General features: G+C 44.8%; 81 protein-coding genes. 32 read left to right on the top strand and 49 right to left on the bottom strand.

The annotated features are described in order from the left end of the window. Positions 1-424 precede the first annotated feature (424 nt). Positions 425-1,750 (top strand): DUF3644 domain-containing protein, encoded by a 1,326-nt coding sequence (locus tag AWH66_RS19505; protein ID WP_063604169.1) that lies wholly within the window; start codon positions 425-427, stop codon positions 1,748-1,750. 235 nt (positions 1,751-1,985) lie between these two features. Here AWH66_RS19505 and AWH66_RS19510 read toward each other — a convergent pair whose 3' ends face one another. After that, complete coding sequence (locus AWH66_RS19510) at positions 1,986-2,279, bottom strand: hypothetical protein (protein WP_063604168.1); 294 nt, start codon at positions 2,277-2,279, stop codon at positions 1,986-1,988. 262 nt (positions 2,280-2,541) lie between these two features. Between AWH66_RS19510 and AWH66_RS19515 the strand changes: the two genes are divergently transcribed. Beyond that, entirely contained in the window at positions 2,542-3,033 is a 492-nt protein-coding gene (locus AWH66_RS19515; RefSeq protein WP_006069926.1) for a VOC family protein, read from the top strand. Positions 3,034-3,172: 139 nt separating this feature from the next. Here the strand turns inward: AWH66_RS19515 and AWH66_RS19520 are convergent, their stop codons facing one another. After that, entirely contained in the window at positions 3,173-4,531 is a 1,359-nt protein-coding gene (locus tag AWH66_RS19520; RefSeq protein ID WP_063604167.1) for an aminotransferase-like domain-containing protein, read from the bottom strand. A 166-nt stretch (positions 4,532-4,697) separates the two neighbouring features. Here AWH66_RS19520 and AWH66_RS19525 point away from each other — a divergent pair, with 166 nt between their 5' ends. The 3 genes from AWH66_RS19525 to AWH66_RS19535 all read left to right on the top strand — a co-directional run bounded on the left by AWH66_RS19525 (position 4,698) and on the right by AWH66_RS19535 (position 7,135). Further along, complete coding sequence (locus AWH66_RS19525) at positions 4,698-5,306, top strand: LysE family translocator (protein WP_063604166.1); 609 nt, start codon at positions 4,698-4,700, stop codon at positions 5,304-5,306. A gap of 518 nt (positions 5,307-5,824) precedes the next feature. Continuing rightward, a complete protein-coding gene (locus AWH66_RS19530) occupies positions 5,825-6,454 on the top strand; it encodes a LysE family translocator (RefSeq protein WP_063604165.1) in 630 nt (209 codons plus the stop codon). A gap of 285 nt (positions 6,455-6,739) precedes the next feature. Next, positions 6,740-7,135 carry a PaaI family thioesterase gene (locus tag AWH66_RS19535; protein ID WP_063604164.1) on the top strand — a complete coding sequence of 132 codons (396 nt, stop codon included), beginning with the start codon at positions 6,740-6,742 and terminating at the stop codon, positions 7,133-7,135. 66 nt (positions 7,136-7,201) lie between these two features. Here AWH66_RS19535 and AWH66_RS19540 read toward each other — a convergent pair whose 3' ends face one another. Next, positions 7,202-8,221: a TauD/TfdA family dioxygenase gene (locus AWH66_RS19540; protein ID WP_063604163.1), complete on the bottom strand. Its 1,020-nt coding sequence runs from the start codon at positions 8,219-8,221 to the stop codon at positions 7,202-7,204. A gap of 320 nt (positions 8,222-8,541) precedes the next feature. Between AWH66_RS19540 and AWH66_RS19545 the strand changes: the two genes are divergently transcribed. From AWH66_RS19545 to AWH66_RS19580, 8 genes are read left to right on the top strand one after another with little or no spacing between them, the layout of a single operon-like run. Continuing rightward, a complete protein-coding gene (locus tag AWH66_RS19545) occupies positions 8,542-9,318 on the top strand; it encodes a class I SAM-dependent methyltransferase (protein WP_063604162.1) in 777 nt (258 codons plus the stop codon). A gap of 4 nt (positions 9,319-9,322) precedes the next feature. Continuing rightward, positions 9,323-11,083 (top strand): hypothetical protein, encoded by a 1,761-nt coding sequence (locus AWH66_RS25490; protein WP_167360974.1) that lies wholly within the window; start codon positions 9,323-9,325, stop codon positions 11,081-11,083. Positions 11,084-11,086: 3 nt separating this feature from the next. Continuing rightward, positions 11,087-12,772, top strand: a complete 1,686-nt coding sequence (locus tag AWH66_RS19555) for an asparagine synthetase B family protein (protein ID WP_063604161.1) — start codon at positions 11,087-11,089, stop codon at positions 12,770-12,772. Positions 12,773-12,782: 10 nt separating this feature from the next. Beyond that, the gene (locus AWH66_RS19560) at positions 12,783-13,721 is read left to right on the top strand and encodes an alpha/beta hydrolase (protein WP_063604160.1); all 939 of its coding nucleotides are present in this window, start codon (positions 12,783-12,785) and stop codon (positions 13,719-13,721) included. Positions 13,722-13,731: 10 nt separating this feature from the next. Further along, the gene (locus AWH66_RS19565) at positions 13,732-14,991 is read left to right on the top strand and encodes an ATP-grasp domain-containing protein (RefSeq protein ID WP_063604159.1); all 1,260 of its coding nucleotides are present in this window, start codon (positions 13,732-13,734) and stop codon (positions 14,989-14,991) included. A gap of 13 nt (positions 14,992-15,004) precedes the next feature. Further along, positions 15,005-16,285 (top strand): ATP-grasp domain-containing protein, encoded by a 1,281-nt coding sequence (locus tag AWH66_RS19570; RefSeq protein WP_063604158.1) that lies wholly within the window; start codon positions 15,005-15,007, stop codon positions 16,283-16,285. Further along, positions 16,272-17,474: an MFS transporter gene (locus tag AWH66_RS19575; protein WP_063604157.1), complete on the top strand. Its 1,203-nt coding sequence runs from the start codon at positions 16,272-16,274 to the stop codon at positions 17,472-17,474. The genes AWH66_RS19570 and AWH66_RS19575 overlap by 14 nt, the downstream gene beginning before the upstream one ends. 1 nt (position 17,475) lies before the next feature. After that, on the top strand, positions 17,476-18,618 hold the full coding sequence (locus AWH66_RS19580; protein WP_063604156.1) for a PrpF domain-containing protein: 1,143 nt from the start codon (positions 17,476-17,478) through the stop codon (positions 18,616-18,618). A 161-nt stretch (positions 18,619-18,779) separates the two neighbouring features. Here AWH66_RS19580 and AWH66_RS19585 read toward each other — a convergent pair whose 3' ends face one another. Both AWH66_RS19585 and AWH66_RS19590 read right to left on the bottom strand, forming a co-directional pair. Then, complete coding sequence (locus tag AWH66_RS19585; RefSeq protein WP_063604155.1) at positions 18,780-19,130, bottom strand: hypothetical protein; 351 nt, start codon at positions 19,128-19,130, stop codon at positions 18,780-18,782. Between the two features lie 9 nt (positions 19,131-19,139). Further along, a complete protein-coding gene (locus AWH66_RS19590) occupies positions 19,140-21,488 on the bottom strand; it encodes a S8 family serine peptidase (protein WP_063604154.1) in 2,349 nt (782 codons plus the stop codon). Positions 21,489-22,084: 596 nt separating this feature from the next. Here AWH66_RS19590 and AWH66_RS19595 point away from each other — a divergent pair. Beyond that, on the top strand, positions 22,085-22,456 hold the full coding sequence (locus AWH66_RS19595; RefSeq protein WP_063604153.1) for a hypothetical protein: 372 nt from the start codon (positions 22,085-22,087) through the stop codon (positions 22,454-22,456). Here the strand turns inward: AWH66_RS19595 and AWH66_RS19600 are convergent. From AWH66_RS19600 to AWH66_RS19620, 5 genes are all read right to left on the bottom strand, one after another. Beyond that, positions 22,453-22,869, bottom strand: coding sequence for a MarR family winged helix-turn-helix transcriptional regulator (locus AWH66_RS19600; protein WP_006069917.1), 417 nt, complete (start codon positions 22,867-22,869; stop codon positions 22,453-22,455). The two genes, AWH66_RS19595 and AWH66_RS19600, sit on opposite strands and share 4 nt — an antisense overlap. Then, the gene (gene dmeF, locus AWH66_RS19605; RefSeq protein ID WP_063604175.1) at positions 22,869-23,789 is read right to left on the bottom strand and encodes a CDF family Co(II)/Ni(II) efflux transporter DmeF; all 921 of its coding nucleotides are present in this window, start codon (positions 23,787-23,789) and stop codon (positions 22,869-22,871) included. The genes AWH66_RS19600 and dmeF overlap by 1 nt, the downstream gene beginning before the upstream one ends. A gap of 95 nt (positions 23,790-23,884) precedes the next feature. Next, positions 23,885-24,970 carry a rod shape-determining protein RodA gene (gene rodA, locus AWH66_RS19610; protein WP_083400078.1) on the bottom strand — a complete coding sequence of 362 codons (1,086 nt, stop codon included), beginning with the start codon at positions 24,968-24,970 and terminating at the stop codon, positions 23,885-23,887. An 83-nt stretch (positions 24,971-25,053) separates the two neighbouring features. Next, positions 25,054-25,731 (bottom strand): DedA family protein, encoded by a 678-nt coding sequence (locus tag AWH66_RS19615; protein ID WP_063604152.1) that lies wholly within the window; start codon positions 25,729-25,731, stop codon positions 25,054-25,056. Between the two features lie 57 nt (positions 25,732-25,788). Then, positions 25,789-26,163 carry a hypothetical protein gene (locus AWH66_RS19620; RefSeq protein WP_063604151.1) on the bottom strand — a complete coding sequence of 125 codons (375 nt, stop codon included), beginning with the start codon at positions 26,161-26,163 and terminating at the stop codon, positions 25,789-25,791. Positions 26,164-26,442: 279 nt separating this feature from the next. On the opposite strand from AWH66_RS19620, the gene AWH66_RS19625 reads away from it, so the two are divergent. The 4 genes from AWH66_RS19625 (at position 26,443) to mltC (ending at position 29,556) form a co-directional block, all read left to right on the top strand. After that, complete coding sequence (locus tag AWH66_RS19625; protein ID WP_006069912.1) at positions 26,443-26,841, top strand: YgiW/YdeI family stress tolerance OB fold protein; 399 nt, start codon at positions 26,443-26,445, stop codon at positions 26,839-26,841. A 162-nt stretch (positions 26,842-27,003) separates the two neighbouring features. Then, the gene (locus AWH66_RS19630; protein ID WP_063604150.1) at positions 27,004-27,720 is read left to right on the top strand and encodes a sugar isomerase domain-containing protein; all 717 of its coding nucleotides are present in this window, start codon (positions 27,004-27,006) and stop codon (positions 27,718-27,720) included. A gap of 190 nt (positions 27,721-27,910) precedes the next feature. Next, positions 27,911-28,276: a hypothetical protein gene (locus AWH66_RS19635; RefSeq protein ID WP_063604149.1), complete on the top strand. Its 366-nt coding sequence runs from the start codon at positions 27,911-27,913 to the stop codon at positions 28,274-28,276. Positions 28,277-28,470: 194 nt separating this feature from the next. Continuing rightward, positions 28,471-29,556, top strand: coding sequence for a membrane-bound lytic murein transglycosylase MltC (mltC, locus tag AWH66_RS19640; RefSeq protein ID WP_083400079.1), 1,086 nt, complete (start codon positions 28,471-28,473; stop codon positions 29,554-29,556). A 330-nt stretch (positions 29,557-29,886) separates the two neighbouring features. Here the strand turns inward: mltC and AWH66_RS19645 are convergent, their stop codons facing one another. After that, complete coding sequence (locus tag AWH66_RS19645; RefSeq protein ID WP_062458027.1) at positions 29,887-31,347, bottom strand: DUF3360 family protein; 1,461 nt, start codon at positions 31,345-31,347, stop codon at positions 29,887-29,889. A 373-nt stretch (positions 31,348-31,720) separates the two neighbouring features. On the opposite strand from AWH66_RS19645, the gene AWH66_RS19650 reads away from it, so the two are divergent. The 5 genes from AWH66_RS19650 to AWH66_RS19670 all read left to right on the top strand — a co-directional run bounded on the left by AWH66_RS19650 (position 31,721) and on the right by AWH66_RS19670 (position 40,324). Then, positions 31,721-34,273: a DUF294 nucleotidyltransferase-like domain-containing protein gene (locus AWH66_RS19650; RefSeq protein WP_063604147.1), complete on the top strand. Its 2,553-nt coding sequence runs from the start codon at positions 31,721-31,723 to the stop codon at positions 34,271-34,273. A 60-nt stretch (positions 34,274-34,333) separates the two neighbouring features. Next, on the top strand, positions 34,334-36,607 hold the full coding sequence (locus AWH66_RS19655; RefSeq protein WP_063604146.1) for a putative bifunctional diguanylate cyclase/phosphodiesterase: 2,274 nt from the start codon (positions 34,334-34,336) through the stop codon (positions 36,605-36,607). 192 nt (positions 36,608-36,799) lie between these two features. Continuing rightward, a complete protein-coding gene (locus tag AWH66_RS19660; RefSeq protein WP_063604145.1) occupies positions 36,800-38,392 on the top strand; it encodes a BCCT family transporter in 1,593 nt (530 codons plus the stop codon). 411 nt (positions 38,393-38,803) lie between these two features. Then, on the top strand, positions 38,804-39,334 hold the full coding sequence (locus AWH66_RS19665; protein WP_062458040.1) for a DUF3332 family protein: 531 nt from the start codon (positions 38,804-38,806) through the stop codon (positions 39,332-39,334). A 75-nt stretch (positions 39,335-39,409) separates the two neighbouring features. Then, on the top strand, positions 39,410-40,324 hold the full coding sequence (locus AWH66_RS19670) for a LysR family transcriptional regulator (protein ID WP_167360975.1): 915 nt from the start codon (positions 39,410-39,412) through the stop codon (positions 40,322-40,324). Between the two features lie 22 nt (positions 40,325-40,346). Here AWH66_RS19670 and uhpC read toward each other — a convergent pair whose 3' ends face one another. The 16 genes from uhpC to AWH66_RS19755 form a co-directional block, all read right to left on the bottom strand. Beyond that, positions 40,347-41,657 carry an MFS transporter gene (uhpC, locus tag AWH66_RS19675; protein ID WP_063604143.1) on the bottom strand — a complete coding sequence of 437 codons (1,311 nt, stop codon included), beginning with the start codon at positions 41,655-41,657 and terminating at the stop codon, positions 40,347-40,349. Between the two features lie 13 nt (positions 41,658-41,670). Beyond that, positions 41,671-43,182, bottom strand: coding sequence for a signal transduction histidine-protein kinase/phosphatase UhpB (uhpB, locus tag AWH66_RS19680; protein ID WP_063604142.1), 1,512 nt, complete (start codon positions 43,180-43,182; stop codon positions 41,671-41,673). Beyond that, entirely contained in the window at positions 43,182-43,793 is a 612-nt protein-coding gene (gene uhpA, locus AWH66_RS19685) for a response regulator transcription factor UhpA (RefSeq protein ID WP_063604141.1), read from the bottom strand. The genes uhpB and uhpA overlap by 1 nt, the downstream gene beginning before the upstream one ends. A gap of 159 nt (positions 43,794-43,952) precedes the next feature. Further along, positions 43,953-45,344 carry a hexose-6-phosphate:phosphate antiporter gene (uhpT, locus tag AWH66_RS19690; RefSeq protein ID WP_063604140.1) on the bottom strand — a complete coding sequence of 464 codons (1,392 nt, stop codon included), beginning with the start codon at positions 45,342-45,344 and terminating at the stop codon, positions 43,953-43,955. 245 nt (positions 45,345-45,589) lie between these two features. After that, positions 45,590-46,762 (bottom strand): MalY/PatB family protein, encoded by a 1,173-nt coding sequence (locus tag AWH66_RS19695; protein ID WP_063604139.1) that lies wholly within the window; start codon positions 46,760-46,762, stop codon positions 45,590-45,592. 12 nt (positions 46,763-46,774) lie between these two features. Continuing rightward, the gene (gene nhaC, locus AWH66_RS19700; protein WP_006069891.1) at positions 46,775-48,238 is read right to left on the bottom strand and encodes a Na+/H+ antiporter NhaC; all 1,464 of its coding nucleotides are present in this window, start codon (positions 48,236-48,238) and stop codon (positions 46,775-46,777) included. A gap of 149 nt (positions 48,239-48,387) precedes the next feature. After that, on the bottom strand, positions 48,388-49,392 hold the full coding sequence (locus tag AWH66_RS19705) for a LacI family DNA-binding transcriptional regulator (RefSeq protein ID WP_063604138.1): 1,005 nt from the start codon (positions 49,390-49,392) through the stop codon (positions 48,388-48,390). 49 nt (positions 49,393-49,441) lie between these two features. Beyond that, entirely contained in the window at positions 49,442-50,662 is a 1,221-nt protein-coding gene (locus AWH66_RS19710; protein ID WP_063604137.1) for a DEAD/DEAH box helicase, read from the bottom strand. Positions 50,663-50,824: 162 nt separating this feature from the next. Next, positions 50,825-51,325, bottom strand: a complete 501-nt coding sequence (locus tag AWH66_RS19715) for a DUF3332 domain-containing protein (RefSeq protein WP_063604136.1) — start codon at positions 51,323-51,325, stop codon at positions 50,825-50,827. A 378-nt stretch (positions 51,326-51,703) separates the two neighbouring features. Beyond that, positions 51,704-53,050 (bottom strand): magnesium transporter, encoded by a 1,347-nt coding sequence (locus tag AWH66_RS19725; protein ID WP_063604134.1) that lies wholly within the window; start codon positions 53,048-53,050, stop codon positions 51,704-51,706. Positions 53,051-53,288: 238 nt separating this feature from the next. Next, positions 53,289-54,062 (bottom strand): IclR family transcriptional regulator, encoded by a 774-nt coding sequence (locus AWH66_RS19730; protein WP_006069886.1) that lies wholly within the window; start codon positions 54,060-54,062, stop codon positions 53,289-53,291. An 11-nt stretch (positions 54,063-54,073) separates the two neighbouring features. Continuing rightward, a complete protein-coding gene (locus AWH66_RS19735) occupies positions 54,074-55,381 on the bottom strand; it encodes a TRAP transporter large permease (RefSeq protein WP_031496093.1) in 1,308 nt (435 codons plus the stop codon). A gap of 4 nt (positions 55,382-55,385) precedes the next feature. Next, positions 55,386-55,895 (bottom strand): TRAP transporter small permease, encoded by a 510-nt coding sequence (locus tag AWH66_RS19740; RefSeq protein ID WP_006069884.1) that lies wholly within the window; start codon positions 55,893-55,895, stop codon positions 55,386-55,388. 53 nt (positions 55,896-55,948) lie between these two features. Then, positions 55,949-56,932 carry a TRAP transporter substrate-binding protein gene (locus AWH66_RS19745; RefSeq protein WP_006069883.1) on the bottom strand — a complete coding sequence of 328 codons (984 nt, stop codon included), beginning with the start codon at positions 56,930-56,932 and terminating at the stop codon, positions 55,949-55,951. A 22-nt stretch (positions 56,933-56,954) separates the two neighbouring features. After that, on the bottom strand, positions 56,955-57,788 hold the full coding sequence (gene kduI / locus AWH66_RS19750) for a 5-dehydro-4-deoxy-D-glucuronate isomerase (RefSeq protein WP_063604133.1): 834 nt from the start codon (positions 57,786-57,788) through the stop codon (positions 56,955-56,957). Between the two features lie 297 nt (positions 57,789-58,085). After that, entirely contained in the window at positions 58,086-58,892 is an 807-nt protein-coding gene (locus AWH66_RS19755) for a crotonase/enoyl-CoA hydratase family protein (protein WP_063604132.1), read from the bottom strand. Positions 58,893-59,192: 300 nt separating this feature from the next. Between AWH66_RS19755 and AWH66_RS19760 the strand changes: the two genes are divergently transcribed. Both AWH66_RS19760 and AWH66_RS19765 read left to right on the top strand, forming a co-directional pair. Next, positions 59,193-59,489, top strand: a complete 297-nt coding sequence (locus tag AWH66_RS19760; RefSeq protein ID WP_063604131.1) for a hypothetical protein — start codon at positions 59,193-59,195, stop codon at positions 59,487-59,489. A gap of 199 nt (positions 59,490-59,688) precedes the next feature. Then, the gene (locus AWH66_RS19765) at positions 59,689-59,931 is read left to right on the top strand and encodes a hypothetical protein (protein WP_038167169.1); all 243 of its coding nucleotides are present in this window, start codon (positions 59,689-59,691) and stop codon (positions 59,929-59,931) included. Between the two features lie 74 nt (positions 59,932-60,005). Here the strand turns inward: AWH66_RS19765 and AWH66_RS19770 are convergent, their stop codons facing one another. The 11 genes from AWH66_RS19770 to AWH66_RS19820 form a co-directional block, all read right to left on the bottom strand. Next, positions 60,006-60,890 (bottom strand): acyltransferase, encoded by an 885-nt coding sequence (locus tag AWH66_RS19770; protein WP_063604130.1) that lies wholly within the window; start codon positions 60,888-60,890, stop codon positions 60,006-60,008. Between the two features lie 129 nt (positions 60,891-61,019). Next, the gene (gene pgpA, locus AWH66_RS19775; RefSeq protein ID WP_063604129.1) at positions 61,020-61,523 is read right to left on the bottom strand and encodes a phosphatidylglycerophosphatase A; all 504 of its coding nucleotides are present in this window, start codon (positions 61,521-61,523) and stop codon (positions 61,020-61,022) included. Then, entirely contained in the window at positions 61,520-62,491 is a 972-nt protein-coding gene (gene thiL / locus AWH66_RS19780; RefSeq protein ID WP_063604128.1) for a thiamine-phosphate kinase, read from the bottom strand. The genes pgpA and thiL overlap by 4 nt, the downstream gene beginning before the upstream one ends. Positions 62,492-62,581: 90 nt before the next feature. Further along, complete coding sequence (gene nusB, locus AWH66_RS19785; RefSeq protein ID WP_006069876.1) at positions 62,582-63,049, bottom strand: transcription antitermination factor NusB; 468 nt, start codon at positions 63,047-63,049, stop codon at positions 62,582-62,584. Next, on the bottom strand, positions 63,049-63,519 hold the full coding sequence (gene ribH, locus AWH66_RS19790) for a 6,7-dimethyl-8-ribityllumazine synthase (RefSeq protein WP_004415274.1): 471 nt from the start codon (positions 63,517-63,519) through the stop codon (positions 63,049-63,051). Before ribH ends, nusB begins: the two co-directional genes overlap by 1 nt. A 176-nt stretch (positions 63,520-63,695) precedes the next feature. Beyond that, positions 63,696-64,805, bottom strand: a complete 1,110-nt coding sequence (gene ribBA / locus AWH66_RS19795) for a bifunctional 3,4-dihydroxy-2-butanone-4-phosphate synthase/GTP cyclohydrolase II (RefSeq protein ID WP_063604127.1) — start codon at positions 64,803-64,805, stop codon at positions 63,696-63,698. Between the two features lie 48 nt (positions 64,806-64,853). Continuing rightward, positions 64,854-65,507, bottom strand: a complete 654-nt coding sequence (locus AWH66_RS19800; protein WP_063604126.1) for a riboflavin synthase — start codon at positions 65,505-65,507, stop codon at positions 64,854-64,856. Positions 65,508-65,511: 4 nt separating this feature from the next. Further along, a complete protein-coding gene (gene ribD / locus AWH66_RS19805; protein ID WP_063604125.1) occupies positions 65,512-66,621 on the bottom strand; it encodes a bifunctional diaminohydroxyphosphoribosylaminopyrimidine deaminase/5-amino-6-(5-phosphoribosylamino)uracil reductase RibD in 1,110 nt (369 codons plus the stop codon). 37 nt (positions 66,622-66,658) lie between these two features. Further along, on the bottom strand, positions 66,659-67,108 hold the full coding sequence (gene nrdR, locus AWH66_RS19810; protein WP_006069872.1) for a transcriptional regulator NrdR: 450 nt from the start codon (positions 67,106-67,108) through the stop codon (positions 66,659-66,661). A gap of 78 nt (positions 67,109-67,186) precedes the next feature. Further along, positions 67,187-67,963 carry a tRNA pseudouridine(65) synthase TruC gene (truC, locus tag AWH66_RS19815; protein ID WP_063604124.1) on the bottom strand — a complete coding sequence of 259 codons (777 nt, stop codon included), beginning with the start codon at positions 67,961-67,963 and terminating at the stop codon, positions 67,187-67,189. Next, entirely contained in the window at positions 67,960-68,256 is a 297-nt protein-coding gene (locus AWH66_RS19820) for a YqcC family protein (protein WP_063604123.1), read from the bottom strand. Before AWH66_RS19820 ends, truC begins: the two co-directional genes overlap by 4 nt. Before the next feature lie 124 nt (positions 68,257-68,380). Here AWH66_RS19820 and AWH66_RS19825 point away from each other — a divergent pair, with 124 nt between their 5' ends. Further along, positions 68,381-69,430 carry a DUF3549 family protein gene (locus AWH66_RS19825; protein ID WP_063604122.1) on the top strand — a complete coding sequence of 350 codons (1,050 nt, stop codon included), beginning with the start codon at positions 68,381-68,383 and terminating at the stop codon, positions 69,428-69,430. A 12-nt stretch (positions 69,431-69,442) separates the two neighbouring features. Beyond that, a complete protein-coding gene (locus AWH66_RS25495; protein WP_081875866.1) occupies positions 69,443-69,742 on the top strand; it encodes a DUF3301 domain-containing protein in 300 nt (99 codons plus the stop codon). Here AWH66_RS25495 and AWH66_RS19830 read toward each other — a convergent pair. Next, complete coding sequence (locus AWH66_RS19830) at positions 69,633-70,145, bottom strand: GNAT family N-acetyltransferase (RefSeq protein ID WP_240495643.1); 513 nt, start codon at positions 70,143-70,145, stop codon at positions 69,633-69,635. The two genes, AWH66_RS25495 and AWH66_RS19830, sit on opposite strands and share 110 nt — an antisense overlap. Positions 70,146-70,995: 850 nt before the next feature. Between AWH66_RS19830 and AWH66_RS19835 the strand changes: the two genes are divergently transcribed. Both AWH66_RS19835 and AWH66_RS19840 read left to right on the top strand, forming a co-directional pair. After that, on the top strand, positions 70,996-71,271 hold the full coding sequence (locus tag AWH66_RS19835) for a hypothetical protein (RefSeq protein WP_063604120.1): 276 nt from the start codon (positions 70,996-70,998) through the stop codon (positions 71,269-71,271). 4 nt (positions 71,272-71,275) lie between these two features. Further along, positions 71,276-71,728 carry a YaiI/YqxD family protein gene (locus tag AWH66_RS19840; RefSeq protein WP_038229268.1) on the top strand — a complete coding sequence of 151 codons (453 nt, stop codon included), beginning with the start codon at positions 71,276-71,278 and terminating at the stop codon, positions 71,726-71,728. A gap of 97 nt (positions 71,729-71,825) precedes the next feature. On the opposite strand, the gene AWH66_RS19845 is transcribed toward AWH66_RS19840, so the two are convergent. The 6 genes from AWH66_RS19845 to AWH66_RS19870 form a co-directional block, all read right to left on the bottom strand. Beyond that, positions 71,826-73,076 (bottom strand): glutamate-5-semialdehyde dehydrogenase, encoded by a 1,251-nt coding sequence (locus tag AWH66_RS19845; RefSeq protein WP_063604119.1) that lies wholly within the window; start codon positions 73,074-73,076, stop codon positions 71,826-71,828. A 17-nt stretch (positions 73,077-73,093) separates the two neighbouring features. Then, complete coding sequence (gene proB / locus AWH66_RS19850) at positions 73,094-74,230, bottom strand: glutamate 5-kinase (protein ID WP_083400081.1); 1,137 nt, start codon at positions 74,228-74,230, stop codon at positions 73,094-73,096. Positions 74,231-74,366: 136 nt separating this feature from the next. After that, the gene (gene crl / locus AWH66_RS19855) at positions 74,367-74,756 is read right to left on the bottom strand and encodes a sigma factor-binding protein Crl (RefSeq protein ID WP_006075710.1); all 390 of its coding nucleotides are present in this window, start codon (positions 74,754-74,756) and stop codon (positions 74,367-74,369) included. A 129-nt stretch (positions 74,757-74,885) separates the two neighbouring features. After that, positions 74,886-76,133 carry an esterase FrsA gene (frsA, locus tag AWH66_RS19860; RefSeq protein ID WP_031494605.1) on the bottom strand — a complete coding sequence of 416 codons (1,248 nt, stop codon included), beginning with the start codon at positions 76,131-76,133 and terminating at the stop codon, positions 74,886-74,888. A gap of 91 nt (positions 76,134-76,224) precedes the next feature. Beyond that, entirely contained in the window at positions 76,225-76,689 is a 465-nt protein-coding gene (gene gpt, locus AWH66_RS19865) for a xanthine phosphoribosyltransferase (RefSeq protein WP_038229262.1), read from the bottom strand. Positions 76,690-76,720: 31 nt separating this feature from the next. After that, positions 76,721-78,013, bottom strand: a complete 1,293-nt coding sequence (locus AWH66_RS19870) for an NCS2 family permease (protein WP_031494607.1) — start codon at positions 78,011-78,013, stop codon at positions 76,721-76,723. An 893-nt stretch (positions 78,014-78,906) separates the two neighbouring features. Here AWH66_RS19870 and AWH66_RS19875 point away from each other — a divergent pair. The 3 genes from AWH66_RS19875 (at position 78,907) to AWH66_RS19885 (ending at position 80,923) form a co-directional block, all read left to right on the top strand. Continuing rightward, complete coding sequence (locus AWH66_RS19875; RefSeq protein WP_063604118.1) at positions 78,907-80,376, top strand: aminoacyl-histidine dipeptidase; 1,470 nt, start codon at positions 78,907-78,909, stop codon at positions 80,374-80,376. Between the two features lie 139 nt (positions 80,377-80,515). Further along, positions 80,516-80,722 carry a YaeP family protein gene (locus tag AWH66_RS19880; RefSeq protein WP_006075713.1) on the top strand — a complete coding sequence of 69 codons (207 nt, stop codon included), beginning with the start codon at positions 80,516-80,518 and terminating at the stop codon, positions 80,720-80,722. 9 nt (positions 80,723-80,731) lie between these two features. After that, entirely contained in the window at positions 80,732-80,923 is a 192-nt protein-coding gene (locus tag AWH66_RS19885) for a DUF4250 domain-containing protein (RefSeq protein ID WP_038229260.1), read from the top strand. Positions 80,924-81,000: 77 nt separating this feature from the next. On the opposite strand, the gene AWH66_RS19890 is transcribed toward AWH66_RS19885, so the two are convergent. The 4 genes from AWH66_RS19890 to dinB form a co-directional block, all read right to left on the bottom strand. After that, on the bottom strand, positions 81,001-82,362 hold the full coding sequence (locus tag AWH66_RS19890; protein WP_206360064.1) for a sodium-dependent transporter: 1,362 nt from the start codon (positions 82,360-82,362) through the stop codon (positions 81,001-81,003). A gap of 259 nt (positions 82,363-82,621) precedes the next feature. Then, positions 82,622-83,389, bottom strand: a complete 768-nt coding sequence (locus AWH66_RS19895; RefSeq protein WP_063604116.1) for a YggN family protein — start codon at positions 83,387-83,389, stop codon at positions 82,622-82,624. Positions 83,390-83,410: 21 nt separating this feature from the next. Next, complete coding sequence (locus AWH66_RS19900; protein WP_063604115.1) at positions 83,411-83,887, bottom strand: GreA/GreB family elongation factor; 477 nt, start codon at positions 83,885-83,887, stop codon at positions 83,411-83,413. Between the two features lie 39 nt (positions 83,888-83,926). After that, positions 83,927-84,946 (bottom strand): DNA polymerase IV (dinB, locus tag AWH66_RS19905; protein WP_071487865.1); only part of this gene is annotated, 1,020 nt, incomplete at its 5' end.

Genomic DNA, 84,946 nt, shown 5'->3' on the forward strand with positions numbered 1-84,946 from the left:
AATGACATTCCGAGAAGACTTAACACTCATCATTTATTGTGCTTGTGAGAGTAAGTCTACCTCTCGTTGTTAGCTTTGCATCTTATTCGATAGGGTTCGATATAGTGTGTGTCCCTTTTATACCTCTGGGTTCGATATAGTGTGTGTCCCTTTTATATTTATACCTCTTAGAGCCAGAGCCAGCAGTTCTTTAGACATTTTTCGGCTAGCACTTTTGCTAAATTGGTAGGATCGGATGAGGAGAGGTATAGCTCAAGTGGCATTTTTAGAATGCTCTCCAAACTGAAGCACAAAAACTTTGCACAGAAGACTGGTCAATTCAAATTGTTTAGGGGTATTCAATTATTTGATGCCACTCTCTGATCATCTTGGTGTTATACAATAAAATGCAGCACAACAAGATGAATAAATTATTGGAAATCAGATGGCTAAAGTCGAAATGCAGTTATTGCTGTACCAATTCTTGCAGAAGCATCAAACAGAGAGTTCAACTTTCACCAAAGAAGAGCTTATCGCGCATGTAGGCTGGAAGCCAAGTACATTCAAATCTTACTACGGGAAGGGTCAGATAACTCAATTCTTAGCAGAGATTGGAGTTAATACATACGAAGCAATCAATGTACTAGATGTAAGTTTTATCGAGTTCAAAAAGCGTTTATCTCAAAGTAAGCACTATCAAGAGCTAGGTCATAAATGTAAATCTAACTTAGCTAAAGCCCTGCTCAAAAAGTCCAAAGATAACATGATGCTTGCATTAGAGCTTTACAACAGACCGTCACTTGAAAACAAGTTAGATGGATTTGTAATGATGTACTCAACTGCTTGGGAGCAGCTTCTGAAAGCAATAATCATTGAGCGAGATGGTGAAGAAGCGGTATTCGAGAAAGCGAATAAGCAAGGCGTAAAGAAAACAATATCTTTGAGGCAATGCTTGGATAAATTGTTCAAAGAAAATGACAATGTAAGAAAGAATATCTCTCGTATAGCTGATTGGCGTGATGGTGCTGTTCATCTACTTATGCCTGAGCTCCAAGGGTTGGCTTCTCGCATATTCCAATCTGGTGTGCTGAATTATTCATCAAAGTTTCAGGAGTTTGCAGAAGTACCATTTATGCGCTCTCAGCATGCTGGAATGATATCACTAGTTGGTGATTTTAAGATGCCACCAGAGCCAGTGTTGCGATCATTGTATGGTAAGGCAGCGGAAGATATGCTCGAACTAGCTCAAACGGTGCAAGATGAAATCGAGAAAGAAGATGATATTGAGTTCGCTATACCGATTAACGTATCACTTGTGTATGCTCGTGATGAGAAAGACAGTCAGATAATACTTGCTGCGGCTAACGGTAAAGCTCAGGACTTGGAGCAGTTGAAAAAAGCTCTTGTAGTTGAGAAGCAAGTAGATCCAGAGAAAACTCATACTTTCACTCAAAAGACTGCTATTGATGCCATTAATAAGACCCTTCATGCTAACTACGATATGGCAAAACTAGAAAAGTGCTTAGTAGCTCGAGACAAAAAGGGAAAGCCAACAATAAATAGTCATTGCTTCCAAGCGGCAGTCTCAAAGCTGAACTGGAAAGCAACTTGTAACAAGCACCACCACTATCAAAAGATATCTAACACACATATTTATTCCCAAGATGCGGTTGATGAGCTCGTTAGGCAAGTTACGACGAAGGATAATTTTATCAAGCAAGCAAAATCTCAAGCTAAGAAGAAAAGAAATAAACAGGCTGCTCTTGCTTAATATTTTCGATATGGCTCTTTTGGTTTTGGCTAGGAGCCAGATTATTAATCTCCCTCTAATTTTTAGGCCGACTACTTGCATTAGAAAAAGTAACCCGACTAAGTGTCACGCAATTTGACAATGGCGTTAGTGCTAACAACGAATGGGGCAAAAGTAAGCTAGAGGTGGCTCATCTGACTCAGAGGACGCCGATGGTAGATTCCTGCCTTCGCAGGAATGACTGGATTTGGGCACTTTACCGTATATCGTAACTAATTTGCTTACTTACGTTCTTTAGTTGCACCCCAACCTTACTAAACGCCTCATAGATAGTTGTTGAGACATGCAGCTGACCTTCTCCCATTAAAAAGTTTGCTCTATCTTGATTCGTTTCGAATACGCATACGATTTTTAAGCTCTGTGGAAAAGAATCGAATTTAACAGTATGAGTCACCCAAAGAAAACCATCGTAGCTTTTTAGCGTCCCTTCACATACTTCGGTCAGTATGTCTCTAATTAAATTTTCAACTTTCTTATCTGATTTACGCATGGAGAAAATTTCCTATTTGTAATGGATAAATAAATATGACCGCATACTTGGCACTCCCAATGTTTGGAAAGTAGGTCAAACAACAGGAGTTGAGGTTGGAGTATACCCACATCAAACTCATAAAGGGCAACTGCATTTAATAACGTTATGTTATCATTTTTATAATTATTGATAACTTTTAAATACTACCAGTCATACTTATACTTCTCCACATCGAAACGAAACACGAAACGAATAATCAAATCAGTTTTTGGAGAAAGTTATGAAAATGAATCACGTTGGTATCATGGTTGGCGATATGGACAAAGCGGTAGAGTTCTACACTAAAGCGCTAGGCCTTCGCGTTGTAATGAACAACACTAAAGTAATCGAAGAGCGCGAAAGTGCAATCGGTCGTATGTGTATTGCAGTATTTGGTGAAGGCTTCAAAGGCTTCAACATTGCTCACCTAGTAACTAATGACGGTATCGGTGTAGAGCTGTTCGAAATGGTTGACCGTGAAGAACGTCATAACGTTGACTTTTCTCGTCTAGGTATCTTCCACTTCTGTCTACAATTGCCAAAAGAGCAGTTTGAATCTGCAATCAAACGTGTAGAAGAGTTTGGCGGTAAAGTGCGCATGGATATTCACCGTTACCACCCAGAAGATGATTCTAAGCAAGCGCAAATGGTTTACCTAGAAGACCCGTTTGGTAACTTATTTGAGTTCTACTCTCACTCTTACGAAGACACTTACGCTTCTGATTACGAGTAACTCTAAATTGCTAATTGAATAATTCTTGTGCCCACTAGATATTTGTCTCGTGGGCATTTTTGTTTTATTGCCTCAATGAATCTCGAAGAAAGTGAATTAGTGAGGCTCTTGCTGACGCAAACAACACAAACGATAAAGTTTAAGTGAGCCGTGCAATTTGCTCTCTTACAATCTCTAAAGCTGATTGCAATTGTGGACGACTTGATGGACCCGCCAGGGATATCCTCACCGCTGCCGGAACTTCATAACGACCCACAGCAAACATTTCTGCTTCTCTCACTCTAACCCCATATTTCAGCAATGATTGGTTAAAATGATACCCTGTTAGCGGTTCAGGCAAAGGTAGCCAAACATTGTAACCAGGCACGCCAATCTGGATTTTGGGAAATACCGTCTTCCAGACCCGATGACGTGCATTGAGTTCCATAGCGATCTCTTCATCCACAGCTTGCATTGCACCGCTGGTTAGCCAGCGACACACCAGATCGATGATGAGTGGGCTAACATACATACAACTGGCTCGTAGCGCACGTTGCATTAAGTCCTTGAAGGACAATGGCAGAATGATAAAGCCCAGTCGCAACCCACCCGCAAAGTACTTAGAAAAGCTCCCTACGTATAAGGTAATATCCGGAGCGATAGCAACTAACGGACTCTTTCGATGAGACGGTGGGCAGTAGAGCACATCGTCCTCAATAATTAGCACATTGTAACGACGGCATATTTCAATGATTTTCAGTCTTCGACTGTCCGATAACTGGGCTCCGGTCGGGTTTTGAACTCCCGGAGTTAGATAAAGTAGTTTGGGACGATGTCTCTTACAGTGCAAAGCTAAATCTTCCGGATCTAATCCATGCTCATCGACTTTTGCTGGCACTAGCTTTCGTTCGGCTTGTTGACATGCGTGGATGAATTCAGGATAACACAACCCTTCAGCAAGAATAGTATCATGGGGACGGCTTAGTGCTTGAATAATCAACGATATTCCGTGTTGCCCCCCATGTGTCCACACCACTCGTCGGGCATCAATATCGATATTGAATTTGGTCATCAGCCATTGTCGAAGGGTCTCGCTATGACCATGAATACCATCAGCGGAGTAATAATCCAGTACCGCTGCTTGCGCGATTTCTTCGTGAGATAGCGCCTTCAATGCATCAGCAAGAAGCTTAGGCTGCGACAAAAGAAAAGGTCGACAGCGTGCCAAATCAATACCTTTTTCTTCCAATACCGGATGATAAAAGTGGTTCAGTTCAGTTTCTCTGTTCCGAACATAAGTACCGCTTCCGACTTTAGGCTCCGTTAATCCCCTTCGCTCGAGCTCATGATAAGCTCTTGTCACCGTTCCAACTGTCACACCCAGTCGATACGACAAAATACGCTGGGGTAGCAATTTAGTATCCGGCTCTAGTTCACCACTTTCTATCACCTCAGCAATCGCGTCAGCCAGTGCCATAAACTTAGGTCCGGAACGACCCGATATATCAGGGACTAACATTGTCTCTCTCCAAAGGGGTACAATTGTTTCTTGTAATCAGGATAAATAAGGCCTGAGGAAAATGAAACCAAAGAATTGTCACCATGACGCATTAACTGTAGGTCTATCTCTCTGAGCACCTTTACTCTTGGGCTGTCTGTACTTGTTTAAGAGGAGAAGAAAGGAAATGACGACATTATGGGACTTAATGCCGGCCATGAGTTTATTCGCATTTGTTACCGCCATCACCCCGGGACCGAACAATTTATTGCTCGCCAATTCAGGGGCACAATTTGGTATCCGGAAATCATGGCGACATCTGATTGGTATTCGTATTGGTGTAGCCGGGCTGATCCTGCTCTGTGCATGTGGCGTAGGTGTCGCTCTTACGACTCACCCTAGTTGGTATCTAGCAATAAAATACCTTGGTCTGGCTTATATGTTTTGGTTGATGATAAAGCTGTTATGTACCAACCCTTTCTCCGGAAAACCCACCAAGAGCAAACCAATCAATATGACTCAGGCTACGTTATTTCAACTGGGTAATATGAAAGCCTGGATGGCATCACTCGCTTTGGTAACAAGCTATAGCCTACCCTCCAGCTATTGGCTCTCTGTGGCACTGATTACCTTGGTATTTACGACATTCGGACTGTTTGCCAATATCACTTGGGTTTGGGTTGGTCAAAAAATCCGAGTTTATCTCAATACCGCCTTAAAACAGCGCATGTTTAATATCAGCCTAGCCGCGATAACGTTTATATCGTTGTTGCCAGTGTTGGAGCACTCTATCTGAGTAACGAAGATTTGAATTTTGTATTTCTAAAAAGATGGTGCATGTGATTCAGTAGGCTCGTCTATAGATTCTTGCCTTCGCAGGAATGACAATATTTGGACTTGGCACATACTGGTAAGTAACACCGAAAGGGGTCGAAGTAAGCACTGGGCCTCCACTAAGTTTCGGAGAAGCTTGTCTTGTTGAAGCCCTATGTTGTTAGGAGAACGCACATGTCTGAGGACCAAGATAACGTTAAACTTCCTTAACTCTCAGAACGCTAGCTCTACGCTACAAACTAAGATCGCCGCATTCTCAACACCTGTCTTAACCGCCTAATTAGTAATTGAACTATCAATATCATGAGCGTATAGTTTTCGTACTACGTTGAAGGATTCTCATTACATATAGGAACTCGAAAATGTGCTTAGTCATTAAGTGTGGTTGTACTCGCTGCCCACCACTTTCATAAAATATCAGTAATTTTAGTTACTTAAGGCGCTGCTCTGTGCGTCAAGATATTTTATTGGAGTTTAAAAATGACTATTCATACTATTATCGCCTTTGCTGGCATTGTATTTTTATTGGCTGTAATACCGGGTCCAAATGCGCTTCTGATTTTGTACACTTCGCTAACCGAGGGAAAGCGACTCGCCTTTGTAAACATACTAGGTATTAGTTGCGGCTTTCTAATCCATGCTTTTGTCACTGCAAAAGGGCTAAGCCTGATCATCTCCCATTCTTACATGGCCTTTAGCGCGTTGAAATGGTTAGGTGCCGGTTATTTGCTTTGGCTTGGGGTGAACAACATAAGAAAAGGTTTAAGCCTGTCTAAACCGATGTTGAACACGGATACACCAACCATAAATACCACACTTGCAAATAGCTTTTATAAGGGATTATTTACCAATCTACTTAATCCTAAAATAATCTTGTTCTACTTATCAATATTCCCACAATTTACCTCACCAGAGAACATTGTTACTCAAAGTATAGTGTTGGGGTCTATTCATGCATTTGTTGTGGCTAGCTGGTTCATTATTGTCATCTTATTTGCGTCAAAGATGAGATCTTTATTAACGTCATCTAAAACAGCTAAATACTTAAACTATGTAAGTGGTGGGTTGTTTATTAGTTTTGCGGCAAGCCTAGCAAGAACCAGACTTTAAAATCAATAACTTACTTGAAATTTTACTCGATAAAGTTAGGAGTTCTACCCCACTTTCGCTTCATAAATGAAGGAGAGAAAGTGGGGTAGAAAAACGTCAAACGCATGTCTGTTGATGATAAACATACCACTTGTTTCCTTGAGGAGGTTCTCTGCCAATCAGAAAAACACCTGTCACCCTTGTTATATGAACACTAATTTCTCACAACTAATTATTGGCATATGCTAGTTATGTTTATACTATCTCTGGCAAAACTTAAGGAGTCCATTAACCTGAAGGTACGTTATGTCTATTCATCATCCTATCAACCACCAGCAATGTGCCATTTGCTGCCAGCCTTTTTTCAACCCACATACAACTCTTGAGTTCATTCCTACGTTAGATGGTGGAGTAAAGGCTCAAATCGTGCCCATGGAGAATGTGCAAGGCTACCAAGATGTCATGCAGGGTGGTGCAATCAGCGCTCTACATGATGCCGCCATGACCCACTGTCTTTTCTCTCGCGACGTTTGTGCCATGACAGCCCAACTTGATGTTCGCTTTATCAAACCAATACCTCTTAACACGTTAATTGAGGTACAAGCTCATTGCCTGAAAAGCAAACGAGGTTTGTATGTTTTAAAGAGTGGTATTTATGTGGATGGTGAGTGTTATTCAAAGGCTGAAGCGAAGTTTATGTAGCCACCTTCAACCAAGACCTCGTGCAGCTAATCAAGACTGTTGCTTAGCGAAGGCGGTTTTAAAATTCTACATCTCTTCAAGAAAACGACCCCGAAGTTGTTGCTCAATCGCGGTTCTTGCGTCATCCATATCGGCAGGCACATTCGAAAGTGGGAAACCGTCTGGCCAAACTCCTCCTCGGTATACACCGCCCTCCACTCTGCCATAGGTTTCTTGATGAGCTATTGGCAGCGTAGGACTGTCCTCATAGGCCAGCCATAGGCGAAGCAGCAACCTTTTGTCCTCAGAGGAACTCGCTACATCGGTATATTCAGAACGCGCATGTAGCAAACGATGGTTGTCGATCAACAGTAAATCACCAGACTCAAGAGAGAGATCTAATGATTGGCCTTTTTCCTCTAAGTAACGGTCTAATGCATTCATCGCCTCAATTTGTTGTTTCGTTAGACGTGGTGCGTCGGAAAAGCGTTGAGAGCTTTCGATGAATCGCCGAACGTAGCGTGAAACGAAAGTTGCATTTAAACACGAAAATGGGGCCAACATCGTCCAACCTCGCTCGCCACCTCCTATGTCATCCCGCCTATCAAATGGAAATGGCTGGGTAAGAAGGCTGGCCAGATTAGGATGGGAGCGTTGCAATTGCCCAAACGCGGACACTGCACTCACCAAACGCGTTTCTCCGCCTCGGCGGGCAGGATGGATACACAACAACGACAACAAGTCACAACGATCAGAATGAAATGGCAACGCCGCGCGACTTTCATAACCCCGTTGATTTGGCCGAGAAATATCACTCTGTTTATCTGTAACGTGCCCAATGAAGTCAAACTTCTTACTTTGTGATACTGGCGCCCCAAATAAGAAGCCAATATTCAACAGTTCATTTCGACATTTATCTATACCTAGTTCCTTAACAGGAACACCTCTAATCAATATAAAACCCCGATTTTTCAAGACACTATCAATATATTTTTTGTGCTTTTTAAACAGGTAACTTATATCCGTATTTTTATTTAAATCAAAAACCCAATCTTTACTATTAACAAGTTCAAAACCTTTCCAATTCAATCCATTTGCTAGAACCACCTATCCACCCCAAAGCCAGTTAATAACAATACATCTCTTTAAATACACTTATCACTAAAATACCAACCTAGGAATTAGACTAAAGTCTCATAATTATTACACCCATCATTCTAGTTTTCGACGAATTAATAGACACAGCTTAAAACAACCCTCAATGTGTATAATTTTTATTCCTAAAATGTAGAAACTTTAATAAAAACAACAGTGATCAAACTTTGCTATTTATTACTATTTTTAAGCATTTTTCGTATAGCATTTATTATTAATTCTGTTATCTGTAAAAAATAGTTTTTTCAGTTTTTACAGAAAAGGGATAACAAGTGGCAGACAATATAGATTTCGGTAAGACGGCCAGTGACTATGCTCAGCATCGTGAAGGCTTCCCTCGGACACTGCTTTCTCGATTGCAATCATACGCGATCGGGCTATCGGGCCAATCGATTCTAGATATCGGGACAGGGACCGGAACATTAGCTCGTCAATTTGCATTGCAAGGTTCACGAGTCAGTGCGCTGGATGTTGCTTCTGAATTAATTGAGCAAGCAAAGTTACTCGATCGATTAGTAGGAGTGGAAGTCGATTACCACCTTGGTAATGCGGAAGCATTGCCGTTCGCAGACTGCTCAATGGATGTCATCTCAGCAGGCCAATGCTGGCACTGGTTTAACGCCGAGCTAGTTGCTCGTGAATGCCATCGAGTTTTGAAACCGGGCGGAGCCTTGGTCATTTGTCATTTTGATTGGCTACCTATAGTTGGCAACATGGTTGAGCTGACAGAGTCCTTAATCCTCAAGCATAACTCAAATTGGTCTATGGGAGGAGGCTCTGGGCTCTACCCACGCTGGCTGTCCGATTTATCAACAGAAGGGTTTCAACATTTAGAAACGTTCAGCTTTGATTTAGACGTTCCTTACTCCCACGAACGTTGGTGTGGTCGAATCCGAGCAAGTGCTGGTATATCAGCCAGCCTTTCCCCTTTACAAGTGCATAATTTTGATAAGGAACATCAAGCGACACTGGCCTCTCGTTTTCCAGACGAACCTTTGCAGATCCCCCACCGTGTTTGGTCTCTAATAGCGCGTAAAACGTGGAGTTAAGATCGTGGCATTAAAGCACTTCCCAAGATTAATCGACACAACATTAAGAGAAGGCTTTCAAGCCCCAGATGTTCACTTTTCCACGCAACAAGTGTGCGAGATTGCTCAACATTTGGTGAAAGCAGGTGCCGAAATGCTCGAAGTCGGGCACCCACTGATTTCTAAGGAAGCAATGGCTCATGTCAGCGCAGTCGTTGGAATGGATTTAGGAGTTCCCATTTTGTCACATGCACGTGCACATCCTGATGATATCAATGCCGTCGCACGTTCAGGGGCCTCCTGGGTGGGTATTTTTCTTGGGGTTAACCCAATTACCGAACGAACGCGGGTCTCAGGCAGCAGTTTTCCATCACTGCTCGAGAAGATTGCTGCGTCGGTTCATCATGCGAGACAACAAGGGCTGCTAGTGCGCTACACCATTGAGGACGCGAGCCGGACACCGATCGAACGCTTACTCGCCTCATACCGGACAGCGGTTGAAGCTGGTGCACAACGACTCTGCTTTGCGGACAGCGTTGGCTTACTAGACCCGAAACAAACTCGGCTATTTATCAGGGCATTACGCCATGAATTCCCCGATATTGAGCTGGAAGGGCATTTCCACGATGACCGCGGTTTAGCGATGGCTAACGCTCTTCAAGCCGTAGAGTCTGGTGTTGACTGGATTTCCGTGTCCACCAACGGATTGGGTGAGCGTTGCGGCATTACCGATCACGGAATATTTGCCGTCAACTTGCATCACCGAGGAGAACGTACCCTCGATGCGAACCAAGGAAAGTACTTACACGAGCTGTCAAAGTACGTCGCGACATGCAGCGGACACGCGCTTCATCCTGCCACCCCTATTTTCGGGGAGCACGCATTCACACATACCGCTAGATTGCATGTAAAAGCAGTGAAGCGCGATCCCGACAGCTATCAGTGGACTGACCCAGTGCAATTTGGTCAAGCCTGCAAAATTTCTAAACAGCGTATAAGGAGTAACATAGTGACAGATACAGTAATCAACGATAAGACCGTCGGTTGGGATATTGTAGGAGGGTTATTTTGGGAAAAAGGACGCCAATCTGCTAAGCCCAGTGAATCGGAACTTGAACTCTTTACCGCCGGAATAAAGCCCGGGGATAAAGTGGCCGTCATTGGTGCATCGACCAAAGATCTGATCGAGCATCTGATGGCAATGGATGTGAATGTCACGGTCTACGATTTTTCAAAAGGCATGTGCGACTCTCTAAAAGAGGCCCTCTCACCTAATGCCCCTCCCATCCGAGTATTAGATATTACGGCCCCTTTAGACAGGGAATTAATCAGCTATTACGACTATGTGCTTAACGATCGTTTAGTGAATCGATTTACCACGCAGGAAGCTAAAAAAGCTCTGAAAAACATGGTAGCGCTGGCAATGCAAGGGGAAGTTCGCGCTTCAGTTAAGCTTGGGCTTTATGCCATGGATGAAAAGATGATTGAGTTGGGTAAAAGACGCCAAGTACTAGAACGTTTCTATTGCGAAGATACCCAAACCATCGATTTCTCAAAAGCCGGTGATATTTTGGAAGAGTCTCTTCTTCCTCACGGACAGATTGATCGAGATGTGCTGTTACGATGGTACCAAAGTCGTGGAATGGAAACGCGTTTCTCCGATAGTTCACTTAAGCATCTGATCGAAGGCGTGATACTCGACGATGGTTCTCAGATCAACGTTGAACACCAGTGCAATTTTCCTGATGCACAAGACACTGTCATGTACAGCTTAAAATCGGTGTAAGCCATGTGTGGAATTGCAGCCGTTAGTCTAAAAAAAGGGCGAGAAGATCTCGCCTTTGACCTCATCAACACAATCAATCGACATCAACACATGCGAGGCCCTGATGGTAATGGATATATGCTCAGCGACAATTCGGGCGTTGGGATGGTGCGACTTAGAGTCCGCGCAGATCAGACCGAAGCTGAACCCATCCGCTTATCACCTCAATTGACCGCAGCCTACAATGGTGAAATCTATTGGCATAATGGTCAAGTTCCATCGGGCGGTAAAGGTGAAGTAAGTGCGCTCACTGACGCTTGTCACAATGACCTCGATGGCATGTACGCCCTGGCCTGTCTATCTCATCCCGATGGACAATTAACCCTTCAACGTGATCCTTTCGGTATTAAACCTTTGTGGATGCGTGAAACCGACATCGGCATTTTGGCGGCGTCCCACCCAAGTCCTCTCTATTGCTCTGCCCCTGTGGACATTGCGACCAAAGGTGTCCAACAATTTTTAGCGTTTGGGAAAACCCTACATCAGCAAGGCTTGGTCAAAGGTGTCACGCAACTAGAGCGCGGGCATTCTGTAACGATACATTCAGGTGAAGTCGTCAACAAACATCCTATTCGACGCCAATCACCAAATGCGCCACCTATCTCTGCACAACAATTGCGTAGTGCTATATCGAGTTCACTACAACGAACCTTGGTCTCCGATCAACCTTTAGGTCTCGCTATCAGTGGAGGGCTCGATTCCACTATTTTGGCCTATGAGCTTGCACAAATGGGGGTGGAAGATCTTAAGACTGTCAGTATACGTGTCGAAGGTGGAGATGATGGAATTCAAAATCTTAGCTCGATGCGCGGGTTTTCCAAGGTTGTATCTACGTGGCAGCATCACTGTGTCACTGTTACCCCTAGCGATTTCGCAACAGGTCTTGAGGCTGCATCGCACATTCTAGGGGAACCGACCGCAATGTCTTCCGTTCCGCTTTACATGGGATTAGCAGATGCCGCTCAACAACAAGGCATCGTCGTTCTGCTACTTGGCGAAGGTGCCGATGAGCTATTCATGGGCTACCAGAGCTACCAATCTTTGGATCTTGATTCGGCAGACCCTCTAGTGACCCATATGTGCTCTGCACAGAAGGAGCACTATTTAACTCGTCTACTTGGCACACCTCAAGTCGCAGCGCTAAAGGCTCAACTACACAATGCCTATCCTCACATTTCTGGGCGCTCCGAGCTCGAACGGGTGCGCGAAGCAGAGCTTGATTTGAGCTTGGGGCCACTTCTACATCGTGCAGACCAAATCTTGATGTCACGTTCTATCGAGGGCCGAACTCCATTTCTCCATGGCGGTGTGCCTCACCTGGCAATGTCATTTCCACCTCAAGCTAACCTCTGCTCAAGTCAAGGAAAGGTATTGCTAAGACAAGCCTACCCCGAATTGATGGCAAAGTCGGGGCCCTGGCAAGTCAAACGAGCGTTTCGTGCACCCGTACACGATTGGTTATGCGGAGTGCTACGACCATGGGCAACGGACATCTTGATGGACTCGCGTAAGGCGCTTTCAGAGTTTGGGATCCGCAGAGACGGAATCACTGAAGTTTGTCTGGGACTGAAGGCTGGGGATTCAGGAGCCGCGTCAATAGCGGTTCCTTTGCTTAGCTTGGCCTTTTGGCTCAACAGTGTTCAACGTTGAAGGAGGAGTGATGCACGATTTGTCACAAAGGGCGGATAGTCACTATCTCACCAAAGTTGAACAGCAAATGCGAAACCTTGGTATACAGCGTTATGAGATACCTTGGAGAGACACGACGCTAAGTTTACTTCAAAGCGGATCGATGACGGGACCGCAAGTCCTATGTCTTCACGGTGTTACTTATTCATCAGCGAGTGTCTTTCATCTCTCAATATCGGGGGCCGCCGCAGACGAGTATTCATTACTCTTGAAGCTAAGTCAGTCGCTAGGGTGTTGGTGCCTGGATTTTTCTGGTTACGGTTTCTCCCCCACGTCGACTTCATCGTTCAAGGAAACCATAGACGATTACGTCGAACAAGTCGGAGAAGCCGTGCGCTATCTCCGTCAACTAACAGGACATAAGCCCGTGCTCATCGGCTGGTCATGGGGGGGCCAAGTGGCTAGTCGCTACGCAGGGCGTCACGGAGAGAATTTGTCAGGATTAGTCTACTGGGGCGCACTCTGGGGCGGCACGGGTCAAGTCGATTTCGTTAAGTCGTTACCTAAACCTACATCACCTCGTCGTATTAACACTCAACAACATGCAGGCGCGGATTTTAAAACCCCTCACACATTTGAATCTGAAGTGAAAAACCGATTTATCGACTTTGCTTTGCGTCTCGACCCAACGAGCCCAACGACGGGACTTACCGAGTCGCTGTACAACATGCCGTTGCACTCTCCAGAAGAGATTAATGTGCCAACACTCGTCATTCATGGTGAACACGACTTTGTCGCGCAGTCTAACGACATTAGCGATTATTTCGCCGCACTAGCCTGCCCTATAAAGCAATACCGGATCATTGCTCACGCCGATCACAATGTTCAATACAGTCACGCCCGGCAAACATTAGTCAATGAGTTGAAAAGCTTCAGCCAACAATGTTTTCAGCACAAATTGGACGTCTAAGGAACTCATTATGTCTATTTTAATTTTGAATCGGTCAGCCATGTCTTTCTCTGCTTATCATGAATGGTTAGCACACCTGCCCGACCACTCTCTCCATTACTACACCGCGCCCGGCAAGCGTGATTTGCCACCAGACCAACAAGTACTAGCAGACACACAGTATGCGTCAATTAGAGAGTTCAACAACTATGATACCTCTGATGAGCTTGAGCTAGCGGTCTTGAAGCAACATCATCAGGAACCTTTCACTGGCATCGTCGCTATGTCTGAGTGGGATCAGATCAGAGCAGGACGACTGCGAGATCGTCTTGGTTTAGGTGGCACAACAGAACAGCAGGCGCTGTATTACCGCGATAAGCTGTTAATGAAGCAAACGCTCAAGGAACACGGAGTGCCGGTAACGCCCTTTTGTTCGGTCAATAATGTCATCGACCTATTGCGTTTTGTAGAACAGGTGGGATACCCAATCGTGGTCAAGCCCCGCCTCTTAGCAGCGTCGATGGGGCTGAGCGTTTTGCGCAATGAGCAACAACTGCGTGAGTTTGCTCATTCAGGCTTTGGTAACAGTATAGAAACACAGAAGCACCTTCTCGCCGAACAATGGGTCGACTTTGACACCGAGTACCATATTGATGGCCTCATTGAAAATCATCAGATAAAGCTCAACTGGCCATCGCAATACATCGGTGATGTCTCCGTCAGCGATGGTGGAAAAGGTCTCTTTGGTGGCCTTCTCCTATCACCAGATGATCCTATGCGTAAACCACTGCAAGCGCTCATCCAAAAGACATTAAGCGCGCTCCCTCAGGTGTCGAACACTACTTTTCATGCCGAAGTCTTTCGTACCCGAGATGGCCGCCTTATCGTCAACGAGATTGCTGCCCGAACGGGTGGGTTTCGCATCAACGATCTCATCAAAGCAAGCTTTGGCGTGTGGTTGAACCGAGAGTGGACAAAAGCGATGACAGGCGGAATAGGAGAATTTCCCTCCGGACAGAACGCGCAACGCCACCCCGAACGAATGTCGGGCTACCTCATGCTAAGACCTAAGCGAGGCATCATTGCCTCTATTCCCGAGACCTGTCCACTCGATGACGTTTATGACTATCGAATTGCCGCCTCAGTAGGCGATCACTTTGATACAACAGGCAACCCTGGGGAGCACGTTGCGTCGGTCGTTGTCACCGGTGAAGACTGCGAATCTGTGATGCAACGTCTTCAAGAGGTGCATCAATGGTTTTATTCAAACTTGGTTGTTAAGAACAAATAGTAGGAGTCAAAAGATGGCAATAGTGATTTTACATCGAGCAGCCCTCACCTCATCCCCTTACCATGAATGGTTAAAAGACAGCCAAGAGCCGATTTTTCTACTCGTCTCCCAAGAGAAGCTCAACGCATTTTCAGAAAGCTTGGAGATACTTCCGAGACACATTTATCATTCAGTACGAGCGATAGAGCATTACGACACGAGTGGGGAAGTAGAATTAGCCGTGTTAGATATCGCGAAACACCATACCATTCGAGCGATCGTCGCCCAAGCTGAGTTTGATATCGAACGAGCAGCCCGATTGCGTGCCTACCTCGGTATTCCGGGTCAGGACGAAGATAGTGCGCGCCATTTCCGCAATAAGATAGATATGAAAAAGGCGTTACAACACGCAGGGCTTCCTATAGCACCCTTTGCTGAAGTACAGAATGTTCATACTCTAATCGACTTCACTCAGCAACATGGCTTCCCTATCATTGTTAAGCCGCAGAACGGTGCAGGGTCTTTTGGCGTGACAATGTTGAGCGACCAAACTGAAATGGCACAATTCATCGTACAAGGCTTTACGCCAAGTCTGGACATTGAGTCCAATCTGATGGTAGAGCAATTCGTCGATGGGCCCACCTATCATGTTGATGGAATCGTTGTGCAAGGAAAGTCATACACCATCGTTCCCTCTTGTTATCACACTGAATCGCTCGATTTTAAAAACAATGAAGGCGAAGCAACGGCAAGCTATACCTTAACGAAAGACAACCCTCTAACGGCACGGCTGCAAGAGTTTGTCCAATTGGTACTTGATGCACTACCAACCCCAGAAACAACCACTTTTCATGCCGAGGTCTTCCATACACCCGATGATCGTTTGGTCTTGTGTGAAATTGCTAGTCGCACAGGGGGCGCTCGCATTGGTGATGCACTAGAGATAGCGTTGAGCTGCAATCTCAATGAGCTTTGGGCGAGACAAGAGTGTGGTCTTGAAACCGATGTTTTATTAGAGCAACTTGAAATCAACTCACCTAAACGTCCTGTTACGGGCTGGGCATTAATCTCGCCCAAACCTGGTTTGGTCAAATATGTACCGAGCGAGTGCGATTTACCCGAAGTCGTGGATTATAACCTCAATATTTCTGCTGGCTGCACCTTACAAGCACCTCAAGCAGCGACAGAGAGCATTGCCAGTTTTGTCTTCATTGCTGACGATGAGCAACACGCTTGTCGAATCATCGATGAAGGCCGAGCATGGTTTAATCAACATTGCGAAATAGAAGGTCCTACAACACATGGGATTGGATAATTTTAATCGCACCTTTCAGTGGTTTCTCGCAATCCGAAGTCTAGGGCTATTGGCCGATCAAATCGCGCTGCTAGCAATCCCTGTCTCCATCTATATGATCACCGGTGATATTGCTTGGTCAGGCATGGCGGTCGTCGTCCAATGGTTGCCGCGCATAATATTCTTACCTTTACTTGGGGGGATGATTGACCGTTGGAAACTCCGTACCCAGTACGTCCTCATTGACGTCGTTCGTGCTGCTGGAGCATGCAGCCTTATCTGGATCAACCAACCTGTTTTACTAATGTTAATGGCAGGTTTGTTGTCACTACTGAGTGGTTACTCTTTCCTTGTACTTGAGTACTCAGTTGCTACCCAGTTGGATAAGGAGCAATTAGCTCGAAACCAAAGTTGGCTTCAGGTCATCGAAAACTCCACCCGAGTAGCCGGCCCTGCATTGGGAGGGTTACTACTGGCATGGGGAAGCATTGAGGGCGTTATGCTGGTGTGCACCGCATTATTTACGCTAGCTTCTTCCATGACACTGATCCGCTTCCCCAAACAACAGAACACTGCCAAGCCCGACTCACCATCAGGCGTATTCCACAGTTTCCGCTGTATATGGGCATCAAAACCACTGTTACGTTTAACGGTCTTGAGCATGGGGAGCAACTTCATCGAAGGAGCACTCTATGCCCTCCTACCAGGGCTTATTCTTACTCAATACGGGCAAGGACCAGATGTCGTCGGCTATTTAAATGGGGTAAGTGCATTATGTGTCATTATTTTTATGGCACTTCTCACGCGCTGGGTAATGCAATGGAATCTGGTTTGGGTAGGTAATTTGTCGCTGGCAATTTCGTCTTTGTTCGTGTTTTGGATGGGGTTATCACCCAGTTTCGTTGGCTTTTGCTTACTCTACACTGGCTTCACTATCCTGCGGTCGCTGTTTGTACTGTACCTGCGAACTGAACGTATCAAGCATATCCCATCTGAAAACTTAGGCCAGGTTCTTGGCGCCATGGTCGCGATCATTTTATGCACCATCCCTATTTCTGGCAGTGTAGTCGCTGTGCTTGCAGAGTGGTTAAGCATGAATCAAGTCTTATTACTGTCCGTCACAAGCTCAATGACGATATACGCGTTTGCTTGGTTGCTGACACGCCAAAACCTCTCTTTGAGCGATATTCAAAACAAACCTAAGGATTGATATGGAAGTCATAACTCAAATCATACGTGGGGGGTCTTCAAAAGGTCTATTTATTGACCAATCCGAAGTGCCGCCCGTAGGACCCGAAAGGGATGCTATGATTTTGCGTCTCTTTGGCACGCCAGATCGAAGACAAATCGATGGGCTTGGTGGTGCCGATAAACTCACTAGCAAAGTGGCAATCATAGGCCCTTCAAAGCGAGCGGACTGCGATGTATCGTACTTGTTTGGTCAGGTAGGAACAGAGCACCCAACTTTGGACTGGCAATCGAATTGCGGCAATATAAGCGCAGGGGCGGCACTTTACGCGGCCAATCAAGGCCTAGGAACTGTGTCTGGAGGTTGTCGAACGATACGTATAGAACAGAACAATACTGGCCGAGTTATTGTCGCCACCGTTCCAGAAACTAATGGTGTACCGAATAAAGTTGGTGATTTTTCAATTGGCGGGGTTCCGGGACAGGGACCTAAAATAGACCTTGATTTTAAAGACTTTTCTGGCTCCTGCTTAAATCGAGGTTTGTTTCCCTATGGGGAGCGACGCACTTACCTGAATATCCCTAGGCTTGGCGAGCTAGAGGTCACCGTGGTCGATATGGCAAATTTGCATATATTTGTCCACGCTAGTGATCTGTGCGTCCGACCATCTGACTCTCTTGATACATTACAATCTGACCGAGGGTTACTTAAACATCTAGACAACATTCGAGCAAAAGTGGCATTAGAGTTAGGATTTTTCTCTGCTGCAGAGTTGAAAGTGAACTTATCGCGTAACATGAATCCGTTAGTCCATATTGTTGATAATGCCCACGGTTATTACACCGACAATGGCCTGTCAATTCCTCGAGGAGACATTGACCTATTGGTTCGTTCCTATTCACGTGGACAGTTCTCCAAAGCTTATCCGGGGACAGGAGCGGTAGGTACCGCCGTAGCCGCTTGTATCAAACACACCGTCCCTTTCTCAAAATTAAAACAGAAGGTTAATGACCAACACCAGCAGCAAATATCACTGGGTCATCCGGGAGGGAAAATGTCAATTGAGGTCAGTGTGAGCGAAATTGAAGGAATGCACTACATTTCCCAAGCTCAACTGGGGCGCACGGCGCGTATTTTGATGACAGGGGTCGCCTATTTGGACTAAAGGCAAATCTAAATTTGAATACTGAATTTCTGTAAACCTCAACGCTATCAAGTTTATCGCCGCACCCCGCGAGGAAGCGAGATGAAAAATGCCTTAGCGAAATTATAAAGCTAAGGCATTTTCGTTATCGACTACTCAGTATCTCAAAATAGAGCATTGAATTACTGAGAATACAGCTTCCGCGTTGGCTCAGGCTCCACGTACTCAACCAAAGCACTATTAGACAAGGAATCAGCTTTCTCCTGCTCACCAGAGACAACAAACACCCTCTGATTCTCCAATACCTCGACTACTTCTAATTGATGAGACGTTAATAACTCCCTCACCTGTTGCTCCGCTCCCTGAGTGTACTTCACGTAAAATCGGGTTGGCTGCTCTGCCATGTCCACTAGTCTCTCATCTATTGGTGGAAAGGCCGGGTTGCCCGCGTAGCTTGCTGTCATGCTAAGTACAAGAGCAAATCCGATGAACCAAGTTAGCCATTGAAAATGAGAAGGTATGGTGTTCTTCATAACCACTCCTTACTGAAATGACAGTGTCCAACTGTTGATTGTTCCAGTATCTTGGCGAGCGCTATCTACCGCTTTAAGCGTCCAGTTCCCTTTAGATTCAACGCCAGAAAAGTCTAAAGAATAGCTGGTCTTGATGTCGCTAGCAGAGCCCCCACTATTTTCATACAGTACTTTTTCACTATTGGTGGGTGAGACCAATGTCAGTTTGAGATCTCCGATATAACTATGGCTAATGTCTACGGTGACCTCAACGCTTCCAGAATCACCAGAGCGTAAGACCTCTATTTGGCTGGTTGCTCCGGTAGTATTGTTATCAGGGATCTCGACCGCGCTGTTGTTAGTGTAAGTGGATGGTGCTTGAGTGCCGCTCTCTGCACCATTATGAGAGGCGGTGAGCATCACACCAGAATACGCCGAGTAGCCCTTAACCAATACATGATATGTGCCTGCTGAAACGTCATTTATCGTGCAGCGTTCATTATTTCCAGATTCCCATGAACGACAATCATAACGACGATTCGTCGGCTCTTGCTCAAAACTCACATAAAGATCAGCATCACCGCTGCCGCCTGCTAATGAGAAACTGAGCTGAGTTGCATCAGCGGGTACATCAAATGTGAACAGACGACTCGATTGAGCACTTCCTAGGAGCGGCCCTTTGGCAATACCGTTAGCTAAAACCGTTTCTCCCTGCCCACCATCCGGACCATTACAACCTTGATCAAGATAGCGCTTTGCCGCATCAGCATCGACTAGGCCATAACCGGTTCTATTGTCTCTGCCAGCAACATCGATATCCCTGGCACTTGCGGTTAATGCTTGGCGAACTTGTGACGCGCTGCAGTTTGGATGATAGCTCCACACTAGCCCTGCCACACCAGCAACATGTGGCGTGGCCATGGAGGTTCCATTGTAATACTCGTAGTCTTGCCCTTTTGACGTGGAGACGGTGACGGTTTGGCCTTGTTGAGCGGCAAGCTCTAGCCCGAGTTCCCTATTTACAGTTACCGAAATCAAGCGATATTGGTCGTTGTCATCCAATACAAACGGGTTCTGCAAACCTGGCAGTTCACTATTGCTGTAGACAATAGCAGCCCTAGCACCTGCGTTATAACAGGCTTTGACGGCATTTATCTCAGGGCGAACACCAGAGCGTTGATTCTCGATGCGCTCAGTCAAACACACTTTGTCGGTAAGGTCGCCACAGCGATAGTCGCCAGACGACACATCACATTGCGCTAACTCTCCGCTAAAAGTTCCTGCGATCGGGTCCGATAAATAACGGCCTGAAGTTTTTGACTTACGGTTGTGCGATACCACACCACGCTTAAATTGACTAACGCCATTGAATACAATGTCACTTAATACCCCTTCTCCTACGGTTACCGTGGACAGCACCGCGACACCCGGTGCAGAAATTTCTACTTGGTCTGTTGCCTGAGAGAAAGTCGCGTGATCGTCGTTGTTATCAACGGCGGCCACAGACATTACCGCCTCGTATGACGCTGGATAGCTATGCGCAGTATTCCCATCGTTACCTGCAGCTGCGATGAGCAATACGCCTTGATCGTATAATGACTGCAAGGCATTTTGCTCAGTGCGGCTGGCTTGGCTACCACCTAAACTCATGTTCACAACATCGGCACCATTCTCTGCACAGGTTTGAATTGCTTTCACCAAGCTTGATGAATAGCCCCACCCCGATTCGTTGAACACCTTAACAACATGTAGATTCACCTGCTGGTTTGGCATGACTCCTTTCACACCTTCACCATTTGCAATGGCAGCAATGGTTCCCGCAACATGTGTGCCGTGAGCGTTGTTATATCCCGGCTCACTCCAAGAACCCGTCCCACTGTCATTGGTACCACGAACGCGATTTCCACTCAGATCGTTATGGCTAACGTCGTAGCCCGAGTCGATAATGCAAACGGTTCGATTGCCAGCATTACTATCACTCAGCAACTGCGCATTAACGGCGTTGTATCCCCACGGCGTTGTTTCGCTTAGCAAAAAACGGGGAGGGTCAACTTCCACATACTCTACTTGTGCATGACTTCTTAACTTTGAAAGCTCAGCATCGTTGATCTCTATGCTGTAAATCTGCTCAGCGCTGATCTTCTCCACCGCACTCGCTTGGGCAGCTTGGAGAACATTCTCTGGCAGCTGATTCAAACTTGGCTCTGTACCGTCCGCAGAGAAGGCATCTCTAGAAACCTCTTCTTTAAACTTAATAATGTACTTAGCTGGAAAATCAGCTTCGTTGAATGGTGCTATCTGAGAAGCATTCGCTATAGAGGCACCAAGTAGAACCAAGGTTAGTGATGACAGGGTAAACACCCCTTTTGTGTTGTGCATGTAATCTTTCCTTATCTAGCCATTTTTTATTATTTTTATTCACGAACCATCACCTCGGTGACCATTTATGAACTATTTAGCTATAAGGCGTTGTCACCAACTTGCAAATAATAAGGTTTACTATTGATTGTTTTTTGTACTTCAAATCACTAAATAAACCTGAAGAGTGAACACTCAACAAGAGTATATGCTCTAAAAATTTAATTGATAAATTTGAAGTTTAAATCGTTGATTTAAAGCTACTTTATGACACTTTTCAAGATAACAAGTGAAGCGTTAATTAAGAGTTAATCGTAAAAAACGGAAAATTTCTCTTAAATAACAAAGCGAAGAAATAACAATTAACTTATTTAATTAAATTAAGATTGGAATATGCACTTGTTATCTATCAAACTCATTAATAACATTTTAATTAATTAAATTTCACTACAGCTATTTAGGTAACAGATAAATTTATTGCAAACCAATAAGAGGCTAATGATGACCATTACTTTTGTTTTGTTCGAGAGCACTGCTAAGCTGAAATAATCCTTTGTAACTTAACTCAACACTAAGAGTGGCAACCTATCATTATCAATGAGATTAGGGAGGAGGAATTGCCAAGTATCATTCAGGAATGTAATCGAGAGCTCAAAAAGGTGTTGTTATTCTACCCTGAAGAGCAGAGATCAAGCGTCGATTGTATGCTGGCTCAGTTGATGTGCTGTGAAATATTTCTAATTCAGTACCCTATTCTTAATCACTTTCGAGGCAAGAGTTCGCCTTGGTATCACGTCCAGAATATCCGCTATCAGCTATTGTCGCAGACAAATGAGAAAGAATTGAGTGGTTATGAGCTCGTCATTTTTCAAGGTTGGTCAATGGCGAAAATTGACGATGCTCGGATTTATGAAAAGCCAATACCAGAGCGAGTGCGTCGCGCCTATTTAGACTATCAATTCTTCGTCGACAGCCTACGAGTGGCCTAGAACTCGCTATTCATCTTTGTGAGACATGAAATCAACAAGGCTTCTTGTTCTGGCTCGATATGCCTCGTTAAATCTTTAACCAAATCTAAATGCAACTGGTTATGATGACGATGAATCTCTTGCCCTTGCTGTGTCAGCGCCACCACGATGGCACGACGATCATTAGGGTGTGGCAAACGTTCCATCAGGTTGGCAGCAACAAGTTTATCTACTTGAACCGTTAACGTGCCTGTAGTGATACCGAGCTTGTCGGCAAGCTCTTTCATTCTCATTGCACCATGAATACCGAGCACTTCAATGGTGTGGACTTGTGCAAGGGAATAGCCTGTCTCTTTGACCACTGACTGTTCCCATGAAGACATCTTGTCGTAAAACTCGGTAAGCAACTGATTTAACGATTCTAAGTTTCGCATTATGTTGAATGTACTTCTAAAGTGAGATGGTCAATCTTATCAAACTTGCTTAGCTTTTGCTTATACTCATCCAGTGAAATACCCGCTTTGTCTATAAGCGTAATCGCCGCCGCGTGATGGTGTCCACTCACCTTCCAAATATGTAAATCCGTAACAAGGGCTACTGGCGCAAGCTCATCTTGGATTGCCTTTCGATATTCATCATCAATATTTTCATCAAGCAGAATCGGGCTTGTTTGCTTGAGTAAGTTCAATGTCCATTTACTGATCACTAAAGCACCGACCATGCCCATCACCGCATCGAGCCAATTCCAGCCATAGAACTTTCCTAGTACCAACGCCACAATTGCCATAACGGAAGTCAGTGCATCTGCTAACACGTGTAAATAGGCAGCTCGCAAATTATGATCATGGTGATGTGCATGATGGTGTGAATGCTCGTGATGATGTGAGTCATCATGTCCATGGTGGTGGTCACCCAACAGCAGCATACTAATGACGTTCACCGCCAAACCAATACAAGCGACAACAATCGCTTCATTGAACTGAATAGACTGCGGATTAAGCAAGCGATGGACCGACTCAACCAACATTAATAACGCAACAATCCCAAGAGCGATAGCACTGGTATAGCCACCAAGCACGCTGACCTTTCCAGTACCAAACGAAAACCTCTCATTACTCTGATGTTTTTTCGCATATCGGTAGGCGAACAAGGTAATACAGAACGCTGCTGCATGTGTGCCCATATGCCAACCGTCTGCCAAAAGCGCCATAGAGCCATATACCGTCCCCGCGACAATTTCGACTACCATCGTGGTCAGCGTAAGAAGTAGCACGTAAAACGTTCGCTTTTCACCTTGATGATTATGGCTAGAGAAATGGTGGTGATGAGCCAGAGTGTGATTCGCTGTTTTCATATATTGTTTGATTATCAAATTATTTGATTTTAATTTAGTTTGACAATCAAACAATGTCAATCTTAGATTCAAGCAGCACGGCTTCCTTGTTATCGTCAGGACTCAAAACGTGAGGATGCACGACATAGCGACATGATGATTCCAAAACAGATGCCTTGAGTGATCATAGCGGTCCCGCCATAGCTAAAGAAAGGTAATGGGCTGCCCATCACCGGTAATATCCCGCTCACCATACCCGTGTTTATAAAAGCATACAGAAAAAAGCTTAATGCCAACGAGCCCGTCACTAGGCGGCTATATGCATGATGGCAATGACAGGAAAGCCAAAGCGTACGCAGCGTGATGAATAAATAGAGCGATAGCAGCAGTACACTGCCAATGAACCCCCACTCTTCCGCGTAAGCAGAAAAGATGAAGTCGGTATGACTTTCCGGAATAAAACCCAGCGAGCTTTGCGTTGCATTAGTCCAGCCCTTACCAGTGATACCGCCAGAACCAATCGCAATATGTGACTGAATAATCTGATACCCAGAGCCCAATGGGTCACTTTCGGGATTAAGAAACTGTAGGATGCGCTTCTTTTGATAGGTCTCGATAACAAACCACCAGAGTATGGGGATCATTGTCGCGACCAAACCAATAAAACCACCGATGATCTTCCAGCTCATTCCCGCGAAATAGAGTACAAATAGCATGTAAATCACACCAAATATCGCCCCGTCCAAGTCTGGCTGAACAAAGATAAGTCCTGCGGGGATGGCAGTCAGTATCATGGCGTAGACAATCTTCATCCCTGTTGGTCTCTCACCATCTTGCTGGATAAACCATGCCACCATCATAGGAATGGCTAATTTCACTAGTTCAGAAGGTTGAAAACGAAACCCAGCAATGCTCAACCAACGTTGGGATCCGTTAGTGCTATCACCGGCAAACACGACCGCGACTAGGAGTGTTACCGTCAAAAAATATAGATACGGTGAAAAACGGCGGTACTGTTTGGCAGGAATCGACGACATGATCGCCAGACAAGACAGTGAAATAACACATCGAATTAGGTGGTTGGTGATAACAGCTTCGTTATAACCACTGGCACTCCATATCGTTAAGGTGCTGAGTAACATCAAAGACAGAATCGCTAACACAATAGACAGATCTAACTGTGGAATAAGGTATTTTTTCAAAATATAGCTCGGTAAAGTGACGCACAAGATCGCCACTTGGATTGATAAAATGGTGCAAGGAACAACGTAGAAACTGCTCTTAATTAGTGCTTCTTAACGGTCTGCCTAAATCCGCGAATAGCTTTACGTAGTCGCCATGTCATAAAGGTAAAAATCGCGGCAAACAGCGTCACAAAAGGAGCAGCCATTAAGACCATAGTGGTCACTCGGCTAATGGGCTCAGGCAACGACGGTAAGAGAAATCCTACACCCGCTAACAAGCCAATCCACAGCGTGGCACTGAGCCAAGAGAAATAGTGAAAACGAGGGGCGTCATGAACACGAATCCCCATGACCATAGGGACTAAAGAACGCACACCCGGAACAAAGCGAGCACAGAACAAAGCGACAAGCCCATGACGACAAAGTAAATTGTCCACCAAACGCATATTGCTCTCAGGAACTTTCGCTAACCAACCACGAACAATAGGAAGCTTGTTAAGCCACTTGCCTTGTAGATAGGCGAGCCAACTACCACCAGCCGCTGCAACGATGAGCAGTGGAAACGCGATAAATGGACTGAGAACACCAACTGCCGACAACGTCCCAACTAAGACGACGACACTGTCACAGGGCAAAGGGGCAGCTGGAAGAAAGCTACTTTCCAACCCAATAAAAAAAGTCACCAACACATAAATTAAAATGGCGCTCTCTGGTGCAAGCAGCGCATTAAAGTCCTGATTCCAAATAGCAATCAAGACATCCTGAGTAGCTTCAAACATAACGACTCCAAAAACCAACAGTTAACTAAGGAAATAACAGTAGGAATGAAGGCGTGCTTAACGAGAATGGATAAACCGGTATTGAAGGTTACTGTCCTGCCATCCGGCTAAGCGTCGACTGTCTGAAAACAAGTAACTTCGAGGCGTGTAACGCGCTCCCCAGCAAGTAGTTATCAGACACGTGAAAGCCGCAACGACAAGCAGCCACGGCATAACTTCTTTTGAGGCTGACTGTGCTTTGGGAATGGGCACGCGAAACGTTGAGCTGCGCAGCAACTGGTTATCATTGGCGAGGTCAGGTGTGCGATCCGGAGAGATGACCGTCGCTTGATATTGAGACAAATCCACTTCCATAGCATTAACGATCCCGCCTAACAGCAGTATCGATAGCAAAGTCGCAATCAGTGGAAAAAGCTCAATGAGTCGCTTCAAAGAAAAAGCCCAGTAGTGGAATCTGCTTATATGTACTGCTATCCATGCTAAAAAGCAATCTTTGTTATCACTAGACTACAATACACCTAGTGAACTGCCTATTTTCGATAGCTTATTTTTCATGAGATCCAATTGCGTGAAATCTTCGTAGCTGATATTTATCCACTCATTGAAATATGGCATTTCCTGGATATTGCTCTATAACTACGAGTAATGGTTTTGCATGTACTCAATGGCTGGGCAGTCACACTGTCTCGATCTGGTTTCTAAGGAATCAATATGAAAAAAATCCCTCTTGCTATCATTACCTCACTCATTCTTTCAACCTCTGCTTTCGCTGCTCAAAGCACGATTAATCAAGAGGCTATGGAAACGACAACGGGTGGGTTTCAAGGACCTTCAGCGGAAGACTCTTTAAACACGGTTCAGGAAATCATGGATGCGGGCTGGTTAACCGACGGTAACAAGGTCACCATCGTGGGCTATTTGGTAAAATCAATGGGTCATGAAGTGTATATGTTTAAAGATGATACCGGTGAAATGCCGGTAGAAATCGACGCCGACCAATGGGCAGGACAAACCATCACGCCGAAAGACAAAGTAAAGATCTATGGCGAGATTGAAAAAGGCGACAGTGATGTTGCTGTAGAGGCGGAATCAATTCGAATTATCAAGTAGACCCATCTTACACAATGAACCTTAATCGTACTCAGCGCCGAAATACATCGGCGCTTTAAATAAACCACTTGCTCGACAGCGCACTCCTTATCATCTCTCCTTCTTATCTCGGTACATCTCTGCTCTAATCCACTTATCTCAACCATCAAAGAGAACCGAACCATGTTTGAATACAGCCAAAAACTCATTTCTGCACTCGATACACTTTTTAAAGCCAATCAATCTCAGATTATTCAATCTTCTCGGCTTTTTGCTGATGCTATTGTCGGCGACAACATGATTCACATCCTTGGTACCGGACATTCGCATATGGTGGGCTTGGAAGGCTTTATCCGTGCCGGAGGGCTTGGCAATGTAAATGCTATCTTAGATTCAACCGTACTGACCTCAGATGGTGCCTTACGGGGTTCAAAGCTCGAAAAGCTAGAAGGTCTTGCGCAGATCTTATGGGAAGAGCAGAACATTTCGAGTGGTGACGTCATCATGGTGGTATCAAACTCGGGAAGAAATACGCTACCGGTCGAATTTGCTCAGTTAGCTAAGCAAAAAGGTCACCCTGTGATCGCTATTACTTCCGTCACCCAATCGTCTCAATACCCGAGCCGCCATAGCTCCGGATTAAAGCTGATGGACATCGCTGATATCGTGCTAGATAACCAAGTTCCAAGTGGCGATGGTTTATGCGAAATCAACCAACGCGTTACCGGTGCCTTTTCAAGCATCTCAGGTATGGCACTGGTCAATACTATTACCACCGAGGCGCAAAAGCTTGCACTCGAGAAAGGAGTAGAGCCACTGATTTTCTCAAGTCAGAATGTCGACGGATTTAACAATGATGATGTCTATGCACACTTTAAAGGGCGCTTAAAGTCCATGTAATCCTGCGTCACCTTGCCTATTTTGTCAAGTTGAAACCACCTTACTGATACATTCAAACCACTGATGGAAAACAATAAATTACAAGACTTGACGATATAGTTATGTAAAATGACCGCACCTATATAAAAAGTTAGCACCAAGACTAACTCGCCTTAGGTATATCAGAATAACAATATAAAAAGGTATCAGTATGAATCGAATTATTCATGTGCCCGCTCACTTTTGTGAAGTCGGCAAGCATGAAGCTGTCGACTATAGTGACACGCCTGTTTGGACTAAAACGGGTTACTCTAAGTCTGTCATTGACAGCGTTCGCCTCACAGAAGATCTTCAAAAAGCCGTAGAAACTCTTAACCACGATGGCTATGAAGTGATTTCGATTACACCCATTACCAGTGGTGACTATGATTTTAAAGCGTTACTGGAACCGGGAGGACGTGGTGATAGCGGGTATGGCGGCTACGGTTATGGCTATGGCTTTAGCTATACCCAAGGGCTTATCGTCACCGCAAAACGTATTTCAAGTAATCAAGCATCAACGCCCAAACCTTACTAATCATCTCAACTAGGTAAAAGCAGCCTCTCATTATCGTAGGCTGTTTTGCTCACTCGCTACCAGGCACGTCGCATTGAGTGTTTCTACTTCCACTCTGTACTAGTCAATACTCACTCAGTGAGAAACTGGATTTTTAAAGCACGCAAGTTATCAGATACTTAGCCTCGTATATTCCATGTTATGAGTAAAACTTGGTGAAGAAAGCGCTTCTTATTTCGGTACTGCTGTTATTTGGCTGTGCTAACCACACGAATCCCCCTGGATCTTCCACATCATCGAACACCCAAAAACAAGTCATCAATCAACTTTTAAATTACGTGGCAGGTCAAGCCAAAGAAAAATGGGGAGAGGATGAGTTTGTTCAGGCAGGTAAGCATCGCTACGTGAAATACCTAGACGGCTACCGAACACGAGCGCATATCGATTTTGACCGCGGGAAAATTTACGTCTCCACGCTGTCTCAAAGTCACCCAAAACAACATCTGCAAAAAGCCATTGTACAAACGCTGCTGATGCCAGCCGATCCAGAACATGCAGAGCTGTTTTCCGACAAAGAAGTGGTTCTAAATGGAATACCTTTTCTGCTTGGCCAAGTACTCGACCATGATGGCAAGCCGATTGAATGGCAGTGGCGAGCCAATCGTTACGCCAAACATTTGATCGCTACCCAGCTGCAAACCAAGCCAATTAAAAATGGCAACGCTTACTATGTCGAGATCTCGATGACGGACGATCACTTACAGCAGCGCGAGTATCAATACGCGGAACTGATCCAAAGCGCCGCAAAACGTTACGGCTTGTCTGAAGATCTCCTTTACTCGATCATAAAAACCGAAAGTAGCTTTAACCCATACGCGGTGAGTCACGCCGGTGCCTACGGTCTCATGCAGGTTATTCCTAAAACCGCCGGAGCGGATGTGTTCAATTTGGTCAAGAACAAACCCGGCATACCCACTAAAGAGTACCTTTTTGATCCTGCAAATAATATTGATACGGGCGCTGCCTATTTTTACATCCTAAAGAATCGTTACTTACGCGATGTGAAGCACCCTACTTCTCTGCATTTCAGCATGATTTCGGCCTATAACGGCGGAACTGGTGGGGTACTGGCAACATTTGATAAAGATAGGAAACGAGCGATGAGCAAATTAAACCAGATGGCACCAAAGCAAGTTTATACCGCTCTCACCACACAACATCCGAAAGACGAAGCGCGGCGCTATTTGCAAAAAGTTTTGTATTTTCAGAAAGACTTTAATGAGAATGTGTTAACCAAATAACGCACTTTCTTACAACATTACTCAGCATGCTCAACAAACGATCAAAACATTAACAAATCCATATTATTCATATAGTTAAAAGTGAAAAATTAAAGAAAAAGGACACTGATACTTACAATATTTGTGTCCGAATTTTCTAGCAGTCCGCGACCAGACTGATATGATCATCGCAAACCAATGAACCTCCAATTTTAGACATCCTATTTGTTGGTTAATAAGGCCTATCAGACTCAGCATCTAATAGGCCTTTTAGTTTTTGAGAGCTAGAATCGTAAGGGTTAATGAGCCACCAAAAACGCCCGTGTCGCTAACTCTCTAGCGATAATGCGATTAACCGCCAATGAGTGCAGGAATACCAGGCAGTTGACCGACGACCGCCAGCGAACCAACACAAACTACAAATGCCAATCCCGGAATCAGATACTTATCTTTAGCGGATAGTTCTTTTGCTCTCTCTCTATCACCGATAAAGCCCATGTTATCTAGCAGCATGGTAGTCGCCCATCCAAATACAGGATTTACAAACGCACACGAGAAAATACAGATACCAGCACTGAGTGAATCTTTGTGTTTATGAATCATCTGCATCCCTGCTTCAAGTAAAGGCAGGAAGACACCAACAATCAAAGCCACACGAAGTACCGGTTCCCACATCGCCAGATCCATTGGATAACCTAATACGGACGCTAAGATACACAAGATGCCGGTTAAAAGTGCTCCTCCTGGAATAGGACGTTTAGCGATAGCAGCAGGTATCATGTAAGTCCCCCAAGATGAGGCAAGGTTTCCTCCTCCTAATAATGCCCCCACACCTTGACGAATTGACGCACCCATCATGGTATCGTCAACATTCATCAATACGCCTTTAGCATCTTTGGGATAGTTCAGCTCTTGGAATACTCGGTGGCCAAGATAATCTGGTGACCACATTGCCACCGCTAGCAAAGCAAAAGGAGTCACAGCAATATAATGTTCTAGCGTAGGCCAGCCTAGTTGCCATCCCGTATCTTCACCCCACCAGTAGAAAGGGCTCAAGTGTGGCAAACCAGGCTCTGTCGTAAACGCAAACTCAGCACCCATAATGAACGCTACAATCCCTGCTAATGCCGAGCAGAGAGGAATCGCTAACCAACGTTTATTGACCTTGGCAAGGTAAGCGTAGACCAGCACGGTAATCCCAATTACGGCAAAAGAGATATAGCCGTGCCCACTACTCGCAGCCCAAGCCTCAGTTTTATTAATCTGACTAATTAAACCAACCGCACCTAAGTAAATCAGTAACCCTCCCCGAACACCGACTCCGGTGAGCGCCATCAATTTCGACCCTCCTTTAGTGAAGGCGAGAATCAAACCGAATAGACACACCATAAGACCTAATGCCAACGGATGCCCACCAGCCGCAGCAATGAGGGGAATCAAAGGTATCATTGGTCCATGTGTACCAGCTAAGTTCGCATTGGGGTTCAGAATGGCCGAGAACAAAATAACAAACAACGCGCCCGCAATTAGAAGTTCATAACGAACATTTTCCGCAACAAACTCAGGGGATAACCCAAACTGAGCTGCAAATGCGGCTACCATTGCGGTTACCATGACCACTTTACCTATGGTTGCTGCAATAGCAGGTACCCAGTCTTCTATCTCGACACTGTAATCACGAAAGGGTAAGTGGATCCCCCAACGACGAAAGCTCATGATTCTTAGATCGTGGTCTAAGAACTCTTCCCTGCTTTCAAACTCCTGCGCTTTTCGGCGCATGTCCCTATAAAACGTCTTACTACTTCCAGACATACATCTCTTTCCTTATTGAGCATGAGGTCGCCCAGCTGAAAAATACATTCAACTTACGCTTGGTATATCAACCTTCAGTTGATACGAGACGACATCCCAGCCGCTACCTAGCTTCTTCTTTTTGCGCCAGAAGAGTGAATCTACTGTTTGGGTTCCTCATTGGTGATAGTTAAAAAGCTCAAGCGTTTTAACTGAATCCCTGTAACAACAATGGACAAAATGTAAGCAAAATTTACGACCTGTTTTTTGATTTGAATTAGCGTGAAGCCACTCTTAAAGCGGTAAGGTAGTGTTTTTGCAGTAGTTGTGACGAAGTGCACAATGAAATACTTTGTGTATCTTGTTGAAATGAAACAGATTTAATAGGGAGTATATGAAAATATCGGAGCATGCTAATCGAACCGAAAAGCTGTATGGAATAAGAGCTGAAGATATTCATAAATGGATTGATGGCTTTTTTGACCACGACCGATTTGAGCACGCATTGAGCAAAGGCCGCGTCGCTAGCAATGACCCCTACGATCACCGACAGTTTCGTCACTGCAAGGAAGCCTTAGAAGAGGCCTATTCAGAGTTTGAAGGCAAATACAGCCAGCAAACTATCCGAGACGTATTCGAGGCTCATATCCGAGACGATTATGACGGATACCTCCCTTCAAGAGCCGACTTCAAAAACAACACATTTAAAGCTAAATACCATGAAGCGCGTGAATCAGAAGAGTTACGCGCCGTGCTTAGCGCCAATGAACTCGCTGAGTACTTTGATGGTTTACACGCAAGTAGACAAGAGAGTAATCGACTCTTTTCACGCTTTAGCTTGCGGATTGTTGCCCCATCTATAGTGGCGCTGGTTCTGTTTGTATGCGCTACCTTTTTCATGGTTCTGCCGTTTGTGGAAGAGTCGATGATGAATCAAAAACGGCAAATGTTAGAAGAGTTGACATCGTCAGCTGTTAGCATTGTTGATAGCTATATCGACCTAGAAAAGCGAGATGTCTTAACTTTGGAAGAGGCGCAATCTCGAGCAGCTACAGAAATTGCAGCTATGCGATATGGCACTGATAATAAAGACTATTTCTTTATCATTGACCTCCACCCTAACATGATCATGCACCCGTATCGACGAGATTTGACGGGTCAAGATCTCACGAACTATCAAGACAAAGATGGTGTCGCTATTTTTGTCGAATTTACTAAGTTAGTAGCCGCTAAGCAGCATGGTTTTCTCGAATATCTCTGGCAGTGGAACGACCGCACGAATACCACAGCGCCTAAACTGACCTATGTGCAAGGTGTCAGTGACTGGCAATGGATTATCGGAACAGGGGTCTATTTTGACGATGTTCAACAAGGGATTGATGATCTAAAGCACACATTAATGAAGATTTTTTCGGTCATTTTCTTCGGACTTTTGGTTTGCCTCGGATTTATCTTATCGCAGAGCAAAGTCATCGAAAACCGCAAAAAAAGAGCTGAGTTAGCACTGCATGAAGCGAAAGACCGCTATAGAGCATTGGTTGAGTCGTCAAACGAAGGTTATATATTGGAAACTGAGGGTAAGATAGTCTATTCCAATGACTGCTTGCAAAGAATAACCGGATACAGCGAAACGGAATTACAAGATCACTCTATTTGGAGTCGACTCTTTCCTGAAAGTCCGCAAAATGTGCGCGTCCTCCAACACTTGCTCGCACTGTTTAACAACGCTATAGAACCCAATGAGTTCGAAGCACAACTCCTTACCAAGAGTGGTAACATCGTCGATATTATCTTCAGCTCATCAAGAATTTTTCTATCTGAAAAACAAGGGCATGTTCTGTCGTTCCGCCCAATCACACGTAAAATCTATGGTGGAAGCTTTGGACTTATTGAACAGGTTAGTCACTATCAAGAGCTAAGCAGTCAAATCGTCAGAGACATAGAACAGAGTCAATCTCAAGGCCAAACAGTTGAAGCACTCAATCAACTAGCTGAGCTGATTCGAGAGATGATTCAAACTGGTTCTCGTCCCGATATTTTGCGTCGCACTATTGGCACCGCTTACGACGCAGCTATCCGTCGATTTATCGAGTTAACCATTGATGAACTCGGCGAACCACCTGTGCCGTTTTCTTTTATTTCTTTCGGCAGTAATGCACGCCATGATATGACGCTTTTTTCTGACCAAGACAATGCAATCGTCTTTGAAACGCCAGATACAGCTGACCTAAAAAGCGTGAGACGTTACTTTTTGCATTTGGCGGAAAATGTCTGTGCCAAGCTCGATCAAGCTGGGTATCGTTATTGTGAAGGGCTCATCATGGCCTCAAATCATCAGTGGTGTCTTAGCCAAGAAGAATGGAATATCAATTTCGGCCAGTGGATTCAATACGCCACACCCAAGTCGATACTGGAGCTGAACGTCTTTTTTGACATTCGCTCGACCTATGGTGACCAGCGTTTGGTCAATGCTATCCAAGATCATATTCAGGTCTTGCTCAAACAACACCCTGATTTCATGTCGGTTTATGCCAAAAACTGTTTAGCACACAAAGTACCTGTCACCCTAACCAAGCAGATAAAGACTGAGAGGCAGCAAGGACAACTGACACTTAATCTAAAAGAGTGCTTACGACCTATGGAAATTTTCTGCCGGCTGTATGCCCTAAAACATGATATTCGAGAGAGCAATACTGTCTATCGACTAAAGCAGTTGGCGGCAAAGCATGAAATTGATGCCCTCACTCTTCGAGAAATGCTCTATGTCTTTGACCATATCTGGCAATTGCGCTTCATGAATCAGATTATTGAATACTCAGATCTGCGTAAGATCAACGACCAGATAGTATTACAAGACCTCACACCTTTAGAACAACAGCACTTACAAAGCGTTCTTAACCGCATCGCTATCTTCCATCAAAAGGTACAACAGGACTTTCTAAAATAGCTCAGCGGTTAGTCTGTATATATTTTTAGCATCTGCTAAATAACCTACTAGACTACCGTTATGAATAGAAGTCAGCTCATTGTCCCTGTTTTGCTTGCGCTCAGCATCATCTCCGTAGGAAGTTACTGGGTATATTCGTTTGCCAATATCGCACAGCAAGACAAGATGCTTCATGCTCAAGAAATCGCCTTTGATAAAGCTCGTGCTATAGAGCTTGAGTTAGCGCAAGCTTTATCTGTAACTAGGGTGCTTGCCTTATTGATATCTCAAGACCAAGGTAACGTCGAGGATTTCGAGTTCTACGCCCAAGGGTTGCTGGCTCAGCATCCACTCGTTGACAATATTCAACTTGCCCCAGACGGCATTGTCCAACATATCTACCCACTTCAGGGACATGAAGCCGCCATTGGTCATAACTTACTACTGGATCCTGCAAGAAAAGTGGACGCCCTACGTGCAATCTCAACCCAAAAATTAACCTTATCTGGTCCATTTCAACTCAAACAAGGTGGAGTAGCCGTAATTGGCAGGTTACCTATCTTTTCACCCCAACAAAAAGCATTCTGGGGCTTTGCATCAGCCTTAATCTATTTTGATACTGTTTTGCTCAACGCGGGCCTGCCTTCAGCTGCCGATTCCTACTATTCATTCAATTTGTCCGCTATTGATACCACGACAGGTCAAGTGAAAAGTATTGCTGGGATTAAACAACCACTTTCTGACTCGCAAGGTGTTACAACAACCTCCACCATTACTCTGCCAAACCAGCAGTGGCAATTAGCCATCACCTTACCGACATCAAGATGGGAAAAGTTCTTCCCGCTAGTTAGCTACTTTGTGATTATTTCTGTCGGCATTTGCTCCGGATGGATTACCTGGAGATATTTACAACTTCCAGTTCAATTACAACAAGCGGTAAAGAAAAAAACCAAACAGCTGGAGAATCTGTCATTTACCGACAGTGTGACGGGCATTGGCAATCGTCGCTTCTTTATGAAGAAGTTAGTCGCGGCACAAGCTCACACGCAAACGACCTTAACTAAAGCGGTACTATTTATCGATCTCAATGACTTTAAGATCGTTAACGACAGATACGGACATCTATTTGGCGACAAGGTCCTTAAGCTTGTTTCTCAAAGGCTCAAAGCCAATACCGCCCACTCTGATATTACCGCCCGTGTGGGTGGAGACGAATTTGGTCAGCTACTGTTTGATATAAAAAGTCGCCAACACCTACAAGAGTACATTGAAGGCGTCATTACCTCGCTGAAAGAACCCATGAACATATCTGGTATCCAAGTGACTGTCTCAGCATCGGTTGGCGTCGCGCTTACCCCTGAGCATGGTCGTCGCGCTACTGAGTTACTTAAGGCTGCGGATATCGCTATGTATCACGCCAAGCAGGAAAAATATGGGTATCAGTGCTGCTTTTATGACCCCAACATGGCGCAAAAATTCCGTCAAATACCGAACTTCAAGCGCGATTTTACTGAGGCACTTTCACATGAACAATTACGCCTCTACTACCAACCTATATACTGCTTACGCAGCCAACATATTGTGCACTATGAAGCTCTGGTTCGATGGCAACATCCACAAAAAGGCTTGCTTCCACCCAGTGAATTTTTAGAACTCGCTGAACAAGTTAATTTGCTTGTCGAGCTAGAACAGTGGGTGCTAAACAAAGCATGCGCTGACATTGCAAGACACCGTGAAATTCATGCTCAGGAAGTGTGTATCGCTATCAACATGAGCCCTGACTTTTTGACTAACTCAGATCTGCTACAGCAAATTGACAACGCTCTAGCGCGCTATGAACTTCCAACAAATGCGATCAAACTAGAGCTGACCGAGACCAGTGTTCTATCACATCATGACTCTGCAATGATGACCCTCACGGCTTTAAGAGAAAAAGGGATCGAAGTGGCTTTGGATGATTTTGGAACCGGCTATAGCTCATTTTCATTGCTGCATGAACTTCCTATTCATACGTTAAAACTCGATAAGAGCTTTATCGACAAAATACTCATCGATAGTAAAGATTATTGCGTAGTTGCCAGTATTATCGAACTCGCGCATAAGCTAAACCTTAACGTTATTGCCGAAGGTATTGAGTCAAAAGAACAACAAGACAAGTTGACATCGTTAGATTGTGACTATGGCCAGGGGTACTACTTTTCGCCTCCGCATCCTTTATTTGATAATGAATTACATGCATCGAACTGCGACCAATATGGTTTTTGCAACAAACCTTGTATACCGTCTCATCACCCAGAACAGCCAACCGCCCCCATTCCGATTTCTTCTGTTTTTAACAAAGCAAATAGAAATTAGACACTTGGTGACAAGGAGAGCTCTCAACAGGTTACCGCGTACCCTTGCAATGGAAAAAACTTCTGAACTCCGCTGTTCAATGTGCTAGGATGGCCGACTTTTTATGACGCAGCTCACACTTTGCTCAGCAAAATCGCGTCGAAATCCACATTGCTCGCTTAACCGCAGCATATAGTGAATAGTGATTATTTAATGCTAAATTCTAATACTGTTGAATCGACTTCAGCAGCTTCAAGCTCAGCGTACGATGCTATCCATCCGCCTGAACGACTGAGACAGCTCGCAACCAAACTGGAAATGAACAACCCAGTGTTTTGGATTAGCGGCTCTTTTCTTACCCTATTTGTTCTACTTGCCCTTACCCATCCTGTTACTCTTTCTTCTCTGGTCGATTCTGGTTTTCAACTAGCAACTCGTTATTTTGGCGCATTTTGGCAAATTTTGTTGTTAGCCAATTTCGTTATTGGCCTCGCACTCTGTTTTGGTCGTACGGGTGATGTGCGCTTAGGTGGTCTCAACACTCCTGATACAACGAATTTCAAATGGCTATCAATAGTGTTGTGTACACTACTCGCAGGTGGCGGCGTTTTCTGGGCCGCAGCAGAGCCCATCGCACACTTTGTCTCACCTCCACCTTTATTTGGCTCACAAGATGCCAAAACCAATGCCATCAACGCACTTTCTCAATCCTTTGTACATTGGGGTTTCTTGGCTTGGGCTGTTTTAGGTTGTTTATCTTCAATCGTGTTAATGCATCTGCATTACGACAAAGGTTTACCTCTGAAACCGAGAACTTTGCTATACCCGTTACTTGGAGAAAGAGCCATTAAAGGCGGAATCGGCAACACGGTGGATGCGCTTAGTATTATCGCGGTTGCCGCTGGCACAATAGGCCCGATTGGTTTTCTGGGGCTGCAAATCAGCTATGCCATGCAAGAATTGTTTGGCACAACGGATACCTTCATAACCCAAGCCATTGTTGTGGTCATTGCGATGGTGTTTTATACCCTCTCAGCATTAAGCGGCGTCAATCGCGGTATCCAGTTGGTGAGTCGCTATAACATTATTCTGACCGTGGGTCTTATTGTATTTATTCTCTTTGCTGGTCCCACTGGTTTTATTATCGATAGCTATGTTCAAGGTTTGGGTCAAATGATTGACCAATTTGTTCCAATGGCGCTGTATCGAGGAAACCCTGAGTGGTTAGGTTGGTGGACCGTGTTCTTCTGGGGTTGGTTTATTGGCTATGCTCCGATGATGGCGATTTTTATTGCCCGCATTTCCCGTGGCCGCACTATCCGCCAATTAGTACTTGCCATTAGTATCGCCGCTCCACTAGTAACTTGCTTTTGGTTCACCATTGTCGGTGGTTCTGGACTTGCCTTCGAATTGGAAAATCCTGGTGTGATTCAGGCAGGCTTTGAGGGATTCAATATGCCAGGGGCACTTTTAGCGATTACACAACAGTTGCCATTCCCGACGCTGATCTCCATTTTATTTTTGATTCTCACCACGACTTTTATTGTCACCACGGGTGACTCCATGACTTACACCATCACCATGGTGATCAGTGGAGACAAAGAACCGAACGCGACGATTCGTGCTTTCTGGGGAATCATTATGGGCGCCGTTGCCATTGTTCTGATTTCGTTAGGCAGTGGTGGGATCTCTGCGTTACAGTCATTTATTGTTATCACCGCAGTGCCTGCCTCTTTCATTATTGCGCCGAGTCTTTGGTATGCACCAAAAATTGCAAATCAGATGGCAAAGCAGCAACGACTTTGACGCTATAACAAAGTCACCAGCGAGTTAAAACTATTTTACGGCAAGCACTTTACGCTTGCCGTTTTCATTCCACTTATCTGTGTTCTACATTCCCTATTCGTTACAAATTTCCGCCTCCACTTTTGATACATTTCATCATCAGATACATCAGAGTTATGTCAACTTGTTTCACCTTATGACATCGCGCTCAGCAGCTTTCCATTACTCTTTGTTTATTATAGAAAAATCCGTCTTCTGTCATTATTAACCAGCACTTAAACGTCTTTTAACCCAAACACATTTATCTGTTCCCTCCACCGCTTTAGGCTGCGCCTCCTCCGTTACCAAAGGTTTGTTTAGGTTCCTGTCTAACCCCCTAGAACCTAAACATCTTGGTAACGACCAATTTATTATTACTGCTTAGGGCTTGTTATGAACACCAAAACTAAAATTGCATTTCTTCTCGCTTCCGCGCTGACACTCAGTGGCTGTGTCGGTAGTAATGCTGTGACCGAAAAACTGATGGGCTTCAACGTTAAAGTCGTGGATAACCGTTACGCACGTGCAGGCGTTAACTTCCTGCTATCACCTGTCTATGGTTTCACGCTAGTGGCAGACTTATTCGTTGTGAACTCCATTGAATTCTGGTCTGGTACCAACCCAATTAACGGTAAGCCTCATGTGTTTGATACAAAAACAGAGACCTATTTAGAAGTGAATGACAAGGTGGATTCTAGCCTGCACGATGCACCGATTGATCCACTGACAATGAGCACTCCTAACTCAGGTACCATTCGTTACCTTGATGAAAACACGATTGAAATGGAAGTGACCTTGGCGGATGGTCAGCAATCAAAAGTGATCGGTGTAAAAGAAGGCGACAAGATCAGTTACTACATTGATGACCAACTTGTGTCTCAAACAACGCTTGATGCGCTAGAGCATGAGTTCTCAGAATCGTAGGAAATAATCTCTACCTTTCCTATAGTTAACTGAGTAACCATGGAAGGTTACCTACTTTAACTCATGGCACATTCTATGACTCAATACAGTGACAAGATTGATTTAAACCTTTTTCGAACCTTCGCTGCCGTGTACAAACATGACTCGATTAGTCGTGCAGCAGAAGAGCTCAACGTCACTCCAGCATCAGTAAGCCAATCAGTTAAAAAGCTTTCCACTGCACTCAACACCTCGTTATTTATGCGTCGAGGCCGCGGCATAACCCCAACCCTACAAGCTCATCATTTAATGGAACGCATTGCCCCTCTGCTTCATGAATTCGAAGTTATTACCAATGACTGCCTTCATGACGTTCACCAATCAACGCCACGAAAAGTGGTGGTTCAAGCACCTGAACCCATCATATTTGAGCACATAAAAAGCACCGAGCTTGCCAATCAAACTCAAACTCGTTTCCGTCTCGAATGGTTGGATATCCTTTATAGTAATAGCGATAGCTACGAGACTTTAAAATTCAAACACGCCGATGCCATCATAGACATTTTCCAGCTCGCTGAACCGAACATTTGCAACGACCTGTTATTTGAGGATGAAATTGTGGTGATCGCTGCGAAAAACCATCCACGAGTAGGCTCCACCATCTCACCAGAGCAATTTGCCGAAGAGTCGCACATCATATTGAATTACCAATTTGGAGAGTCTTCGCTGTTTGAAATGCTGTATAACTCACCGCCGCCTAAACGACGTATCTTGAGCACGCAAACCTCTCTGACATCCATGTTGTCACTCACCTCAGAAAGTGAAGCACTGTGCCTCTGTACCAGACGATTCGCTGAGCAGCATGCCACTCGGCTGCCCATTAAGATTCTGCCATTTCCGGGCCCGGTTGAACCCGTCAAATTCTGGCTTATCTACCCAGCCCAGAGCCGAGATTCACGCGCGATAAAATGGCTTCACTCCACACTTGTTGATTGGGTACAGCAACAATGAGCTCTGGTCATCAAACCGTGTATTAACGCTGACTGAATTGTGCTTGTAAGAAGGGTAACAGTAATAGACCAATGACAGCAGAACAGACCGATATCACCACGAAAAATCCTGTCCAATGGAACTGCTCTAATACCATCGCCAGTGGGTAACCAGCAAGTGCTGCCCCCATATAGGCAAACAGTCCGACAAACCCTGTGGCAGCACCTGCTGAGTCTTTATGTGAACACTCAGCCGCCGCCATACCAATGAGCATCTGCGGTCCAAACACAAAGAAACCAATGGCAAAGAAACCGGCAGACTGAAACACAAAGTTGGTTAACGGCATCAACCAGAGCGCCGCAACAGACAGGAAAATTCCCATAGCGAAAATCAGGTTCATCGGCCCACGGTTACCGCCAAATAGCTTGTCTGAGCCCCAACCCGCCACTAAAGAACCTACAAAGCCACCCACTTCAAACAAAGATACTGACGCATTGGCATTGATTAAACTGTAATGATGCTGCTCAGTTAAATACAGGTTACCCCAGTCATTAATTGCCGTACGCACGATGTAAACCAACACGTAGCTAAATGCGAGCAACCAGATGTATTTATTGTTGAGAACATACGACCATAGAATCTGTTTCGGCTTCAGCCCAACTCCATCGTTTTCTTGAGCCAGTTCTAACTTATCGTTGCGCCATTGACCTACCGTAGGCAGTCCCATTGATGTGGGTTTATCACGCAGTCGCCAACAGAGAAATAAACCTATTAGCACGCTTATTACACCCGGAATAATAAACCCTTCGCGCCAACTATAATGAAAGGTTAGAAAGCCCACCAGCAAAGGAATCATCGCGCCACCGACATTATGTGCCGTATTCCAAAGCGACCAGAAAAATCCTCTTTCGGTTCTGGAGTACCAAGTGGTCAAAAGCTTGGAACACGACGGCCAGCCCCAACCTTGGAACCAAGCATTAAGAATCCATAAACTGGCAAGTACAAACAGCGAACTCGACAAACCAAAGACAATATTAACCACTCCACTGGCAATAAGTCCGATACCCATAAAGTAACGAGGATTTGAACGGTCTGAAATAATACCTGAGACAAATTTTGATAGTCCATACGTCAAATAGAACATGGTACCCATCATGCCGATGTCTCCCTTGTCTAAACCAAGGTCGGCAATAAGTGCAGGCGCGGTGTAATTGAAGGTTTTTCGGGTGAGGTAAAAACCGGCATAGCCGAGATACATCCCCAGCATGATGTGAAAACGCCAGTACCGATAGCGAGTATCGACACTCGCGCTATCTTGATGTTTCATCTGTTGCTCTGCTACTTTGACTGTCATGAACCTACCCCCGCTACACCAATGGAAGTCGTGCATCAATTTCGGTGCCACGTTGCGTTTCATCCCCGTCCACGACGCTGCGAATCTCAAACTGACCACCTAACGCTTGAACACGCTCTTTCATGCCTTTGAGGCCAAACCCTTTTTGGCTATCTTGAAGCGGAAAGCCAATACCATCATCCGCAATTGTTAGCGTAATCGTCGCATCAATAACGAGCTTTATTCTTACCTGTTTGGCTTGAGCGTATTTGAGAATGTTATTCAACGCTTCTTGGCATAAACGGAACAAAGTAACCTCCATCATATCTGAGAGTACTCGCTGGCTAACATTGTCGACAGTAAAGTCAACTTCAATGCCAAGCTGTTCAAACTCCATCTCACGCACCATTTGCTGAATCGCGGAGATCACGTCTAAATCATCCAAGGTTTTTGGTCTTAATCGAGTGAGCAGTCCTTTTGTGGTGTCATAGACATTAAGAGACAAGGATTCAATGGTATCAGCGCAACCAATGCTCAAATCAGGATTGTTGACGCGCTTAATAATGCTCGCTTGCGTTCGAATAGCAGTGATATTCTGACCAATTTCATCATGCAGTTCGCGAGCAATGTCTTTACGCACTGACTCTTCCGCTTGCACCAACTGTTTCGCTAAGTGCTTGTTGCGAGTTAGTTCAGAGCGTAGCTGATGGTTTAAATCACGCTGTCTCTGCACCGCCATACCCAGCAATATTCCCGTTAATGATTGAGCACTTATCGATAGCAGCAGGTCCGTGACTTCCAGCTGTGACACACCACTACGCGCCGCTATTAATGCACAGCTATTAAGAAGCGTGCCTAGCAGAGCGCCTTGCCATCCATAACGAAACGCAAGCAAGATGATAGGTATTGCCAAGCAAAACGGGGCAAAGCGCCGAAGCTCGTCGGGTAGCCCGACTTGCAGAGAAATACTCACTGCAAACAGCGCAATGAACAGCAAAATAGGCTTATAGTGAAATTCGATTGGTTGATGGATGAGGTTAGACGTCAAAGGTCGCCAGGTACTTTGAAACAGGTAATTCCAGATGAGGTAACAGCTCGGCACCAGCATAAGCCCCGCGGTAATACTCACCAAACCGACGAAACTCAGAGAGTCACTATGACTGCCGACAGCAAGCATGTTAATCAGAGCGCAGGCAACAATCGCTGCGGCTTGAATAAGTAATCGTCGCCACTGAGCGCCTTGATAATAACGCTCAGCAACCAAGGCCACAGGAATACTTAACACACTAGCAACCAATATGGCCGACCACTGAGGCTGCGCAAGCAAAATAGCCAGAGAGATGGTTAAGCACCACTCAGCGGCATAAACGGCACCCCAGTATTTTTTAGCGGCATGCAGGGTAATCCCAAGCCTAAGGGCAAACGGGAAAAACAGAATTGCCAACTCGGCGTCGTTAACGAAGTAATAGGAAATCACCCATAAGCAAAACCAACTGCACAGGGTTATCAGCCATGCACTGGCGCTGGCAACGAGGTAAGTTCGCATTACAACGTCGCTTCTGCCCTAAACAACTTGGCAAGTTCCACATTGTTTTTGACGGCAAGTTTATCCAGTGCATTAGCACGATGGACATGAACGGTTTTATGACTTAATCCAAGTTCGGCCGCTACCGCCTTCACATCGAGTCCCGTCGCCAAGAGCTCTGACACTTCATATTCACGTTTAGTGAGTCGAGATAAGGCTTGTTGGAACGGTCTTGGAGAAGCCAGTTTCATGGCAATATCCGGGGTAAGATAACAACCGCCGTTGGCACTGGTTCGCACCGCTTGAATCAGTTCATCAGGACTGCAACGTTTGGTCAAATAACCAAGTGCGCCTAATTCCAATGCCTTTTCCACCATGGCAGGAGAATCATGCACACTGAGCATCACACAGGCAATGCCCTTAGGCATCGACTCTAATAACGTGAGACCACTTTCGTCCGGCATCGAAATATCCAGAATACATACCTGCACACCACTGCCCGGCAGCCCTCTTTTAGCATCTTCAACCGAGCTAAACTCACCCACTACATTAATGTCTTCCTCTAGATTGAATAATTGAGCAAATCCAGAACGTACGATGATGTGGTCATCCACTAAAACAACATTGATCATGATGAAATACCGACTAGAGAAAGGCGAAAAATGGGGTAACTTAACGCCGACGCATCGATTAAGCAAATAGCGTTTGGTTCTAAAAAAAGCGCTATCTATGATTCCAATGGCTCAGGCAAACCAAATGCGAAATCGTAGACAGCGCTTTTCAGGGGTATATTAAGCCGTAGCTTGTTGTAACTGCTTCTTAGCTTTACGAATTTTCTTCTCTTCAGCGATAGCAACGAAGACAAGTAGACCGATACAAATCGCCGCAGAAGTATCCAGCGCCGCAAAGGTACCTTTCCATCCTGTTAGACCAAAGATAGGCGTACCATCAGCAATCATACCTAAACCTAACTTCGCGAAGCTGTCACCAATTAGGTAAGCAAACGTACCTTTCACGCCGTCGGCAACGCTGATGGCTTTCTTAGGAACGAAACCTACTGCCGCTACACCAATAAGTAGTTGAGGACCAAAGACTAAAAATCCTAGGACAAATAGCGATGCAAGATACATGAACTCGCTTGTCGCATGCTGATAAAACTCCAAGCTTACAATGATAAGTGCTAATGACACACACGCCACCAAAGCGCGGCGACCATTTGCCAAATCAGACAGATAACCCCAAAGTAAAGTACCCACTAACGCACCTACTTCGAATAAAGTGAAGCCAGAGATTGCCGTTTCTTTGGATAGACCAAGTTCTTGGTAGGCATAAACTGTTGACCATTGGTCGATACCGATACGCACGATATACAAGAAGATATTGGCAAAACACAGTAGCCAAATCACTTTGTTTTTAAGTACATATTCAACAAAGATCTCTCGCTTAGTCATTTGGTTTTCTTCAGCCGCTTCGTCTTCTTCACTCACTGCTTCATCAAATAACTCTTCTACTTTACCTAGACCGTAAGCTTCTGGAGAGTCACTACCGTAACGAAGGCCAAAGAAACCAACCACCAAAGCAATCAAAGATGGGAACACAAACATACCAATAACGTGACCATCAAACAGGTAGTTAGCACCGAATAGTGCAACACCCGCCGCACCTGCACCACCTACGTTGTGCGACATGTTCCAAAGACCAAGGTATGAACCACGCTTGTTACGCGGCGTCCACTTAGTAATGGTTGAGTAACTAGAAGGTCCACCGGTACTTTGGAAGAAACCACTCAGTGCATAAAACGCAATCATTAGGAATAGACTAACGCTGCCGCCACCCATACTGAAGCTGAAGCCAAGCATAGCAAGACCTGAAAGAATCAGCATAAAAGGTAGGAACTGTTTGGTGTTCTTTCCATCGGCATAATAAGACACCACGGTTTTACCAATACCGTAAGTGATGGAGAAACCAAGACCAATCAAACCAAGCTCTGTCATGGAAAGCCCGTAGTTCGAAATCATATCGTTTTGCGCGATATTGAAGTTCTTACGGATCAGGTACATGGTCATGTAACCGATAAAGACCACTAAATAGGACTGTAAGAAGGGTTTAAACCACATTTTGCGTCTTTGCTCGACGGGAAGATCCAACGTCGGCTTACGCACTTGCTCTAGAAATTTCAACATGATGAATCCTTAGACTCTCAACATAAGGGGCAGCACAACCCAAAGAACGACGCATCGCCGCTCTTGGTAAAGTGCAAAAAGTAAATTCGTTTGAGGATCAGCGCTAATAACGCTGAAAATCTATGAGCAAGAGTGTAAGAATTGGCCGGGATAATGGCTTGAGAGGCGGTCTTAGGAGTACTAGGAAAAATTCCTAGTACTCGCTAGTTAACAAAGAATACGTGAATCACATCACAGATGTAGGGTTATACTAAGGCTTGTTTAATGCAAGTAAGTGCATGTTGTAACGTAGTCGCTGGACAACCAAGGTTAAGGCGGACAAAGCCCGAACCTTCTTTGCCAAAGGCCGTGCCCATACTTGGCACCACGCCAGCATTGATAAAGCGCTGCTCCAGATCGTTGTCAGTAAGGCCAAGAGCTCGGCAATCCAACCACGCTAGGTAGCCCGCCTGAGGAGGTAAAAACTTCACCCCTGTATCTGTAAGCTCCGATTCCACAAAGCGTTGTAGCCGCTCAATATTTCCTTCTAGGTACTGCTTTAACTGCTCCAACCATTCGGCAGAATGTTGATAAGCCACAGTCGCGGCGACCATAGACAAGCTATTAAACACATCCATGCCATGAGCATCTAATCGCCTTACAAAGCGCGCTCTCAGTTCCTCATTAGGAATAATGAAGTTCGAGATACGCAGTGACGAAAGGCCAAAGGTCTTGCTCGCTGCCGTTGCCACTACCAAACGTTGATTTAGGTTTTGCGGCAGTTTCAGCGCCGAATAGTGTTGTTGGCCGGAAAGCGTAAGATCGCACCAAATTTCATCACTTAACAACCACACTTGATAGCGCTCGCAAAGCTCTGCAAGCTTTAGAACATCTTGCTGTGACCACACTCGTCCCGTTGGGTTGTGAGGATTACAAAAGATCATCGCCTTTACGCCTTGAGCAAAGCACTGCTCAAGGTGTTCAAAGTCAATACTGTACTCGCCGTTATCAAGCGTTAATGGATTTTCCTTCACTACTCGGTCGTTGAACTCAATGATTTTGCGAAAGGAACCGTAGCCCGGAGACTGCATGACAATCTGGTCACCAATATTGGTGAGCATTTGCAGTGCGATCGATAACCCAGGCAACACACCATGGACCGTTGTGATCCACTCCTTATCGATATGGGTGTCATGCTGGGTAGCAAACCAGTCAGTGATGGCTTGATAATAGTCAGCATCTCGCTCTGCATAACCAAAGACACCATGCTCAGTGCGCTGCGTTAGCGCATCTAATACCACTTGTGGCGCTTTGAAATCATAGTCTGATACCCACATTGGGAGTAAATCCGATTGATGCAATCCTAGCTTCTGACCCATAAAATCCCATTTAAGCGAGCCAGTGTTACGACGTTCTAACGTTTGGTCGAAGCAATTCATTCAGCAGTTACCTTATTTTGTTGGGGTAGCAACAGTTTGTAATTCTGTATTATCTGTTGATTCTGGCTTTGCTTTCGCAATACCAAAACCAGTAAAGCCGTAAATCAGCGCGAAGATAACGCCGGTATAGCACTGAATCGCCCAAGGTAGATAATCAAGCGTTGCTACGCCTAGCGTGCCTGCCATGTAAATACCTGCAGCAGTCCATGGTACTAGCGGTTCAATAATCGTGCCCGCGTCTTCGATAGTACGAGAGAGGTTCTTGGTATCTAGACCCATTTTTCGGTAAGCGTTTTGGAACAGTTCACCCGGAATCAATAGCGCTAATTTGCCGTCTGATGTGGTGAACACAACCGTGATCGTCGCGATAACCGTTGAAGCAATCAGTTGACCCGTTGAGTGAATCAGATGCAGGAAGCGACCAAGTACCACGTTCAATGCGCCAGTTAAGCTCAAAATGCCTGCGAAAGAGAAGGCACAGAATACCAACAAGATAGTGCTCATCATTGAGAACAAACCACCACGGTTAAGCAGCTTCGCTACATCCGGAATGATGCCTGATACTTCATGACCATTCGCTTCAAACATTGATAGATTAAAACCATCTACATACGCTTGGAAACCTTGTTGTAGCGAAAAGCCTTGAAGTAGCATGCCAAGTGCTATAGCAATCGCCGACGCTGCAAGCATGAGCGGTAATACTGGCTTTTTAGTAAGAGCACCCCAAAGGATCATCACTGGTGGAATAATAAGAACAATGTTGAGGTTATAAAGGCTTTCAAGGCCCGCCAAGATCTCAACGACTTTCTCTGGTTCGCTCACGCCTGCCACATCGGCACTTTGACCAGCAAAGAAAAACACGGTTGCGGCAATCACAAAGCCTGGCAAGGTAGTGTAGAGCATATGTTGGATGTGTTCGTACAAGGTTGTGCCTGATACCACTGGAGCAAAGTTGGTTGAATCAGACAGTGGCGAGATTTTATCGCCGAAATAAGCGCCGGAAACCACCGCACCCGCAGCGGCAGCAAGCGACACATCTAGGCCAGCCGCAACACCCATTAGTGCAACACCAACAGTACCTGCTGAACCCCAAGATGTACCGGTACATACCGATACTACGCTAGTCACGAAAAATGCAGCGATAAGGATGTACTCGGGACTGATCACTTTAAGTCCCCAATACACCATATAAGGGATCGTGCCGCTCACCATCCAACTGGCGATAAGGCCGCCAACAGAAACAAGAATTAGGATGACTGGCATCGCCTTGGCAAGCTTCTCAACAATAGCGCCAATAATGTCATCCCAGTTGTAGCCCATCTTCCAAGCGATGAAACCAGTAAATGCCGCAGAAATCAGCAGCAAGACTTCAATTCGTAGTCCTAGCGCTCCGTAGCCGATTGCCAAAAGCAAAAACATCACCGCGATAGGGGCGAGCGCTAAACCAAATGAGGGCAGAGGCTTTGAATTTGTCATAATGTATATCCTCAAAAAACTGTGTAGGGTTTGTTCGCAGAGATAATATCCCTAGCCTCACTCCAAAATTGAGAGCTAGATGGCCGTTTCATGTAAGCGCTTACATGAGGTTATCTGATGTGAACGTTCTCACGTTTTTTCATTGATAATTACCTTTTTAACGGCTTGACGGTCTGTCTTTCGACTAAGTTGGCTTCAAAACGATGGTTATGGGGAGGAGTATAGGCTGATTTTTTGAGGTTCAATGCTAGCTTAGTCGCATGCACCGACATCTCATCGATAGGGTTATGCATTGTGGTTAAACGTGGATAAAGATAGCGTGCCAATAACACATCATCAAAACCCACAATAGACATATCGTCAGGTACTACAACGCCTTGTTCGTAGAGACTCGCCATCAACCCCGCCGCCATGACATCATTAAACGTCACTACAGCAGTAACTTCTGGGCACCGCGCCATCAACGCCTTCCCTGCCGCTTCACCGCCAGATTCACTGAAATTCTCATTAATAATCCAGCTAGGCGGCACTTCAATGTTGGCGGATGACATGGCGTCTTTATAGCCTTGGAGGCGATCGGTTCTATCTTCTATCGGCAGGTCACTAGTGACGTAGGCTATCTTGCGATGACCTAAAGCAATCAAATGCTCCACCGAGACCTTTGCTCCAGCTCGATTATCCACCCATACCGAGCGATTCGAGATCTGTGGAATCGTGCGATTGAGTAGAACCATAGCGGGAGCTTGGGCAGCGTAGCGGAGCAAAGTGGCATCATCAAGCATTTTGGCGTGCACAACCATAGCTTCACAGCCTTGGCTAATAAGAAAGTCCAAGCCTTCTTTTTCACGTTCCGCATTGTGACCGCCACTCACCACTACCAGTTGATGACCATTAAGACGTACCACCTCTTCCACATTTTTAGCGATTAGTGCAAAGAAGGGATCAGCCAAGTTACCTGTGAGTAGGCCTAGCGTGTTATTGCTTCGTTTCGCTAAAGCAGTGGCTCGAGGGTCACGACGATAGTTAAGCGTTTTAATCGCTTTCTCCACCCGCTCCAACGTCACTGGTTCTACGTAGTGTGAGCGGTTAATTACCCTCGATACTGTCGCTGTCGAAACACCTGCTAACTCTGCTACGTCTTTCATGGTTGCCATGACTGCTTTCCTTAACGCTCTCTGTTACAAGTGAAATTAATACTCGATGCTAACGTTTCTTGCTTTTGAACTGACTCGCACGGGTCTTTTTATAAGTACGTCGATTGGCTTGTTTGTCTCGTTTAGGGCGCTTGCTTTCTCCTGTCGAGGGTTTATCCGTCACCGGAAAGTCAGCCAACTCTTCCAACACCAAGCTTCGTGAGGTGAGGTGACGAATCGCCTCAAGATATTCGGTTTCACCATGACAAACTAGCGACAATGCCTGTCCCGTTTTTCCTGCTCTGGCAGTGCGCCCAACTCGATGCACGTATACAGATGGGTCACTTGGCAACTCATAATTAATCACGACTGGAAGATCATCTACATGGATGCCTCGAGCCAAAATATCGGTAGCAATCAGTACTTGAACCTCACCTTGTTTGAAGGCCTGTAAGGTACGTTCACGCTCCCTTTGCTCTTTATTACCATGTAAGGCGCCACTAGTAATACCTGCCTTATTCAACTTCTTACAAAGCGCATCAGCATTGTCTCGTGCACCAATAAACACCAACACCTGAGGCCATTGGTGCTCAGTAATTTGCTTAATCAGCACATTGGCTTTACTGCCTTTATTTACCAAATACAATGTCTCTGCAATCTGCTCCACCACACTATTGGTTTTATTGGCTACAACTCTGATTGGATTGTTAAGCAGAGTCGTGACTTTTGCTTCCAACTGTTCTGGTAGCGTTGCTGAGAACATTAAGGTTTGTTTTCTACAGCTCAGTCCACTGAGTATACTCTGAATGTCTGGCCAAAAACCCATATCGAGTAAGCGGTCAACTTCATCAAGCACCACAGTTTCAATACGTTGAGTGTCCACCAGCTGTTTATTCATGATATCGAGCAAACGTCCAGGGGTTGCCACTACAATCTCTGGAACAGCATTAAACTGACCCACCTGCAGTTCTACATCCTCGCCGCCACAAACCACAGCGACTGAATAACCTAATAGAGCGACGATAGGATCGATGGTCTCTGTTACCTGTTTCGCCAACTCACGCGTAGGCACTAGTATCAAGGCTTGCTTTATCTCGTTGTTAAGCAACTGCTCTATCAGCCCAAGACCAAAGGCTAAGGTCTTACCGCTGCCAGTTTGTGCAAGAGCCAAGACATCGTGCTGTGCGGTAATTGCAGGAATAGCGAGGGTTTGAATATGAGTAGCATGAGAGAATTCACCAGGAATGGCATCAATTAATGCCAAGCTTAACGTTAACTCAGAAAAAGACATGATAGGTTTACACGATCGCAGAAATATGTGCGGATGATAGGAGGAAAGCGTGTGGAACTCCAGTTTCTGCATCAATAAAAGTGTTGATAGTTGAAGTGTTAAGTTGGTAAGCGGCTGACAAAAACGAGCCTGCTCGAATCAATGAGCAGGCTCTGATAACAGTTAAGACGCCGTTGCGTACTGTTCTAGTTCTGAGTGGGATGCCGTAGTAATGAACTCACCATCTAGGTAGAAATCAACAGAATCTTTACCGCTCACTCCTACAAGTGTGCGTGCCTTGCCAGAATCATCAATGAAGTCCATCTGTGTTGTATTGTCATCTAGCTTAGATAACTTAACAGGTGCAGTAGAGAGCTTCTTTCCTACCTTGTGGTTTACTTTGATGTACGCTTCAGCGGGAGTGTCCGCTACCGCCTTTTTCTTAGTTAGTGGATTGGTACCAGTCCAGAACTCAATAGAGTTAATCACGAATAGATCCGCTGCCGCTGTAATGGCATAAACTGGTGACATCAAAGTGTATAGGCCAGCACGAGCATAACGGTTGTCCACACCTTTTAGGTTAACTTCATACATCACCATACTCGTTGTTGCCATCTGGCCAATACAGCCAGTTAGCATAGTAGACATTAGTGCAGCAGCAATCGTGGTTTTAATTAGTTTCATTTGTTTCGCGATCCTCTCGCATCATCACGATAGATAAATGATGAGCAAGTTGATTAAAGTGGATTATTACAGGATAGGCGCCAGGCGAGCGGCTCATCCCATTCACACCATTAATAAAATGGCGCGCGATTATAGCCAGACTTTAGAGCATCGCAAGCACTTAAAAACTAGAGATTTATTGATAAAAATAAAGGAATTAGAAAGAGAAGAGCCCAAATAGCCAAAACAATGTCAAACAGGATGAATTTACATTTATATTCAACTAATTACAAAAAATAAAGGCTCAATTAAAATCTGGGGAAAAGGGAAGGTTTTTCGTTTTAACATCATAGGAAAAGAGGGTTGCAGTCCAATTCTTACAACCCTCTTAATGAAGACTTACAACATGACTAGGCTTGCGGTACCAAGGAACGCAAAGAAACCGACCACATCGGTAACCGTCGTTAATATGACTGAACCCGCTAAAGCAGGATCAAGCTTGAGCTTATCCAAAACTAAAGGAATCAAGACACCAAACAACGCTGCTGTGATGATATTGACGACGATAGCCAACGCTATGGTCGCACCAAGGATCGAAGACTGGAACCACAATCCAGCCATCGCACCTATGATGATCGCCCACAGTAGCCCGTTAATTGCACCAATGCCCAACTCATTCTTGATAAGGGCAAATCGGTTACCGGAGGTAATCTGGTTGAGAGCCATAGAACGCACGATCAAAGTTAGTGTCTGGCTTCCTGCGATCCCACCCATAGAACCGACAATAGGCATAAGGATCGCAAGGGCAACAACCTGCGAAATGACGTTTTCAAACAAGCCAATTGTCACTGAAGCTAAAATAGCGGTAAGCAAGTTAATCCCCAACCAAACCCCACGCTTTTGCGAACTTTTCAATACTGGTGCGAAGAGGTCATCGCCTTCATCCATACCCGTACCGGCCATTAAACGCGTCTCGTAGATTTCTCGTTGCGTGCTAAGAGCAAACTTCCAGTCAATCTCCCCTACCAACAATTTACGTTCATCCAGAATAGGCAATGCACTGAAGGAGGAACGCTCCATTGCTTCCACCGATTCGGCCAATGTTAGCTTTGCACTAAGCGTGGTGACGTGCTCCAAAACCAATTGTTTGATTCGCGTTTTAGGATCACTTTTTAAGACATCGCTAAAATCCACCATCCCACGAAAACGTTTTTGCTTATCAATTAGATAGATATGCTCTGGCTGCTCATAATTGTATTTATCAATCAACAGCTTGGCTCTGTCTACTGAGATACTAAAAGGAATCGTAATGACTTTCCTATCTGCCCAGCGGCCAATCTGATCTTCTTCATATTCATTGGCTTGGTCATAAAGCTCTAGCTCATCCTTTTCAAGTAAAGAGATAGCTTCGGCAATGATGTCATCAGGCAGTGAGTCCGCCCACTCGATAAGCGAAAGGTTATCCAACTTCGCCAGCGTAAGCTTAAGCTCAGTTTCCGATAACGCATCCAGAATAGAAACACGTACTTCCGCACGAGTCTCTGTGAGCACTTCGATATGCATTTCCAGCGGCAACTCACGCCACAAACGAACCCTTTGCTCTATAGGAAAGGCTTCCAATATCAATCCCACCGACGACGACTCCATCCCCTGCTCTATAAGTTCATTAAGCACACTTGGTTGCTCATGCTCCTCAGCTTGAGAGATTTGTTCGATTTGTATGGATAGATCTTGGAATTCGCTCACTCGTGGCTCCACATGGTGCTATACGTTGTTAGTCTCGTAAATTTGTTCGATAAATTAGCGCGTTAGAGTTAAAAAACTCTGTGATAAATGTGCTGAATAGAAAGAAGAAATCTTAGCTTGTCACAGATGAATAATCTAGCGTGGTCTTGATGAATTCAGAGGCATTATTGAACAATTAGACCTAAGAAGAGTAAAGGCATGTCGCTATCTATGAAATAACCACACGCCTTTGAAAGTATTACACTTGGGGCGTTAACTGATGACTGATTGATTGGCAAATAGCGACTAACTCGTTCTTTGTCGTTTCAATACTATCTACAGCATGATGAACTGCATCAGAGTCTAAAGTGACGTATGGAACAGTCAACACAGCCAACATCTCACTGCCCGTAAAGATCGGCACACTGATATTAGTAATACCCGAAATTTGTGGACTGGGACCAATAAAGTAACCTTGATTCTTGGTCTGATTGAGTAAAGCGTTCGCTTGTTCTATTTCGTAATCAGTTGCACCACTCTGCTTGAGTATTTTCTCTCTTTTGAGCTCATCACTAAAGCTCAACAGTACGATTCCAGAGCCGGATGAACATACGTCTAACTTAGCGCCAATCTTAAGGCTAAAGCCCATCTTATATGGACTCTCTTCCCTTCCGATCACCACCAGATGCTGATTGTCATACCATGAAACATGGCATGATTGATTGACTTTTTCACTCACCATTTTCATTAATGGCTTGGCGATATTTAACAGTTGAGACTGAGGTGGATACTGATTAGCAACGGTAAACATTTGCATAGAAAACATATATTTACCGCTATCTTCATTAAAGGTCACATAACCACGACGAGCCAACACGGATAGTACTCGGAAAATCTCTCCCACACTACGACCGACCATCTCTGCGATCTGTTTCTTTGACATGGGTTCAGCTGAACTTGCTAGCAACTCCAGTATATCCAACCCTTTCTCTAAGGCTGGGGCGTTATACTCCTGCCGAACAACTTTTTCCAAGTACCTGCTCCTTATTTCACTAAGCCCATCATTTGTGGGATCGTCATCGAAATTGCCGGGATATAAGTCACTGCCATTAGTACTAAAAATATCACCGCAAAGAATGGTAGCAGCGTTTTGATCACATGGTCAATTTTGATATCGCTAACCTTACAACCAGTAAATAGTATTGGTCCAACTGGTGGTGTTATAGTGCCAAGTGACAAGTTAAACACCAACAAAATACCAAACTGGACTGGATCCATACCCAAATTCATACAAATCGGTAGAAAGATGGGTGTGAAAATTAATACCGCTGGCGTGGGATCCATAAAGGTCCCTACAAACAATAAAATCACATTGATGATTAGAAGAATCACAATCGGGTTATCGGTTAACGACAACAAAGCATCGGCTATAGCTCCAGGAATTTGCGTAAACGCCATTACCCACGACATGATTGACGAAGCGGCTATCATAAAGATGACAATCGCAGTTAACTTGGCAGTCGACAACAAAATACTTGGGAGCTGTTCAACTTTCAGAGCTTTGTATATAAACCCAAGCGCCAAAGAGTAAACGACCGCAATAGCTGAAGCTTCTGTCGGTGTAAAGATGCCTGCGAGAATACCTCCTATCACTACCACCACTAATGACAAACTAGGTATTGCATCAATAAATAGTTTGGCGCGCTCAGAGAGGCTCATCACATGTTTCGACATATATCCACGGCGATAGGCCATAAACCCTGCCACTAGCATAACGCCACCACCCCAGAGTAAGCCGGGCAAATAACCGCCCATAAAGAGTGCTGAAATAGATACCGAACCAGCGACTGTCGCATAAACAATTAACGTGTTACTTGGTGGAATCAACATTCCAGTTGGAGCAGATGCAATATTTACCGCTGTTCTAAATGGCGAGTCGTACCCTTCCTTCTCTTGAATAGGGTTCATAATTCCACCAATCGCCGCTGCCGAAGCAACGCCAGAGCCACTGATTGAACCAAACAACATATTGGAGACCACATTAGTTTGGGCTAATGCTCCAGGAAAATAACCCGTTACTATGCGCGAGCAATTAATGAGTCGTATGGCTATGCCACCGTTATTCATAATATTGCCCGCTAAAATGAAAAACGGTATCGCTAGCAATGCAAAACTATCCAAACCCGTGAACATTCGTTGGGCGGCTGTCGTCGTAGCGCCTGCTAAAGGCAGAATACTGACCATGGCAACAAATGAAGGCAATCCAATACTAATACCTATCGGCGCACCTAAAACGAGTAGAATGATAGCGCCGCCGAACATAATAAGGGCAGCGAGGGTAGCAGCATCCATATGTCTATCCTTTTACACTAAGTTGCTGAAACTGATGTATTAGTTTCAGTTGGTTGATAACGAAATAAACAAGAATAAGCACTCCGGCAATAGGTAATGCCGAGTAAATAACACCCATTGGCACTTCTAAGGCCGAATCTAACTGCCACATTTGACGAACGGACGCTTTGAATCCGCCTTGCCACATAACCACGAAAGCAAATATAGCGATTGTCCATTCAGTGAAAATATCAACCAGTATGCCTATTTTCGGCGAGAACTTATCTCGTACATAGGTAATAGCCATATGTTCTCTCAAGCCAAACACATAAGCCCCACCAATCAACACCAACCAGACAAACATGTATCGTGACAGCACTTCACTCACCGCACTTGGACTATTGAAGACATAACGAGTAACGACCTGATAAGTAACAAGAACTGTCAAGAATGCCATAATAGCGATACAAGCTCGTTCCACTACCCAGTCGATGATTTTCTTGAACTTATCTGTCCAGACTAACAACTTTTCCACTAGACTTTTCCTTGCAAAAAAGGAGTTAGGCTTGGCGCCTAACTCCTTCTTAATTAGCTCAGTTCACTGATCGCCTTAGTTAATTCTTTCTGTGCGTCAGTTTTAATCAATTTTTGCTGTAGAGGTTTGCAGCTTTCCTGGAATTGTCTCACGTCGACATCAATAAAGGTCGCACCATTCTCCTCCGCTAACGCACGAGCCTTACCAATTTGAGCATTCCATTTAGCAAACTCGTCAACAGTCGACTCTTTAGCTAAACGACGAATCGTCGCTTGGTCTTCCTTCGACATTGAATTGATGAAGTCGTCGCTGATAACGACTAGGTCAGGCACCATCAAGTGAGAAGTTTTGCTAAAGTAAGGAGCCACTTCATAGTGCTTCATATCGGCATAAGTAATTTCATTATTCTCACCACCGTCAAGGACACCTTGTTGAACCGCAGTATACACTTCACCTTGACTCATCGGCACACCAGTACCGCCCATGCACCCTAGCATCTCTACCATAGTATTCGACTGCATCACGCGGATTTTCTGACCTTTCATATCCTCGACTGACTTAACGTTATGCCCCTTGGTATAAACGTTACGAGAACCAGCGGTATAAGCCGTCAATACTTCAAAACCAAACTTTTTGGTAGAGGCAAATAGCTTGTCTAGAGCTCCGGAAGTAAACACTTTTTCTTGATGCTCAATACCGGTATAAGCGAAAGGCATGCCGATTGCAGTGAAGGTATTGTCATAGTTTTCTACCAACGGGTTTGCTACTACTGCCATTTGCACTGCGCCAGCTTGAACCAGCTCCAACGACGCACGTTGATCGCCGAGCAGTGCATTGGGATAAATAGTAACTTTGTAACGACCATCCGTTTCCGCTTCTAACTGTTTACCAAACTCTTCCAAAGCCAAATATTGAGGGTGCTTGTCAGATTGGTTAAATGCCGCTTTGATTTCCGTTGCTGCAAATGTCATTGATGATACTGTGACTGCTGCGCCCGCTACGGTAGTAAGAAGTACATTTTTCAGAGTTTTGTTCATGTTAATTTCCTATTAGTATCAACTAAGCCAATGTATCCATTGGAATAAAGTCCATATCGTCGAATGTTTGATTTTCACCTAACATTCCCCAAACAAAGCTATAGTTTTGCGTACCACACCCCGAATGAATCGACCAACTTGGTGACAGTACGAGTTGTTTATCTCTAACTAGAATGTGACGAGTTTCGGTAGGTTCGCCCATCATATGAAACACGGCTTGTTCTGGCTTGATATTGAAATACACATACGCTTCCATTCGACGTTCGTGAGTATGTGCAGGCATCGTGTTCCAAACGCTACCCGGTGCTAAATGAGTGATTCCTAAACATAGCTGACAGGTTTCTATCACATCCGGATGCAGGTATTGGTTAATGACGCGTTGGTTTGCCGTCTCTATTGAACCAAGTTCTACCACGCGAGCCTCACTCTGAGGAATTACCCTTGTGGGTAGCGATTTGTGCGCTGGTGCACTTAATCCGTAGACTGTCGCGTTACCTTCTGCTTTCTCTATCTCAATTGTCTTTGAGCCTAGGCCGACATAAAGCACATCCATAGCATTTAAATGGAACGTTTTTGCATCTACGGTTACTTTTACAGCTCCTTCTAAGCAAGCTAACCCAAGCTCTCTTCGCTCAAGAAAAAACTCGGTCCCGAACGACTTACTATCTATCCACTCCTCTAAAATCAATGGTTTATCTTGAGGACAAATTCCTAAAGCAACCGCTCGGTCAATATGGCTATACGCTACCGATACCCGAGATGGTATGAATAGCTCGTCGATCAAGAACTCATCACGCAGTTGTGCAGTGGAGTACTTTTTCACGTCTCTAGGGTTCGCTGAATACTTCGTTAACATAACTTTCCTTAACCGTAATTTATGCTTTTAATAGTAACAGTCGTTCTTATACGATCAATACCATTCACATATGAACAGCCGTAGACGTGATCACTGATCCTTAAAATTGGAAAATTAACGGTTAAATCTTGAACTAGATCTGGTTTTGAAACTGCGTTTTAAAAACACAAAGAGAAGTATTTGATGTGAGTAAATTAACTTTGAATATTAAGCAGAGATGAACTCAATGGGCGTGGCTGGCTAGAGCACAGCCACGTTACATTGATCATAAAAAGTGGTGAGCGTAAATAGTTGAACTTACCAGTGACGCTGTCTTGGCTCGAATTGTGGTGATGTTTTCTTTTTCAAAGCCTGTTGTACGCGAACGAAATTTCTCCCCAGCATAATGCGTATCTGGCTATAAGTTTCATACGCCAAAAGTTTCCATGCAGGTGCGGTCCAATAACGAGTGTACATATGCTTCATAGCGGCGGTCACATCTGGGGATTTTTGGGCGATTTGAGTGCAAAGTGCCAATGCCTCTTTCATAGGGTCATCGCTGACTTCGGTCACTAATCCCATAGATAATGCTGCCTTAGCGTCAAGTTCTGTAGCGCAAATCGAGATTCGCATCGCTTGGTCCTTCGGCATGATTTCCCTAAGGGCAATGGATCCCGCCATATCTGAGGTTAATCCCATTCGCGACTCCATGATCGAAAGGTTGGCATTAGGCGCGCAGAATCTAAAATCCGCCCCTAGTGCTATTTGCATACCGGCTCCCCAGCAATACCCTTCGATTACAGCAATAACAGGAACGGATAGTTTTCGCCAGTTACTGCTCACTTGCTGGGCCCGATTTGATTGACCGGGAAGCCACTTGAACAAAAGCCTTGCAGCTAAGCTCTTATTTTTCATCATGGATTTAAAATCGAGTCCTGAGCTAAAGTTTCCTTCACTTCCTGTCAGGATAACCGCCCTCAACATTCTATCCTTGCGAAGAACTTTGCTCACATGAATCAACTCATTAAACATGATCATGTCGACACCATTGAGCTTATCCGCCCTGTTTAAGCTTACAGTCACTACATGCTCATCCCTAGTCACTTTAATGCGTTGATAATCCATCCTTGTCTCCTCTATCTAACATCCATCGCATCCGATATGCGAGCTCTAATAGTTATCTCAAAGTGTAGTCGGCAAACCATCAAAATTAGAATCAATACTCTAAAATGAGAGATCATCACGAAAAAAGCTAGATACCTGAGTCCATGGTGTTAATCGAGTAATTGTGAGCGAGGTTCATTCTTAACAATACTAATTTATAGAATTATGAGATTGCTCTAATTAGCCGTCGAGTATTCTTGTGAACAGCGACTAGAGTGTTTGAATATCTTAGACGTAACGGATAAATAGGAAGTACTGTCCATGATTAAGGAAAATCAATCACGTTCTGAACACCAATCCAAACATAAAAAGCTCTCTGAAAACAGCCGTGATCCTTTATGGCTTACTGTTAGCTATGCCATCTTCACTTACCTGCTTCTTAGCTACGTACTGCCTAATTATGTAGGAACAGAAACTGCAGCTGGCGGGGCGCTTGTCGGGCTTCTTGCCGAGTATGCACTGTACGTCTCTTCACTATGGCTATTACCAGAGCTCATCGCTTTATTAAGGCCTTTAAAATCAGAGTCAGAAATAGAAGCCGTACAGAAAACCATTTAACTAAAGTGTTAAATCACTCGCAAAAAACTATTTTAACGATTAAATATTAACCAAAGAAAAATAAGTTCGCACGTTTACAATAGGTTACGACTGGCACATTGATACCCCGAAAAAACTGTGAGCAAGATCAACTTGATCCTGTAAATTCATAGTGTTACTGTGGCTTTGATGACGAAAATATGACCACAAGGAGTGTGCTTTGCCGAATATTCAAGTGAGTCGTTGGCGTGTTGAATCCTGTCCAGAATCACTGGAGCAGAAAATTATCTCTGCCGTCGCCTACCAAGAAATGAAGGGAACTATTTCTGATTTTGAGTTGTGTCAGATATTCGGAGAAACCGTTTGGAAGAGCGGAGAGAATTACCATACACATGCTGTTTCTGTGTTAATCAATGAAGCCGAAAGGTGCTGTCGAGTCATTCCAAGATTACCAGTGGGGTAGTCTGCATTGATAACCTAATGTATTGATATTAAAAAGGGTCTACCAACTGGTAGACCCTTTTTTTATTCTTGTCTTTAGCTCTGCGAGTAGATGGCTTCCAACTTCTCGTCTTTACGTTTCCAAACATCGTTAAGCCAGTTGTGGAAACGACGTTTAAATGCTTTGTCGTTGAAATAGTCGCCATTTAGGTTTTCGTCCATCGGATACACATCGATTTTAACCACAACTTTGGTCAGCTTACCCTTCAACAAATCATTAAATGGGTCTTCTCGATTTTCTGGATACGCCAGTGTTATATCAACGACCCCATCCAACAAATGGTTCATAGCATTGAGTGTAAATGCTACACCACCTGTTTTTGGCTTCAACAAGTGGCGATAAGGGGTTTTAACTGTTGCCAACTTTTCTTCGCTATATCGCGTCCCTTCAACAAAGCTGATCATGGTTGTTGGTACGTGCTCAAACTTTTTGCAGGCTTTGCGAATCGCGTTAAAATCATCATTGCGTCGCTCTGGATGCTTAACCAGATAGGCCTGAGAATGTCGCTTCATAAATGGCATATCCAAACCCCAACAAGCAAGGCCGACAAAAGGCACATACAGTAAGCTTTGTTTGAGCAAGAATTTGCACATTGGCATTCTGTTTTTCATCACGGAGGTGATGATAACTATGTCAGCCCAACTTAAATGGTTAGACAACAACATGTACCATTGGTCAGGTGTCAGGTCATCACCGCCTTCCACATCCCATTCGATGTTGTTGTTCAGATTTAGTAACCATAAATTAATCGTCGCCCAAAGCCACATCTGCTTGTTAGAAAGGCTTGTCATCAATGTCTGAACAAATTTTAATGGCAGTACTAATTTGATGATTGAGAATGTGCAAACCACGAATGCGGTCACAGCCGTATTTGCCATTACAAGAAAAGAATTGAAGAAGAGACGTAGATTGCTGAACATACCAATTGTTATAAAGCTAAAAGAAGTCGCAATGATAGCAACTTTTAACTAAACGTATAGTAAAGCTTTGTCACCCAAACGTGCCTTTGTAAAGACACGTTAATTTTATTGTTTAATAACAACATGTTATTAAAGCCACCCAGCTAGTCGTCCGACCAGGTAAAGTGAAATACCCGCCATCACACCCGCAACAATATCGTCAATCATGATACCTAAACCACCATGAACGCGCTTATCGAGCCAGCCGATTGGCCATGGTTTTACCATATCGAAGAAACGGAATAGCACAAAACCTGTCAGTAACCATTTCCAATCATCAACTGGTAGTTTAAGTGCAGGGACTATCGCCATGGTGATCCAGAATCCGGCGAACTCATCCCATACAATGGAGCCATGGTCGTGTACGCCCATATCATCTGACGTCACTTGGCAGATTTTTACACCGATGATACAAGACAGTAAAACTACGATGAGATACACGCTCAAAGGCAATTGTGCTAAGAGCAGATATAACGGAATCGCTGCCAGAGTACCCATAGTACCGGGTACAACAGGCGATAGACCACTGCCAAAGCCAGTTGCAAGCAAATGCCAAGGGTTTTTTAGAGAGATTAAGTCAAGGGGGTTACTCATTGGCTCACCTTAAAGTGGTCGAATCCACCCAACTGCCAGTCAAGTGGTTGGTCGTTTGAATGTAGATCAAGATTGCCTGTGCCCGTTATTTGTCCAATACAGGTAAATGGCGTGTTTGATAGCGCGATCTCAAGTTGGCCTCTGTTAGCTTCCGGTACCGTAAAGCAAAGTTCATACTCTTCGCCGCTGGTTAATGCGTACTGCTTTGCGATGTCATCAGACTCAACGAACAGCTTGAGTTCAGAAGAAGTAGGCAGCAAGTCGACATCAATACGGGCCCCAACATTTGAGCGCTTTAAAATATGCCCTAAGTCAGAAATAAGGCCATCAGAGATATCAATCGCAGCAGAAGCGATATCGCGAAGGGTAATGCCTGCAAGCACTCTCGGCGTCGCTTCAAAATGGCGCTTTTCTAACTCACGGTTGAGTTCGGTATTCGCACTGATGTTTTTTTCCAGAATCACATCAAGGCCAGCTTTTGCGTCACCGAGGTGACCTGTCACATAAACCCAGTCTCCAGAACTTGCCCCACTTCGAGTCAGGGCTTTGCCTTGTGGTAGTGTGCCTTGCACAGTAAGAGTAATCGCCAGCGGTCCTTTTGTGGTGTCGCCACCAATGAGCTGGATACCGTAGTAGTCTGCTAACGAGAAAAACGCATTGCAAAAACGCTCAAGCCAGCGTTCGTTCACTTCTGGTAATGAGATCCCCATGGAAACCCAAGCAGGTGATGCACCCATTGCTGCTAAATCACTGATATTCGAGGCAAGTGCCTTATGTGCAATCCAAGCCGGATCGGCATCAGCGAGAAAATGGGTACCGGATACTAAGGTATCGGTACTAATAGCTATGTGACTATCAACGGGAGGGGCGACAATGGCACAATCATCACCTTGTGCTAAAACCACGTCTTTGCGTTGCTGCTGTTTATGCGCGAAGTACTTGTCGATTAAACTAAATTCACCGGACATCTTGTAGGCTTTGTGCTGGAAAGGTGAGAAGAGTATATAAAAAAGGCCAGCAATTTGCTGACCTTTTTACGAATAGACAAACGTTAATCGTTACTTTTTGCGAACGTGAGGTGCTGCTTTATCTAGAACACCATTAACGAACTTGTGGCTGTCTTCTGCTGCGAATACTTTCGCAAGCTCAATAGCTTCGTTGATAACCACTTTGTAAGGTACGTCTTCGCGACTCGTCATTTCGTACATCGCTAGACGAAGAAGCGCAAGCTCCATCATGTCTAGATCTTGCATTGGACGAGAAACGAACGGACGTAACTTGCTGTCTAGTTCCGTGTGATTCAACGCGACACCCGTGAGCAAATCACGGAAATATACAACGTCAGTCTCTGGCGCAGTCAACGCAGGCTCAGCAGCATGATGTTCTTCTTCATCATACTTACCACCTGATAAGAACTGTTCTTCAACAGTGGCAACATTTTCTTTAGTAATTTGCCAAGAATAAATTGCTTGCAGAGCAAATTGACGTGCATTACGACGTGCGGCTGGTTTCACACTGGCCCCCATTAGGAATCGATTTCAGAAAGAACGTTGATCATTTCAAGCGCGCTTAGTGCAGCCTCTGCACCTTTATTACCAGCCTTGGTTCCAGCACGCTCAATTGCTTGATCGATAGTATCAACAGTCAATACACCAAATGCTACTGGTAGGCTATATTCCAGAGACACTTGCGCAAGACCTTTATTACACTCACTACAAACATAGTCGAAATGTGGTGTACCGCCACGAATTACTGTACCCAAAGACACGATTGCATCAAACTTACCTGTTTTAGCAACTCGCTGAGCAACCAATGGTAGCTCTACCGCACCAGGGCAACGAACAACAGTGATGTTGTCTTCACTTACTTGGCCGTGACGTTTTAAAGTATCGATAGCACCAGATAATAGGCTTTCATTGATAAAACTATTGAAACGAGAAATTACAATAGCAATCTTTGCGTTCGGTGCTGGGAAGCCACCCTCGATAACTTTCATATGCTTTCCTTATAAACTATGTTCATCGCGCGAGAATCGCCGGATTCTAGCACAACTCAATTATCAATATCCACCGCTAACTTTAGTCAAACACTGCTTTCACAATACTTGCAGTTGGTTGCGGCGCGACGAAAAAGAAAAAGCCTTTGCGTTTCATAAGCAAAGGCTTGGATAAATTACTCAGTAATGTATTCAGTGACGCTCAGACCAAAGCCACCCAGTGCGTGATACTTTTTATCCGCAGCAGACAGCAGCTTCATTTCGTGCACGCCAAGATCCGCGAGAATCTGCGAGCCTACGCCTACTCGGCGCGATGTGCCTTGTTTTTTAGCCATGGTCGGTGCTGAGCCATTGTCTTGTTGCTCGAATACCTTGATCTTGTGAACAATAGCATCAGTGCTTTCTTCATTACCAAGAATCACAAGTACACCGCCTTCTTTTCCAATGCGCTTCATCGCTTTGTCTAAAGTCCAGCTGCGATCGGAGTTTCGGTTTGAGCGTAAGATATCAGTAAAGGTGTCTTGCAAATGTACGCGAACTAACGGAGTGTTAGCCGTCAAATCACCGGCACACATCGCGTAGTGGATTTGATTGTCGATAGTATCGCGGTAGGTCACTAGCTCAAAATCACCAAATTCAGTCGGCAAATGACAGGCTGCGACACGTTCAATAGTAGTCTCGTTGTTGTTACGATACTCGATGAGGTCAGCAATCGTTCCCAGCTTAATGTTGTGTTTTTCGGCGAAAACTTCTAAGTCAGGACGACGCGACATTGTGCCATCGTCATTAAGAATCTCGACAATCACAGAAGCAGGCTCAAAACCCGCGAGTTTTGCCAGATCGCAGCCAGCTTCAGTATGACCAGCGCGAGTTAACACGCCTCCATCTTGTGCCGCCAGTGGAAAAATGTGGCCTGGTTGCACTAAGTCTGCAGCCTTAGCGTCTTTTGCAACTGCGGCTTGAACTGTACGTGCGCGATCTGCCGCAGAGATACCAGTGGTTACGCCTTCCGCAGCTTCAATAGACACAGTAAAGTTAGTGGTGTACTGCGCGTTGTTATCTTGAACCATAGGTGGTAAGCCTAGTGCTTCACAACGGCTCTTTGTCATGGTTAAGCAGATCAGTCCACGTCCATGAGTCGCCATAAAGTTAATGGCTTCTGGTGTGATATGTTCAGCGGCCATAATAAGGTCACCTTCATTCTCACGGTCTTCATCGTCCATTAGGATAACCATTTTCCCAAGGCGAATGTCTTCAATGATTTCTTGCGGCGTACTAATTGGCATTTCACATTCCTGTATTGGTTCGTTGGGCATCAAGCTTTGCGTCAGATTTTAAGCGAAGCCGTTTTGTTGTAGGAAGTCCATGGTGATTCGAGACTCAGATTCGTTACTGGCTTTCGATTGCAGCAATCGTTCCATATAACGAGCTAGGACATCCACTTCTAAATTAATTTTTCGGCCAACATGAAAGTTGTCGATGGTCGTTTCTTCCGATGTATGGGGTACAATCGTCAGTTTAAAGGCATCTTTGCGAACGTCGTTGACCGTCAGACTGATCCCATCTACGGTAATAGAGCCTTTTTCCGCTACATACTTGCTTAGCTCAGACGGCATCTGCACCCAAAACTCTATGGCGCGACCAACTTGTTGTCGGTCCACAATTTCTCCAACGCCATCCACATGCCCAGAAACGATGTGCCCGCCAAATCGTGTCGTCGGTAGCATCGCTTTTTCTAGGTTTACTTTGTCGCCAACACTATAATGGGCAAAACCTGTTTTCTTTAGCGTCTCAACGGATAAGTCCGCATGGTAACTGTTGTCCGTGAAGCTGGTGACCGTAAGACAGACGCCATTTGTCGCGATACTGTCTCCTAGTTTTACGTCACTCATGTCCAGATTGCCCACTTCAACATGAATACTGATATCTTCTCCTTTTGGAGTGATACCCTTCAGTGTGCCAACCGCTTCAATAATTCCTGTAAACATTGTTCTACTTCTGCTTTAGTTTTGGTGTGGCGACAATGCGAACGTCGCTTCCCACCATACGAATATCTTTTATATCGAGCTCGATGACGTCTTGCATCTCAGTCAATCCAAGTGCCCCGATAAGCCCTCGCCCATCAGCACCCATAAGTTTAGGAGCTAAATACACAATAAGCTCATCAACGAGCTGTTGTTGAATCATCGATCCAGCGAGCGTTGCCCCAGCTTCTACCCAGACATGATTAATTTGTTGGTCTTTAGCTAGGTGTTGCAGCGTTTCAGCCAAATCCAGTTGATTAGCTGTGTTCATTGCCACGTTAAGATCGCCACCAGCCTGAGCTACTCGAGTAATATCGCCCTCAGCTTGGAACAATTTCAGCTCTCTCGATAGTGCATTTTGTCTATCCAAAATCACGCGAGTAGGTTGGCGTAATTCATCAGGCTCAATAACATTAGTGACATGACTTGGCAGCTCATCCCAACGCACATTCAAAGAGGCATTATCTTCTATCACGGTTTGACTTGTCGATAGAACCGCGCCTGACTGGGCACGATACGCTTGAACGTCTCGACGTGCTTCGGAGCCAGTAATCCACTGGCTTTTGCCGTTGGCTAAGGCCGTTTGCCCATCAAGGCTGGCTGCCATTTTCAGTTGGACAAATGGCATACCTGTTTCCATTTTCTTCAGGAAACCAGGATTGAGTGCTCGAGCATCTTGTTCCAGAAGACCAACGGACACCTCAATGCCGGCTTCGCGAAGCATATTAAAGCCTCGACCAGCCACTTGCGGATTAGGATCAGACATGGCACAAATGACTTTAGACACACCTGCCTTTATCAGCCCTTCAGCACATGGAGGTGTTCGTCCATAGTGTGAGCATGGCTCTAATGTGACATAGGCGGTCGCGCCCTTGGCTCGCTCGGCTGCCATTCTTAAGGCATGAACTTCCGCATGTGGCTCACCAGCTTTCTTGTGATAGCCTTCTCCCACTACCTCGTTATTTAAGGTAATGATGCAGCCTACATTTGGATTAGGCGCAGTGGTAAAGCGCCCTCTTTTCGCGAGCTCTATGGCACGGCTCATCATTTGATAATCAATAGCGCTAAATTGGCTCATAACTTTCCATATCTATGGCTAAATGCATCTGAGTCGATCAGTCTTCGAGACGAGCGATTTCTTCTCCAAACTCTCGAATATCTTCAAAGCTTCGATAAACGGAGGCAAAGCGAATATAAGCGACCTTATCCAACTCTTTCAATTGAGTCATGACAAGGTTACCAATCATTTCACTTGGTACTTCACGCTCTCCAGTCGCACGAAGTTGTGACTCAATATGACTGATAGCAAGTTCAATAGCGTCTGCACTTACCGGACGCTTTTCTAAAGCACGCTGAATACCGCCAACCATTTTATCTTTATTAAACGGTTCACGATTGCCGTTAGACTTGATGACTTTAGGCATCACCAGTTCGGCCGTTTCAAAGGTGGTGAAACGTTCACTACATGCCAAACATTGACGACGACGACGCACTTGGTGGCCATCCGCTACCAACCTTGAGTCGATAACTTTTGTATCATTTTCAGTGCAAAAGGGACAATGCATAACACCTCCTGTGGTTGATTTCCCAGTTTAGCGAAAATTCACCTATTAAGAAATCCACTATTTGACCAGTTAAGCCCGTTATCTATGGTATTGCTGAATGGCTTCACACTCTTGCCAATCAAAAGCATCAATAAGACTTTGCCAGACCGCATCAAAGTTTGCAGAAATGGTTATTTTCTGCTCAGTAATAGGATGAACAAACTTCAGTTCAGAAGCGTGTAGCAATAGGCGGTGCGAATCGTAGTGTTCGCGAAACAAACGATTGTGCTTGCCATCACCATGACTAGTATCACCAATAATCGGGTGACTCAGATGGTGCATGTGTCGGCGCAGTTGATGTTTACGACCAGTCTTAGGTTTCATCTCTACCAGGCAATAGCGACTGGTTGGGAATCGCCCTGTAGTATAAGGCACTTCAACCGATGCCAATGGCTGATAAGCGGTTACTGCAGGCTGCGCTTCCTTGTCTTGAGAAGCAAATTTATCGGCGATTTTGTCAAGCTCCACTTTAAGAGGGTAATCGAGAACATCACCCTCAGTGATCCAGCCTCGAACGATGGCATGATAGGTTTTCTCAATGTTGTGCTCAGCAAACATCGGCATAGCCTGTGAAGCGACTTCACTAGACAAAGCAAATAACAACACACCAGACGTTGGTCGGTCTAAGCGATGCAATGGGAATACATGTTGGCCAATTTGGTCTCGTAATGTCTGCATGACAAAACGCGTTTCGTTTTTATCAAGCCACGAACGGTGCACAAGCATACCCGCAGGTTTATTTACCGCGACTAAATATTGGTCTTGATAAACGATCTCAAGTGGTTCCACGGCAGGTAGAGTCATGGTTTCGGTCATTTGGCATTATCATCCAGTTTTTTTAATACAAGGATTATTTCTTGATACTCAGGGCGCAGCTTCCATGCCTCTTCAAAGTAAGGAGCGATCTCAAAGCCCTTCGGTAATGGCTGTCCCATCTCTATCATAGATTCAATACGCTGAATAAAAACCCACTGTAGCCACTCATGGGGTTCCAAAGTATCGACAGAGAAAGGTTGTTGGCTGCTCATCGCACTGGCTGTTGGCTCTTGGATTTGCCACAGTGCATGTTTTTTAAGCAACTCTTTTAGCTCTACGAGCAATAGCTTCATGGTAAATAGGCCGTTCGTTAGATTGCGGTCTCATCATTCGATGAAATTGGCAACCAATGACTTGAAAATTCGCGATAGAATACCATCTATTGTTCTATACCCAAACCGTACTAGGAATTACTCCATGGATACCATTCATACTTTGTCGGACCTTCTGGTAAACAGTGGCTGCGAATATCACATTTATGATATTTCTCGACGAGTTCAGCGCATCGACAATGATCAATTTGCCAACGTTGAGCAAGCAAGCCAACCGTACCCTTATCCGATTCAAAGACAGGCACAGTTTGCGATTGCCTACTGGAACGCGGAGAAACAACCTTGGATATGGTTTCTGAAGTTTAACCTCGATGAGCGCGGTCTACTTAGTCAGGCTGATGTGGGTCAGTTTCTTAAGTTTGTGATGGAAGCGATGGGGACTCGGCTGAGTAAGGAAATGAGTGAAGAGCAACAACAAAAGCTCGCGAATAACCCATTTACGTTCAAACCAAAAGACGACAAGCTTGCCGTGTTTCATAGCGTACTTCGTGCTGAGTTAGCACTACCAACCAGTCAATACTACACGCATGCGCAAGAATATTTTGCCGGTAAACTGGGATGGGATAATTGGCAAACAGTCGGTCTACAAGGTATTACTGACATTGCTGCTCGTCTCAGCACAGACGATAACAATCGACTAGTAAGAACCAGTTTACGACATATTGCTAACGAGCCGAGATATGCTCTGCTTGGAGCCTTGGAGCATATTGCCCTTCCAGCAAAACTTTCTGATACCTTATTTGAATTGGCCCAAAAGGAGGCGGAGACAGAGTACGCCGATCTGTTCCTACTATCCGCATATGTCCGTGCCTTATCTGGAGGAAAACCGGAACAACTTGAGTCGCTGATTACTACCATTTTGGCCAGTGCGACACTCAGTCATCAAGAAATTCTCATCGCAATCGCGGGTCGCTCTTGGTTACCGTTAACGACACCAGCGCTGGCAGAGCAATTTCTGATTAGACTAGCACAAACAGGAAACCAGACTCTGTTCAACCAACTGTTCGCCGATCTGGTTATGATGCCAAGTTTACGTTTGGTTCTGCTGCCACTCTTGCACTCTAGTCCGTCCCCTGAACTGGCACAGGCGTTGGTCGCGCTTCAGCAAAGTGCCACGCAGGGCCGAACGCATTAAGGAGACCTAACGGTGATCGACAATTTACTGATGATCTTAGCATTGAGCTTATTTTGCTTTTTGTTTTGGCAACAAAGACGACAAGGTGAAATTGCTAAAGCTGCGGTAAGTAGGCGTTGCAAAGAATTGGATCTGCAGATGCTTAGCGTGTCGTTCGGCGCACACAAGCTAAGAGATGCCAACGGTAGATGGGGTTGGCATACTATTTATGAATTTGAGTTTTCAGCCCTGGGCGATGATTACTATCAAGGAAAGCTGTTGATGAAAGGCTTTCATGTTCTGAATTTTCATCTGCCACCGCACCGAATGTAGATTGAAAGATCAAATACGGGCCGTGTTCATCTTTTGCATGGCCTATTTGCTCAAAGTTGAGCTTCTTAAGTAGTCTGATGGAAGGTTCATGGTCAGTATCGACATTCGCCGTCAATTTACTTAATCCCAAGGCCGCAACGACGTCAGGAATAAACGCACGCAACACTTCCGTAGCAATACCTTTATTCCAATACTGTTTATCAAAGATATAGCCCAGTTCCCCTTCACTACTCGCATGCCTGTCGACAAATATATGACCTAGATAGTCCCGGGTTCGAATGTCCAAGACTGCCATGGCATAAATATCAGGGTCGCTTAAGATCGATTGAAAAATAGTGCGTGCTTTTGCCAGCGTGTGAGGGCCATTCATGTGCTTTCTATTCTTAGCACAGACGTTAAGCATGAGAAAATCCGACTCGAGATGGTCGGTATAGGGGATTAATACTGTCCGTAGCGTAGCGATCGTCATAACGTTATTACATTCCTTTGATTTCGCGTGCAGACTATAACAAGTGATTCCATGAGATTTATTGATCTCAGATATAAGAAAAGCCCCAACACTTGCGTATTGGGGCTATAGTCTTACTCGCAGCAGTCCGGCTACTAAAAATGCTCCATGCATCATCCGTAATAGTGGCTGAATCCTTCAGCTATATCCATTCGTCGCCGTCCTAGCGGTGTCCATCTCATCCAATGACGCTAACCATCCCAGTCAGCTCGCTTCACTTGTTCCTTGAGCGGTGTCCTTGACCATCTTCCTGATGGGGTTCCTTCACTCTTCCTGAGTGTATCCTTTTCCTTTTAAATCATCTTCCTGATGATTGTTCGCATCCCGCGCTATCCTAACTTCCTTGCTGGTTACGGTTCCCTTGGTAACCAAATCTTCTTCCTGAAGATGACCTTCCAATGTCTTTCCTGTTCCGTGTCAGCATCCTTCCGACAAGTTCTAATTTACGCGATTGCCGTTTTTGAGCAATGCAGAAAACTCAATTTTTTCCGCACCAAAATGTTTCATAACAGTTAAAAATCAATAAATACAAATACTTAATTTTATTTTCTTCCAAATTTCTCGCGCTTTTATCTCTTTCTCTCACAACTGCTGTGAGAGATCTCGCACAAGCCTCTTCCGTTTTAGCGCGCTTATTAATGAAGCCATCAATGCCAAAGTGTGACGAGAATCGACTTTTGCTTTTCTGTACCCCGACCAAAATCACAGGTACTATTTAGTTATCCCTTATTGAATGGAAAAAAACATGCTAACGAAAGATGTCTCCGCAGAAATTGAAGCGGCTTTAAACTCATTGCATGCTGAGGGCAAGGAACCAACCGTCGCTTTGGTAAAGGCGCGTTTGAAGACCAAAGTGCCTATGCCTGCACTAATCACTGTAATTAAGTCCTGGAAGAGTAGCCAACACGTTCCTAAAGTTGAAGTGGCTGCTGAGCCTGAGATTCAGCCATTGGAACTCAGAGTGAAGGAATTAGAACAACAAGTCGCGCTACTGACGGAAAGACTGACCAAGCTGGAGTAGAACAATGGTTAAGATTTGGGTGGATGCCGATGCGTGTCCAAAGGTAATTCGCGAAACCATTTGTCGAGCAGCAGAGCGAACCGGATTAACCTGCACATTCGTGGCGAATCACGCGGTGCCTGTACCAAAACGAGAGAACATTCACTCACTCACTGTGCCTTCAGGGTTTGATATCGCTGACAATGAAATTGTAAGGCGTGTTAGCGAGGGCGATTTAGTCATCACATCAGATATCCCGCTTGCAGATGAAGTCATCACCAAGAATGCCCTAGCGCTGAGTCCACGTGGCGAGATGTACACTAAAGATACAATTAAAGCACGACTCAACATTCGCGACTTTATGGATACCATGCGCTCGAGTGGCGTTCAAACTGGCGGGCCCGCACCGCTAGGACAAACTGAACGACGCGAATTTGCTAATAATTTAGACCGCTTTTTGGCTAAAGCGAAGCGATAGCGCACTCTAAGTAAGTCGTCATTGCAACAGAAGCACACAAACAAAAAAGTCAGAGCTTACAGCTCTGACTTTTTCAATTCATCATGCTTGTGATTTATTACGCACGTGGCAAGTAATCAGCCTTTCCAACCCACTTGTAGCTGGTTAGTTCTTCTAAGCCCATTGGACCGCGAGCATGAAGCTTCTGAGTAGATACGGCAACTTCAGCACCTAAGCCAAACTGCGCTCCATCGGTAAAACGCGTAGATGCGTTAACATAAACCGCTGCCGAACCAGCTGAGTTGATGAACTTTTCTGAGTTCACTAAGCTGTTAGTCATAATAGCGTCGGAGTGACTAGCATTATGTACTCGCATATGGTGAATCGCTTCTTCCACATCCGCGACCACTTTCACACCTAGTGTAAAACTCAACCACTCAGTATCAAAATCGCCCTCGCCTGCACTTCTTAAGTCTTCCGTGCCAGCTAGAATAGCCTCCGCCTTTGGCTCAGCGACTAGGCTCACTTTACCTTTGAGACGCTCGGCAAGCATCGGTAAGAACTCCGCCGCTACCTTCTCATGCACTAGTAGGGTGTCCAATGCATTACACGCGGATGGACGCTGAACTTTAGAGTTTTCTACCACATCTAACGAACGTACTAGATCAGCAGACTCGTCAACGAAAATATGACTGATACCAAAGCCGCCAATGATTACTGGTATATTACTGTTCTCTTTACACATTTTGTGTAAACCGGCACCACCACGAGGAATGATCATATCGACATAATCATCCAACTTAAGCAGTTGTGATACAAGCTCACGATCTGGCTTTTCAATATACTGAACCGAAGCAGCTGGTAAGCCCGCTTTATCTAACGCCAATTGAATGACTTTCACCAGTTCCATATTGGAGTAAAACGTCTCTTTACCGCCACGCAGAATGCTTGCGTTACCTGTTTTTAGGCAGAGCGCCGCAATATCGATGGTTACGTTTGGACGCGCTTCATAGATAACACCTACTACACCAAGTGGCACGCGACGACGAGACAGACTCATGCCGTTCTCAAGGATTTTGCTGTCAATTTCACTGCCTACAGGATCTGACAAGGTGATCACATTGCGCACGTCATCAGCAATGCCTTTCAAGCGCTGCTCGTTTAACAGCAAACGGTCCAAAAGTGCTTCGGTAAGCCCTGCTTGACGGCCAAGTTCAATGTCTTTAGCGTTTGCCGCTAAGATTACGTCAGCATTCGCTTCTAGCTCATCAGCAATGATCTGTAGCGCATTGTTTTTTTGAGCAGTCGATGCAGTAGCCAGAGAGAAGCTTGCTTGCTTGGCATTCTGACCGAGTTTAATCATATCCATTACTTATCCCTTTATTCTTAATCTTGAATGACAACCATATCGTCGCGGTGAATGACTTCAGCACCATAGTCATAGCCTAAAGTCTCACCGATTTCTTTACTGTGTTTACCTGCAATTTTCGCTAGGTCAGTATCGGAGTAGCCACAAATTCCTTTTGCAACCAGTGCTCCGTTTTTGGTTGTCACACGCACCACTTCACCTCGAGCGAAGCGGCCTGAAACTTTAACAACACCTTTTGCGAGTAAACTGCTGCCTTTGCCAATCACAGCATTGACTGCCCCCGCATCGATGACAATGTTACCCGTTGCTGCCGGGCCAGCAAGAATCCAACGTTTACGATTCTCTAGTGCTTCTGGGAGTGGTAGGAAGCGTGTACCTTGGGGCTCATCTGACAACGAATCAAACACCACGTTCTCAGCACTACCAGCAGCGATAATAACTTCAATACCGGCACGACGTGCAATATCCGCTGCCTGAAGTTTGGTTGCCATACCGCCTGTGCCCAATGTCGTTCCACTGCCGCCAGCAATCTTACGAAGCGTTTCATCAATCGTAGTGACTTCGCGAATAAGTTCCGCATTAGGATCCTTGCGAGGATCGGCGGTAAACAGGCCACGCTGATCGGTTAACAGCAGCAGTTTGTCTGCACCACACAAGATACCCACCAATGCTGACAGGTTATCGTTATCACCAACTTTAATCTCGCTAGTCGCAACCGCATCATTCTCATTCACAACCGGAATAATGTCGTTTTCCACTAGCGCATTGATGGTGTCACGTGCATTCAAAAATCGCTCACGATCCTCAAGATCTGCGCGTGTTAGCAGCATTTGACCGATTTTAAGTCCGTAAATCGCAAATAGCGACTCCCAAACTTGAATCAACTGACTTTGTCCCACAGCCGCTAATAGCTGCTTACTCGCCATTGAATTGGGAAGTGCGGGGTATCCTAGGTGCTCTCTGCCTGCGGCAATAGCACCAGAAGATACCATAACCACAGAATGACCAAGCTTTTTCAGCTCAGCACATTGTCTAACGAGCTCGACCATATGCGCTTTGTTTAGCGCTAGGGAACCACCTGTAAGAACGCTTGTTCCTAACTTCACCACTACAGTTTTTTTGTCTGTAGCTTGACGATTAATATCAGTTGTCATCTCTGTTTGTTGGACACGAAAGTTAAATAAGGAGTGATGTTTTAGCAATCAAACATCATTTATACAAGTAAAAAGTGAGAGGATTGGAAAAGCAGCAAAAAAAAGCCCCAATCGAGACATTGAGGCTTTGTAAACGTTACACGAACTCTACAGAGTCATCATGTATTGCTACATCCAACGAGAACTTTTCTTGAAGCGCAGAAACCAACTTTTCATGGAACACTTCTTGTGTTCGAGTAATCTCTTGAGTTGCTGATTCCGGAGCCGACTCTAGGACCCACTCACCTACTTGGTTATAGCGACCAATCTGATACGTTGCTTCAAATTGCTCATCAACTAGGCTCAAATCAACCCACCAACCCCAAAACTCTCTATCTTCTGGAGACTTAGTATCATCAACACAAACGGAAAGGCAATCAAAGTGATAAAACCCTTCTTTGCATAGAGGCTCTCTAAGATAAGGACCAATCGCTTTTAGAGCAGTGAGCAAACGATAATGCGTAGGGTTTTTAGCCGCTTCTGACATGGGGAAACTCCATTTATAAGTAAAATTAGTTATTGAATTGAAATAGCGTTAAATTTTCCGAGATATTTATTGTTTTATCATATATTTGATTACACGCTTATTTCATATTTAACTAATTTACCACAAATGTCACCTCCAAAGTTCGTCCTCCAACCACTTAATCGCCATTTCGAGTGATTGCTCATATCCTTTAGCAATACCTTTCGCAGGTATTTGTTTTGCCTTGCCGTAATCACTGAACATGGCTACCAAGCGGTTGTCTGAATGTGGTGAAACCATATCGCCTTCTAGGCTCATTGCTAAGATCGGCACTTTCGTGCGACGAGCACTGAGGAAGCCTTGTATCTTGAGTGACCAAGCCATTAACTGCCCTGACAAACTATTGATATCAATAGCATCTTTGCCTAATCGAGAGCCCAGCATATCCAAATACATCTTAGGCATGTTCTGGATTTTCTTTGGACTCGTCAGCAAATCATGGATAGGTGCGCCAAGTGATACACAACCTTTAATCTTATTGGGTTCAAGGAAAGACAACCTTACCATCGCGTTGCCACCAAAACGGAAACCTAATAGACCTACTTTGAAATGATCAACCCATGGGATATTTGGTAGCTCGTTTAGCACAGCTTGGTGTAAGCAAGACGTGTCTTCCGTTAGGGGCCAATGAGAGCTGTGACCGATAGAAGGCATATCGACGGTTAACATCGCAATGCCTGCTGGTGCAAGGTAATCGCGGAACAAACGCCACATGTCTGTTTGTAAGGAATCGAGACCAGCACTCACTATAACAACAGGTTGTGGTTTGTCTGTACTAACTAAGTGCAGATTAGCAATAATACGTTTGTTCTTATAAGGAACTTCAATTTGCTTAATAATGTGACTAGTGCGTTTTGCTGCTTCATTGTAAGCCGTATTCGCTAGCACCTGCGCCTGTAACGCAAGATTGTCGTTCTTTAGATGAGGGTAACCTGCAATGCTAAAACAAAGTGAGGCTTTAAATAACTCTTCGGCCGAATCATCACCAGTCACATCATTAGCACGCTTTTGATGCAACATACCAAGCTTCGTCCACTCATAGTTCCAGTTACCACCGTGATAGCCCATTACGGTATCCAGCCACTCGTCAACCGTACGAGAATGTTTTGATGAGGCAATGGTCGCTAACACACTTTCCTGTTCAATAGGATCAATACCCTGCCAAACCCATTGCAACCGTAGTAGGTTTCGGTACCAAGAGGTGGGGTTCTCCGCTCTGCGCTCCTCAAGCAGCTTATCGCTACTCGGCATATATCTAATCAGACGGGAGGTTTCTTTTGCCTGTTTGTTTTTCTCGAACAACGTCTCAGAGATATTCTTGCTGGTTTCTTCAGACATGTCATAGCCTTCTAATGGAACTTTGTCCTATATAGTAATAAAAAAAATGACCCAATAAAGGGTCATTTTTCGCAAATACAGATTGATGTATTTATTTTTGTTTACGGTTGATTGGCTCAACGTAAGACAGCACCATATCCCATGGCTGCTCAATCCAACAGTCCTGAGCGATGTCAACGATGTATTCATCAACAAGCTCAACACCCGCAGGTTTCGCACAGACTGTTACAAATTTAGCTTTAGGGTACATCTCGCGGATCTTACGAGCAGTGTCGCCACTGTCTACTAAATCATCAACGATTAGATAACCTTCACCATCATGCTCAGGTGCTTTTAGCACTGTCATGTCACGCTGATGATCGTGATCGTAGCTAGAGATACATACCGTATCTACGTAACGAATACCTAGCTCACGAGCCAGAATTGCAGCAGGAACCAGACCACCACGGCTTACGCCTAGAATGCCTTTCCACTGTTCTGCTGGCATTTGACGCTCAGCAAGTTGACGGCAATATGCGTGCATATTGTCCCATGTGATGATGAATTTGTTAGCCATAGTAAAAACCTAATTAAAACGTGTTCGTGCGTTATGCAGCCAAAATGTACTTCATGATAAAGATTGCCGACATTACCCATACACTTAGAGAAACGTCACGTCCTTTACCACTCAATGCTTTGATCGCCGCGTAAGCAATGAAACCTAACGAGATACCTTCTGCAATAGAGAATGTAAAAGGCATCAGCAAGCAAGTTACAACAACCGGCGCAGCTTCTGTAATGTCTCTCCAGTCGATACCAACTAGACCAGACATCATAAGAATTGCTACGTAAAACAGAGCACCTGCAGTTGCGTAAGCTGGGATCATACCCGCCAAAGGCGAGAAGAATAAAGCAAGTACAAACAAAATGCCAACAACAACTGCAGTCAGACCTGTACGACCGCCAGCAGCCACACCTGCTGTACTCTCTACATATGAGGTTGTGTTTGACGTACCCAGTAGTGCACCTACTGATGTCGCTGTTGAATCCGCCAGAAGCGCTTTGTTCAAGCGTGGGATTTTGCCATCTTTGCCGATTAAATCTGCTTTTTGAGCAACGCCAACCAGCGTACCGGCAGTGTCAAACAAGTCGACGAATAAGAAAGCAAATACCACTGAAATCATGCCGATCTCAAACACGGCTGAGAAATCTAATTGCATGAAGGTAGGCGCAATGCTTGGTGGAGCAGACATGATACCGCCCCACTGCACGTCACCAAAAATAAGACCAAGACCGGTTACCGCCAAGATAGCGATCATTACTGCACCTTTTACACCACGGTGTACAAGTGCAATAGTCAGAAAGAAACCAACTGCGGCGAGAGTTGCTGGCAGTGACGTGATATGACCAAGCGAAACCAGTGTTGCTGGGTTATCGACAACAATACCCGCGTTTTTCAGCGCGATAAGTGCCAAAAATAGACCAATACCCGCAGAAATACCGGTTCTAAGCGACATTGGAATGGAGTTAATGATCCACTCACGAATTTTGAAAACACTCAAAAGGATGAACAAGACACCTGAGCAAAATACTGCCGCTAGAGCCACTTGCCATGTGTAACCCATACCTAGCACAACCGCGTAGGTAAAGAACGCATTCAGCCCCATACCAGGAGCCTGTGCGATTGGATAGTTAGCTACGAAGCCCATGATGAAACAGCCAATAGCAGCCGCAAGACAGGTAGCAACGAATACTGCGCCGCGATCCATGCCGGCATCAGCTAGAATTGCTGGGTTAACAAAAATAATGTAAGCCATCGTCAGGAAGGTTGTTAAACCTGCGATGATCTCAGTGCGCACATTGGTGCCATGTTCACTGAGTTTAAACAGCCTTTCGAGCATAATCGAATCCCTAAAATGTAAAAAGTAAACGGTTGCGTAAACGATTGGCGCGAATTATAAGGTTATCAAAACGCAAATTCCACCTAGAATTTTGACTCTAAACCAAATATTTTTAAGTTGATATGAAACCTATTCGGTAACAATAACTAACAATTTGATGTAGTTACTCAATCGCCAATAGAATTCAGTGTAGTCAGGCTATTTACCGTTCGTTCACTATTTGAACGTTTTTTGAGATTAAGACGGTAGTTTGGGGAGATAAAAGACAAAAAAAACGCCACTCAGTTGAGTGGCGGTAGAATAATTTGGTCATCAATTGGGGTATATAACCAACGAAAAATTCTAAATATAGGGGTATAAATCGTTCACTATCTACCAAAGTAGACATTGTACGCGAAGTCTTTTGTGTATACGTTTTGAGTTGTCCAAAACATCGCGCTTGCTAAACCTTTCATAAACATCACCTTCTAACAAAACATCATTGTGCATTAATTGCTTTGAATCTCGGTTCCTTGGAGGCGATAAATCGGGCTCTTTCCGTGAGCAGTATCGTTGAGTCTCTCAACTGTTCAAAAGAATACCATATCGGACTTTTATTACAAGCACAAAAGCGATCTAAGTCACAATTATTTTAATGATGACTAATTTATTACTTAAAACTGTAATTAAATTACAAAAACAACACTATCAAATATGCACCTAGACTCATTCGAGTCTGGTAACTAAGCTTTACCACCGTTTCTACAAGATACTTCAGGTTTGACTACTACCTATTTACAACTAATGATATCCTTTGCTTTATCTTAAATAAGCTAGAAAACCAGACGTTCCCTTCAAAATAAGGGACATCTGAGGAACAACTATCTAGCAAAGCCCGTCAAAAGGAGAGTTCCGTGTCTGAATTCCATTCTGAAATCAGTAAGTTGTCACCAGCACCTGTCTGGCAATTTTTCGATAAAATCTGCTCTATCCCTCACCCATCTAAGCATGAAGAAGCTCTTGCAGAGTACATTGTCGGCTGGGCAAAGGAGCAAGGTCTTGAAGTAAAACGTGACAAAACTGGCAACGTCTTCATTAAGAAGCCTGCTACCGCAGGAATGGAGCATAAGAAAGGTGTTGTGCTTCAAGCGCACATCGATATGGTACCGCAAAAGAACGAAGATACTGACCATGACTTTACCGTTGACCCAATTCAACCTTACATCGATGGCGAATGGGTAACCGCAAAAGGCACAACATTGGGTGCTGATAACGGTATTGGTATGGCAACATGTTTAGCTGTACTTGCTTCTAATGACATCAAACACGGTCCTCTAGAGGTATTGCTAACTATCGACGAAGAAGCTGGTATGACTGGCGCGTTTGGTCTTGAAGCAGGTTGGCTGGAAGGTGACATCCTACTTAACACGGATTCAGAGCAAGAAGGTGAAGTCTACATGGGCTGTGCTGGCGGTATCGACGCAGCAATTACTTTCGAGGTAAATCGTGAAGCAGCTCCTGAAGGTTATGTGGCGCGTCAGCTGACATTAAAAGGTCTTAAAGGCGGACACTCCGGGTGTGATATCCATACTGGTCGCGGCAATGCTAACAAGCTGCTGGCTCGCTTCCTTGCTGGTCATGCTCAAGAGTTAGACGCACGTCTTATTGAGTTCCGTGGCGGTAGCTTACGTAATGCCATCCCACGTGAAGGTTTTGTCACCCTTGCACTGCCAGAAACGAATCTAGCAAAGCTGGACGAATTATACAGCTTCTATACTGAACTGCTGAAATCTGAGCTTGGCGCTATCGAAACCGATATTGTTACCTTTAACGATGCAGCTGACTTAGCTGATGTATTTGCGACAGAATCTCAAACTCGCTTCATTGCAGCACTAAACGCTTGTCCAAATGGCGTGATTCGCATGAGTGATGATATTGAAGGCGTGGTAGAAACCTCGTTAAACGTTGGCGTTATCACCACTCAAACAGATAAAGTAGAAGTACTTTGTTTGATTCGCTCTTTAATTGATTCTGGGCGTTCACAAGTTGAAGGCATGCTAGCCTCTATCGCAGAGCTAGCTGGCGCTACTATCCAATGCTCAGGCGCATATCCTGGTTGGAAGCCTGATCCAGAATCAGAAATCATGGCTACCTTCCGTGACATGTATGAAGGTATCTATGGTCACAAACCAAACATTATGGTCATTCACGCGGGCTTAGAGTGTGGTCTGTTCAAAGAACCATACCCTAGCATGGATATGGTCTCGTTTGGCCCAACAATCAAGTTCCCTCATTCGCCAGATGAGAAAGTGAAAATCGATACCGTTGAACTGTTCTGGAACCAAATGGTTGCGTTATTAGAAGCCATTCCTGCTAAAGCATAATTCGCTGCTTTAATCGCCATTATCAAGCCGATGTTTAACCATAACATCGGCTTTTTTGTTTCATATCAAATGGCAGTTTTGTTTTTTACGTTGCCTCTGTGTATATTGAGACAAGTTATCATTTACAGAGATCATTGATATGCAAGTTTACGGTTGTTGTGACTTAGTAAGAGAAATCTACGCCCAAATTGGTAGTGGTGACCAAGGTTATATCCCTCAGGCTATTTCTTGTGCAGTACGTGCGTTAAACGACATTGCAGCGGACGAATCCTTACCTTTGGAAACACGTGAAAAGGCAGCCTTTGCAGCCGCCAATTTACTCATTTCCGACTTTGAAGATAAGTAGAGACACATTATGAATCTAGCGAACTTTGAGAGTATGGACCCCATCATGCTGATGAGTATTGTTAATATGAAGCTACGGGACGATTTTGGTGGCGATCTCGACAAACTTGCTAACTTCTTCGATATCAGTAAGTCGGCATTGATTGAGAAACTAGCAGGTGCTGGGTTTGATTTTCTTCCCGAGGCTGGTCAATTTAGATAAGACGTAGACACGACGTTTTCTTCTTAGTAAAAAGCTCTACAAATGCAGAGCTTTTTACTTATCTCATACTGTTTGTCTTAGCCAAATGATGCCCAAATAACCGTAATCACTAAAATCGGGCAGACAAATTTCACGTAGAAAGGCCATACCTTGCCAAACCAGCCAAGCTGAAAGTCTGGACAGCCTTGTTCAAGCTCTTTTATCTTACCAGCTCGGCTCCAGACCCAACCACCAAATAAGCAGAACAACAGGGCAGCGACTGGTTGTAAATATTGTGTCGCTACCATAGCAACTAGGCCAAATAGCTCTGCAAAATTAAACACAATATAGACACTAAATAGAGCGATTAATGCGCCCAATACCCAACTGGTTTTCTTACGGCCAGTCTTGAAGCGTTCATCTACCAACGCTACCGGACATTCAAGCATCGAAATAGAAGACGTTAGCGCTGCAATAGTAAGCAACAAGAAGAAAACAACAGAAAACACTAAACCCAATAAACCAAGAGATTCAAACATCAATGGCAGCACGGTAAAAACAAGTGTGTCCGAGCTCAATAATGAACCGTCTTCAGCATAGATTTGTACTCCTTTCTGCATTGCAACAAACATCGCCGGCATCACGACCAAGCCGGCAATAAATGCCACCGCCGTATCCACTAACGTGACGTTCATCGCCATCTTAGGCAGATTCTCTTTTTTTGAAAGGTATGAGCCATAAATCAGCATAGAACAGCCACCTATCGTTAATGAGAAAAAGCCCTGCCCCATGGCAGCAAGAATTAATTTCCTGTCCCAAACTTTTTCGAAATCAGGGATTAGGTAATGCTTAAGTCCTTCCATCGCTCCTTGTTGCATCATGATATAAACAAACAACAACGCAAATAGAATGAAGAGTGAAGGCATTAATCGGGTTGACCATTTCTCGATCCCCTGCTTAACACCACCCTGAACGATAAGAACGGTGAGAAGGTAGAATACAATGGTACCGAACACGTTGCGTTCGACACTAAAACCTTTAAACCAGTCGGCAAGACTCGTTAAGCCAGCGATATCTGCTAACGCACCAAACAAGAAGCAAATCAGCCACCCGCCTACAATAGAATAAAATGCGAGTACTGCGCATGGCACAGAGAGGCCAATCCAACCAACAAGACCGCCTAATCGTTTACCTAGAGCATTAGTGGTTAGTGACTTCATACTATCCACTGGGTTAGCTTGACCATGACGACCAATCGCCATTTCCACAACCAACATAGGAAAAGCGACCACCAGAATCATCACCAAATAAACCAACAAAAATGCCCCACCGCCATTACTGGCAGCTTGAGTTGGGAATCCCCAGATGTTGCCAAGACCAACGGCTGCACCAGCTGCAGCCAGTATAAAGCCAAGTCGAGAACCAAAATGCTCCCTTGGAGCTGAAGAAGAGTTAGAAATGTCCACTGCGAATATCATACCGTACTAGTTTGCTGGCACGGTATGATAAAAATGCGATGAGAGCAATCTTATTTAGTTAAATACTCTAATATAAACATCAGTATTGATAGTAAGTTTTTCGTTACACTAAAACAAAAGCAACTTAATTTGCAATTAACTACAGAAACAATACTAAAACCCAACGCCTCACTACAAAAAACTCCGCTAGTACTGTTTAAGTGCTAGCGGAGCTCTTAGATAACTGACGGTAATAGCAAAGCTAAATAGTAAAGACTTGATAGTCCTTTAACTCTGGGATTTTCTTTTGAAGCTCTTGCTCTTGTTCAGCAACATCATTAAGCGAGTCGCAGTAATCTTCCGCTTGTTGCTTCAACGATTCAGATTGTACCTTCATGGTTTCTGACATACGAGCTTTGAGCTCGTCCATTTGCTTCGATAGTTCGGTCAAATTCAAGCCCCCTTCTTCACTCATTTTCTCTTGAAGAGCAGTAAACGCGCTACTAAAGAATTCTTTATTAAAAACTTCTTTAGCTTTAGCGACATCTTGTTCCCAATTGTCCATAAAGGAGCTAAAGGCTTCGGACTGGAGTACAAACTCGCCATTGTTTTCATATCGAGATTCCACATCGGCAAAAAACTCGGCAACGGCTTGTTTTACGTTTTGGAACGCTTCTGAGTTGTCAAAACTCTCTGCAACATCGTCGATAAGTTCATTGGTAAGTTCGAGCCCGTTTTCCGCAAGCTCCTTTGCTTTAGGCACGTACTTATTCATGTTTTCGCGATAACTTTCAAGCGCATCTTTTTGCAACTGTGTCAACTGTATCGCTTTCCCATTGATAAATAGATTGTTGTCTTCATCGATAAGTACTTTAGAAGAGGATGTCTTTACGATTTCTACCTGCTCGCCATCAAGGTGAACTTCATTCTTGATATCGACACCACACTGACCCACAGCCAAAGCTTGACCCGAGGCTAGTAAGGTGCTCAATAATAGACTACGACTGATCACTCTATTGTGTATCTTCATAAATTACCCTATAGCATACGCTTAATATAAGTGAATAATAGCATAATGCGTCAGTTTCTCTCCAATGCTAACCACAACCTCATCATCAATAGACTTACCAATTAGGGCCTTACCTAAAGGAGAGTGTGGTGTGACTACCTTGATTGTCGCCTCTTCAATGGTCAGACCGCCGGCACATGGAAGTACGAAAAATCGCGACACTACTTCGTCTTCATCTTCTATCTCTACCACAGCGGTAAGTCTGACATTATCTAGTGACGAGAACGGATTTAACACCATTTTGCGAAGTAATGCGATATCGCTTTTTACTTGCTCCAACCTCACCGCTTGCCCGTGAGCAAGGTATGATGCTTCTAAAGCCAAGGTGTCATATTTATGCTCTGGCACCGTTTCTTCATTGGTGGCGGCATCAACCGTTTTCTCCATCGCGGAAGTTAACGTCACAACGTTCTGCTCCAGTTGAGCGATCACGTCGTCGAGCAGCACTTGCTTGTTCATTGAACTCCTTACCACAATTACTAGTTAACAATGTAACGATTAATCTTCAAACATCGTCAATTGGCGAGCTTGTTCTAAGGGCTCCAGCATAACGCTTAATCCTAATAAACGAATCTCGCGACCTTGTTGACGCTCTAACACCTCTCGCAGCAGGTCTTTAAAATACGCTAAATCCAGTCTATTGTGGACATGTTCTATGGTCGTCAGTTTAAAGTCAGCAAACTTCACTTTGATGCCTTGCTTGATAACATTACGTTTAGGCTGAGCTTTATTGAGTCGCATATCCAGTTCTGGATACAACTTCTCTTCTATTACTTGCCAACATTGTTCAAAGGTCGAAATATTAGTGCTAAACGTCCTTTCAACACCAATTGACTTGCGCTCTCGCTCGACGACCACTTCCCGCTCGTCAATTCCGTGACTCTTTTTCCACAGAGACGCACCAAGACGGCCAAAGCGTACGATCAGCTCTCGGTAATCACTATTACGAACGTCTAAACAAGTAAATAAACCTGCTTTGTTAAGCTTCTCAAGACTGACCTTTCCTACACCGGGTATCTTACCAAGTTCGAGATCATCAACAACCTGTTGTACTTTATCGGGTGGAATCACAAACTGACCATTTGGCTTATTCATGTCTGAAGCAATTTTGGCGAGAAACTTTAATGGTGCGACGCCTGCTGAAGCCGTGAGTTGCAATTCATCCCAGATGTCTTTGCGAATTGCTTCCGCAATAAGAGTTGCCGAGTTTTGACAGTGTAGAGAATCGGTAACGTCTAAATAAGCTTCGTCCAGAGACAGTGGCTCAATCAACGAAGTATAACGGGAGAATATCTCTCGAATCTTAATTGAGGTCTCTTTATAGATATGCATACGTCCAGGGACTAGCAATAAATTGGGACAGAGCTTGAGCGCTTGTGCAGTTGGCATAGCTGAACGAACCCCGAACTTTCGGGCTTCATAATTGCAAGTGCTTATTACGCCTCTCTGGCGCTCACTGCCACCAACCGCTAGTGCCTTACCACGATAGTGAGGATTATCCCGCATTTCTACTGCGGC

It is taken from the genome of Vibrio barjaei (assembly GCF_001639065.2).
Lineage (GTDB): Bacteria > Pseudomonadota > Gammaproteobacteria > Enterobacterales > Vibrionaceae > Vibrio > Vibrio barjaei.

Coding starts and splice junctions, on each gene's coding strand:
- AWH66_RS19505 (WP_063604169.1), top strand. CDS start 425: ATGGCTAAAGTCGAAATGCAGTTATTGCTGTACCAATTCTTGCAGAAG.
- AWH66_RS19510 (WP_063604168.1), bottom strand. CDS start 2,279: ATGCGTAAATCAGATAAGAAAGTTGAAAATTTAATTAGAGACATACTG.
- AWH66_RS19515 (WP_006069926.1), top strand. CDS start 2,542: ATGAAAATGAATCACGTTGGTATCATGGTTGGCGATATGGACAAAGCG.
- AWH66_RS19520 (WP_063604167.1), bottom strand. CDS start 4,531: ATGTTAGTCCCTGATATATCGGGTCGTTCCGGACCTAAGTTTATGGCA.
- AWH66_RS19525 (WP_063604166.1), top strand. CDS start 4,698: ATGACGACATTATGGGACTTAATGCCGGCCATGAGTTTATTCGCATTT.
- AWH66_RS19530 (WP_063604165.1), top strand. CDS start 5,825: ATGACTATTCATACTATTATCGCCTTTGCTGGCATTGTATTTTTATTG.
- AWH66_RS19535 (WP_063604164.1), top strand. CDS start 6,740: ATGTCTATTCATCATCCTATCAACCACCAGCAATGTGCCATTTGCTGC.
- AWH66_RS19555 (WP_063604161.1), top strand. CDS start 11,087: ATGTGTGGAATTGCAGCCGTTAGTCTAAAAAAAGGGCGAGAAGATCTC.
- AWH66_RS19560 (WP_063604160.1), top strand. CDS start 12,783: ATGCACGATTTGTCACAAAGGGCGGATAGTCACTATCTCACCAAAGTT.
- AWH66_RS19565 (WP_063604159.1), top strand. CDS start 13,732: ATGTCTATTTTAATTTTGAATCGGTCAGCCATGTCTTTCTCTGCTTAT.
- AWH66_RS19570 (WP_063604158.1), top strand. CDS start 15,005: ATGGCAATAGTGATTTTACATCGAGCAGCCCTCACCTCATCCCCTTAC.
- AWH66_RS19575 (WP_063604157.1), top strand. CDS start 16,272: ATGGGATTGGATAATTTTAATCGCACCTTTCAGTGGTTTCTCGCAATC.
- AWH66_RS19580 (WP_063604156.1), top strand. CDS start 17,476: ATGGAAGTCATAACTCAAATCATACGTGGGGGGTCTTCAAAAGGTCTA.
- AWH66_RS19585 (WP_063604155.1), bottom strand. CDS start 19,130: ATGAAGAACACCATACCTTCTCATTTTCAATGGCTAACTTGGTTCATC.
- AWH66_RS19590 (WP_063604154.1), bottom strand. CDS start 21,488: ATGCACAACACAAAAGGGGTGTTTACCCTGTCATCACTAACCTTGGTT.
- AWH66_RS19600 (WP_006069917.1), bottom strand. CDS start 22,869: ATGCGAAACTTAGAATCGTTAAATCAGTTGCTTACCGAGTTTTACGAC.
- dmeF (WP_063604175.1), bottom strand. CDS start 23,789: ATGAAAACAGCGAATCACACTCTGGCTCATCACCACCATTTCTCTAGC.
- AWH66_RS19615 (WP_063604152.1), bottom strand. CDS start 25,731: ATGTTTGAAGCTACTCAGGATGTCTTGATTGCTATTTGGAATCAGGAC.
- AWH66_RS19625 (WP_006069912.1), top strand. CDS start 26,443: ATGAAAAAAATCCCTCTTGCTATCATTACCTCACTCATTCTTTCAACC.
- AWH66_RS19630 (WP_063604150.1), top strand. CDS start 27,004: ATGTTTGAATACAGCCAAAAACTCATTTCTGCACTCGATACACTTTTT.
- AWH66_RS19635 (WP_063604149.1), top strand. CDS start 27,911: ATGAATCGAATTATTCATGTGCCCGCTCACTTTTGTGAAGTCGGCAAG.
- AWH66_RS19645 (WP_062458027.1), bottom strand. CDS start 31,347: ATGTCTGGAAGTAGTAAGACGTTTTATAGGGACATGCGCCGAAAAGCG.
- AWH66_RS19650 (WP_063604147.1), top strand. CDS start 31,721: ATGAAAATATCGGAGCATGCTAATCGAACCGAAAAGCTGTATGGAATA.
- AWH66_RS19655 (WP_063604146.1), top strand. CDS start 34,334: ATGAATAGAAGTCAGCTCATTGTCCCTGTTTTGCTTGCGCTCAGCATC.
- AWH66_RS19660 (WP_063604145.1), top strand. CDS start 36,800: ATGCTAAATTCTAATACTGTTGAATCGACTTCAGCAGCTTCAAGCTCA.
- AWH66_RS19665 (WP_062458040.1), top strand. CDS start 38,804: ATGAACACCAAAACTAAAATTGCATTTCTTCTCGCTTCCGCGCTGACA.
- AWH66_RS19670 (WP_167360975.1), top strand. CDS start 39,410: ATGACTCAATACAGTGACAAGATTGATTTAAACCTTTTTCGAACCTTC.
- uhpC (WP_063604143.1), bottom strand. CDS start 41,657: ATGACAGTCAAAGTAGCAGAGCAACAGATGAAACATCAAGATAGCGCG.
- uhpB (WP_063604142.1), bottom strand. CDS start 43,182: ATGCGAACTTACCTCGTTGCCAGCGCCAGTGCATGGCTGATAACCCTG.
- uhpA (WP_063604141.1), bottom strand. CDS start 43,793: ATGATCAATGTTGTTTTAGTGGATGACCACATCATCGTACGTTCTGGA.
- uhpT (WP_063604140.1), bottom strand. CDS start 45,344: ATGTTGAAATTTCTAGAGCAAGTGCGTAAGCCGACGTTGGATCTTCCC.
- AWH66_RS19695 (WP_063604139.1), bottom strand. CDS start 46,762: ATGAATTGCTTCGACCAAACGTTAGAACGTCGTAACACTGGCTCGCTT.
- nhaC (WP_006069891.1), bottom strand. CDS start 48,238: ATGACAAATTCAAAGCCTCTGCCCTCATTTGGTTTAGCGCTCGCCCCT.
- AWH66_RS19705 (WP_063604138.1), bottom strand. CDS start 49,392: ATGGCAACCATGAAAGACGTAGCAGAGTTAGCAGGTGTTTCGACAGCG.
- AWH66_RS19710 (WP_063604137.1), bottom strand. CDS start 50,662: ATGTCTTTTTCTGAGTTAACGTTAAGCTTGGCATTAATTGATGCCATT.
- AWH66_RS19715 (WP_063604136.1), bottom strand. CDS start 51,325: ATGAAACTAATTAAAACCACGATTGCTGCTGCACTAATGTCTACTATG.
- AWH66_RS19735 (WP_031496093.1), bottom strand. CDS start 55,381: ATGGATGCTGCTACCCTCGCTGCCCTTATTATGTTCGGCGGCGCTATC.
- AWH66_RS19745 (WP_006069883.1), bottom strand. CDS start 56,932: ATGAACAAAACTCTGAAAAATGTACTTCTTACTACCGTAGCGGGCGCA.
- kduI (WP_063604133.1), bottom strand. CDS start 57,788: ATGTTAACGAAGTATTCAGCGAACCCTAGAGACGTGAAAAAGTACTCC.
- AWH66_RS19755 (WP_063604132.1), bottom strand. CDS start 58,892: ATGGATTATCAACGCATTAAAGTGACTAGGGATGAGCATGTAGTGACT.
- AWH66_RS19760 (WP_063604131.1), top strand. CDS start 59,193: ATGATTAAGGAAAATCAATCACGTTCTGAACACCAATCCAAACATAAA.
- AWH66_RS19770 (WP_063604130.1), bottom strand. CDS start 60,890: ATGTTCAGCAATCTACGTCTCTTCTTCAATTCTTTTCTTGTAATGGCA.
- pgpA (WP_063604129.1), bottom strand. CDS start 61,523: ATGAGTAACCCCCTTGACTTAATCTCTCTAAAAAACCCTTGGCATTTG.
- thiL (WP_063604128.1), bottom strand. CDS start 62,491: ATGTCCGGTGAATTTAGTTTAATCGACAAGTACTTCGCGCATAAACAG.
- nusB (WP_006069876.1), bottom strand. CDS start 63,049: ATGGGGGCCAGTGTGAAACCAGCCGCACGTCGTAATGCACGTCAATTT.
- ribH (WP_004415274.1), bottom strand. CDS start 63,519: ATGAAAGTTATCGAGGGTGGCTTCCCAGCACCGAACGCAAAGATTGCT.
- ribBA (WP_063604127.1), bottom strand. CDS start 64,805: ATGCCAATTAGTACGCCGCAAGAAATCATTGAAGACATTCGCCTTGGG.
- AWH66_RS19800 (WP_063604126.1), bottom strand. CDS start 65,507: ATGTTTACAGGAATTATTGAAGCGGTTGGCACACTGAAGGGTATCACT.
- ribD (WP_063604125.1), bottom strand. CDS start 66,621: ATGAGCCAATTTAGCGCTATTGATTATCAAATGATGAGCCGTGCCATA.
- nrdR (WP_006069872.1), bottom strand. CDS start 67,108: ATGCATTGTCCCTTTTGCACTGAAAATGATACAAAAGTTATCGACTCA.
- truC (WP_063604124.1), bottom strand. CDS start 67,963: ATGACCGAAACCATGACTCTACCTGCCGTGGAACCACTTGAGATCGTT.
- AWH66_RS19820 (WP_063604123.1), bottom strand. CDS start 68,256: ATGAAGCTATTGCTCGTAGAGCTAAAAGAGTTGCTTAAAAAACATGCA.
- AWH66_RS19825 (WP_063604122.1), top strand. CDS start 68,381: ATGGATACCATTCATACTTTGTCGGACCTTCTGGTAAACAGTGGCTGC.
- AWH66_RS19830 (WP_240495643.1), bottom strand. CDS start 70,145: ATGCTTAACGTCTGTGCTAAGAATAGAAAGCACATGAATGGCCCTCAC.
- AWH66_RS19835 (WP_063604120.1), top strand. CDS start 70,996: ATGCTAACGAAAGATGTCTCCGCAGAAATTGAAGCGGCTTTAAACTCA.
- AWH66_RS19840 (WP_038229268.1), top strand. CDS start 71,276: ATGGTTAAGATTTGGGTGGATGCCGATGCGTGTCCAAAGGTAATTCGC.
- AWH66_RS19845 (WP_063604119.1), bottom strand. CDS start 73,076: ATGGATATGATTAAACTCGGTCAGAATGCCAAGCAAGCAAGCTTCTCT.
- proB (WP_083400081.1), bottom strand. CDS start 74,230: ATGACAACTGATATTAATCGTCAAGCTACAGACAAAAAAACTGTAGTG.
- crl (WP_006075710.1), bottom strand. CDS start 74,756: ATGTCAGAAGCGGCTAAAAACCCTACGCATTATCGTTTGCTCACTGCT.
- frsA (WP_031494605.1), bottom strand. CDS start 76,133: ATGTCTGAAGAAACCAGCAAGAATATCTCTGAGACGTTGTTCGAGAAA.
- gpt (WP_038229262.1), bottom strand. CDS start 76,689: ATGGCTAACAAATTCATCATCACATGGGACAATATGCACGCATATTGC.
- AWH66_RS19870 (WP_031494607.1), bottom strand. CDS start 78,013: ATGCTCGAAAGGCTGTTTAAACTCAGTGAACATGGCACCAATGTGCGC.
- AWH66_RS19880 (WP_006075713.1), top strand. CDS start 80,516: ATGCAAGTTTACGGTTGTTGTGACTTAGTAAGAGAAATCTACGCCCAA.
- AWH66_RS19885 (WP_038229260.1), top strand. CDS start 80,732: ATGAATCTAGCGAACTTTGAGAGTATGGACCCCATCATGCTGATGAGT.
- AWH66_RS19895 (WP_063604116.1), bottom strand. CDS start 83,389: ATGAAGATACACAATAGAGTGATCAGTCGTAGTCTATTATTGAGCACC.
- AWH66_RS19900 (WP_063604115.1), bottom strand. CDS start 83,887: ATGAACAAGCAAGTGCTGCTCGACGACGTGATCGCTCAACTGGAGCAG.